Here is a 113895-nt window from a genome sequence, read left to right on the forward strand (position 1 = left end):
GGGCAGCTTCGCCCCGAGGGCGGGCTCATGGATGTGGGCCTGGGCCAACCAGAGCCTCCTCCCCGGCATGAGCCGCGACTCCCGCAGTTTCTGGGCCGTTCTCGTCCAGCTCCACGTCCTCCTTCGGATCGTGCTCGTCGGCCCGGACCGCCACCGTCGCGTGGTGCCGGGCCGGGGCGAGAGTCAGGGGCGTGGCCCGGGCGGTGCCCAGAGCCGTGGTCAGGGCGGCCGCGGCCAGGGCACAGGCCGCCGCGGTGCGCAGGGTGAGTTTCATGCCCAGGAAACGATCTCGGCGAGGGCGTGGTCACCGCCGTGCGGCCGAACGGGCAGGCGGAGCCGCCGTGCTCGCCCGCTCCACCAGCCTGGTGGACAACTCCGTCCGGGTGCCCTCGGGACGGTCTCCGTGCATCAGCCGCACCAGCAGCCGCAGCGCCGTCGCCGCCATCTCCGACAGCGGCTGGCGGACCGTGGTGAGCGCAGGCGTCCGCCACCGTGCCTCGGGCAGATCGTCGAAGCCGACCACGCTGACGTCCTCCGGCACCCGCAGCCCGCGCTCGGCCAGCGCCGCGCACGCCCCGAGGGCCATCCGGTCCGAGCAGGCGAACACGGCGGTCGGTGGCTCCGGCAGGTCGAGCAGTTCGTGCATACGGCAGCGGGCGGTGTCCTCGTCGAAGCCCGCGTGCCGGACGTACTCGCCCCGATGGCGCAGCCCCGCCGAGGCGAGCGCCGACCGATAGCCGGCCACCCGGGCGCCGCTGCACAGCCGGCGCCGGTTGCCGGCGATCACCGCGATCCGCTCATGGCCGAGCGCGAGCAGGTGCTCGGTCGCGGTGACCCCGCCCTGCCAGTTCGCCGCGCCGACGGAGACCACGCCCGGCGGGGGCTCGTGGACCGGGTCGATCAGCACGTACGGGATGCGGTGGTGGTCCAGCCAGGCGTGCTGCGCCCGGGTCAGCTCGGCCAGGTTGAACAGCACCCCGGAGGAACCGCGTGCGGTCAGCTTGTCCAGCCAGCCGTGCTCCGGGCGGCCGGCCCGGGTGCGGGTCAGCCCCGCCGACACGACGATCTCCAGCCCCGCCTCGTGCGCCGCCTCCTCGGCCCCGTGCAGCACCGCGCCCGTCCACGAGCTGTCCAGCGTGTGCACGACCAGGTCGATCAGGGTGGGGGCCTTCGTCGCGTCGAACCGCGGCCGGCGGACGTAGCCGAGCCGTTCGAGGGCCTCGGTGACCCGGCGGCGGGTCTCGGGGGCCACGTCGTCACGGCCGTTCACCACCTTGGACGCGGTCGGCACCGAGACGCCCGCCTCGCGGGCCACCACCGCCAGCGTCGGACCGGCCGCCGCCATGCTCGTACCTCCGGCACGGACCATGGGGAACCCGCCTCTCCGGCCCGCCCTTGGGCCAACGAAAGTAACGAAAGTTGCGACCAACGCTGCTTCCGCGGTCTGCGTGCCTGCCGTGCAGTAAGCGCTTCCTACGATAGGTGCGCGTCAACACGGCGGGAAGACCTGGGAATTCGCGGGATCTTCCCGAGCGCGACTTTCGAAACTTCGAACAGGGGGACAGGTCCGGCGTCATGGGCGCGTGCAGGCCGCCTGGAAGCCGGAGATGCACGCGGTGCACGGGCGCCGACGCGGTCCACGGCGTGGACCGCGGCCATTGCTCCGGTGAAGCGGAGGCGGGAGCCGTGGAGGTCGGAGAGGGGGACGCCAGGTGTGACGACCTGGTTCCCCGAGGGTGGCGGCGGGGACCACGGCTGTGGCGGCGGAGGGTGCGACAGCTCGGCTTCGGCACGCTGAAGTGCGCCGCAGCCGCACGTGTCCGCTCGACCGCCGTGTGTGCCGGAATACCGGCAGTGGATGTGATGCTCTGGTGATACCGGGGCGTACTGGCGCGCGGCGGGAGGAGCTGGTGGCGGATGACGGCGGACCGGACGGAACGGACGGACCCCGTGGCCGCCACCCCGTACGGGGCGGTGCGCGGCAGGTGGGAGCGCGGGGTCGCGGTGTTCCGCGGCGTCCCGTACGCGGCCCCGCCCTTCGGTGCGCACCGGTTCCGTCCGCCGGTGCCGCCCGAGCCCTGGGACGGCGTCCGGGACGCGGGGGCGTTCGGGTCGACGGCGCCCAAACCGCCGTACTCGGAGGCGTTCGCGCAGTACCTGTCCGACCCGGTGATCCCCGGCGACGACTGCCTCAACCTCAACGTGTGGACCCCGGAGCCGGGTCCCGGCGCCCGGCTCCCGGTCCTGGTCTGGCTGCACGGCGGCGCCCTGACCAGGGGATCCTCTGCCGTACCGGTGTACGACGGGCACGCGTTCGCGCGGGACGGAGTGGTCTTCGTCTCGGTCAACTACCGGCTGGGAGTGGAGGGCTACGGCCTGTTCCCGGACGCCCCGCCCAACGCCGGCCTGCGCGACCAGCTCGCCGCGCTGCGCTGGGTCCACGACACCGTCGCGGCCTTCGGCGGCGACCCGGCCCGGGTGACCCTCTGCGGCCAGTCCGCCGGCGCCATCAGCACCGGCGCCCTGCTCGCCGCGCCCCAGGCGCAGGGCCTTGTCCGCCGCGCCGTCCTGCAGAGCGGCCCGCCCGAGGCCGCGGAGCGGGACAAGGTACGGCGCATGGTCCGCCGGATGGCGGGCCGCCTCAGGATCCCCGCCACCGCCCAGGCCTTCGCCGCAGTCGACCGTGACCTGCTGCTGCGCACCCAGGCCGAGGTGGGCCGGCTCAGCAGCCCCGTGCTCGGCGGCCCCGCCTTCGGGATCGTCGTCGACGGCGACCTCGTCCCCCGTGACCCCCTCCAGGCCCTCCTCGACGGTGAGGCGGCGCACGGCGTCGACCTGCTGATGGGCTGGACCCGCGACGAGTACCGGCTCTGGCTGGTCCCCGGCGGCCTCGTCGAGCACGTCGAGCGGCTGGGCCCGGTCGCCTTCGCCGGCGCCATGGCCCGCTGCCGCGTCGGCCCCGAGGTGCCGCGCGGCTACCGCGCCCTGCGCCCCGAGGCGGGCCCGGCCGAGATCGTCGGCCAGATGGTCACCGACCACCTGCTGCGCCTCCCGCTGCACCGGCTGGCCGAGGCCCGCCCCGGCTCCGCCCACCTCTACGAGTTCGCCTGGCCCTCCAACCGCCCCGGCCTCGGCGCCTGCCACGCCCTGGAGCTGGGCTTCGTCTTCGACACCGGGGAGGACCCCGACTCGGCCCGGCTGGCCGGCGAGGGCGCCCCGCAGGAGCTGGCCGACGCCCTGCACGGCGCCTGGGTCCGCTTCGTCACCACCGGCGACCCCGGCTGGGAGTCCTGGGACGAGACCCATCCGGTGCGGATCCTCGGCGACGGCGAACCCCACACGGTGTCCGGTCCCCGGGACGCGGAGTTCGCCCTCTGGACCCGGGAGGCGCCGGCGGCCCGCACCGGGCGCGCGGCCGAACGGAGCACGGCGGTGCGCAGGCTGCGCCGCTCGGTGGCCGCCGTACGCCGCCACTGAGGCCCGGACCACCGCACGGGTCGCGGCCCGGCGCGAGCGGGGTCCGCACGGCGAGCCGTCCCAGCTCCTCGTGCGAGCGCGGTCCGCACGGCGAGCCGTCCCAGCTCCTCGTGGGGCACGTGCGCGGTGGTGCGGGCCGGACGCGGACCGCGGCCGAACGGGACGCCGGCGTACCCGGCGGGAGACACCGGGCGCGACGCTCAGACCACCCGAGCGATCCCCGCGATCCCCTCCGGTCCCACCCGGCAGCATCCCCCGACCAAACGGGCCCCCGCCTCCCGCCACCCCGCGACCTGCTCCGCCCCGAACGTCGTCGGCCCCGTCCACGCCCGAGCCCGCGCGTCCCACACCTCACCGCTGTTGGGGTACACGACCACCGGCTTCCCGGTCACCCGCGCGGCCACCTCCACCGCACCCGGCACGTCCTCGGGCGCACAGCAGTTCACGCCCACCGCGATCACCTCGTCCACGTCGGCGGCCAGGGCGAACGCCTCCTCCAGGGGCTGCCCGGCCCGGGTGAGGCCGCCCGCCACGCTGTACGAGAGCCAGGCCGGCACCCCCAGCCCCCGGACCGCCCGCAGCAGCGCCGCCGCCTCGTCCGCGTCCGGCACGGTCTCCAGCGCCAGCACGTCCGGCCCGGCCCCGGCCAGCACCTCCAGGCGCGGCCGGTGGAACCGCTCCAGCGCGTCGACGTCCAGCCCGTACCGCCCCCGGTACTCGGAGCCGTCCGCGAGCATCGCCCCGTACGGCCCGACCGAGGCGGCCACCCACAGCGGCCGGACGATCCCCTCGGCCCGCGCCCGCCGTGCCGCGTCGCGCCCCAGGCGCACGCTCAGCGCGAGCAGCCGGGCGGCCTCCTCGTGCGGGATCCCGCGCCTGCCGAAGCCCTCGAACGTGGCCTGGTAGCTGGCGGTGATGGCGACGTCGGCGCCCGCCCGGTAGTACGCGAGGTGCGCCTCGGTCACCGCGTCGGGCAGGTCGGCGAGCAGCCGTGCCGACCACAGGTCGTCGCTCAGGTCGTGCCCGGCGGCGGCCAGCTGGTTGGACATGCCGCCGTCGAGCACGACCGTCCCGGCGGCGAGGGCGTCGGCGAGGCTGGGGAGGGTGTCGCTGGTCATGCTCCCGACGCTAGTCGAACCGGCACCGGACGACCGACGGCGTCCACTGCGCGGACGAGTAGCCCGGCCGTGGACCGTCGGGAAATCGCTTTCTGCCCTGTCCTGTCAGATCCGTTGACCTTCTTGTAACGCGCCCTTACCTTTTCGGCGATCTCAGAATCCCCCAGAACCCCGCAGGAACCCTCAAGGAGCGTGTGTGAGATGAGACGTGCGTACGCGATCCTGCTGTCCCTCTGTCTGGCGGTGATCGGCGCCCTGGCCACCGCGGGACCGGCCGCGGCCGCAGCCCAGACCGTCACCAACGGCACCCGGTTCACCGACACGTCGGGGAACATCGTCCACGCACATGGCGGCGGGGTCATCAAAGTCGGCAGCTACTACTACTGGTTCGGCGAGGACCGCAACTCCGACAACACCTTCAGGTACGTGGACGCCTACCGCTCCACCGACCTGAAGTCCTGGGAGTTCCGGGGCCACGTCCTCTCCCAGTCCTCCGCCGCCGAGCTCGGCACCGCCTACATCGAGCGCCCGAAGGTCATCTACAACGCCTCCACCGGCAAGTTCGTGATGTGGATGCACAAGGAGAACGGCGTCGACTACAGCGAGGCCAGGGCCGCGGTCGCCGTCTCCGACACCGTCGACGGCACCTACACCTACCAGGGCAGCTTCCGGCCGCTCGGCCAGTACATGTCCCGCGACCTCACCACCTTCGTCGACACGGACGGCACGGCCTACATGGTCTCGGCCGCCAACGAGAACGCCGACCTGCAGATATACAAGCTCACCGCCGACTACACCGGTATCGACAGCCTGGTCGCCAACCCCTGGGCGGGCACCAGCCGCGAGGCCCCGGCCCTCTTCAAGCGGGGCGGCGTCTACTTCATGCTCACGTCGGCAGCCACCGGCTGGAGCCCCAACCAGCAGAAGTACGCCACCGCCACCTCCCTCTCCGGACCCTGGACCTCCTGGACCAACGTCGGCGACTCGACGGCGTACGGTTCCCAGACCGCGTACGTCCTCACGCTCAGCGGGACTTCGGGCACCTCGTACCTCTACATGGGCGACCGCTGGGGCAACTCCTTCGGCGGCACGGTCAACGACTCCCGGTACGTCTGGCTGCCGTTGACCTTCCCGACGTCCACCTCGATGTCGATGTCCTGGTACCCGGAGGTCTCCGTGGACACGGCCGCCGGCACCGTCAGCGGCACCAGCGCCACCTACAACACCCTGATCGCCCGGCACAGCGGCAAGTGCGCCGACGTCCCCAGCCAGTCCCTCTGGGAGGCCGTCGCGATCAGCCAGTACACCTGCAACGGCGGCACGAACCAGAAGTGGTGGTTCAAGGACCTGGGCACCGGCTACTACGAACTGATGGGCCGCGGCAGCTCGCTCTGCCTCCAGGAGAACGCGGCCGACGTCACCCAGGAGGACTGCACCGGCGCCACCGCCCAGCAGTGGTCGGTCGTCACCTCGGGGTCGTACGTGAACATCAAGGCCCGCACGACGGGTGAGTGCCTCGACGTGTCCGGCGCGTCCACCGCCAACTCGGCCGCCGTCATCACCTACACCTGCAACGGCGGCACCAACCAGCAGTGGACGCGCGGGACGTGACGGGCACTCCGCTCAGACCAGCAGGTCGATCGCGTCGATCGCGGTGCCGGCGCTGAGGTAGGACGTCGTCCCCGAACCGCTCGCCACGTAGATCCTCAGCGTGTTGTAGGCGCTGGTGTCCGTCAGCCAGGCGGACGCCGGCACGCTGTAGGTGAACGTGTGGTTGTTGCCCCGGTACGAGCCCACGGTCAGCGACCGGGTGCTCGGCTGGGCGGGCGGGGAGGGGACGGCCGAGGTCCAGCTGTCGTTGACGACGACCTGCGGGCGGCCGTTCGCGTAGGCCGTCGTCACGCCGATGCGCAGGGTGTGCGCGGCGGCCGCCTGGGCGGCCGTCAGCCTGAAGTACACGACGATCCCGCTGTTGACGTCCTTCCACAGGTAGCAGGGGAAGGCCGAGGTCTCGGTGCCGCTGCCGACGACCACGTTCCCGGTCCAGGACGCGGCCCGTACGTCCGACGGGTGCATGTACGTCATCAGGTCGGCGTTCTTGAAGCCGCTCGGCGTGCCGTCCCAGTCGTTGAGGCGCCAGATCGCGGCGGCGTTGCTCGGATCGTTGGAGGACGGGATCGCGAGGGTGTTCAGGGTGGTGGTCGCACCCGCCGAGACGCTCACCGAGCGGGTGTGGACGGCCAGTTCGCCCTTGTAGACGGTGAGGGTGTACGTCCCCGGCAGCACACCCGCGATCGAGAAGTAGCCGTCCGAGGAACGTGCGGAACCCCAGTACTGCGCGGCCGTGTTGGCGAGCCCCACGGTGTACGGGTGCGCCGTGTCCCGTCCCGAGATGCCGACGCCGGCCACCCGCCCGCGCCCGCTCGCCGGCACGTACCCCACGATGCCGAGCGAGTCCGCCCACGACGTGGTGAGGGTGCCGGGGGAGAGGGACGAGGAGGGTGCGCCGCCGTCCGTGAAGGCGATGACGTAGGGGCCCTGGAGACCGTAGCGCTCGGACTCGGTCTGGTTCTCGCCGTAGTATAGGATCTCGTACAGGCCGCCGCCGTCGGCGCTCTGGTGGCGCAGCAGCGAGCGGTAGAACGGGCCGCCGGAGGCCTTCTCGTGGTTGCTGCGCACGATCCACAGGCCGACACTGCCGGTCGTCCAGCCGATGGAGTCGTAGTCCATCACCCGCAGCTTCGAGTAGTGCTTGGCGCGGGTCTGGCCGTCGGACTTCTCGAAGACGTCCGCGGACTCGATGACGGTGGGCGCGTAGGTGTAGGAGTCCGGCTCGTCGTTGAGGAACAGGCCGGCCTTCACGCGGACGATGTACCGGGTGGCGGTGACCGACGAGTCGGCTTTATTGGTCCACAGGTAGATGTTGTTCTCGCCGCTGCGGGCCGCGTAGTAGTGCTTCAGCGTGCCGTACGCGACCGAGACCAGGATGGTCGGACCCGACTGGGCGATGGTCACCGTCGAGGTGCCGAGGCCCGACTCGACGTGCGAGTTCTTGCCGCCGTAGCCCTGGTACTCGGTGCCTCTGTAGACCAGTGAGGTCAGGTCGCCGTTGGTCTTGCTGACCTTGAAGACCAGATCGGCGCCGGTGGCCACGACGTAGTGGGAGCCGTCGTCCGACCAGCCGAAGCCCGCTGCCGAGGCGGTGGTGGCCAGCGGGCCGGTGAGGGCGGCGGTGCCGGCGGCGGCCGCGCCGCCGAGGACGAAGGTGCGGCGTCCGAGCGGTCTCCCGGTGGATCCGGACATGGGGGTGCCTCCTTCGGCGGGGCGGGCGTGCGGGTGAGTGTGAGGGTGACAGTTGAATGGATTTCGCGAAAGGGCTTTCACGTTTGCGGGGTTGGCAGTTTGCGGAAATCAGTCCATGGTCTAGAAAGCGCTTGTCCATTGGCGGTACGGTCCGCGCCAGGCCATGTCGCCCGACGGAGGAGTCCCGGTGAGACGTTTCAACGGTGCACGCGTCGCCGCGCTCGCGGCGGTCGTCCTCGGCGCCTGCCTGACGGCCGCGCCCGCCGCCCGGGGGGCCCAGGACCGGCAGCCGCCCCTCGGCATCGCGAACTGCACGGCCACCGCCTGTCACTTCGACGTCCCACCGGGCGACTACGACGTGACGGTGCGGCTCGGCGGCCCGGCCGCGTCCAGCACGAGCATCAGCGGCGAGACCCGGCGCTCGCTCCTCCCGGAGACGGCCGCGGCCGCCGGCAGGCATGTCACCCGGGGCTTCACGGTGAACGTCCGCACCCCGGAGGGCGAGCCGACGGGCCCCGACGGAACGCCCGGTCTCGACCTCGCCGTCGGCGGCTCGGCCCCCGCACTCGCCGGGATCCGCGTCACCCCCGCGCGCCACGTCCGGCAGCTCTTCCTGGTCGGCGACTCCACCGTCTGCGACCAGCCCGCCGACCCGTACTCCGGCTGGGGCCAGCAGCTCCCGCAGTACCTGCGCAGGGGAGTCGCCGTCGCCAACTACGGGGACTCCGGCGAAAGTACGGTGACCTACCTCCGAAACCCGCAGCTCTGGGGCACCGTCCAGCCGTTGATCCGCCCGGGTGACCTGGTGCTGATCCAGCTGGCGCACAACGACAAGGCGACGGACGAGGCGACCTACCGCGCGAATCTGGAGACCCTGGTGGCCGGCGTACGGGCGCGCGACGGCAGGCCGGTGCTGGTCACGCCGATCGTGCGCCGCTGGTTCAACGCAGACGGCACGCTGAACAACGACATCGCGCTTCTGGTCAACGGGCTCGGCGTGAATCATCCTGAGGTGATCCGCTCGGTCGCCGCCGCCGAGGACGTGCCGCTGATCGACCTCACGGCGAAGACCAAGGCGCTGGTGGAGTCCCTCGGCGTGGAGGGCTCCAAGGCGCTGTACCTGTACAACGAGAAGAAGGACAACACCCACACCTCCGCCCACGGTGCCACCGTCTACGCGGGCCTGGTGCGCGACGAGCTTCTCGCCCAGCACCTGGTGCCCCGCGGCACCGTGCGGGTGGGATGAGCCCCTGGGGTGCCCCGACCGGAACCGGGGCGCCCCAGGTTCCAACGGCACCTGGCCCGGCACCAGGTGAGGCCGCCAGGTTGGGCACGACGTCCGGACCGAGCGAGAAAGAGCACCGATGCAGCTGCCTTCCGAGGACCGCGGCCCCAGCCCGCGCACCGGCTACACCCGCGCCCACTGGGAGGCCGCGGCCGACGCACTGCTCGCCGCCGTGGAGCCATACGCCACCCCGGACCGCGCCCTCTACCACCTCCCCGGCGACCACCAGAGCTGGTCCGGGCACCTCTCCGACGGCCTGGAGGGCTACGCCCGCACCCTGCTCCTCGCCGCCTTCCGCCGCGACGAGACCGCGCTCCAGCGGTACGCGGACGGACTCGTGGCCGGGGTGTCGGGCGGCTGGCCGCGCATCGAGGACCGCGGCCAGCCGCTGGTCGAGGCCGCCTCGATCGCCCTCGCCCTGCGCCTGACCCGGCCGCTGCTGTGGGACCGGCTGGACGACGGTGCCCGCCAGCGCGCCGCGGCCTGGCTCGCCGACGCGCTGACCGCCGAACCCTGGCCCTGCAACTGGGAGTTGTTCCCGGTCACGGTCGGTGGCTTCCTGGCCGAGATCGGCCATGAGCCGGCCGCCGCGCGGAAGGCGATCGACCACAGGCTGGCCCGCATCGAGGACTGGTACGTCGGTGACGGCTGGTACACCGACGGCGACGGCCGCAAGTTCGACTACTACAACGGCTGGGCGATGCACCTCTACCCGGTGCTGCACGCCTGGCTCGCCGGCGACGAGCGGCTGCTCGACCTGTACGGCGGCCGCCTGGAGCGCCACCTGCGCGACTACGCCCGCCTGTTCGGCGGTGACGGCGCCCCGATGCACCAGGGCCGCTCGCTGACCTACCGCTTCGCGACCACGGCGCCGCTGTGGCTGGGCGCGCTCACCGGGCGTACCCCCCTGTCCGCAGGGGAGACCCGCCGACTGGCCTCGGGGGCGCTGAAGTACTTCCTGGACCGTGGCGCGGTGGACGCGCACGGCCTGCTGACCCTCGGCTGGCGCGGCCCCGACACCGCGCTGCTGCAGGGCTATTCGGGCCCGGCCTCCCCGTACTGGGCGAGCAAGGGCTTCCTCGGCCTGCTGCTCCCGCCCGACCACGAGGTGTGGACGGCACCGGAGGAACCGGCGCCGGTGGAACGCGCCGACGCGGTCACCCCGATCGCTCCCGCCAACTGGCTGCTGCAGTCGACGCGTTCGGACGGGGTGGTCCGCCTGCACAACCACGGCAGCGAGGACGTCCGCTACGACCCCTACTACACCCGCCTCGGCTACTCCACCGTGACCGAGCCGTCGGTGTCGTACGACAACAGCGTGATCGTCGGCGACGACCCGAGCCGCACGGGCATCGAGCCGCTGGGCGTGGGGGACGGCTGGGCGGCGTCGCGGCACTCGGCCGGCGCGGGGGCCCGGGTGACGAGTGCCGTGCTGGTGCGCGGGGCGGTGGAGGTGCGTGCCTTCCGGGTGACGGGAGCGCAGCCCGGGACACCGGTCCGGGTGACCGGGTGGGCCGCACCGGACGGGCTGCGGTCCGAACTGCTCCCCGTCGCGGGCCTCGACGACGCGCTGACCGGGGTCACGGGGGAGGGCCCGGCCCTGTTCGTCGCGCTGAGCCGGCTCACCGGCGCGGCGGACGCCGTACCGCTGGGCGAGACGGTGACCGTGCGCGTCGAAGGGGACCGGGAGCTGACGGTCCGGTGGCGCGAGGGTCCTGGACTCCGGGTCCGCTGGCCGGACGCCGGAGTCGAGGTCGAGCACCTCGCGCGGGACTGATCCCCCGGACTCGGCGCGGGCCTGCCGACGGCACGCACCCCGCGGTGCCCCGTGGTGCGTGGTGCGGTCGCCAGAGCCGGTGGCCGCCGCCGGGCCCCGGAAGGTCGCCCCGGCGGGACCGGGTTCTCAGCCCGGCAGGACCTGCGCGATCCGGTCCGCGAACGCGACGGGATGTTCGACGGTGCCCAGATGGCCGCCGGGGAACTCGGCGAAGGCGCCGCCGGTGTGCCGGCTGGTGAACTCCGCCGTCCGGTGCAGGAGCTGCCCCCGGGAGTCGACACCCGCCGCCACCGTGAGACGGGGCAGTCCGGTCGGCGGGCGGTAGCGGGTGAACGGGCGCAGGACATGCGCGAGGAAGACGGAGAACGGCGTGACCTCCACCGTCGGGTCCGGCCGCCCGCCGTCGAGCTGCGCGATCAGTTGCTCCCGCAGCCGCTCTCCGTCCGGCAGCAGGGTGACGCACGGCGGTTCGTGGACGACGACGTGCCGCAGCCTGCCGGGGTGGCGGGCCAGCAGGTCGAGGGCGGTGACACCACCGGCGCTGGTGCCGAAGACGCAGGCCGAGTCGCCCTCCGCGAGCACCTCCTCCAGGACCCGGTGCGCGCCCTCGCTCCAGTCCTGCACGCGCTGGTCGGCGAAGGTGTCCCCGAGGTGGCCGTGGGCGAGGCCCAGGGGGTCGTACGTCACGACCGTGAAGCGCCCCGCGAGACGTTCCGCCAGCGGTTCCAGGCCCATGGGGTGGCCGGCCCCGCCCGGGACGACCAGCAGGACGGGGCCGCTCCCGGTGACGTCGTAGTGCAGGTCAGACATGGTGGTCGGTCTCCTCGCGGGGCCAGTTCTCCAGTGCGATGTGCAGGGCGTCGATCGCCCGGTCCCAGGACGCGCGGACCTCGCGCGGGGCGTTGAAGCCGCCTGCGGTCTCCAGGGCGCAGTAGCCGTGGAAGGTGGCGCGCAACAGGCGCACGGCGTCGGTGAGATCGGGTTCGGCCAGGCCGTAGCCGCGCAGCATGCCGTAGGTGATCTCCACCGTGCGGCGCGCGGCGGGGGCGTCGGCGTCGACGAGCGCGGGGTCGAGGCGGATCTGGGTGGCCGCGTACCGCCCGGGGTGGGCGAGGGCGTACGTCCGGTAGGCGTCGGCGTACGCGGCCAGCGCGTCCCGGCCGGACCGCCCGGCCACGGCGGCGGCGATCCGGTCGATCATCTCGCCGCCCGCGAGCAGCGCGAGCCGGTGCCGCAGGTCCTTCAGACCGCGGACGTGCGCGTACAGGCTCGCGTCCCGCACGCCGAAACGACGGGCCAGAGCCGACAGCGAGACCTGCTCGAAGCCGGCCTCGTCGGCCAGCTCGGCAGCCGCCGCGACCAGCCGGTCGGCGGTGATCCCGGCCCGTGCCATGTGACGCCTCCGTCCTGGGGTCCCTAGCTGAAATCCTAGGAACCCTAGGTTTCGGATGCAAGCGAGGGGCGGGTCAGCCGTTCACCCCCGTGTAGTGACCCAGCGCCCACCGCCACAGCCCGCGTGCGGCGAGGTAGGCGAGCAGGCCGACCAGCGGGGAGGCCGCTGCCAGCCAGTAGGGGACGATGGTGGAGTGGCCGTGGCCGGTGAGGACCGCGGCCGGCAGGTAGGCGACGAAGGCGAGCGGCAGGCCGTAGGTGAGCAGGCCGCCGACCGCCCGGGGGAGGACGTTCAGCGGGTAGCTGCCGAAGGTGCCGAGGAGCTCCTCCAGCCAGCGGCTCCAGTAGTCGGCGGCCGGGTAGCGCAGCGAGGCGCTGGCGACCACCGTGAACAGGGCCGCCTCCAGCAGCATCCCGCCGAGGACCGCGGCGATCAGATACGAGACCCGGCCCGCCGTCCAGTCGAGGTGGCTGCGGCCGAGCGCGCCCACCATCAGGCCGGCGGCCACGGTCAGGTCACCGATCGCGTTGGTGGGGAAGTACTCCAGCTGCACCTGCCGGTGCACGGGCAGCGGACGCAGCAGGTAGGCGTCGATCCGCCCTTCCTGGATGTACCGGCCCACCCCGTGCACCCGGCCCAGGACCAGGACGAACAGGCCGTGCGCCAGCATCCGCGTCGCCGGGATGAGCAGGACGTCCGAGCTGTCCCAGCCGCCCATCCCGGTGAACCGGGTGAGCAGCACGGTGGCGAACACGATGACCGACACCTGCCAGACCGCGCCGATCGCGATCATCATCAGGAACTCGGTGCGGTACTCCAGCTGCGCACGGAAGTTGAGGCGCGTGATGCGCCAGGCGATCCGGACGGCGTTCACGGCCTCAGCCTCCCTGGGAGATGACACGGCGGGCGGCCCGCCGCCACACGAAACGGGTGAAGAGGTGCAGCGCCACGACCCAGCCGGCCTGGACACCGAGCTGGAAGCCGGCGTCCGACAGCGGGATCCGGCCCACGTACAGCGACAGCGGCACGCTCAGGGTCGCCTGGAAGGGCAGGAAGGAGCTGAGCGTGACGAACCAGTGCGGGAAGAACCACAGCGGCGCGTACACCCCGGACAGCAGGTTCTGCGCGAAGACCAGGATGAGCATCGCCGCGCCGTTGCGCAGCGTCCAGAAGCAGAACTGGTCGATGAGGAGCATGACGTAGTAGAGGACCAGCTGGCCGAGCAGCAGGCTGAGCGCGAACACCGCCGCCGTCGCGGCCGACCGCGGCGGATCCACCACCCCGGCGGCCAGACAGACCGCGTATCCCGCCGACGCCCAGGTCAGCCCGTACAGTTGCTCGCCGACCGCGCGCAGCGCGTGATAGCGCTGGGGCGGCAGCGGGCGCAGGTACCAGTAGACGATCGTGCCGAAGTGCATGTGCTGCATCACGGAGTCCCGGCCCGCGTACTGGTCCAGCTCCCGCAGCCGGGAGGCGAGCACGGCCAGCACCGCGTAGGTGACGGCCTGGCCCCGGTCCAGACCGGCCGTCGTCCCGGACTGTGCGTACAGGCCCCGCCAGAGCGAGGCGACCAGCACCACCTGCACGGTCAGCCGCAGCAGCACCCCGGTCATCCGGGGCGGGGTGTACAGCTCGCCGAGCGGGGTGACCCGGGCGGCGCGCCAGGCGTACAGGAGGGCCATCTCAGACCTCGGCCTTCGCCTGCGCGTAGGCCGCCCGCATGACGTCCTCCAGGTCCGCCTCGTCCACCGCCACGCCCGTCACCTCGTACCGCTCGATGACCAGCTTCAGCGCCTCGTGGACCGTGGGCGCGGCCGGACCGTCCGGGCCGAACACCACCTGCGGGCCCTCCCGGCGCACCAGGGCGACGCCGGGCAGCGGGCCGACGGGGGTGTGCGCGTCGGCGAGCGTGGCCCGCACCTGCCAGGTCGAGCCGAACCGGCGCCGCATCTCGTCCAGCGAGCCGTCCAGCACCAGCCGCCCGTGGTTGACCAGCACCACCCGCTCGGCGAGCCGCTCGACCTCGGTCATGTCGTGCGTGGTGAGCAGGACGGTACGGCCGCGCTCGGCCACCTGGTACCGCAGGAACTCGCGGACCTGCTCCTTCACCACCACGTCCATGCCGATGGTCGGCTCGTCCAGGAAGACGACCGGCGGGTCGTGGAGCAGGGCCGCGGCCAGGTCGCAGCGCACCCGCTGGCCGAGCGAGAGATGCCTGACCCGGGTGTCCCAGAACGCGGAGAGTTCCAGCAGGTCGTCGAACTCCCGCAGGCGCGCCGCGTGTTCGTCCTTCGGCACCTCGTAGATGTCCCGCAGGATCGCGAACGACTCCCGCACCGGCAGGTCCCACCACAGCTGGGTCCGCTGTCCGAACACCGCGCCGATGTTCCGGGCGTTGCGCTCCCGGTCCCGGTAGGGCACCACGCCGGCGACCCGGGCCTCGCCGGAGGTCGGGGTGAGGATGCCGGTGAGCATCTTGATGGTGGTCGACTTGCCCGCGCCGTTCGGGCCGAGCAGGGCGAGGAGCTCGCCCTCGGCGACGTCGAAGGAGATGTCCGTGACCGCGTGCTTCTCGACACGCTCCGGGTTGACCAGGGATCGCAGGGCGCCGGTGAGACCCGGACGCCGGACGGTGGTGTGGAAGGTGCGGGACAGACCGCGGACCTCGATGTTTCCGGGCACGCTGGGTACTCCCTCGTTCCGTGCACGACAGACATACGGCCGGTCGGCTTGTGAGGCCGACCGGCCGCGGGTACGTCTCGACGCTCGCAGAGCGCCGAGGAGCCCGGCAATGGATTAATGGAGACGCGATTTGGACTGTTCGATCACGGGAAGGCGGCGCCGGCGGCCGGGCGGACCGGCCCGGTCAGCGGCCCGTCGGCGCGGCCCGGCCGGTGCGCGCGCCGCCGCGCAGGCCCACCGACCTCAGGGCCCCCTCCAGTGCGAACGTGGCCGCGCCCAGGGAGACTGGGTCGGTGGGGATGGGGGAGAGGACGATCTCGGTGGCGGCGAACGGCCGCCCGAGCGCGTGCCGCCGGACGGCCTCCCGCACCTCCGCGAGCAGCGGTTCGCCGAGCCGCCGGGCCACCCAGCTGCTGAGCACGACCAGTTCGGGGTTGAGCAGGTTCACCAGGTTGGCGATCCCGGCGCCGATGTAACGGGCCGTGTCCCGCACCACCTTGACCGCCACCGGATCGCCGTCCGCCATGGCGCGGGCCAGCGCGTCCACGGTCGCCGTCTGGTCCTCCGGGTGCAGCAGCGGGCTCTGCGGGCTCAGCTCCCGCAGGTTCAGCATGATGCCGGGCGCGCCGACGTACGTCTCGACGCAGCCGTGGTTGCCGCAGTGGCACAGCCGCCCGTCCAGCACGAGCGTCGTGTGCCCCCACTCCCCGGCGCTGTTGCTCACCCCCCGGTGCAGCCCGCCGCCCAGCGCGAGCCCGGCGCCGACCCCGGTGCCGAGGTTCACGACCACGGTGTCCCCGCGCCCGCGGGCCGCTCCGAACCACTGCTCGGCCACCGCGCAGGCCCGCAGCGGATTGTCCAGGTGGAGGGGGTAGGCGATGTGGTCGGAGAGCAGGTCGAGCAGCGGCACGTCGTGCCAGTCCCAGTTGGGCGCGTACTCGGCGATGCCGGTGGCCCGGTCCACCTGCCCCGGCACGCTCACCCCCACGCCCAGCACCCGCGCGCCCTCGACCCCGGCCTGCGCCACCACCGCGCCGACCGCCGCGGCCACCTGGCCCACCACCTGCTCCGGCCGGTTCTCCCCGGGACGCATGTCCTCCTCGGCGCGGGCCAGCACGTTCAGGGCGAGGTCGAACAGCTCGACGTGGACGTACGTCTCGGCGATGTCGACGCCGATCAGCGCGCCGCCCGAGGCGTTGACCGCGACGAGGCCCCGGGGGCGCCCGCCGGCCGAGTCCTCGAAGCCGACCTCCGTGATCATCCGCAGCTCCAGCAGCTCCCCGACCAGGGTGGCGACCGTGGCCAGGCTCAGCCCGGTGACGGCCGCCAGCTCCTGGCGGGAGGTGGGGGACTCCGCGATGATGTGCCGCAGCACCTCGTAGCGGTTGGCGGTGCGGATGTCACGTGATGTGTGCTTCACGCCGTGCAACGCTATGGCCTGGGAAGCGCTTTCGACAAGCCGTTACCTTAAGGGTTGGATTAAGTCGGCCGTCGCGACGGTCCGTCAGTCGTGCAGGACGTCCGCCACGAAGGGGTTCGCGAACTTCCCCTCCGGGTCGAGCTCCCGGGCCAGGGCGCGGAAGTCGCCGAGGCGCGGGTACCGCCGCCGTACCTCCGCCGGCGGGACGGCGAAGACCTTGCCCCAGTGCGGCCGCGGGTCGAACGGCGCCAGCGCCTCCTCCAGCCGGCGCACCACCGGGAGTACCGCCGTCAGGTCGTCCACCCACGTGAAGTGCAGCGCCACCGAGTCACGGCCGTGGGCCGGGCTGAGCCACTGCGGGTCGGCGGCGATCGTGCGCACCTCGCAGGTCTGCAGGACCGGGGCGACCGTGCGCCGGATGCCGTCGACCGCGTGCAGCGCGTCCAGCGCCGCCGACCTCGGCAGCAGGTACTCCGACTGCAGCTCGTCCCCGCTGCTCGGCGTGAACTCCGCCCGGAAGTGCGGCAGCCGCTCGTGCCAGGGCCCCGGCACCCCGAACTGCTCCGTGCAGTTGCCCGCCGGCATGCCCGGCACCGGGTGCATCGCCTCGGTCGCCGGCGCGGCCCACCCGAACTCCACGGCCGGCCGGTCGGTGCGCCGCTTCACCCACACCTGCCGGAAGCCCGGCCGCCGCCAGTCCGTGAACAGGCTCACGCTGTAGGCGGCGCCGGACACGGCCGCGAAGTCCAGCCCGTCCAGCGGCAGTTCGGTGTACACCGTCTGCGCCACCCGGTACGCGGGCTCCAGCTCCAGGGTGAGCGCGGTGACGACCCCGAGCGCGCCCAGCGAGGTCACCGCGCCGTCGAAGCGGGCGTCGCCCCGCGCGACCGTCACCGTCGAACCGTCCGCGAGGACCAGCTCCACCTCCCGCACGGGCGCCGCGAGCGACCCGTTGGCCACGCCCGAGCCATGGGTGCCGGTGGCCACCGAACCGGCCACCGAGATGTGCGGCAGCGAGGCCATGTTGGGCAGCGCCAGGCCGTGCGCGTGCACCGTGCGGGCCAGCTCGGCGTACCGGACGCCGCCCGCGACCCGGACCGTACGGGCCGCGCTGTCCACCTCGACGGCGGCCGGCAGCCCGGCGATCGAGACCAGGACGCCCTCCGGGCCCGGGTCGGCGATCCGGTTGAAGGAGTGGCCGCTGCCCAGCACCCGTACCCGCGCGCTGCCGGCCACCAGCGACCGGAGCGCGTCGAGCGAGTGCGGGCGGTGGAACTCCTTGGCGGCGTACGTGATGTTGCGCGCCCAGTTGGTGACCGTCTGCACCGGATCCGTCATCTCTGCCGTCCCATCCCTGTCCCCTTTCGGGGAGTACCTGTCCATTGACCCTCTCATTCACCGAGACCTACGGTAGAGACCGGTTGCTGTCCGAGCGTCATCCGTGCGTCACCGAGCCGGAAGGTCACTTCCTTGCCCGAGCGTCCCCAGGCAGCGTTCGCCATGACAGCCCAGAACGTGCCGCACGTCTTCCCGCCCGAGGTGCTCACGCGGCTGCGGGAGTACGTAGAAATCGATCCCACTCTGGTGGTGCACGACTTCACCGATCCCCGGGTACGCGAGACGCTCGCCCGCACCGAGGTCCTGGTCACCGGCTGGGGCTGCCCGGTCCTGGACGCGGCCGCCCTGGACGCGGCGCCGAGACTGCGGGCGGTGCTGCACGCGGCCGGCTCGGTCAAGGGCTTCACCACGCCCGAGGTCTGGCGCCGCGGCATCGTCGTCTCCTCGGCCGCCGCCGCCAACGCGCTGCCGGTCGCCGAGTACACCCTCGCGATGATCCTGCTGGCCGGGAAGAACGTCTTCGCCTTCCGTGACCAGCTGCGCACCCGCCGCGCCTTCCCCTACGGCGACATCGTCCCCGGCATCGGCAACTTCCACCGCCGGGTCGGCATCGTCGGAGCCTCCCGCATCGGCCGCCGCCTCATCGAACTCCTGCGGCCGTACGACCTGTCGGCCGCCCTCGCCGACCCCTACGTGGACGAGGCGGAGGCCGACCGGCTGGGCGTTCCCCTGCTGCCTCTCGACGAGCTGCTGCGCACCTCGGACATCCTCACCGTGCACGCCCCCGAGACGCCGGAGACCCGGCATCTCCTCGGCGCCCGCGAACTCGCCCTGATGCCGACCGGGGCGGTGCTGATCAACACCGCGCGCGGCTCGCTCCTCGACCACGACGCCCTGATCCAGGAGCTGCGCACCGGCCGCCTGACCGCCGTCCTCGACGTCACCGACCCCGAGCCGCTGCCCGCCGACTCCCCCCTCTTCGACCTCCCGGGCGCCTTCCTCACCCCGCACCTGGCCGGCTCCCAGGGCAACGAGGTGACGAGGCTCGGGCTCACCGTCGCCGAGGAGGCCGGCCGGCTGCTGGCCGGCGACGCCCTCCTGCACGCCGTCGACCACACGGCCCTCGACCGGGCCGCGTGACGGGCCGTCGGCCGGGGTCCGGCCGTCTCGTAGGGTGACGTGAACACGTGACGAAGGGGAGCCGAGCGTGGCGAAGCGGACGCGGCCGGCGCCGAACGGGGACGCCTCGACGGTACGGGACGTGGCCGCGCGGGCGGGGGTCTCCGCGTCGACCGTCTCCCGGGTCCTCGGCGGCACCTACCCGGTGGCCGCCGCCACCCGCGCCAAGGTCCTCAAGGCCATGCGCGAGCTGGACTACGTGGTCAACGCGCACGCCCGCGCGCTCGGCGGGGCCACCAACAAGACCGTCGCCGTCGTCGTGGACGACGTCACCGGCCCCTTCTACGCGCACATCGCCCGCGGCGTCGAGGAGCAGGCCTCGGTGGAGGGCCGGCTGTGCATGCTCTGCACCACGCACGGCGACCCGCGGCGCGTCCTCGCCGTCGTGGAGACCATGCGCGAGCAGCGGGCGGACGCGGTGATCGTGGTGGGCGGCGCCCTCGAGAACAAGGCCTACCACGACCGCATGACCCACTTCGCGCACGCCCTGGACCGCTCCGGTTCCCGGCTGGTCCTCGTCGGCCGCCCGCCGCTCGGCCCCGGTGTCCCGGCCACGGTCGTCGACTACGACAACGAGGGCGGCGCCTTCGCCCTCACCGGTCACCTGCTCTCCGGCGGCCACCGCCGCATCGCCTACCTCGGCCGGGTCGCCGGCCTGTCCACCAGCGCCCAGCGCATCGCCGGCTTCACCCGCGCCCATGAACTCCTCGGCCTCGCTCCGGATCCCCGCCTCGTCCTCGACGGCGTCTTCTCCCGCTCCTGCGGCTACCGGGCCACCCGGGAACTCCTGGCTTCGGCACAGGAGTTCACAGCGATCTTCGCCGCCACCGACGTGATCGCCACCGGCGTGATCCAGGCCCTGCGGGAATCCGGCCGCCGCATCCCCGACGACATCGCCGTGGCCGGCTACGACGACATCCCGGTCGCCCGCGACGTCCACCCCGCCCTCACCACCGTCCACGTGCCCCAGGAGGAACTGGGCCGCGCCGCCGTCCGCCTCGCCCTGCACCGCGACGAGCTGCCGGACGCCCAGCACCTGGTGCTGGGCACCCACGTGGTGCTGCGGGACTCGACCCGGCGCCCCTGACGCCCACACGGTGCGGCCCGGCCACGGCCCGCGCCGCGCCGCAGCCGCCCCCCGCTCTCACCTCCGCCGCCGACGGGGCATAACGTGAGGAGTCGAACGCCTGAGCCGGGAGGAGACACGGGATGGGCAGCCGTACCGCGCTGGTCGAGGATCTGATGGAGAGGTTTCCGCATGTGCCACGGGAAGCCGTCTTCAAGGAGGACCTGCTGCGGGGCGGGGTGGCCTTCGACCCGTCCGCGCTGAGCGACAACGAGAGCGGCGAGGTCAAGCCGAAGTCGTACTTCATCTTCTCCTTCGACCACGGCACCCTGCCCGAGCTGGGCGAGGCCGCGCTGCGCCGGCCCCCGGAGGAGATCATCCTCACCGGTGGGCCCTACGACCTGCGGCGGACCGTGGTCTCCGTGCGGGTGAACCCGGCCTCGCCGTACCGGGTGGCCGCCGACGAGGAGGGCGTGCTCGGGCTCTACCTCGACGGGAAGCGGATCGCCGACGTCGGGGTGCCGCCGATGCCGGAGTACTACCGGCACAAGCTCGCCAGCGGGAAGTCCGTGATGGAGGTCGCCCCGACCATCCAGTGGGGCTACCTCATCTACCTCACCGTCTTCCGGGTCTGCCAGTACTTCGGCGCCAAGGAGGAGTGCCAGTACTGCGACATCAACCACAACTGGCGCCAGCACAAGGCGGCCGGGCGGCCGTACACCGGTGTCAAGGACGTGGAGGAGGTCCTGGAGGCGCTGGAGATCATCGACCGCTACGACACCGCGAAGGCGTCCACCGCCTACACGCTGACCGGCGGCGCGATCACCAAGACCGTCGCCGGCCGGGACGAGGCCGACTTCTACGGCCACTACGCCAAGGCCATCGAGGAGCGTTTCCCGGGGCGGTGGATCGGCAAGGTCGTCGCGCAGGCGCTGCCGAAGGACGACGTGCAGCGCTTCAAGGACTACGGGGTGCAGATCTACCACCCCAACTACGAGGTGTGGGACGAGTACCTCTTCAAGATGTACTGCCCGGGCAAGGAGCGGTACGTCGGCCGGGACGAGTGGCACCGGCGGATCCTGGACTCGGCCGAGATCTTCGGCGCCCGGAACGTGATCCCCAACTTCGTGGCCGGGGTGGAGATGGCCGAGCCGTTCGGGTTCAAGACGGTCGACGAGGCGATCGAGTCGACCACCGAGGGGCTGCGCTTCTTCATGTCGCACGGCATCACGCCCCGCTTCACCACCTGGTGCCCCGAGCCGACCACCCCGCTCGGCAAGGCCAACCCGCACGGCGCCCCGCTGGAGTACCACATCCGGCTGCTGCAGGCCTACCGCCAGACCATGGAGGACTTCGGGCTCTCCTCCCCGCCCGGCTACGGCCCGCCCGGACCCGGCCGCGCCGTCTTCTCCGTCAGCTCGTTCATGGACAGCCTGCCGGCGGTGGAATCGGCGCAGGCGTGATGCCGGGCGGGCGAAAGAGACCACCGGAACGGTGAGTCGAAACGCGGTCGCCGTCCGTACTGGAGGGCGGAGTTGTGGGCCATGGCGGGCACATGGGTGTTCTCCGGGCGGCCGGCACAGTGGTTGACGTGACACCGGGGACCGGTGATATGGGTGACGGGGAGCATCCCCGGCACGATCGCCGGTAACCGGTATTGAATATGCCGCTTGTCAGTTGTGCAGGAGACGTGAAAAGCTCGGGCCTGCCGTGAGGTTCCCCCCAACTCCGTTGCCGATACGGTGAGTTGACCTCGCTTTCGATGCAGGAGACCCATGCCCGACCTGCCGATCCCCCAGGACGCCGCTGAGGCCGCGCTGTTCTCCGAATGCTGGGACGCGGTGCTCTCCTATGCCGACCTGTGCACGTCCGGCGCTCTGACGGCCAACCAACTGGCCACCGAGGCCTTCACGCTCGGCATGCGTGAGGCCCGCGACGCGGACTTCACGCCGGTCCGCAGCTCAGGACGGCGCGCCGCCCGGTTGCCGATGATCCCGCTGCTGCTCACCGCCGTGCGCAACACGGCCGCCGCCTGGGAGGCCGGCGGGCTCGGGCACAAGCTCGACCCGGACCTCCGGCTGTGGCTCAACTCCGAGAAGGCGGAGCGCTATACGGGTCCGCCGCTGCAGCGGCCCGTCGCGTTGCGCGGCCTGCGTGACATGCAGGAGGCGGACGCCTCGCTGCTGTGGCTGTCCGAGGTGGAGGCGCTGCCGCTGCCCTCCGTGGCGCGTCGGCTCGGCCTCGACCCGGCCGTCGCCGCCCAGGAGCTGGAGCAGGTGCGCGGTCTCTTCCGGGACCGCTGCCACCGCGCCCACCTCGACACGCCGATGGAAGCCGAGTGCCGCAGCTACGCCCGGCTGCTGGACGCGGTCACCCGGTCCCCGGCGGCCGACACGCCCGATGACCTGTCCCGGCACCTCGCCACCTGTGTGCAGTGCGCCGAGGCCGCCGCCTGCCTGCGGCTGCACGGCGGCGGGCTGCCCGCGGCCCTCGCCGGCGGGGTCATCGGCTGGGGCGGCCTCGCCTACCTGGAGCGGCGCCGGCGCGCCGCCGAGGTGCGGCTCGGCGCGGGCCGCCCGGCCACCGCCGACCAGGAGGGCGGCGACCCCAAGGAGAGCGGCGGCCGGAGCAAGGTGCTGCGGCACGGCCTGCTCGGCGCGGCCGTGCTGATCTCGGTGGTGGCCCTCGGCGTGTCGATGATGCCGATGGGGGGCGGCTCAGGCGACGACCCGGTCCGCGCCTCCCACGACGACCGGCAGCCGGTCGCCGACCCCGACGCCGGCGTCCCGTCGGCCGACCCGACCGCCACGCACACCACCTCCGCCGCGGCGTCCGGGACCCCCTCCTCCTCGACCGCCACCGCGAACCAGACCCACAAGAACCCCGACCCGGAACCGCAGGGCACCGCCTCGGCCACGGCGAGCACCGGCCACCACGGCAGCGGCTCCACCGACCCCGCCTCCCCCGCGGCGGCCACCTGCCAGGTCTCCTACGACCTGGTCAACCAGTGGACCGACGGCTTCCAGTCCACCGTCACCGTCACCACCAGCCAGGCCCTGTCCGGCTGGCGGGTCCGGTGGTCCTTCCGGAACGGCCAGAAGGTCACCCAGATGTGGGACGCGACCGTCAGCCAGGACGGCGGCACGGTCACCGCCGACGCCGCCGACTACAACCAGTCGGTCTCCGCGAACGGCAGCCTGTCCTTCGGCTTCCTCGGCACCTGGACCGGCCGGAACTCGGCGCCCTACGCCTTCACGCTGAACGGCGAGCCCTGCTCGCTGGACTGACCCGGACCGCCCGCACGACCGACGGCCGGGAGGACCCAGGAGCACGGGTCCGCCCGGCCGTTGACGGTACGTCAGAACGGTTGCTGCCTCGGAACTCCGCTCAGCACTGCGACTTGTAGAAGTACTTGCTGACCGACGGTTCGTTCATGTTGTCCTTGGTGATCGCCACCATGTCGGTGCCGATCGACTTGCTGACCGACTTCCCCTCGAAGGCGTCGGCCAGCTGGTCCACCGCCTGCCGGCCGATCGCCGCCGGGTCCTGGGCGACCAGCACCTGGAGGGTGCCCGCCTTCAGCGAGGCGATCTCGTCGGGCTCGGCGTCGAACGCGGCCACCTTCACCACGCCCTCCTTGCCCGCCTGCTTCAGCCCGGTGGCGATGCCCTGACCGGTGTTGGTGTTGCCCGCGAACACCCCGCCGAGATCCGGGTGGGCGGCGAGCGTCGACTGGATCTGGGAGGCCGCGGTGGCCGGCAGGTCGTTGTCGTAGAGGGTGGGAAGCACCTTGATGTTCGGGTACTTGGCCATCTCCTCGGTGAAACCCTTGATCCGCGCGTCGGTGGTCGACACACCGGGCTTGACGCTGATGACGATGACCGAGCCCTTCTCCTTCATCAGCTTGGCCAGCGCGTCGGCGGCGACCCGGCCGCCCTTCTCGTTGTCCGACGAGATCCGGGTGATGCCGATCGAAGTGTCCGTCACCGTCGTGTCCACCAGCGCCACCTTGGTGCCGGACGACTGGATCTGCTTGAGCGACGGCGTCAGCGCGCTGGTGTCGACCGGCGAGATCAGCAGACCGTCGGGCCGGGCGGCGCCCACCGAGTCGAGCAGCGGCCGCTGCACCGAGACGTCCCACTGCGCGGAACCGTCGGCCGTGAAGTCCATCCCCTTGGCCTTGGCCTCCTGCTGCGCGGCACAGGTCATGGTGATGTAGAAGGGGTCGCTCTTCACGCCGGTGATCAGCCGGACCTTCTTGCCCTTGGCGCTGCCCGAACTCCCCGAGCCGCCGCCGTCGCCCGACGAACCGCACGCCGAGGCCCCCGCACCGAGGGCCAGAACCGTGCCCACCGCGACCAGCAACCGGCGCCTGCTGCGAATGCTCCTCATCCCAGGGTCCTCCTTCGTCACGAGCGATTCCGTAGTCATGAGCGGTCGGGTCACGGGCGGTCGGGTCACGAGCGGTCGGTTCACGGGCGAACCGGTCATGCGCGATCCGGTCATGCGCGATCCGGTCATACGCGTTCCCGCGTCTTCCTGCGCAGCTGGTCGACGTAGACGGCCACGACCAGCACCACGCCCACCGCCACGTCCTGCCAGTACTGCTGGACGCCGATCACGATCAGCCCGGTGGTCAGCACCGCCGGAATGAACACGCCGATCACCGTGCCCAGCACCGAACCCCGGCCGCCGAACAGGCTGGTCCCGCCGAGGACCACCGCGGTGATCACCTTGAGGTTGTCGGTGGAGTGCCCGGCGATCGACGTCGTGCCGTACGAGGCCAGCCACATCACCGCGCCGAGCCCGGCCAGCAGGCCCATCAGTCCGTACACCTTCACCAGATGCCGGCCCACCGGAATGCCCGCCCGCCGTACGGCGGTCGGGTTCGACCCGATCGCGAGGGTGTGCTCGCCGAACCGGGTGGTGCCCAGCACCGCGCCGAAGACCGCGGTCACCGCGGCCGCCAGGATCACCATCCAGGGGATGCCGAGCACCTTGCCGAAACCGAGGCTGTTCTGCAGATGCGTGGAGGCCGCCCCGGCCGGGTCCTGGCCGCCGGTCGCGAGTTCGGCGATGCCCAGCGCCGCGCCCAGCCCGCCCAGCGTCACGATCAGCGGCGGCACCTTGCCGGTCGCCACCACCGCACCCTGCAACGCGCCCCACGCCGTGCCCACCGCCGGCGCGATGACGGCACAGAGCGCCACCGTGCCCCAGCCGGAGGTCGCTCCGCCGTGATGGATGTTGTACTCACCGGCCGCCACGGCGGCCAGCACCAGCACCGAGCCGATCGACAGATCGATGCCCGCCGTGATGATCACGAACGTCATGCCGACACCGAGCACGAGGTAGATGGCCGCGTTCACGGCGATCTGGGTGATGTCGTACGTGGTGAAGAACTTGCCCGGCGCCGCGATGGTGAAGAACAGCACCAGCGCCACCAGGATGACGAAGGTCCACAGCTCGTTAAGGGTGGCCGCGCGCCGCAGCCAGTCGGGCACCGTGGCCCGGCCGTCCACGGCCGCCGCGGCCTTCTCGCTCTGCGCCGTCATCGTGCGCCCTCCGCTTTCCCGGTCCCGTTCGCCCCGGGACCGTTCGGCCCGGTCCCGTTCTCGCCGGTCCCGTTCGGCCCGTCCAGTGAGCCGGTCATCGCCCCGACCAGCTCCTCGATCGTGGTGTCGGCGGCGGTGTACGAGGCGACGCGCCGGCCCAGCCGCAGCACCTCCACCCGGTCCGCCACCGACAGCACCTCGGGCATGTTGTGGCTGATCAGCACCACGCAGATGCCCCGGTCCGCGACCCGGCGGACGGTCTCCAGGACCCGGGCGCGCTGGACGACGCCCAGGGCGGCGGTCGGCTCGTCCATGAAGATGACCTTGTGGGCGAAGGCGACGGCACGGGCCACCGCGACGGACTGCCGCTGACCGCCGGACAACGTTGTCACCGCGGCCGTGACATCCTTCAGCTCCACACCGAGTTCGGCGAAGGCCCTGACCGCCTCCCGGCGCATCGCGGGCCGGTCGAGGACGCCGAGGCGCCCGAGCAGCCCCCCGCGCACGAGCTCCCGGCCGAGGTAGAGGTTGGCCGCCGCGTCCAGGTCGGGCGCGAGCGACAGGTCCTGGTACACCGTCTCCACGCCCTGCCGCTGCGCGTCCATCGGGCCGGAGAACCGCACCGGCGCGCCGTCCAGACGGACCTCGCCGGCGTCGGGGGAGAGCACGCCCGACAGGACGTTCACCAGAGTGGACTTGCCGGCGCCGTTGTCGCCGATGAGGGCTACGACCTCGCCGGGGTATGCCGTGAAATCGGCGCCCGAGAGCGCCTGGACGTGGCCGAAACGTTTGACCACTCCCTGTGCGGTGAGCAGTGGTTCCCTTGCAGAGGCCATGTTGTGCCTTCTGGTTGGTATCGTTAACAGCTTGGCTGATTCTTGGGGTGCCCGCGGCGGGGTGTCAAGGGTGGTGCAACGGTCGCCGAGCACGCTGGTCCCGCCCTCATCTCCCGTTGTTTGCAAGCCTGTTGATACGCGTGCGAGTTGGTAACGTTAACGAGTCGACGCTCGGACGTGACACAGCTGGAGGTCGCGGCGTGGCAGCCACCCGGCCGACCATGAAGGACGTCGCCGCGGAAGCGGGCGTCAGCACGATGACGGTGTCCCGGGTGGTCAACGGCGACTCGGCCGTCGCCCCCCGTACCGCGGCGCGGGTGGAGGCCGCGGTCCGCAAGCTCGGCTACCAACGCGACGACGTGGCACGCCAGTTGCGCCGCACCCATGAACTGAGCCAGATCATCGGCCTGTTGGTCGACGACGTGACCGATCCCTTCATGGCCGCCGTCGCCTCCGCCGCCGAGGACGTCGCCCGGCAGCGCGGCAGCATCATGCTCATCGGCTCCAGCCGCGCCGACCCGCGCCGCGAGCGCGAGGTGGTCGCCGCGTTCACCGCGCGCCGCGTGGACGGTCTGATCCTCACCCCGGCCGCCGGCAGCCACCGCTTCCTGCGTCCCGCCCAGGCACAGGGCACGAAGATCGTCTGCGTGGACCGGGCGGCACCCGGCCTGGACGTGGACGCCGTGGTCGTCGACAACTTCGGCGCGGTGCGCGAGGCCGTGGCGCAGCTGGTGGCCCGGGGGCACCGCAGGATCGGCTACCTCGGCGACACGCCGCGGATCTGGACCTTCGGCGAACGGCGCCGCGGCTATCTGGCGGCGCTGGGGGCCGCGGGTGTCGCCGCCGACCCGGCGTTGGTCAGGGACGGCGTGCGTACGGGGCCGGAGGCGGCCGCGGCGGTCACCGGGATGCTGGCGCTGCCGGACCCGCCGACGGCTCTCCTCGCCGGCAACGAACTGCTCGCCTTCGGCGCGCTGACCGCGGCCCCGCGCGACCTCGCCTTCGTCGGCTTCGACGACTTCGCGCTCGCCGCACGGCTGACGCCGCCCGTCACGGTGATCGCCCAGGACCCGGTGGCCCTCGCGACCAGCGCGGCGCACCTGCTGTTCGCCCGCATCCACGGCGACGTCTCCCCACCGCGCACGGTGGTCATGCCGACCCGGCTGATCCGACGCGGCTCGGGGGAGATACCGGGCCCGTTCGCCGCGTAGCGGCGCGTGGCGCCGGGTGAGCGGACGGGAGCGCGGGGTCTCCGGCCGGCTGTCGGGCGCGGGCCCGGTGGGGGCTGGTCGCGCAGTTCCCCGCGCCCCTGAAAGCAGGGCGTCGCGGTGAGCGCCCCTTCAGGGGCGCGGGGAACTGCGCGAGCGACCCCCACCGGGCCGCACCCGGCCGACGACCCGCCGCCCCCGAACCCGTCCCCCGGCCCTTCACGGCAGCTCCTTCCGCCGCCGGAACCCCACCGCCGCCCGCTCCCCGCCCCGCGCACGCCGCGCAGGTGCCGGTCCGCCCTCTGCCGTCCGCACCAGCCCCAGCTCCCCCGCCAGCCCCCAGATCGCCTGCTTCACAGTGCTCCGCGAGTCCAGCTCGTGCATCCGGCCCGCGTCCACCGCGCCCTGAAGTTCCTTGAAATTGGCCGGAATCGGGGTCCGCGCCAGGGCCGTCCCGGTGATGCGGGCGATCAGCGCCGGCTGGATCTCGGTGCCCCGCGTGTACCGGTTGACCACCACCGTCGTCTCCTCGGCCTTGCGGATCTGCAGCCGGTCCCACATCCGCACCGTCCGCTTCGCCGCGCGGACGGCGACCACGTCCGGCGTGGTGACCAGCAGGGCCAGGTCGGCGGTCTCCACGGCCGCCGCGCCCGCCCCGCCGAGCTGCGCGCCGCAGTCCACGACCACCACCTCGTAGCGGGAGCGCAGGGCGCTCAGGATCTGGCGGGCGGCGCGGTCGGTGACCTCCTCGCCGCGTTCGCCCTCGGCCGGCGCCAGCAGCAGCGCCAGCCCGGAGTCGTGGCGGAAGACGGCCTCGGCCATGACGCGGGGGGAGATGTCGTTGACGGCGGCGAGGTCGGCGACCGAGCGGCGGAACTGGACGTCCAGGTAGGAGGCGACGTCCCCGGTCTGCAGGTCGAGGTCGACGAGGGCGGTGGAGTGGCCGGAGGCCTGCGCGGCGAGGGCGATCTGGACCGCGACCAGGGTCGCGCCGGTCCCGCCCTTCGCGCCGCTGACGGTGACGACGGTGCCGCCGACGCCGGCGAAGACGTCGGCGCCGTGGCCGAGATGGCGCCGTACGCCGCTGGACCACTGGGCGACGGCCTGGACCCGGCCGGCCAGCTCCTCGTAGCTGAGCGGGAGCCCGACCAGGCCGCGGGCGCCGGAGTCCATCGCGGCGGCGAACAGGCCGGGACTGGTGTCGGTGGTGACGAGGACAACGCCGACGGCGGGGAAGCGCAGGGCGACCTCGCGGATCAGTTCGAGGGCCGGGACGGGGCCGATGCGTTCGTGGACGACGACGACCTCGGGGAGTTCGTCGACGGACTCGGCGGCGGCGCGGGCGAGGGCGTCGACGAGGCCGGTGGAGTCGACGACGGGGGTCAGCGGTTCGGCGTCCGGGAGCTGGCTGAGCAGCGAGACCAGGGAGCGGACGGCGTCCGCGTCACCGACGGCGGGGAGGATCCTGATGGGCATGGAGGGCGCCTCTCACTTGTCCGTCGCGAGTTCGTAGGTGCGGTCCTTGTCCGGCACGGTGGTCGTCGTGCCGGGGGCGACCAGGGCGAGCCGGACCCGCTGGGCGAAGGACTCCGCGTAGGTGAGGCGCTGGGCGTCGAGCGTGGACAGCGCGAAGGTGATCGGGACGGCGTCGGTGGGCTGCTGGTTCTTGTTGTCGGGTTCCAGCGACGTGAGTTTGCCGACGTCCAGGACCTGGGCGTTGGTCACGATGATCTTCGACTGGTCGGGGTCGCTCTGCTGCTTGCCCTCGAAGGTGGCGTAGACGTTGACCCGCGAACCCGGGGTGATCTTGCCGGCGACCCCGGTGGCCGCGTCGATCATGATGGCGACCTCCTGCTCGCCCGGCTTCAGCTCGGGCTGGTCGACGATCATGTCGGTCTGGAGCAGCGACCCCTTCTTCAGCGTGGTGATCGCGATCTTGCCCTGGATCTGGCCGAGGCTGGTGACGGCGTTGGCGGACAGCCACCGCTCGGGCATCGAGATCTTCTTGAACTGGCCCGCGCTCAACGTGGTGTACGGCGGGACGTCGGACCGCAGTTCGTACGCGGTGACCTTGGGGCCGACCTCGGACTTCGCGTCGTCGATGACCGAGAGCACGCCGGCGAAGGCGGCGAGCGCGCAGATCACCGACAGGATCAGGAGTATCACGCCGCGGCGCTGACGGGAGTTCATGGACCGTGCGACCTCATCGGGGGAAGCGGGGAGAGTGGGGGAACCGAGCGGTGGCGCTGGGCGGTGCGGGTCAGGCGGGCGTGCGCTGTTCCAGCGCGCGGGGCGCGGGCGGGTCGTAGTCGGGCGGGGTGGCGGAGCAGAAGACGCAGCGGTCGCCGATGACGTCGATGCCGCACCAGTGACAGCTGGTCTGCCGTACGGAGGTGACCAGTTGGTAGAGGACCGACAGGTCGGCGAGGTAGCTGGTGAACTCGATCAGCCGGCCGGTGCCCCACCACACGGACGACTCGGCGGGCAGCGGGGTCTCGCGCAGGCCGTGGGCGCCCCAGGCCTTGGCGAGGCCGCCGATCCACTCCGACTGCAGCTGACCCCTGGCGACCAGCATCCAGGTGCTGAACTCGGGGCCGGTCAGGACGGCCTCCGGAGCGACCCGGACCAGTTGCGGTTCGGGGTGGGCGACGACCGCGAAGTGGGTGTTGGGCACCCAGGACTTGGCATGCGCCTTGAGGCCGACCGGGACGCGGTCCAGCTTGGCGACGGAGCCGAGGACGGCGCCGGAGTGGATGTAGTGGGTGAGCAGCCGACCGGCCGAGGCGAGCACGCCGGGGCTGAGGTCGCACGTGGCCAGCTGCCGCAACTGCCGGGCCAGCACGGCGACGCCGAGGGGCGGCAGGTCGGGGCGGAAGAGCGCGATCCGGTCGCTCTCCAGGAGGGAGCGCAGGGTGTGCAGGCGCCGGACCACGGCCTCCGGCACGGCGTCCGAGTACACGACGATCGCATGTCCGTGCTGCTCGATGAGGGCGACGAACTCGGCGAGGGTCTGGTCGAGCGGGCGCTTGTCGAGGTCCCGGAGCACGACCGCGGGCATGGTCCGCTCGTCCTGGATGGGCAGCGCCATGTCGGCACTGGTCACGGCAATGGCAGTTGGCACGCGCAGCTCCCCGCTCTCCACACCCGGCGGCCCACCGGCGTTACTCCAATGAGCCGGGACGACTTCATTGCGTGACGTCCTCAGCACTGTATCCACGCCTCTGTGGCCGGAGAACAGCGTTTGTGCAGCTGTCTGGGATCCGTGACCGCACAACTGACTCCAAACCGGGACAGGTTGAGCATATGACCGGGGCTCGTTCGGCCGCCTGGGGACTTCGGCGGACCGTCGAATTTGGTCTGGACCTATTGACACGTGGATTGGTCTGGACCACCTTCTTGTCATGCCCAGACTCATCCCCCGGCCGACGTCCCCCCACACCGGACGCCGGCTCATCCGCACCTGGTCGGCCGTCGCCACCCTCGCCACGGCCCTCGCCATGGCGGGCCTGGCCTCCTCCCCCGCCTCCGCCGCCGACGTCAACAACGCGAAGAACCCCGGCTTCGAGTCGGGCCTGGCCGACTGGACCTGCTCCGCGGGCAGCGGCACGACCGTCTCCTCCCCCGTCCACTCGGGCGCCGCCGCGCTGCAGGCGACCCCGGCCGGGCAGGACTACGCCCAGTGCAGCCAGACGGTGGCGGTGAAGGCCAACTCCACCTACACCCTGAGCGCGTGGGTGCAGGGCGCCTACACCTACCTCGGTGTGACCGGCACCGGCACCACGGACGTGTCGACCTGGACCCCGAACACCTCCTGGACGCAGCTGTCGACGACCTTCACCACCGGCTCCTCGACCACCTCGGTGACGGTCTGGACCCACGGCTGGTACGGCCAGCCCGCCTACTACGCCGACGACGTCTCGGTCTACGGCCCCGACGGCGGTGGCGGCTCCGGCCCGGCCCCGACCGTCCCCGCGACCCCCACGGGCCTCGCGGTCTCCGGTACGACGTCCGGCTCGGCGTCCCTGTCCTGGTCCCCGGTGTCGGGCGCGACCGGCTACAACGTCTACCAGAACGGCGCCAAGGTCTCGGCGGTCACCGGCGCCTCGGCCACGGTCACCGGGCTCGCGGCCTCGACCTCGTACTCCTTCCAGGTCACCGCGACCAACTCGGCGGGCGAGTCGGCGAAGTCGTCCGCGGTGACGGCGACCACGACCGCGTCCGGCAGCGGCGGCGGCTCGCTGCCCAAGCACGCGGTGACGGGCTACTGGCAGAACTTCAACAACGGCGCCACCGTCCAGAAGATCTCGGACGTGCCGTCCTCGTACGACATCATCGCCGTCGCCTTCGCGGACGCGACCGGCACACCCGGCGCGGTGAGCTTCACCCTCGACTCCGCCGGTCTCGGCGGGTACACGGTCGACCAGTTCAAGGCCGACATCAAGGCCAAGCAGGCGGCGGGCAAGAAGGTCGTCATCTCGATCGGCGGTCAGAACGGCACCATCTCGGTGAGCGACTCGGCGTCCGCGACGAACTTCGCCAACTCCGTGTACGCGCTGATGCAGACGTACGGCTTCGACGGCGTCGACATCGACCTGGAGAACGGCATCAACGCCACCTACATGACCCAGGCACTGCGCTCGCTGTCGGCGAAGGCGGGCTCGTCGCTGATCATCACGATGGCCCCGCAGACGATCGACATGCAGTCGACGTCCAACGCCTACTTCCAGACGGCCCTGAACGTCAAGGACATCCTCACCGTCGTCAACATGCAGTACTACAACAGCGGTTCCATGCTGGGCTGCGACGGCAAGGTGTACAGCCAGGGCTCGGTGGACTTCCTGACCGCGCTCGCCTGCATCCAGCTCCAGGGCGGCCTGAGCCCCTCCCAGGTGGGCCTCGGCCTGCCGGCGTCGACCAGCGCGGCCGGCAGCGGCTACGTCTCGCCGACCGTGGTGAACAACGCGCTGGACTGCCTGACCAAGGCCACCAACTGCGGCTCCTTCAAACCGTCGACGACGTATCCGACCCTGCGGGGCGCGATGACCTGGTCGACGAACTGGGACGCGGCGGCCGGGAACGCGTGGTCGTCCTCGGTGGGCGCCCACGTGCACGCGCTGCCCTAGCGGCCCTTACGGCCGTAACGGCTCAGCAGTGACGACTCCGGCGGCCGAGCGGGCCGCCGGAGTCCTGATCCCGTGACCGGGCCCGCGCCGCGGCGGGGTACCCGCGTGCGGCATCCCGCTCACGCGTACTGGACGCGGATCCTCGCCCCGTCCCCCGGCGCCCCGTCCCGGACATCGACGTAGGCGCACACCTGGCGGGTGAACCACAGGCCCTGTTCCGGCTCCGGTCCGCCGCCGGGCGGCGGCACGAACCCGGCCAGCGGGTCCGCCACCGCGCGGCACAGCCGCAGCTCGCAGACGCAGGCCGCCTCCTCGCCCCAGGCGAGGATCTCGGCCACCGGCCCGTGCGCGGCCGCCGCCGCCTCGACGGCCCGGCCGAACCGCCCGGCGTGCGCGGCCGGGAGCCCCTGCCCGGCGGCCCAGGCCCGGACGGCCTCCGGCGCGGGCAGCCGGGCCGCCGACTGGGGCGGTGGGGGCAGCGGCAGCGCGTCCAGCTCGCGCACCAGGACCGGGGGCTGCTCGTACACCCCGGTACCCGGGTGGGCGCGGCGGGCCGCGTCGACGACGGCCGGCCCCGCGGTCCGGACGTCGTACGCGCACAGCGCGGTGGTGGCGAAGGGGGCGAACAGGAGGTTGGAAAGGCACTCGTAGCGGATCCACTCGGTGCTCTCCCGCGGCGAACGGCCCGCCCGCCCGGCCCAGTCGGGCTCCATGAGGAGATGGATCCGGCCGCCGGGTCCGGCGTTCGCGGCGAGGTAGGCGGCGCCCTGGGCCACGGCGTTGGCGGCCGTGCCGGTGTACCAGTCGGCGTGGTCGATGAAGCCGACGTCCCGGGCGGCGGCGCCGAGCGCGTCACGCAGGGCGGCCAGCAGGCCGGGGGCGGCGATGGCGACGGGCGGCGGCTCGTCAGGAGCGGCGAGACCCTCGGCGAGGAAGGGCAGAGCGGTGGCGACGAACGCGTCGTCCGAGCCGAACACGGCCATCCGGTGGTCGAACTGCCCCTGGGCGGCGGCGGGGCGCGCGCCCGTACTGGTACTCATCGGGTCTCCTGTGCGTCAGCGCCGGGCGGTCCCCCGGGTGGGTCCCCCGGGCGGCGACCATGATCAGCCGTCCCTCCTCCCGCCGGCCGTCCGACCACGGTCTCCCGGCGGACCGGGAGACCGCACCCGTACATCACGCGGGCGGGTGCACTTCGGCCGGGGCCACGTGCGGGGCCGGGTGCGCGCGTACACTGCGCGGCCGGTTCGAGCGGCCGGTTTAGACACCGCGACCGGGATGACCGCGGACGACGCCGCCGCGTTCAAGGCGGTCGGGCGGAAGATGGCGGCGAGCAACGGCTACACGCCGGAGCAGTCGAGCGACCTGTACATCACCGACGGCTCGATCGACGACTGTCTGTGGGGCACCCAGAAGATCTTCGACTACACCTTCGAGATGTACCCGACGTCCAGTTCCGGCGGCGGCTTCTACCCGCCCGACGAGGTCATCGAGCGGGAGACCTCCCGGAACCGGGACGCGGTGTTCCACCTGCTGGAGAACGCGGACTGTGTGTACCGGTCGATCGGGAAGGAAGCGCAGTACGAAGGAAGCGCAGTACTGCGGCTAGCCGAGGCGGGAGCCCTCCGGCCGTGGGGCAGCCAGGGCCGGAGCGGCTCGATCGCGAACGGGACCGGACTACTTGACGTCGAGGCTCTCGCTCTTTTCCTTGCCCTTGCCCTTGTCCGTGCCGCTGTCCTCGGCCTCGACCTCCGACGCCGACTCCGCTTCCGGGGCGTCCGCTGTCTCTGTCCCGCCGTCGTCGAAGTACGCGTCGAGGACCGCGTCCAACTGCTCCTCCCACTCCTTGAAGCGGGAGCGGGACGTCGCCTCGATCTCGATCGGGTACCAGCGGCGGTCCGGCGTGTGGACGGTGATCGTGAAACGCTTGCCGAAGCGCGGGACCTCGGTCTCGATCGCGCCGATCTCGTCCCAGCGGAACTCGCAGTTCTCCTCGTCGAGGCTGAGGCGCACGCCCTGGTGGTCGGCGACTATCCGGGCGCGCCGGTCGGCGGCCTCGAAGGCGGGACCCTCGGGGGTCTCCTCGTCGTCCGCCGCACCGTCGGCGGCCTCGGGCTCAGGCTCGGCGCCCGCGGCCTCTGCCTCGATCTCGGCCACCGGTTCCGCCGCCGCCCTGAGGTCCTCGGCCTCCTCGGGCCGGGCGTCCTGCGGCTGCGCGGACGTGGGTGAGGTGAGCCCGGGGATGAAGGCCGGGTCGAATCCGGCGCCCTCCAGGGGCTGGCTGTTGGCTCCTATGCGCTGCTCCACAGCGGGCAGTATGGTCCAAGAACCTGTGCCGGACACAGCCAGCCCCGACTTCGTTATCAGACACCTACACGAGTGGGTGCCGGCGTCAGCCGAGGACGGCGAGCGCGTCGATCTCGATGAGCAGGTCCGCGGGGAGACCGACGTACACGGTCGTGCGGGCGGCGGGCGGGGCGGTGAGGCCCTGCCCCTCGAAGTAGGCGTTGTAGATGCCGTTCATCTCGGCGAAGTGGTCCACGTCCGTCAGGTAGACGCGGATCATCATGACGTCGTCCCAGGAGGCGCCGCCCTCCGCCAGGACCGCCTTGACGTTGGCGAGGGTCTGGAGGGTCTGCTCGCGCAGCGTGGGGCCGGCCGGCGTCGGGGGCCTGCCCTCCTCGGCCGGCAGGAAGCCGACCTGGCCGGCGACCTGGAGGATGTTGCCCTTGCGGACGCCGTGCGAGAACGCCGCGGGCGGGGTGGTGTGGGTCGAGGGGGTGAGCGCGATCTTCTCGGTCATCTGGTGCCGGCTTCCGTGATCGGTGTTCTGCCTGAGTACTCGCCGCTGATCGCGTCCGCCGTACGGCGCACCTGCGGGAGCAGGGTGAGGAGTTCGTCGGCGGTGACGACGACGTTGGGTGCGGAGACCGACATCGCGGCGACGACGCGCCCGTCGGCGCCGCGGATCGGTGCGGCCACGCAGTTGATGGACTCCTCGTGGCCGCCGAGGTCGGTGGCCCAGCCCTGTTCGCGCACCTTGGCCAGTTCCTTCAGGAACGCCTGTGCGTTCGGCGTCGAACGGGCCGTGTACGCGGGGTAGTCGAGCTTGTCCGCGAGGGCCCGCCGCTCGGGCTCGGGCAGGTCGGCGAGGAGCAGCTTGGCCACGGCGGCGACGGTGAGGGCGACGGGCTTGCCGATCCGCGAGTACATGCGCACCGGGTAGCGGCTCTCGACCTTGTCGATGTAGAGGACCTCGCCCTCCTCGAACACGGCGAGGTGCACGGTGTGGCCGCAGGCCGCGTTGAGGCGGGCCAGGTGGGGGTGGGCGATCTCGCGGACGTCGAGGTTCTCCATCGCCTCCTGGGCGAGGGCGAAGAGGCGGGCGCCGAGGCGGTAGCGCTGGTCGGACTGGCGGTAGACGAGCCCGTGTTCGTGGAGGGTGCGTAGCAGCCGCAGCGCGGTCGACTTGTGCACGCCGAGGCGGTCGGCGACCTGGCCGAGGTCCGCGGGGCCCTCGGCGAGCAGGGGCAGGATGCTGAGCGCGCGGTCGACGGTCTGGCTCATGGGGTGGGTGCCTCCTCTTCGGCCGCGTCGGCCTGCGTCCAGCCGGGGCCGAGTCGAAGTCTCCCCCACTCGGCGGGGTCGAGGGCGGTCAGACGGTCGGTGGTGTCGCGGTCGGGGGGCAGGGCGAGGTCGGCGGGGGTGGTGAGCGCGGCGGCGGCGAAGAGGTGGCCGAGCCTGAGCGTCTGCCTGACCGGCAGGCCGCGGAGGACGCCGGACAGGAACCCGGCGGCGAAGGCGTCACCGGCGCCGACGGTCGCCACGACGTCGACGGCGGGAGCGGGTTCGAAAGTCCCGTCGGGCCGCGGGGTGGGCACGCTCACCGGCGCCGCCGGGCCCTGCGCGCCCTGCGTGTCCGCCGCGTCGGGTGCGGCGGGCGGGCGGGGAGAGTCGGGTGCGGCGGAGGGGTTCGTGAGGGGCGCGGGGAACTGCGCGGCCGGCCCCCGCCGGGCCGCGGCCGCAGCGAAAGCCGTCGCCCCCGCTGCCCCCTGTTTCACCACCAGCACCTCCGGCTCCGGCAGGAGCGCTCGGATCGCCGACGGTCCCCCCGTCACCCCCCACACCTGCTCCGCCTCGTCCTCGCCGACGAAGACGATGTCGGCCCGGCGCGCCAGCTCCAGCAGCACCTGGGCCCCGCCGGAGCCGCCCCACAGCCTGGGACGGTAGTTCACGTCGAACGACACCACCGGCCGGCCGCCCCCGGCGGGAGCCGTCAGCTCGCGCAGCAGCGCCAGGCAGCCCTCCGACAACGCGGCCGTGATGCCCGACAGATGCAGGATCCGGCCGCCGCGCACCGCCGCCACGTCCACCGTCGCCGTCGACATCGCGGACGCCGCCGATCCCGCCCGGTAGTAGGCGACCTCGTGCGCGTCCGTCGCGCGGTCCCCGTCCGTACGGAAGTAGACCCCCGTCGGCCGCGCCGGATCCCGGCCCACGGAGGAGACGTCCACGCCGTAGGAGGCGACGGTCTCCAGCAGGTGGTCGCCGAACCCGTCCGCCCCGACCCGGCTGACCCACCGCACGGCGTGCCCGGCGGCGGCCAGCGCGCAGGCCACGTTGGACTCCGCGCCGCCGATCGCTCGGTCGAAGGACGGCACGTCCGCGAGCCGCCCCGGCCGGGTGGGCAGGAACGTCACCATGGACTCGCCGAGAGCGACGACCTCGACGGCGTCAACGCTGTCCGTGGCGTTCACGATGGTGGTGGCTCCTCGTCGTCCCGGGGGCATCGCCGGCTCCATTGACCCGGCGTTGGCGTGGATGTTAGACAGCGGTAAGCGATATACGCAATGGATGTTGCACAGAATGCAACAGACCTGATCAGGGGAGGCCCTGTGTCACTCGACACCGGCACCGAAGCGCTCGCCCAGCTCGCGGAGGAACGCGTCGACCACCGTTTCAAGGGCCTCCCCCCGGACGCCGAAGGCCTCACCGTCGGCGGACTGGCCGCCCAGCGCCGCAACCTCTTCGAGGACGGCTTCACGACCCCGGTGCTGGCCCTCTCCGCCGAGCGCCTGGAGCACAATCTCGCGCTGATGGAGTCGTACACGCAGCGGCACGGCCTCGCCTTCGCCCCGCACGGCAAGACCTCCATGGCCCCGCAGCTGTTCCGGCGGCAGACCGAGCGCGGGGCGTGGGGCATCACCCTGGCCGTACCGCACCAGGTGCGGGTGGCGCGGGCGTTCGGCACCCGGCGGATCTTCCTCGCCAACGAGCTCGTGGACGCCCCGGCGCTTCGCTGGGTCGCCGCCGAGCTGGAGCGCGACGCGGACTTCCGGTTCGTCTGCTACGTCGACTCCGTGCGCGGGGTCGAGCTGATGGACGCGGCACTGCGCGGGACCGCCCGCCCCGTGGAAGTGGTGATCGAGCTCGCCGCCGGGGAGGGCGCCCGTACCGGTGTCCGCACGGAGGCGGAGTGCGCGGCGGTCGCCGACGCCGTGGCCGGGACGGGGACGCTGCGCCTGGTGGGGGTCGCCGGGTACGAGGGCGAGGTCCCGCAGGCCGACCCGGACGGGGTGGGCGCCTATCTGCGTCGACTGGTCGCCGTGGCCGTCGAGTTCGACAAGGCGGGCCGGTTCGCGGGCCTGCCGGAGATCGTGGTGAGCGCCGGCGGCAGCGCCTGGTTCGACGCGGTCGCCGACGTCTTCGCCGGGATCCCCGAACTCTCCCTCCCGGTACTGAAGTTGCTCCGCTCCGGCGCGTACGTCTCGCACGACGACGGCCGCTACCGGGCGGTCACCCCCTTCAACCGGGTCCCCGAGGAGGGCGCGCTGGAGGCCGCCTTCCGGCTCTGGGCGCAGATCGTCTCCCGCCCCTCCCCCGAGCAGGCCTTCGCCAACGCGGGCAAGCGGGACGCGGCCTACGACCTCGACCTCCCCGTCGCCCAGGTGGTCCGCCGGGCGGGCACCGAGCGACCGGCGACCGGCGTCTCGGTCACCGGCCTGTCCGACCAGCACGCCTGGCTGCGCACCGGTCCCGAGGCGGACCTGGAGGTCGGGGACTGGATCGGCCTCGGCCTGTCCCACCCGTGCACGTCGTTCGACAAGTGGCAGCTGATCCCGGTCGCCGAGGCGGACGGGACGGTCGTCGACTACATCCGCACGTTCTTCTAGGAGGGACCGTGGAGCAGCTCGTCATCCGGGACGCGGACGTCGTCGACGGCAGCGGGGAACCCTCCTACCGCGCCGACGTGGTGATCGACGGCGGCCGGATCGTGTCGATCGTCAAGGAGGCCGCGGCGGCGGGCTGCCAGCGCCCGCGCGCGATGCGCGAGCTGGACGCGGAGGGTCTGGCCCTCGCCCCCGGCTTCATCGACATGCACGCGCACAGCGACCTGGCCCTGCTCCGCGACCCCGACCACAGCGCCAAGGCCGCGCAGGGGGTGACCCTGGAGGTGCTGGGCCAGGACGGTCTGTCGTACGCCCCGGTGGACGACCGCACGCTGGCGGAGGTCCGCCGGGCGATCGCCGGCTGGAACGGCTCAGGCGACGACGTCGACTTCGACTGGCGGTCGGTGGGCGAGTACCTGGACCGCCTCGACCGCGGCATCGCCGTCAACGCGGCCTACCTCGTCCCCCAGGGCACGGTCCGCGCGCTCGCCGTCGGCTGGGAGGACCGGGCGGCGGCCCCGGCGGAGCTGGACCACATGCGCCGACTGGTGGCCGAGGGCATGGCCCAGGGGGCGGTCGGCCTGTCCTCCGGCCTCACCTACACCCCCGGCATGTACGCGTCGGACGCCGAACTGACCGAGCTGTGCCGGGTGGTGGCGGAGTACGGCGGCTACTACTGCCCGCACCACCGCTCGTACGGGGCCGGCGCCCTGGAGGCGTACGCGGAGATGGTGGCCCTGGCCCGGGAGGCGGACTGCCCGCTCCATCTGGCCCACGCCACCATGAACTTCGGCGTGAACGAGGGCCGGGCCCCCGACCTGCTGGCGCTCCTCGACGAGGCCCTCGCCGCCGGCGCCGACATCACCCTCGACAGCTACCCCTACACCCCCGGCAGCACGACCCTCGCGGCGCTGCTGCCGGGCTGGGCGAGCGAGGGCGGCCCGACGGCGGCCCTCGCCCGCCTCGCGGACGACGAGACGGCCGACCGGATCCGCCACCACCTGGAGACCGTCGGCTCCGACGGCTGCCACGGGGTGCCCGTCGAGTGGGACACGATCGAGGTCTCGGGCGTGGGCGACCCCGCGCTGGCGGAGTTCACCGGCCGTACGGTCCGGGAGTCGGCGGCCGCCCGCGGGGAGTCCCCGTGGGCGACGGCCCGCCGGCTCCTGCTCACCGACCGCCTGGCCACCACGGTCCTCCAGCACGTCGGCCACGAGGAGAACGTCCGCGCGATCATGCGGCACCGGGTCCACACGGGCGGCTCGGACGGCATCCTCCAGGGCGCGAGACCCCACCCCCGCGCCCACGGCACCTTCCCGCACTACCTCGGCCACTATGTACGGGAGCTGGGCGTGCTCTCCCTGGAGGAGTGCGTCGCCCACCTCACCGCCCGCCCCGCGGCCCGGCTGCGTCTGCCGGACCGCGGCCTGATCCGCGAGGGCTACCGCGCCGACGTCGTCCTCTTCGACCCACGGACGGTCGCGGCAGGCTCGACGTTCGAGCACCCCCGCCGACTGCCCACGGGCATCCCGCACGTCCTGATCGACGGCCGCTTCGTGATCGAGGACGGCCGGAGAACGGACGAACTGGCTGGACGCTCAATCCGGCGTACACCCCAACTCACCTAGGGGCGCGAGGCTGTGTTTGATGTGCGGCTGCCGCCGCGTGGGCGCGACCAGCCCCCACGGCGCCGCACCCGAAGACGAAACGCCCACCACCCCCTACGGCTTGGGCAAGGTGCAACCACTCGCACTCAGGTTCAGCACGTTCCCCGTCGTGAAGCACGCCGGAATGAGGTACGTCTCCTCCGCGTAGTTGATCCCCTGCCGCACCGTGACGTTCCCGTTCGCGTCCACCTCGCACGGGTTGTCGACGGTGCACCGCTCCCCGTCCTCGTTGCCCGTGTTGTTGACGGCGACGACCTGGCCGGTGCTGGTGTCGATCACCGGCGATCCCGAGGTCCCCCCGATCGTGTTGCACGCGGAGGTGTAGCGGACCGAGTCCTTCCAGGTCCAGTCGCCCTCCTTGAGCCGGTACACGAACCCGTCGATGCTGCAGCTGTAGATCGTCTTCCAGTAGCCGGAGACGACCTTGATGGCGGTGCCGGCCACGGGGTGGGTGGCGCTGACGGTGAGCGGGCTGATGCCGTAGGAGCTCTTGATCGCTGCGTACGTCGTGGTGGTGCGGTAGATCGTGATGTCGGTGTCGGTCATCGTCGAGTAGACGACCTGGTTGGCGCGGAGCGTGGCGACCTTGGTGCCGGAGGAGTTCAGCAGGCCGAAGGTGCGGCTGGAGGACTGGCCGGTGATGACCTCGCCGGGGTCCGGGAAGCCGGTCTCCAGGCAGTGGCCGTTGGTGAGGACCAGGGCGGGGTCGGTGTCCGCGGAGTTCGGGAAGCGGATGACCGAGCCGGAGCAGTTGCTGAGCGAGACGGTGCCCGCGAAGTTGACGGTCACCGCCGCGGCCTTGGCCGTCTGCGGCGCGGCGACCGCCGGTGCCGCACCCATCCCGGTGATGGCCAGGGAGGCGAGCGCGGCGACGAGAGGCTTGTTCATGTGGGGTCCCCTCTATACGACGAGGTGACCGGAGATCTTCCGGCCACCCGTTTGTCATGCACATTTTCATGACAACGCGTCGCGAGGGCAAGGAGTCGTTTCCGGACGCCACGGTGGCGCGATCCCGCACCACTGTCCCGCTGCGGGCGACGAAGAGGGAGAAGAGACAGAAGAGACAGAAGAGGAGGAGGACCCGCTCCGGGACGGCCGCCGCCACGGGCGCCCCGCACGCGACGGGAACGAGGACGCCCGGCACGCGCCGCCCGCGAGGGTCAGGGTCTCGCTCCCCGGCCGACCGCCCCGTCAGTGGAGCCGGCCGCCTCCGCCCCTGCCGTGCCCCCAGCCGTGTCCCGTGCCAGGGGGAGTCGGCGTCGCGGGCGTGGTGGTGGTCGGCGAGGGTGCCGTGCTCGTCCCGCGGGTCGCGGGGGCGCTCGGCGAGACACCGGTCGCCGCGCCCGCCGACACCGCGGGCCCGACCGACGGCGACACCGCGGCCGGTGCGGCCGGCGCGGCGGATGTCGGCGAGGAGGCGGCGGACGGGGCGTGCGGGCTCCGATCAGGAGCCGTCGCGGCCGACGACTCGCCCGCCGCCTGCTTCGTCCGGTCCCGACCGGCCGGTGTGCCCTCGCTCGACGGCACGGACGAGGAGGAGAAGGGCAGCCCGGCGATCAGCGCGAGCGCGGAGGCGGCGCCCACCGCGCCCACCGCGACCACCGCATACTTCCCGCGCCGGCCCCGGTCGCCGCGGGCGGCGCGCCGCCGGTCCGCCCGGCCCGGCCCCGGCGCGGCGGGGACGAGCCGGGGCAGCTCGCGCGTCTCGTCGTACGCGTTGAGCCAGCCGTGCGCGGCCGCCGGGTCCCGGTACCCCTCGTAGGCGGGGGCCGGTTCCCCCTCGGGTCGGTAGATGCTCGGCGCCCCGGTCTCGTCCTCGTCTCGTCTCGGCATGGACGCGGATTGTAGGGAGGGGAGAGCCTTTTGAGACAGCTACCGGCGATAACAGGCCAAATCGGCGGCCCCACCTCGGGCTCACCTGTCCCCCACACGTGTCTCAGGTGGTGGAAAACACGACCCGGTGGGCGTTACCGCACCGTAAGCTCACCGACATGCAGGTGATCCAGTCGACCAAGCTCGCCAACGTCTGTTACGAGATCCGGGGCCCGGTTCTTGAGGAGGCGATGCGGCTTGAGGCGGCGGGGCACCGCATCCTCAAGCTCAACACCGGAAACCCGGCCGCCTTCGGCTTCGAGTGCCCGCCGGAGATCCTGGAGGACATCCTCCGCAACGTCTCCACGGCACACGGCTACGGCGACGCGAAGGGGCTGCTGGCCGCCCGGCGCGCGGTCGTCATGCACAACCAGACGATCGGCATCGAGACCGACGTCGAGCACGTCTTCATCGGCAACGGCGTCTCCGAGCTGATCGTGATGGCGATGCAGGGGCTGCTCGACGACGGCGACGAGGTGCTCGTACCGGCGCCGGACTACCCGCTGTGGACCGCCGCCGTCTCGCTCGCCGGCGGTACGGCCGTGCACTACCGCTGCGACGAGCAGGCGGACTGGATGCCCGACCTCGCCGACATCGAGCGCAAGGTCTCCGACCGCACCAAGGCGATCGTCATCATCAACCCGAACAACCCGACGGGCGCGGTGTACGACGAGGCGATGCTGCGCGGGCTGACCGACATCGCCCGCCGCCACAACCTGCTCGTCTGCTCGGACGAGATCTACGACAAGATCCTCTACGACGGCGCCACGCACACGCCGACCGCCGCGGTCGCCCCGGATCTGCTGACGCTCACCTTCAACGGCATGTCGAAGGCGTACCGGGTGGCCGGCTACCGGGTCGGCTGGATGTCCATCTCCGGGCCCCGGGCGCACGCCGACTCCTACATCGAGGGCCTGACGATCCTCGCCAACATGCGGCTGTGCGCGAACATGCCCGGTCAGCACGGTGTGGTGGCCGCGCTCAGCGGGCGCCAGACGATCAACGACCTCGTCCTGCCGGGCGGGCGGCTGAAGGAGCAGGTGGATCTCGCCTACGACCTGCTCACCCAGATCCCGGGCGTGAGCTGTGTCCGGCCCAAGGGCGCGCTGTACCTCTTCCCGCGGCTCGACCCGCAGGTCTTCAAGATCAAGGACGACCGGCAGATGGTCCTGGACCTGCTACGGCAGGAGAAGATCATGGTCGTCCAGGGCAGCGGCTTCAACTGGCCGGAGCCGGACCACTTCCGGGTGGTGACCCTGCCGACGGTCGGGGACCTGCGGGACGCGATCACCCGGATCGGGCGGTTCCTGGACGGGTACGGCCAGCCGTAGGCGACGGCCGGACCACCGTCCGTGACCCGGGTCAACTTTAGACGAAATCTAAGCTAGGATGGCTTCCTGCCAGAACACTGGAGGCCATCTCCCATGTACGAACCGATCCGCACCAAGTCGGTGCACAGCACGATGGCCGGCCCGCCTTCCGGCTTCCCCCACCGGACGCGCGAGGAGGAGCTGGACATCCAGCTCGCCGGGCACCTCGCGGCACTGCTCGCCGTCACCGACGAGCTGCGGGCGCTCACGCCGTCCACCGACCTCGACGCGGCCGCCACCCGGCTGGCCGAGCAGGTGGCCCGGCTGCGCGGCGGACACGCACCGGTCCGCGCGGCCCTGACGGCGGCCCAGGACCCGGCCGCGCTCCACGAGCGCGCGCACGCGCTGGCGGGCCGCGCCCTGGTGGTCGCGGCGTCCCGGGCGGACACCGCGGCGGCGATCCTCGCGGCGGAACGCATGGACGCGCACGCCGCTCTCACCACGGCGGGCTGACCCGCTCCTCGAACGGCCCCGGTCCGCGCGCTCCCGCAGCGACGCGCGGACCGGGTTGCCACCGGTCCACGACGGCGCCACCTCCCCGGCGTCCCGGCACCGCCCCTCCCACGCGGCATTCGGGTGGTCTGCACACCACAACCGCCTGCCGAACAACGTCGGCGCCCGCTGTCACTCGTAGCGTCTGGGGAAGTGACGGTGGTTCGGCTCCGGCCCCGTCGGCACGTCCACGGTCTTCTCGGCGCCGGCCTCCCAAAAGCGTTCCAGCGAACAGGGAGCAGCAGATGACGTCGACGGCGACCCCGAGATTCTCCGTCTTCACCCCCAGCCACCAGGCCCGCTTCCTCGACGAGTGCCTCGCGACCCTGCAGGCGCAGACCTGTCCGGACTGGGAGTGGATCGTCCTGCTCAACAACGGCGCCCGGTGGCGACCGGCGCACCCGGACGACCGGGTCCGGGTGGAGATCGCGGACGACGCCGTGGGTGTCGGAGCGGCCAAGCGCCGGGCCTGTGAACTGGCCCGCGGTGAGTTCCTCGTCGAACTCGACCACGACGACCTGCTGGCAAAGGCATGCCTGGCCGAACTCGGCACGGCTTTCGACGAGCATCCCGAGGCCGTCCTGGTCTACAGCAACACCGCGCAGATCACCGCGGACGGGAAGCGGGACGACAGTCGCTTCAACGAGGCGCACGGCTGGCATTACGAGGAGGTGCGGGTCGACGGCCGCAAACTGCTCCAGGTCAGGTCGATGGCCCCGACCCCGCACAACGTCTCGTACATCTGGTACGCGCCGAACCACGTCAGGGCCTTCCGCAGGGACGCCTACGACAAGGCCGGGGGGTACGACGCCACCCGTACCGTCCTGGACGACCAGGACCTCATGTGTCGTCTGTTCCACGTGGGTGACTTCCACCACATCCCCCGCTGCCTCTACCTCCAGCGGATGCACCCCGCGAACACCCAGCGCGACCCGGAGATCAACGCGCACATCCAGCGCGAGACCGTCGCCCTGTACGACAAGTACATCGAGGCCAACGCCCTGGCCTGGACCTACCGCAGAGGCCTGATCGCACTGGACCTCGGCGCGGCCCGCCGCAAGCCACCAGGCTACGTGGGTGTGGACAAGCAGCCAGGTGAGGGGGTCGACATCGTGGCGACTCTGCCGGACCGGCTGGACCTGCCCGACGACTCCGTCGGCCTGGTGCGCGCGGTGAACTTCCTTGAGCACGTGCCCGCGAAGGTGCCGCTGATCAACGAGCTGTACCGGCTGCTGGCACCCGGCGGCATGCTTCTCACCACGACGCCCAGCACCGACGGCCGCGGCGCGTACCAGGACCCGAGTCACGTCGCGTACTACAACGAGAACTCGTTCTGGTACTACACCGACGACCAGTACCGCACGTTCGTACCCGACCTCGAGGCGAGATTCCAGAGTTCGCGGCTGGCCACCCTCTTCCCGTCCGAGTGGCACAGCGAGAAGAACATCTCCTACGTGATCGCCAACCTCATCGCGACGAAGGACGGCGCGGCGCGCTGCGGCGGCCCGCTGCTGGTCTAAGGGCCCACCGCGTCGGACGCATGGCCACGGGGGCTCCCCCCGCCTTCGGCCGGGGGAGCCCCCGTGGGTCCGTGCGCCGTGGGTCTCGGCGCACGGGGGACTGTTTCGGGGCGGATCGCGGAGGGCGCTCCGGGCCGATGCCCCGGCACCCTCCCGCGGGGGTTACGGTGTCGCGTCCGCGCAGACCACGAAGGAAACGATCGTCTGGCCGGTGGTGGCGGTGGCGGTCCACTGGGTAGGCGGCGTACCGCCCCCGGGGAAGCTCTCGGACGCGGCCGCGTTGCCGGCGGCGACGAATCCGCCGCCGGTGGCAAAGTCACCGGCGTCGCAGGTCGCGGTCACTGCGCCGGTGCCGGCGTTGGTCCTGACGTAGGTGGCACTCACGGAACCCTGAGCACCCTGAGCTCCTTGCGCACCCTGAGCACCTTGCGCACCCTGGGCGCCTTGTGCACCCTGAGCACCTTGCGCACCCTGAGCACCTTGCGCACCCTGAGCACCCTGGGCGCCTTGTGCACCCTGAGCACCTTGCGCACCCTGAGCACCTTGCGCACCCTGAGCACCCTGAGCTCCTTGAGCACCCTGAGCACCCGCGCCCTGAGCGCCCTGCGCACCCTGAGCACCTTGCGCACCCTGAGCGCCCTGGGCACCCTGAGCACCTTGCGGGCCCTGAGCGCCCTGGGCACCCTGAGCACCTTGCGGGCCCTGCGGGCCCTGCGGGCCCTGGTGACCCTGCGGGCCCTGGTAGCCCTGCGGGCCCTGGGGACCGTAGTCACCCGCTCCGTGCACCTGCGCCGTACCTTCGTTGCCGGCCCTGCGGATCGCGTCCGCGATGGCCGCCCTGGACACATCGTGCGTGCCCAGCTGCTTCAGGACGATGCCGGCGTCGGGCCTGTGCGACGCGTCAGCGACCGCCATGGCGCTCGGGGCGACGCCGAGTGCCACCGATGCCGCGCCGACCGACACCAGGGTGGCGGACTTCAGGCGCGCTGTTCGACTCGTTCTACGACTCAAGGTAATTCTCCCGGCCGATTGGGAGGGGACATGGCAGCGGGCGCACAACCGCGCATTCGAGCCGACCGCTTGCCATCTGCCCTCAACAGATGAAACCAACGGCTACTCTTACGAAAGAATGACTAGCGGTCGACTCGAGCCATTTTGAGAATCACCCGACTGACGGAATATTCTCCGATTTTTAGGCCTTTACGGTTGGCCCTGTCATCCGTTTCGCCGTCCCCCCGATGAATCGACGGCTTCCTCGCCGGAGAGTAACCGGACGAGCCGTCGGGTCCGACGATCACCGGGTCGGGCCGGGCGCCGCGGGAAGCCCCCGGCGTGCTCACTTCCGCGCGCGGGACGGTCCGGCGGCTTCATACCGGCACTCCGGGGTTCCTGGGAGCGTGCCGACGGGCCGGGAGTCCTCCAGCAGCCCCAGCAGATAGCAGCCGTACCCGCTCGCGAGCAGCGGCTGAGCCAGTTCCCCCAGGCGGTCGTCGTCGATCAGGCCGGCCCGCCAGACCGCCTCCTCGACGCAGCCGACCTTGCAACCCTGTCGCTCCTCGATCACCCGGACGAACTCGGCGGCCTGGACCATGGCGGTGAACGTTCCGGTGCCGAGCCATGCGGTGCCCCGGTCGAGCCGGGTGACGTGCAGCTCTCCGGCCTCCAGATAGGCGCGGTTGAGATCGGTGATCTCCAACTCACCCCGGACGCTGGGCTTCAGGGTGCCCGCGATGTCCACCGCGCGGTTGTCGTAGAAGTACAGTCCCGGCACGGCGTAACGGGACCTGGGACGCGTCGGCTTCTCCTCGATGGAGACCGCACGGCCCCGCTCGTCGAACTCCACCACGCCGTAGGCGGAGGGATTCGCCACCTGATACGCGAACACCCTGGCGCCCTGCACATCGCCGCCGTGGGCAAGTCGCGTGCCGAGGCCGCTCCCGTGGAAGATGTTGTCGCCCAGAATCAGCGCGACGGGCCGGTCACCGATGAAGCCGGCACCCAGCACCAGAGCGTGCGCAATTCCCTGCGGGCGTAGTGACGATCAGAATCTCGCGGACACCGGCCATCACCAGTGCGGAAAGCGGGTAATAGAGCATCGGCTTGTCGAACACCGGCAGCAACTGCTTCGACACCGAGCGGGTCAGCGGCCGCAGTCGCGAACCGGTGCCTCCGGCCAGAAGAATTCCGCGCAGGACAGAACCCTAAGGGCTGTCCCGTGATCCCCGGTGGAGCAGCACTCGGCGTCAGGTGCGGTACATCGCAAGGCGGAAAGTCGTCCTCGTACTGGTCGTATTCGGGCGGTACGACAGTGCGGGGAGGTGCCGTAGCTGCCATCTTTCCGGAGACACTCGGCCGGACAGGCGAAGGCCTGCCGCCGCCCCGTCTCCCGTCGGGGCTGACGGGAAAGGGCGGCGACAGGCCCGGAGCCTCGCACCCCATTGTGCGCGGCCTCGCCGGTCTCACACCGCGGCCGGTCGTGACGATCGCTGGTCAGGGCACATCCCCCAACCGGCCGCGGAGTCCTGCTGCGGGGAGTTACCCCAGCCGCTCCACCAGCGCCCGGTACTCCGCCCACAGTTCCTTCGGCGTGTGCTCACCGAAGGTGTTCAGGTGGTCGGGGACGAGCGCCGCCTCCTCCCGCCAGACCTCCTTGTCGACGGTCAGCAGGAAGTCGAGGTCGCTGTCGTCGAGGTCGAGCCCGTCGGTGTCGAGGGCGTCACGCGTCGGGAGGACGCCGATCGGCGTCCGAACACCCTCCGCCTTGCCGTCCAGGCGCTCCACGATCCACTTCAGGACGCGGGAGTTCTCGCCGAAGCCCGGCCAGACGAACTTGCCCTCGTCGTTCTTGCGGAACCAGTTGACGTAGTAGATCTTCGGCAGCTTGGACTGGTCCTTGTCCTTGGCCACGTCGATCCAGTGGGCCATGTAGTCGCCCATGTTGTAGCCGCAGAACGGCAGCATCGCGAACGGGTCGCGGCGCAGCTCGCCGACCTTGCCCTCGGCGGCGGCGGTCTTCTCGGAGGCCACGTTGGCGCCGAGGAAGACGCCGTGGTTCCAGTCGAAGGACTCGGTCACCAGCGGCACCGCGGTGGCGCGGCGGCCGCCGAAGAGGATCGCCGATATCGGCACGCCCTTCGGGTCCTCCCACTCCGGCGCGATGATCGGGCACTGCGCGGCGGGGACGGTGAAACGGGCGTTCGGATGGGCGGCGGGCTCGGCGGAGTCCGGGGTCCAGTCCCGGCCCTTCCAGTCGGTCAGGTGGGCCGGGGTCTCCTCCGTCATGCCCTCCCACCAGATGTCGTCGTCGTCCGTCAGCGCGACGTTGGTGAAGACGGCGTTGCCCCACAGGGTCTTCATCGCGTTGGCGTTGGTGTGCTCACCCGTGCCGGGCGCGACGCCGAAGAAGCCGGCCTCCGGGTTGATCGCGTAGAGGCGGCCGTCCTCGCCGAACCGCATCCAGGCGATGTCGTCGCCGATCGTCTCGACGGTCCAGCCGGAGACGGTGGGCTCCAGCATGGCGAGGTTCGTCTTGCCGCAGGCGCTCGGGAAGGCGGCGGCGACGTACTTGGACTCGCCCTGCGGGGGCGTGAGCTTGAGGATCAGCATGTGCTCGGCGAGCCAGCCCTCGTCGCGTGCCATGACGGAGGCGATGCGCAGGGCGTAGCACTTCTTGCCGAGCAGGGCGTTGCCGCCGTAGCCGGAGCCGTAGGACCAGATCTCGCGCGACTCGGGGAAGTGCGAGATGTACTTGGTCTGGTTGCACGGCCAGGGGACGTCGGCCTGACCCGGCTCCAGTGGGGCGCCGAGGGTGTGGACGGCCTTCACGAAGAAGCCGTCGTCGCCGAGCTCGTCGAGAACGGCCTGGCCCATGCGCGTCATCGTGCGCATCGAGACGGCGACGTACGCCGAGTCCGTGATCTCCACGCCGAGGGCGGACAGCGGCGAGCCGAGGGGGCCCATGCAGAACGGGACGACGTACATCGTCCGGCCCCTCATCGAGCCGCGGAACAGGCCCTTCTCGCCCGTGACACTGTTTTCTTCTCCGGTGAAGATGGCCCGCATCTCGGCGGGGGCCTTCCAGTGGTTGGTCGGGCCGGCGTCCTGCTCCCGCTCGGAGCAGATGAACGTGCGGTCCTCGACCCGGGCGACGTCGGTCGGGTCGGAGGCCGCGTAGTAGGAGTGGGGGCGCTTGATCGGGTCGAGCTTCTTGAAAGTGCCCTTCGCCACGAGCTCTTCGCACAGTCGCTCGTACTCGGCCTCGGATCCGTCACACCAGACCACGCTGTCCGGCTGCGTCAGTTCGGCGATCTCGTTGACCCACGAGACCAGTTCCTGATGTTTGGTGGGGATGACGGTGGGAGCCGCGATGTCGCGCGCCACGATTGCTCCTAAATGAGGGATTTTGGATCTTGTGGCCTTGCTGGAAGGCCTTGTTGCCCCGTGGGGGCTGCGACCCGGATGCTTCGTAGCCGCTCATCCGGTGCCGACCGCACTCATTTGATCCTCCGACTCGATCTCCCATCTGTCCAGAGGGAGTCACAGATGAGCGACGTGAGGAAGGCCACGGTTTCTGCGCCCACCTGCGTCTCTTTGCGTCCATATGGAGTTCGCCTCAAGGTCTTTTTGCTCACCGAGATGAGCGCTGTCGGGGTCGCGTGAGACGATGGCCACTCCGGGACGGTCATCGAGCGAGACTGATCCGTTACTTACGGTTCCGTAGGTACGATGCCCTTCATGACTGCGTCCGTCCCCGACGCGCCCACGGAACCGCCGGCCGCCGGCCGTGGTTCCGCCGCGCTCTCCTCCCTGACACAACAGGTCAAGCCCAAGCTGCGCGGCTGGCTGCACCTGGGCATGTTCCCGGCCGTACTCGTCGCGGGCCTCGTCCTCACCGCTCTCGCCGACTCACCCCGTGGCCGCATCGCCTGCGGGATCTACGTCCTGACGGCATGCCTGCTGTTCGGCGTGAGCGCGCTGTACCACCGGGGCAACTGGAGCCCGCGCATGGACGGCATCCTGCGCAGACTCGACCACGCCAACATCTTCCTGATCATCGCGGGCACCTACACCCCGCTGACCCTGCTGCTCCTGCCGGGCACCAAGGGCCAGTGGCTGCTGTGGGGCATCTGGGCCGCGGCAGCGGCCGGCATCGTCTTCCGGGTCTTCTGGGTCGGCGCGCCGCGCTGGCTGTACACGCCCTGCTACATCGCGATGGGCTGGGCGGCGGTCTTCTTCCTGCCCGACTTCATGCGCACGGGCGGCATCGCCGTCCTCGTCCTGGTGATCGTGGGCGGCCTGCTCTACAGCGCGGGCGGCGTGATCTACGGCATCAAGCGCCCCAACCCGTCACCGCGGTACTTCGGATTCCACGAGGTGTTCCACTCCCTCACGCTGGCCGCGTTCGTCGTCCACTACGTCGGCATCTCCCTGGTGGCCTACCAGCACGCATAGCTCCACCACCGCTGCGTCGAGTGGCCACGGCTTCCGAGCCGTGGCCACTTTTTCGTGCCCGAATCCCGTGACACCATCGACTCGCCATTGACAGTCACTAGATTTTGAGAGCTACTCTCATTTCATGGCTACTGTCACTCCTCTTGAAGGGGCGCCCCCGAACCCCCGCCGCTGGTGGGCCCTGGGCGCCCTGGTCGCGAGCATGCTGGTGCTCGGCTTCGACACGACGATCCTCAACGTGGCGCTCCCGACGATGGCCGGACAGCTCGGCGCCACCACCGGTCAGCAGCAGTGGATGGCGGACGCGTACGTCATCGTCTTCGCCTCGCTGATGCTCCCCGCCGGACTCCTCGGCGACCGCTTCGGCCGCCGCCGGATGCTCGTCGTGGGCCTGCTGGTCTTCCTGGCGGGCTCCGCGCTGGGCTCGCTGGCCGGCGACGTGACCTGGGTGATCGCCGCCCGCGCCGCCATGGGCATCGGCGCCGCGCTGGTGATGCCGCTCGCCCTGTCCGTGCTGCCCTCGCTGTTCGGACCGGCCGAGCGCACCCGGGCCGTCGGCATCGTCTCGGCCGCCTCGGCGCTCGGCCTCCCGCTCGGCCCGATCATCGGCGGCTTCCTGCTCGACCACTTCTGGTGGGGCTCGGTCTTCCTGATCAACGTGCCGATGGCCGCCCTCGGCGTCGCCGCCTGCGTCCTCCTGCTCCCCGAGACCAGCGACCCCGCCTCCCCCAGGGTCGACGCCGTCTCCACCGCGCTCACCGCGATCGGCCTCGGCGCCCTCGTCTACGCGATCATCGAGGCCCCCGGCCGCGGCTGGGGCGACCCGCTGGTGCTGGCCCTGTTCGCCGTGGCCGTCGTCCTCGTCACCGCCCTGGTGCTGCGCGAACGCCGGGCCGACCGCCCCCTGCTCGACCTGGGGCTGCTCACCCGGCGCGGCTTCCTGCTCAACACCCTCGCGGCGACCCTGGTGATGTTCGTGCTCTCCGGCCTGATGTTCGTGCTGCCGCCGTACCTCCAGACGGTCCTCGGCAACGACGCCCTCGGCACCGGCCTGCGCCTGCTGCCGATGATGGGCGGCCTGATCGTCGCCGCGCGGGCCGCCCAGCCGGTCGTCGCCCGGTTCGGCGCCCGCGCCGTCGTCACCGCGGGCCTCGTCGTCCTCGCCTTCGCCGCCCTGCTCGGCAGCCGTACGTCGGTGAGCGACGGCTACGGCTTCACCGCGCTGTGGCTGTCCGTCGCCGGCCTGGGCTTCGGCTTCTCGGTGGTCCCGTCGATGGACGGCGCCCTCGGCGCGCTGCCCGCGGACCGGGCAGGCAGCGGCTCCGGGCTGCTGATGACGATGCGCCAGGTCGGCGGCGCGATCGGCATCGCCCTGCTCGGCAGTCTGCTGGCCGGCGCCTTCCGCGACCGCCTGGACGTGACCGGGCTGCCCGCCCCGCTCGGCCACACCGCCGGCGAGTCGGTGGTCGCCGCCCACCTGGTCGCCGCGCGGACCGGCTCCGCCCGCCTCGTCGGCTCCGCGAACGCCTCCTACGTCCACGGCATGAGCCTGGTCCTGCTGGTGTGCGGCATCGCCGCCCTCGCCACCGCCCTGCTGGCCGCCGCGTTCCTGCCCGACACCCCGACCGAGCGCCGTACCGAAGGAGACCAGTCCCCGGCCGTGGCCCCCGCCGCCGCCGATGCCGGACAATGACCGGCATGACGGCACCGCACACATCCCCCCAGCCCGGCCTGCGCGAACGCAAGAAGATCAAGACCCGCGAGGCGATCCGCGAGGCCACCTACGCGCTGGTCGAGGTACAGGGCTGGGACGCCACGACGATCGAGCAGATCGCGGAGCGGGCCGAGGTGTCGCCGTCGACGGTCTTCCGGTACTTCCCGACCAAGGAGGACATCGTCCTCACGGACGAGTACGACCCGGTCATCCTGGAGGAGCTCCGGGCGCGGCCCGCGGACGAGCCGTGGCCGGAATCCCTCCGGTACGTGATGCACCGGGCGGTCCGGCTGGGCGTCAAGGACGACCCGGCGGTCTCCCTGCTGCGCACCCGGCTGATGGTCGAGGTCCCCGCGGTGCGCTCCCGCATGATGGAGAGCATGTCGTCCACCGGACGCATGCTCTGCCAGGCCATCGGGGAGCGCACCGGCCGCGACCCGGACAGCCTGGAGGTGCGGGTCTACGCGATGTCCTTCATCGGCGGCCTGATGGAGGTGTCGATGTACTGGGCGGAGAACCAGCACGAGGGCGACTTCGAGGCCCTCGTCGACCGCGCCCTGGACGTCATCGAGCACGGCCTGCCTCTCGAAAACCACTGAGGTCACGGCCGTCACCCGTGCCATCCTGACCTGGTGAACGCTTCCGAGATCCAGGTCGAAGTCGCTCCCGAGCTCGCCCTGTTCGTCCCGCACGCCCGGCGGGTCGGCAGCCATCCGCTCGCCGTCGACGGAGTCTCGACACTCGGCCATGTCATCGAGTCGCTGGGCGTCCCGTTGACCGAGGTCGGCGCGCTGGTGGTGGACGGCCGCCAGGTCCCGGTCGCCCACGTCCCGGCGGACGGCGAGCGGGTGGCCGTCCGCCCGGTCACCCGGCCCCAGCGCTTCCCCGGCGCCCCGCTCCGCTTCCTCCTGGACGTCCACCTCGGCACTCTCGCCCGCCGGCTCCGCCTGCTCGGTGTGGACACGGCCTACGAGTCGACGGACATCGGCGACCCCGCGCTCGCGGCCCGCTCGGCGGCCGAGCAGCGCGTGCTGCTGAGCCGCGACCGGGGCCTGCTGCGCCGCCGCGAGCTCTGGGCCGGCGCCTACGTCTACAGCACCAGCCCCGACGACCAGCTCCACGACGTCCTCGGCCGGTTCGCCCCCGGCCTGCGCCCCTGGACCCGCTGCACGGCCTGCAACGGCCTGCTGAAGGAGGCCACCAAGGACGAGGTGGCCGACCAGCTCAAGGGCGGGACGCAGAAGTCGTACGACGTCTTCGCGCAGTGCGCGGAGTGCGGCCGCGCGTACTGGAAGGGCGCGCACCACCGGCAGTTGGAGGCCATCGTGGCCCGCGCCCTCGCCGAGTTCGCCTGAACCGGCTCCCGGGCGGGGTCAGTTGCGGCCCAGCGCCCGGTACTCCCAGCCGGCCGCGCGCCACTGCGCGGGGTCGAGGGCGTGCCGGCCGTCCACGACCCGGCGCCGGTTCACGACCGCACCCATCACCTCCGGGTCGATCTCGCGGAACTGCGTCCACTCGGTGAGCAGGACCACGACATCGGCGCCCGCGGCGGCCTGCAGCGCGTCGGTGCCGTAGGCCAGCTCGGGGTGGACGCGGCGGGCGTTGTCCATCGCCACCGGGTCGTAGACGGTCACCTGGGCGCCGGCCCGGTGCAGGGCGGCGGCGACGTCCAGCGCGGGCGCGTCGCGGATGTCGTCGGAGTCGGGCTTGAAGGCCGCCCCGAGCGCGGCCACCTTCGTCCCGGTGAGATCGCCGCCGGCCAGCTCGCGGACCAGGTCGACGGTGCGGGCCCGGCGGCGCTGGTTGATCGCGTCCACCTCGCGCAGGAAGGCGACCGCCTGGGCGACGTCCAGTTCCTCGGCACGGTGGATGAACGCCCGGATGTCCTTGGGCAGGCAGCCACCGCCGAAGCCCAGCCCCGGCTTGAGGAACCGGCCGCCGATCCGGTCGTCGTACGCCAGCGCCTCCGCCAGCACGTGCACGTCGGCGCCGGTCGCCTCGCAGACCTCCGCCATGGCGTTGATGTAGGAGATCTTCGTGGCCAGGAAGGAGTTGGCGGCGACCTTGACGAGTTCGGCGGTCGGCAGGTCGGCGACCACCACCGGGGTGCCCTGGGCGATGACGGGCGCGAACGCGGCGCGCAGCTGCTGCTCCGCCCACGCGGACTCGGTGCCGAACACCAGCCGGTCCGGGTGCAGGGTGTCCTCCACCGCGAACCCCTCCCGCAGGAACTCCGGGTTCCAGGCCAGTTCCACGGCGTCCCCCGCGGGGGCGGTGGTGCGGACCAGCTCCGCGAGCCGGGCCGCGGTGCCCACCGGCACCGTGGACTTGCCGACCACCAGGGCCCGGCGGTCCAGGTGCCGGGCCAGCTCGGTCACCGCGCCCTCCACGTAGGTGAGGTCCGCGGCGTAGGAACCGGGCTGCTGCGGGGTGCCCACGCAGACGAAGTGGATGTCGCCGAACTCCGCGGCCTCGGCGAGGCTGGTCGTGAAGTGCAGCCGCCCGGAGTCCTGGGCCTTGGCCAGGAGTTCGGGCAGGCCTGGCTCGAAGAACGGCGCCTGCCCGGCTCTCAGCAGCTCGATCTTGCCGGGATCCACGTCGACCCCGAGGACCTCGTAGCCCAGGGCCGCCATGCAGACGGCGTGCGTGGCACCCAGGTAGCCGGTGCCTATGACGGTCAGGCGGGGGGCGTCGGGGCCGACGGTGCCGTGCGGAGCGGCGGGAAGAGTGTCCATGATGCCTCCGAGGGGGTTCCCGAGCGGGAAGTGCGCATGCCGAGGACGCGCGTGGGTGAGGGAGAGGGAACTGCGGCCGTGCGGGGTCCGGGTGCGGGCCGGGCCCCGTCACGTCATGTCGGGTCAGGGATCAGGTCAGGATGAGCAGGCGACGTTGGCGAGGCCCTTCGCCGCGTCGGTGGTCTTGTTGTCGCAGGTGACCTTGTTCTTCTCGACGGGTGCGAAATGGAAGCCGTAGCCGGGCCCGTCCACCTGCGCGATGTTGCCCTGGAACACGTTGCCGGTGCCCCAGCCGTCGAGGATCTGGTGGGTCTGGAAGCCGTCCTCGAGGGAGTGGCGGCCGACGTTGCCCTTGATCAGCCAGTCGTTGCCCTTGACGTCGACCCACGAGTCGTTGTGCCCCCCGCTGAGGTCGGCGCCGTCGAAGGTGTTGCCGATCAGGGAACCCCCGGTGGTGCCCTCCTTGATGTCGACGGACTCCGCGGTGGTGTCGCTGATGTGGTTGCCGCGGATCACGTTGTCGTCGCTCTTGTCGGGCTTGCAGTCGGTGACGGTGCACCAGTTGGACTCCGCGGACCCGACGTAGATCCCCTCGCCGAACGTCTCCTTGCGCTTGCCCGTGGCGCGGACGGTGTTGCCCTCGACCACGTTGCCCGAGCTGAAGTCGCGCAGGTGGATGCCCTCGTCGCCGATGTTCTCGACGGTCAGGCCCTGGATGACGGCGCCCTGGACGCCGTCGGCCATGACCCCCTTCTGTCCGTCGCGCACGGTGAAGCCGATCAGCCGCCAGTGGCTGGCGCCGTCGAGGTGGAAGGCGTAGCCGCCGTCGACGTCACCCGCGTCGATCACCGCGCCCGGACCGCCGCACAGGAAGATCGGCCGGTCCGCCGTGCCGGGGGTGGTGGCGGTGAAGCGGTCCGCGTAGACGCCGTCCCGCATCCTGATGACGGCACCGGGCTGGGCCTCCTCCAGCGCCTTCTTCAGGGACTTGGCGTCGCTGACGGTGACGGTGGCGGCCGGGCACGTCACCGGTCCGGAGGCCACGGCCGAGCCGGTCGCGCCGGGCGTGGCCGTGCCCTCGGCGTCCGCCGGGTCACTCGGTGCCGGGTCGTCGGCCGTGGCGCCCGAGCCACCGGTGGAGTCCCCGTCGTCGGAGGGTTCGGCGACCGGGATGGTGGGGCCCGCGGTGGGCCCGGCGCCGTACACGACGGGCCGGTCGTCGCCTGCGGAGACCCCCGCCACGATCAGGGCCACCACCGAGATCAGCAGGGCGGCCGATGCCACCCACAGCGGCGGCCCGCCGGAGAGCCAGATCCGGCGCAGCCGCTCGGCACCGGACGCACCGCCCGGCACACCACCGCGGCCGTCGGTTCCGGTGCCGCCCGGCGTGCCGCTGTCGTCGGGACCGGTGCCGTTCGGCTTGTCGGGGTCGGGCGGCACGGCCGGCAGGTTGTCGGTCATTCGCTCATCACCGGCTCCCGTCGGCGGCCTGCCACGGCGATCTCGTCCGGCGGCGGGGCGGGCAGGGGCGCCTTGTCGGAGTACGGGTGCACGATGGCGGCACCCTGGCCGGCCCCCCGCCGCCGGCGCCGGCCCATCGCGGCGGAGAAGAGGATCAGCAGCAGGATGCCCGTCCACAGCAGGGTCATCGGGCTCGCGTAGTGCTTGACCTTGACCCAGAACGAGCTGGTGTCGTACCAGGCGAAGGTCTGGTTCTCCTTGATGTCGGCACCGCCGTGGGAGCGGCTGGAGTCCAGCGCGCTGGGGCCGACCCCGCCGATCACGTTGTACGAGACCGTCGTGCCGGACACGCCGCCGACCAGGCTGACCCCGTGGTTCGTGGCGTCCTGGACGGTGTTGCCGCGTATGTCGGCGGCCGAGTCGCGCACGTACACGCCGGTCTGCGGGCCGTCGATGATGTTGCCGGTGACGGTGGCGCCGGTGACCCCGTCGCGTACCGAGATGCCCTGCCGCTTCTGGCCGGTGACACGGTTGCCGGTGATGGACACCTTGTCCGCCGCCAGGCGGGCCACGATGCCCATGTCGCCGCCCTCGATGCGGTTGTTCTGCACGCCGACGTCGAAACCGCCCAGCACCTCCACACCGTACCGGCCGTTGTCCTTGGCCACGCTGTTGGCGACCGAGTTGGAGCCGTAGCTGTCGACGGCCTGCCCGGAGGCCGAGGGGCCGTCGGCGAGCGGCTTGCCGCTGAGCGTGTAGCCGTTGCCGCCGTTGCCCTCGGCGGTGCAGCCGCTGACCCGCACCTGCTGGGTGGCCCGGGACAGGATGAAACCGTCGCCGCCGTTGTCCTTGGCGACCGTGCGCTGCACGAGCGAGCTGGAGACGAACCGGTGCATGACCACCCCGTCCTCCAGGCTGTTCTCCACCGTCGTGTCGCTGATCTCGATCCCCGTCGCGCTGGAGATGAAGATCCCGAAGGCGTTGCCGGTGATGGTCGAGTGGGTGATCGACCCGGAGACGTAGGAGAGTCCGGCGGTCGAGAACCGGGCGTCGGGGGTGGTCAGGGCGCCCGAGGGCATGGCCGTGATGTCACCGCTGGTGGTGTTCTGGTCGTCCCGCCCGTTGTTCTGCGCGCGGGCTCGCTCGCGCGCGGTCTTGCCGTGCACCTGGCCGGTGTCCTCCAGCGAGCCGGTGTTCGGCCGGTCGGTGCCGGTGAGGCTGAGCCCGCCGGTGCGGCCGCTCCAGAAGCCCAGGTTCGCGAGTGTGGTGTGCGTCATCTCGAACTGGCCGCCGATGGTGCGGATGTAGGCGCGGCCGTCCCGGACGTCGGTGTCGGCCTTGTTGGCCTGCGGGTTCCAGCTGGTGATGGTCAACGGCGCCTGGGCGGTGCCCTGCAGGGAGAGTTCGCCGCCGAAGGAGACGATGGAGACGAAGCCGCTGCGGTTGCTGGCCATGCGCAGGGTGAGGCCGCCCGGGTTGGACAGCTTCAGCTTGGCGCCGACGTTGAGGTAGATGTTCTCGGTCAGCAGGTACGAGCCGTCCTTGCGCCGCACGAAGGTCTGCGGGGCGAGTCGCAGCAGGTCGGCGATGGTGTAGGCGTTCCTGCGCTGGGTGAGGACCAGGGTGTAGCCGTTGTCGGTGTCCAGCCGGTACGGCACGGTCCACTTGGTGCTCTGCAGGGGCGCGACCGAGGTGAAGGCCCGTACCTGGTTGAGCCGGTGGTCCTCGTCGGCGACGAGCGCGGCCTGGGTCTCGGCGTCCTCGCCGGCCAGCTTCTGCTTCTTGTCGCCGTCCGCGTCGGCGTGGGCCGTGGCCGAGGCCCCCAGCAGCAGCGTCGCCGCCACCGCGAAGGCACCCAGCGCGGCCACCGCTCCGGTACCGGCCCGGCGCAACCGGCTGCCGGGGCCGTGGTCCGGGCCGGGACCGGGTCTCGTCCTCGTCACGGGATTCGTCAGGAGAGTCGTCAGGAGACGGGGTGCCATGGCCTCAGATCACCTCGGGCTGGAGGGCGGAGTGGTTCTGGCCGTCTCCGGCGGATCCGGAGAGCGTGGCGGCGCTCTGGCCCTCGCCTCCGACACTGGTGCTGCTGCGGGTCAGCCAGCCCTGCTTGTTCATGGTGACGAACGCGTACAGCTTGATCGGCAGCGAGATCATGATGACCACGAGGGCGGTCAGCGGCAGCAGGAGGATCTCCTGCGGGTGCCTGCGCAGGTGCGAGTAGCCGCGGACGGCGCGGCCCAGCAGCAGCCAGATCAGGGCGAGCACGACGCCGCGGGTGCTGAGGTCCAGCCGGCTCGTCAGCAGATAGCCGAGGGCCATGCCCATGGTCACCGGGGTCAGCAGGATCTGCAGCACGGTGATCTTGGTGACCAGCGGGACCCGCCACAGCCAGCCCTTGTACAGCGCGGTCAGGTAGCACCGGTAGGAGTTGCGGCTCCACCGCACCCGCTGCTTCACGAAGGCCCGGAAGGACGACGGGAACATGGAGATCGCGCGTGCGGAGGACTGGTGCACGGTCTTGTAGCCGGAGGCGAGGACCAGCCAGGTCAGCCTGCCGTCGTCGCCCGCCACGCAACGGCGGCCGAGGAAGAACTCGTTCTCCAGGTTGTCCAGCACGGGCAGGACCGCCGCACGGCGGTAGGCTGCGGTACGGCCGGACAGACAGGCCACGGCACCGGCCCGGCCCATGGCCGGAACGTAGTCGTAGTACCGGAGGTTGACCAGCCAGTCGGCGATGCGGCGCCAGACGCTGGTGGTGCGCTGGTAGACGTTCTGCTGGGTGCCCACCCCGCCGACCGCGGGGTCCGCGAACGGCATCTGCACGGCGTCCAGCAGCCCCGCCTCCCAGCGGGTGTCGGAGTCCACCAGGACGAGGACCTCGCTGGTGGCGGCGCGTATGCCGACCCCCAAGGCGGAACGTTTCCCCCTGTGCTCGAAGGCGAGCACCCGGACCCGGGGGTCCTCCACCAGCGACAGCCGGTGCAGTACCTCGTGGTCCTCGACGTCAGGGACGATGATGATCTCGTCGGGATCCTGGGCGAGCCAGGTCTCCAGGCATTCCAGCAGGATCTCCGGGTCTTCGCGGTAGGCCGGGACCACCACGGAGACGCTGGTGCGGAAATCGTTGACGACCGGCTTGGCGAACCGCGAGAGCACCGCCCGGTACAGCCAGAGCGCCCAGACGAACAGTCCGGCAAGCCCCAGCGGCATCAGCTCCCGCCACGAAGTCTCCCCCACAGCCTCGACGATCCACGACCAGACCTGGTCGAAGAACTCGGACAAAGTTGTGCTCTCCCCCCACATGACATGTCCGCCACGGTCCGAAACGAGGCAGAACCGGGCGCTGCTCCAGCGATGCTAGGGGCCCTCAGGTGAACGACAGTCACACGGAACACAAACTTCACCCACGAAGTCTTCACGCCCACCCTGCCCCTGCCGTGACGGCGGGTCATATCCGCCACGGCACGGAGTGGATCCTATGAGGCTGATGTGAAGAGTGTGAACTCGGCCTATAAATGGCGTGTTTCAGCGCGGCAACCACTGAACGTGGGCGGTTTTCAGCCGCCGAGCGCCGCCTGCAGTCGCTCCGGGTCGGTGGTCGGGGCGTCGCAGGTGAAGTTGCGGCACACGTACGCGGCCGCCTCCCCGTCGACCAGCGGCCGCCCCGCGAGCAACGGGAACTCGTCGCTGCCCGGCGTCCCCACGGCCACGACCGCACCGGGGGCGGTCCCCAGAAGCGCCGTGCGGTGCAGGGCCGTGGTGCGGGCGTCGGGCGCCCGAGGTCCCACGACCGCGATCTCGCGCGGCCCGTCGAGCAGCGCCTCGGCCACCGCGAGTCCCCATCCGACGAACCGCGGCACGCGCGGTCCGAGCGTCCCGACGATCCCCAACGCCCTTTCCGCGGCGGTGCGATGGGATTCGGCGCCGGTGTGGGCCGCGTAGCCGAGCAGGGCACCGGCCGCGGCGGTCCAGCCGGAGGGCGTGGCGTTGTCCGTCGGGTCCTGCGGCCGGCGGATCAGTTGCTCGGCGTCGGCGGCGGTGTCGTAGAGGGCGCCGGACTCCGGGTCCTCCCGGTCGGTGAAGCGGGTCAGGACATGGTCGAGGAGGAGTCCGGCGAACTCCAGCCAGACGCCCTCGCCGGTCACGGAGGCGAGGGCGAGGAAGCCCTCGGCGACATCGCCGTAGTCCTCCAGCACGCCCGCGTTGGCGCCGGCCCGGCCGTCCCGGCTGGTGCGGGTGAGTCGCGCGTGGTCGTCGAGATGGAGCCGGACGAGGAGGTCGGCGGCGCCGACGGCGGCCTCGACCAGGTCGGGGCGGTCGAAGTAGGCGCCGGTCTCGGCGAGCGCGGCGACGGCGAGGCCGTTCCAGGCGGCGACCACCTTGTCGTCACGGCCCGGGGCGGGGCGTCCGGCCCGCCCGGCCAGCAGGCGCCGCCTGACGGACTCGATCCGCTCGGCGTCGAACACGCCCTCCTGCTGCGGGAGCTGCAGCACGGACTGCCCCTCCTCGAAGGTGCCCTCCTCGGTGACCCCGAAGTACCGGGCGGCCAGCTCCGCGTCGTCCTCACCGAGGACCTCGCGGAGCTGGGCGGGTGTCCAGACGTAGTACGCGCCCTCGACGTGCCGGCCGCTCCCGTCGTCGCTGTCGGCGTCGAGCGCGGAGGCGAACCCGCCCTCGCCGGTGCGCAGTTCTCGGACCATGAAGTCGGCGGTCTCCAGCGCGACCCGGCGGGCCAGCTCGGAGCCCGTGGCCCGCCACAGGTGCGCGTACACCCGGCACAGCAGGGCGTTGTCGTAGAGCATCTTCTCGAAGTGCGGGACGGTCCAGTCACGGTCGACGGAGTAGCGGGCGAAACCGCCGCCGAGCTGGTCGTAGAGACCGCCGCGGGCCATCCGCTCGCAGGTGTCCACGGCCATCTGCAGCGCGCCTTCGGCTCCGGTCCGGGCATGGTGGCGCAGCAGGAACTCGATGACCATGGACGGCGGGAACTTGGGGGCGCCGCCGAACCCGCCGCGCTGCGGGTCGTACTCACGGGTGAGCCCGAGCAGCGCCTGGGCGAGCTCCTGCTCACCGGGCGGCCGGCCGCCCTGGTGCCCGAGCTCCCGCTGGGCGAGGTCGCGGACGATCTTCCCGGCCACCTCGGTGACCTCGTCGCGCCGGTCGGCCCAGGCGGCCCGGACCCCCTCCAGCACCTGCCGGAAGGAGGGCATGCCGTGGCGGGGGGCGGGCGGGAAGTAGGTGCCGAAGTAGAAGGGTTCGGCCTCGGGGGTGAGAAAGACGGTCATGGGCCAGCCCCCCTGCCCGGTGGCGGCCTGTACGGCCTCCATGTAGACGGCGTCGACGTCCGGCCGCTCCTCACGGTCGACCTTGACGCTGACGAAGTGCTCGTTCATGAAGGCTGCCGTCACCTCGTCCTCAAAGCTTTCCCGAGCGAGAACGTGGCACCAGTGGCAACTTGAGTAGCCGACGCTGAGCAGCACCGGAACTCCCCGGCGTCGCGCCTCCTGGAAGGCCTCCTCCGACCATGGCCACCAGTCGACGGGATTGTCGGCGTGCTGGAGGAGATAGGGGGACGTCTCGTGGGCCAGTCGGTTCGGCATACCTCCATCCTCCCCCACGAGCACCTTCCACGGACTCCCGCTCGCCCCGCGTCGGGTCGCCGCGCAGCCGAGCGCTGCCGTCCCCGCCGTCTCGACCCCGCGACGCCACACAGGCTGAACGATCGAGACGCTTCCAGGTCACCGTGAACGGCAGACGTCACCGGTCTGCCTGTGCGCCGTTTTCCTCGTCCCCCGTCTCCGGAGCCGCGTAGAAGCGCAGGTTCACCCGGCGCGCTCCCTCGGGGACGGCGTCGTCGGGGTGGCTGTGGCGGTCGAGGAGTTCCTGGTAGGCACGGACGAAGGCATGCAGGTCGTCCTTGGTCATCCAGGTGCCGGTGCGCTGCACCTGGGCCCAGCCCTGCGGGCCCCGGTACTCCTCGTGGGCGCGGCGGAAGAGTCTGGTGTCGACCTCGATCTTCAGGAGGGCGAGGTGCTCGGCCGCCGCGTACTCCGCCGGCGTCATCGTGGCCGGGTCGGGCGTGGTGTGACTGAAGGGCAGGCTCCGCCACCAGCGCTCCCGGCCCCCCGACTTCTCCGGGATCTCCTCGATGAGCCGTTGCTCCGCCAGTTTGCGCAGGTGGTAGCTGGTGGTGCCGGAGCTCTCGCCGAGTTCGCGGGCGAGCACGGTGGAGTTCGCCTCGCCGTGCCGGCCGAGGTAGTCGAGGATCCGGCGGCGCAGCGGGTTGCCGAGGGACTTGTAGAGAGCGGTGCGCTCCAGGCCGGTCAGCTCGGCGTGGGTGTCGGACGGGTCCGCCGAGGTGGTGGACGGGTCCGCGGGGGCGGCGGGCGGGTCCGCGGGGGCGGCGGGCTCGGGCTCGCGGGTGGCGGGCGTCCCGGCGGGCGCGGGCACGGGGGCGGTGGGCTCGGGCTCAAGGGTGGCGGGCGTCCCGGCGGGCGCGGTGGGCGTCGGGGCTTCGGCCTGGTGGGGCGTGCCGTCGGTCATGCGGTCACCGTAACCCGCGCACCCTGAGACATCCCCGAGTCTCCCTGACTCTTCCCCGATGTCTGCCGAATTTTCTTTGCAGAAATTTCTCTGCGGTCTAGCGTGAATCGCATGGCAGGGAGCCGTGCGATTCACAGGTTTCCACAGCCACGCATCCGGAACAGCGGGAGGGGAACAGGTGTTGAACCGGTTAACGGCGGTCCGGACCCGAAAGGCGAAGCGGATGAGGCGGCTGAAGCAGTGGGCACTGATCCTTCTCGGGTCGTCCGCCGTGCTGCTGGTGCCGTGGATGGTGGTGCTGGCGCGCACGCTGCCCACCCGGACCGAGGTGCACAACTGGTCACTGGCCTGGATCGGGCTGGACGTCCTGATGGCGGCAGGGTGCGCGGCGACGGCGGTGCTGGGCCTGCGGGGCGACGCCCGAGCCCGTCTCACCGCCTCGGCGACGGCCTCGGTCGCGGTCCTGGACGCATGGTTCGACATAACGACGTCCCCGATGGGCGCGGCCCTCCTGGAAGCACTGGCCAGCGCGGTGGCGGAGGCGGGGCTGGCGGCGGCCTGCGTGTACCTGGCGCTGTCCAAGGGATGGGGCCGGATGGCCGCCCAGCCGGGCCAGGCCCGGTAGAGCGTCGGCCGACGCCGTCACAGCCGCACACCTGCGCGAAAACGGCCCTCCCGCTCCCGGCGGCTTCATGAGGTACCGCCACCGAACCCTCACCGATCGCCTGATCGCCGCCCCCTCGCCATCGTGACCCTTCCCAAGGACACTCGTAGCCAACGGAGTTGCCGCTGGAGGGGGACGGGACATGCGGGACGCCCATCGGGCGGAAGCCGACCGGCTGCTGGTGCGGGCCGTGGAGGAGGAGGTCCGCCGTTCGGGCGGCCGGGTCGACGGACAGGTCCTGCTGTCCCGGGCACGCGACGGGCTGGCGGAGATGGAGCGGACGGCCGCCGAGGAGTACGCGGCCTACACCCGCGCCCTCGACGCGACGGAGGCGGACCGCCCGAGCTTCGGCCGCCGCTACGCCAAGGCGGGCTCCGGAACCGCCCTGCTGGTCGCGGCCGTCGCGGCGGTCGCCGCCACCGTCGCCGACCTCTCGCTGGGCACCGGGGCGGCCACGGCGCTCGGCGCGGGCGTGGCCGCCGGGGTGGCCGGGGCGGCCGCCACGGTCGTCAAGGTCGCCGGTTCCCATCTGCCCGCCGCGCATCACCACGCCGGCGCGGCCGGACAGCCCGGCGGTCCCGAGCAGTTGCGGCTGCAGTGGCTGACCGCGCTGGAGGTCCGGGGCATCCGGCCGTTCCTCGACCAGCAGCGGGTGCTCAGCGCCTCCACGGGGCCGAAGAAGCAGGCTCCCGGGCTGCGCGGCGCGGACAAGAGCGCGGCCGCCCGCAGGCGTACGGTGCTGGAGCAGTCGTTCGGTCAACTACCCACCGTCGACGGCCCGTTCGCCGGACGGCAGCAGGAGCTGGCGCGGATCCGGCAGTGGGCGCAGGCGGCCCGGGCGGCCACCGAGACCCGGCCGACCGTCGTGGTGCTGCACGGGGAGCCCGGCTCCGGCCGCACCGCCCTGGCGGTCCGGGCCACCCACGAGCTGCGGGACCTCTTCCGAGGCGCGGTGGTCGTGGACCTGCGCGGCGACACCCGGGACGAGCCGCCGCTGTCCACCCGGGACGCCCTGCTGCATCTGCTCAACCGGCTGGGCGCGCCGCGCGAGCAACTGCTGTTCCGGGAGCGTTCCTCCGCCGACCAGCAGGTCAAGCGGCTGAGCGAGTTGTACCACCAGCACCTGACGGGTCTCGCGGTGACAATCGTGCTGGACGACGCCTCGGACCCCGAACAGGTGCGCACCCTGGTGCCGGAGCGCTCCGACAGCCTGGTCCTGGTCACCGCCCGGGACCAGCTCGACCTGCCCGCCGACCTGCCGGCCTGGGTGCACCGGCTGCCGGTCACCGCGCTGGACGCGGCCGGCGCGGAGGAACTGCTGGACGCGGCCGCCGAAGACGCGTCGGGGCCGTACGACGCGCAGTCCGCGGACCGGATCAGGGAGTTGTGCGGCGGGCTGCCCCTGGCGCTGCGGGTCGCGGGTTCGTCGCTGGGCTCGCGGTCGCCGCTCCAGCTCGCCACCGACCTGGGTGCCTACGGTCCGGTCGGGCCGGTGGAGCGGGTGCTGTGGCTGCGCTACACCGACCAGTCGGAGACGGTGCGCCGGCTGCTGCGGAGGCTGGCGCTGGCGGGCCGGGCCTCGCTGGGCGCGGCGGCCGCGGCCGCCCTGCTGGGCACGGACGAGGCCGAGGCGACCCGCCACCTGGTCACCCTCGCGCGGGCCGGGTTGATCGACCACGTCCGCGGCAGCCGCTACCGCCTGCACGACCTGGTCCGCTCCTTCGCCCAGGCCCGCCTCCTGGACGAGGAGACCCCCGCCGACCGCACGGCGGCGCAGGAGCGGCTGATCGTGAACTACGCGGAGCTCGCCGACTCCGTGCTGCGCCTGGTCGACGGCAACATGTCGACCCGCTCGGACCGGTTCAGCCCGCACGGCTTCACCTCCCTCGACGACGCGCTGCGCTGGCTGGACGACGAGTCGAGCTTCATCACGGCGGCGCTGCGGCACGCGGAGGGCGTGGACCGGACGGCCGTGCAGAACCTGCTGGGCGCGCTGTGCGACTACTGCCTGCTGCGCGGCGACCTCTACCGGCTCGGTGAGATCAGCGAGCTGGCACAAACGGTCGACGAGGGCCTCCTGGTCCGCTCGGTGCAGTGGCGTACCGGTATCGCGGCCCGGCAGCTGGGCGAGCTGGACAAGGCCCGCACCACCCTCACCTCCGTCGTCGACCTGTACCTGGAGGCGCACCACGACGCCGGTGCGGCCCGCGCCCTGTGCTCGCTCGGCATCACCCTGCACCACCAGGGCAACCTCACCGAGGCGGCGGCCAGACTGCAGGAGGCGCTGGACCTCCAGGCGGCCCCGGAGCTGGCCACCGACCGCGCGTGGACGATGCACGCCCTGGCTGCGGTGCAACGCGACCGCGCCCGGCTGCCGGACGCGCTGGACCTGCTGACCCGCTCGCTCGTCCTGCACCGGGAGGGCGGTTCGGTGCACGGCGAGGCCTGGGCGCACTTCCAGCTCGGCCAGCTGGCGCTGCGCATGGGCGACGTGCCGCGGGCGGAGGAGGAGCTGCGCGCCGCGCTCGACCGCTACGGCCGTACCCGTGACGCCCGTGGCGAGGCCTGGGCGCTGACCCAGCTGGCGCGGGCCCGGCTGGTGGCCGGCGACGCGTCACCGGCGGCCGACGGACTGCGCGCCGCGGCGGCCCGGCACCGCGAGAACGAGGACGCGCGCGGCGAGGCCTGGACGGTGTACTACCTGGGGCTGGCCCTGGAGGAGACCGGCACCCTGGACCAGGCGGTCCGCGAGCTGGAGCGTTCGCGGACGATGTTCTCCCGGATACGGGACGTCTACGGCCTGGCCTGCGCCCGCCACCACTCGGCCCGGGTCACCCGCGACCAGCGGGCCGCACAGACCGGCTCGCTGCGCAACTCGGGCTTCGCCCGCCAGCTCCTGGTCGACGCCCGTGCCGACTTCCAGCGGATCGGCGTGGTGCACGGCGAGGCCTGGACCTGCCTGGAGCTGGCCGTCGTCGACGCCGGCAACACCCGCACCCAGCAGGCCCTCGCCCTGTGCGACGAGGCGGTCACGCTGTTCACGTCGTACGGCGACCGGCGCGGCGAGGACTGGGCCCGCTTCCTGCGCTGCACCCTGCTCCCCTACGCCGCGCCCGGCGGCGTGGAGGTGGGCACCGCCGTCGCCCAGGAGGAGCTGGCCCAGCTCGCCCGCGGCGTCCACCCGCTGCGCGACGGGAAGCTGACCGAGTACGTCACCGCGTACGGGCTGCTCCTGGAGCGCGGGGTGCAGCTGGAGTCGGGCTGGCAGGCCTGGCGGCTGGGCATGATCCCCGGTCGGCACTCCCGCGAGGTGATGGGAGTGCCGGTCCCGGCCAGGACGTGAGCGGCGTGCCGCCGGTCAGCTCTTGTGTTCGGCGGCCGGCGCCTCGGAGTCCGCCCCGTGCTGGGCGGGCTCCTTGAAGTCGACCTTCTGCATGTGCTTCGTCATGGACTTCATCAGGCCCCAGACCGCCAGGGCCATCACCGCGAAGACGATGAATGCGAGGACTCCGGGGGTGACCTTGTTCTCGTCGACCTCCTTGGCGAGGGGGACGAGGTGCGTCAGTGCCAGGCTTGCGCTCATGTCAGGCATTGTCGCGGATGCCCGCAAAGAGGTCGTCCTCGGGGAGGGAGGTATCGACGAGCGACTTCGCCAGCTCGTACTCCTCGGTCGGCCAGACCTCCTTCTGGAGCTCCATCGGCACCTTGAACCAGCCGCCGTCCGGGTCGATCTGCGTGGCGTGCGCGATCAGCGCCTTGTCGCGGATCTCGAAGAAGTCCGCGCACGGGATGTGCGTGGTCAGCGTGCGCTCGGTGCGCTCGAACTCGTTCCACCGCTTCAGCCAGTCCCCGTACGGCGACTCCAGGCCGCGCTCCAGCATGGCGTTGTGCAGCGCCTCGGTGCGCGGGCGGTTGAAGCCCTGGTTGTAGTACAGCTTCTGCGGCTGGAAGACCGGCCCGAACTCGGCCTCGGGGTACTTCTCGGCGTCCGCCGCGCCCTCGAACGCCACCATCGAGATCTTGTGGGTCATGATGTGGTCGGGGTGGGGGTAGCCGCCGTTCTCGTCGTAGGTGGTGATCACCTGCGGGCGGAAGGCGCGGATGCTGCGCACCAGTTCACCGGCCGCCTTGTCGACGTCCTCCAGGGCGAAGCAGCCGTCGGGCAGCGGCGGCAGCGGGTCGCCCTCGGGCAGCCCGGAGTCGACGAAGCCGAGCCACTCCTGCTTGACGCCGAGGATCTCGCGGGCCTCGTCCATCTCCTTCTTGCGTACCTCGTGGATGTGCTCCTCGATGTACTTGTCGCCCTGCAGCTTGGGATTGAGGATGGAGCCGCGTTCTCCGCCCGTGCAGGTCACGACCAGCACGTCCACCCCCTCGGACACGTACTTCGCCATGGTCGCCGCGCCCTTGCTCGACTCGTCGTCGGGGTGGGCGTGGACGGCCATCAGTCGCAGCTGGTCAGTCAAGACTCAATCCTTGGTAAGTCGGCGCCCCGGTGTCATGGGGTGCGATCGGCGGCTTCTATAGTGACCGAATCGGGGGGCGAATAATTCCGGGGTCCGGTTCCCGACGGGTCCGGGGGCGGTTCCTGCCAGGAGGACGATCATGAGTACCGCGAGCACGCGGCTGCCCGAGGGCCGCTACGGCGGCTCCTCGGACGAGCGCGCCGACCGCAGGCTCAAGGTCGCCGGCGCGCTGCTGGGCGCGCTGCTGCTCGTGCTGGTCGGCTACTGGGCCTACCACTACGTCGTGCAGAACAAGATCAGCGCCCAGGTGATCAGCTTCGACGCCTCCGACAGCGCCGTCAAGGTGCGTCTGGAGGTCCACAAGGACGCCGGCGCCTCCGGCTACTGCACGCTGCGCTCCCAGGCGGCGGACGGCTCCGAGGTGGGCCGGGCGGACTTCCGCTTCACCGGTTCGGCCACCGAGATCGACCGGATGGTCACCCTCCGCACCACCGCCCGGGGCACCACGGCGGAGCTGCTCGGCTGCCACGCCGACTGACATCAGCCGGAATACGTAGGCACTGACCTGCGTTGACGTGACTCTGATGGCATATGTCCTCCCCCTTTCGCCGTTGAATTGTTAGGCTCGTGGTTTCGCCCTTCCGTGAAGGAACATGCTTCTGGGTAGGGCGATGCTTTGTATTCCCAGTACCGACGAGGAGCACCTGTGACCCAGACCAGCGAGAACGTCACCTGGCTGACCCAGGAGGCGTACAACCAGCTCAGGGCCGAGCTGGAGTACCTGTCTGGTCCTGCGCGCACGGAGATCGCCGCCAAGATCGCGGCCGCGCGCGAGGAGGGCGACCTGCGCGAGAACGGCGGGTACCACGCGGCCAAGGAGGAGCAGGGCAAGCAGGAGCTCCGTGTGCGCCAGCTGACCCAGCTTCTGGAGAACGCCAAGGTCGGCGAGGCCCCGGCGTCCGCGGACGGTGCCGTCGCGCCCGGCATGGTGGTGACCATCGCCTTCGACGGCGACGAGGACGACACCATGACCTTCCTCCTGGCCTCGCGCGAGTACGCCAGCGCCGACGTGGAGACCTACTCCCCGCAGTCCCCCCTGGGCACCGGGGTGATCGGCCACAAGGTGGGCGAGGACGCGGAGTACGAGCTGCCGAACGGCAAGAAGGCCTCGGTGAAGATCCTGAAGGCCGAGCCCTACTCGGGCTGACCCGGACAGACACCCGCCCCCGGCGTCCGCGGGACGCCGGGGGCTTCTGTCATGCGGGGCCTCAGGCGGCGGCGGAGCGGTACTTGCGGACCGCCAGCGTCCGGAACAACGCGATGATCAGGACCGACCAGATCAGCGAGGCCACGACCGGGTGCTGCATGGGCCACGCGTCGGACGCCTGGAAGCCCGGGGGGAGGTTGCCGAACAGCTCGCGGCTCGCCTGCACGGTGGCGCTGAACGGGTTCCACTCGGCGATGTGGCGCAGGAAGGCCGGCATCTTGTTCGCGTCGACGAATGCGTTCGAGATGAAGGTCAGCGGGAACAGCCAGATCAGTCCGCCCGAGGTCGCCGCTTCGGGGGTGCGCACGGACAGGCCGATGAGCGCGCCGATCCAGGAGAACGCGTACCCGAGCAGGAGCAGCAGCCCGAATCCGGCGAGCACCTTGCCGAGGTTCTCGTGGGTTCGCCAGCCGACGATCAGGGCGACGACCGCCAGGACGACGAGGGTGAGCGCCGTCTGCACCAGGTCGGCGAGGGTGCGCCCGGTCAGGACCGCGCCGCGCGCCATGGGCAGGGAACGGAAGCGGTCGATGAGGCCCTTGTGCATGTCGTCGGCGATGCCCGCACCGGCGCCCGCCGTGGCGAACGTGACGGTCTGGGCGAAGATGCCGGCCATCAGGAACTCGCGGTAGGCCTGGGTGGAGTTGGATCCGCCGACCTGGATCGAGCCGCCGAACACGTAGGTGAACAGCACCACGAACATGATGGGCTGGATGAGCCCGAAGATCAGCATCTCAGGAATCCGGGACATCCGGATCAGGTTTCTCTTCGCCACCACCATCGAGTCGCGGAACGACTGGGTCACGGCGTTGCCGGGGGCGGCCGGCACCCGCGCGGTGTCGCTGACGGCGCTCACTTCACGGTCTCCTTGCGGCTGTCCTTGCGGGAGTTCTTCTTGTTGTCCTGCCCGCCGCTGGTCTCGGGTTTCTCCTCGGCCACATGGCCGGTCAGGGACAGGAAGACGTCGTCGAGGGTGGGGCGGCGCAGGGCGATGTCGTCGATCTCGATGCCCCGGGTGTCCAGCTCGCGGATGACCTCGGCGAGCAGCTTGGCGCCGCCGGTGACGGGCACGGTGAGCTTGCGGGTGTGCTCCTCGACGGTGGTCTCGCCCTTGCCGAAGCCGCCCAGCACCTCGGCGGCGGTCCGTATGTGCGCGCGCTCGTGCACCACGACCTCGACGCGCTCGCCGCCGGTGCGGGCCTTGAGCTCGTCGGACGTGCCCTGGGCGATGACCTTGCCGTGGTCGACGACCGCGATGTCGTGGGCGAGGTGGTCCGCCTCTTCCAGGTACTGGGTGGTGAGCAGCAGGGTCGTACCGCCGGAGACCAGGTCCTTGATGACCTCCCACAGCTGTTGGCGGTTGCGCGGGTCGAGGCCGGTGGTCGGCTCGTCCATGAACATCACCGGTGGGGAGACGACGAGGGCGGCGGCCAGGTCGAGGCGGCGGCGCATGCCCCCGGAGTAGGTCTTGGCGGGGCGGTCGGCGGCGTCGGTGAGGTGGAACTGCTCCAGCAGCTCGACCGCGCGGGCCTTGGCCTGCCTGGCCCGCATCTGGTAGAGCCGGCCGACCATCTGCAGGTTCTCGCGGCCGGTCAGATACTCGTCGACCGCCGCGAACTGGCCGGACAGGCCGATGGAGCGGCGTACCGCGTCCGGCTGCTTGAGCACGTCCAGGCCGGCGACGACGGCCTTGCCGCTGTCGGGGCGGAGCAGGGTGGTCAGGCAGCGGACGGCTGTGGTCTTGCCGGCGCCGTTCGGACCGAGCAGGCCGAGGACCGTGCCTTCGGGTACGTCGAGGTCGACGCCGTCCAAAGCCCTTACGTCACCGAAGGTCTTGACCAGACCTTCGGCATAGATGGCGCCTGGCATATGGGTCTCCACGTCGTCGGTGATGGTGCGCAAAAGGCTAGGTATGCGGCGCTCGGTCCGCCTATGGTTTTCCCCCGGCGCTCGCCGGCGAGCGGGGCGGCGGTGGCCACGTGACACACCATAACGCGATGTATCGCGTTCGTCGACGGATTTTCCCGAACGAGTGAGTGAACAGGCGGTGACCTGGACTTCTAGGTGCTCAACCGCGACGCTCAATCGATGGCGCTCAGTCGATTGCGCCTCAGTCGATGACCGTGTAACCGGCCTCGCGCAGGGAGTCGCCGACCTCCGCGCAGTGGGCGGGGCCCTTGGTCTCCAGGTGGAGTTCGACCTCCGCCTCCGTGAGCCCGAGCCGGGGATCGGTGCGGATGTGGCTCACGTCGAGCACGTTGGCGTCGACCGCGGAGAGCACCCCGAGCAGGGTGGCGAGAGCGCCCGGCCGGTCGGTCAGCCGCAGCCGTACGGCCAGGTAACGGCCCTGCGCGGCCATGCCGTGCCGCAGCACCCGCTGCAGCAGCACCGGATCGACGTTCCCGCCGGACAGCACGGCGACGACCGGTCCGGCGAAGGAGCCGGGCTCGGCCAGCAGCGCCGCGACCGGACTGGCCCCGGCCGGTTCCACCACCATCTTGGCCCGCTCCAGGCACAGCAGCAGCGCGGCGGACAGCTGGTCCTCGCTGACCGTGCGGACCTCGTCCACCAACTCCTCGACGATCGCGAACGGCACGTCACCGGGCCGTCCGACCTTGATGCCGTCGGCCATCGTCGCCGGGTTCGCCACGGTGACCGGGTGCCCGGCGGCCAGCGAGGGCGGATACGCGGCCGCGCCCGACGCCTGGACGCCGACGATCCGCACGTCGGGCCGGACCGTCTTCACCGCGACCGCGATCCCGGCCGCGAGGCCGCCGCCGCCGATACCGACGACGATCGTGCCGACCTCGGGACACTGGTCCAGGATCTCCAGCCCGACCGTGCCCTGGCCGGCGATGACGTCGGGATGGTCGAAGGGGTGGATGAACACCGCGCCCGTCTCGGCCGCGTACTGCTGGGCGGCGGCCAGCGTCTCGTCGACCACCTGGCCGTGCAGCCGGACCTCCGCGCCGTACTCCCGGGTGGCGCTGATCTTGGGCAGCGGGGCGCCGACGGGCATGAACACCGTCGAGTGCACGCCGAGCAGCGAGGAGGCCAGCGCCACACCCTGCGCGTGGTTGCCGGCGCTCGCGGCCACGACTCCGGCGGCGCGCTCCTCGGGCAGCAGCCCGGCGATCCGGACGTAGGCACCGCGCAGCTTGAACGAGCCGGTCCGCTGGAGGTTCTCGCACTTGAGGTGGACCGGCGAGCCGACCAGCTGGGACAGGTGCCTGCTGCCCTCCATCGCGGTCACCCGAGCCACGTCCGTGAGCATCTTCTGGGCGCCGCGCACGTCGTCGAGGGTGACGTGGCGCAAGGAGTCAGCCGTGCTGTAGCTCATGACTCAAGTCTCGCAGTTCACAGGCCGAAGACGCGGGTGTGACCAACCTCCGAGACCGGTTTGGGCAGCGCCGGTACGGCTCGCCCCCTGTCCGCGTACTCTGTCCCCCACCACAGCACTCTTCATGAAGTGAGCCCCCGGCCATGCCCACAACACCTGGAATGTCGATGGACATGACGACCGTCGGTGACAGCGGTCTCCTCGACACGCTGCAGCACGAGGTGGCGGTGTTCGCCCGCCGTGCCGAACAGACCCGGCTCGGCGGCGTCGGCCAGGTGCGCAACTCCATGGACCGCGCCGCCTACCTGCTGCTGAACCGCCTCGACAAGGAAGGCCCCATGGGGGTCAAGGCACTCGCCGCGAGCATGGGGATCGACTCGTCCACGGTCACCCGGCAGGTGGCTCCGCTGGTCGACACCGGGCTCGTCAAGCGCACCTCGCACCCCGAGGACGGCCGGGCCGTGGTGCTCCAGCTGTCCCCGCGCGGGCTGTCGCGGCTGGAGGAAGTGCGGTCGTCGCGGCGCCAGCTGATGGCGGAGCTGACGCAGGACTGGCAGCCGGAGGAGCGCGAGACGTTCTGCGCGCTGCTCACCCGTTTCAACAGCGCGCTGTCCGCGCGGATGGCCGTACCGCCGGGCGCGGACACCGCACCGGCCACCTGAGAACCCGGGCCGGGACTCCTCGGCCCGCCGCGCACGACGGCAGGCGCAGGCGTGTGTGCCGCGCGGCTCTTGACCGTGGGCCCGCCCCTGGCCTCATATGAGACCGGGCCCCCGTGTCCGGGGCCCCGCGGTCGGGGAGGCACGGTGCGTGATCGGCAGGCGCTGCGGGACGCCCGCCGGGCCCGGGAGTTCGAGGCGTTCGTCGCGGGCGCGGCTGGACGGCTGCTGCATGCCGCCACCCTGCTGACCGCCGAGGCGCCGGACGACAACCCCCGTGCCCGACGGCTGTTGAGCCTCGCGCTCGCGCACACGTACGCGTGCTGGGACCGGCTGCGCGGCGAGGACCCGTACGACCGGGCCCGTCAGCACCTGGCTCTCCGCTTCGCGAACTCCGCGTGGCACCAGTACGGCGGCCCGCTCAGCCGCACGCGGCCGCACCCCGGAGCCGCCCTCGCCGTCCTCACTCCCCAGGAGCGTCTGATCCTGGTGCTGCGGCTGTACGAGGGGGTCGCCGAGGAGCAGACGGCGGCGCTGCTCGGCATGCCCGCGGAGCGCGTGCACGCCGTGTGCGAACGGGCGACGGCGACCGTGCTGCATCCGCCGCGGAAGACGGCGACCGCGCTGCTGGGAGCGAAGGTGGCTCCGTCGTGAACCGTCTCGAACGCGAGGCCGCCGTCCGGCGGATCATGGACCGGACGCCGCCCGCGGTGCCGCCCGACCTCTACGGCGAGGTGGTGCGCCGGGGCGGCCGGATGCTGCGGCGCAGACGGCGGGGCCGCCGCCTGTGGTGGCTGCTGCTGTGCGCGGCGGCGGTGGCGTTCACCGTCTGGGCGGCGACAGCGCACCCGTGGGTGGAGCCGCCGTCCACGACGACTCCGCCCGTCGTCGGCTGGTGAAACGCTCAGCCGAGGGCCTGCTGGAGGTCTTCCAGCAGGTCGTCGACGTTCTCGATGCCCACGGACAGGCGCACCAGGTCGGCGGGCACCTCCAGGGCGGAGCCGGCCGCGGACGCGTGGGTCATGCGCCCCGGGTGCTCGATCAGGGACTCGACGCCGCCCAGCGACTCGCCGAGCGTGAACACCTTGGCGCGGTCGCAGACCGCGACGGCCGCCTCCTCGCCGCCCTCGACCTGGAAGGACACCATGCCGCCGAAGGCCTTCATCTGCTTGGCGGCGGTCTCGTGCCCCGGGTGCTCGGGCAGGCCCGGGTACAGGACGCGCGTCACGCGCGCGTGCCGGCTCAGCATGTCGGCGATCCTGGTGGCGTTCTCGCTGTGCCGGTCCATGCGCACCGCGAGCGTCTTGGTGCCGCGCAGCACCAGCCACGAGTCGAAGGGGCCCGCGACCGCGCCCATGGCGTTCTGGTGGTAGGCGAGCTCCTCGCCGAGCGTCTGGTCCGACACGATCAGCGCGCCGCCGACCACGTCCGAGTGACCGCCCATGTACTTCGTCAGGGAGTGCACGACGACGTCCGCACCGAGCGCGAGCGGCTGCTGGAGGTAGGGCGTGGCGAAGGTGTTGTCGACGACGAGCCGGGCGCCCGCGTCGTGCGCGACCTGGGCTACGGCGGCGATGTCGGTGATGCCGAGCAGCGGGTTGGAGGGAGTCTCCACCCAGACCGCCTTGGTCCGCGGGGTGATCGCGGCCCGCACGGCCGACGGGTCGCTGGTGTCGGCGACCGACCACTCCACTCCCCACCGGGAGACGACCTTCGCGAACAGCCGGAACGTGCCGCCGTAGGCGTCGTTCGGGATGACCACGTGGTCTCCGGGGCTGAGCAGCGTGCGCAGCAGGGCGTCCTCGGCCGCCAGCCCTGACGCGAACGCGAGCCCGCGCCGGCCGCCCTCGAGGGCGGCGAGGTTCTCCTCCAGGGCGGTCCTGGTGGGGTTGGCGCTGCGGCTGTACTCGTAGCCGCCGCGCAGGCCGCCGACGCCGTCCTGCTTGTAGGTCGAGACCTGGTAGATCGGCGGTACGACCGCACCGGTGAGGGGGTCCGCCGTGTTGCCCGCGTGGATGGCGAGCGTCTCGAAGTGCTGACTGATGTGGTGCCTGTCGCTCATGGTGGACGAGCCTAGTGCTCCGCGGGCCGAGGCGCGTCGTCCACAGCCCGGGGCGGCGGTTGTCCACAGGTCAGGACACCGGTTGGCCAATTGTCGGCGCCGTCTGGTTCGCTTGACGCATGGCGATTCTCTGGGCCCTGATGGCGGCGCTCCTGCTGAGCTTCGCGCTGCTCCCCGTCCTGCGGCGGCGGCGCGGCATGATCGAGCAGGTCCACCCGAGCCACCCGGACGCCGCCGACCCGGCGGACTACGGTTTCGTGCGCGAGGAGGACCTGGACATCCGCATGCCCGGCCCCGACCAGGACCTGCTGGACGTCCTGGACGTGGTGCAGCGGACCCAGGACTACCGCGCGGCCTCGCAGCTGCTCGCGGGCACGGAGATCACCGGTGAGCTGCGCTGGCAGCGCGTTCAGGCGTTCGCCGGCGCGGCGGCGCTGGAGCTCAAGGAGCGGCCGGGCGGGGTCAGCGAGACGCCGGGCGGGCAGTGGCTGCGGGTCTGGCGGGCCGAGCAGCCCAAGGACGCCGGCGGTGCGGCCGTGCACGCGGAGTTCCTGGTGCAGCAGGCGTGGCGGACGTCGACGCCCGGCACCGACGACTTCCGGATCATCATGGAGGAGGCCAGGGACGCCTGCGGGCAGGCGGCACTGCTCTCTCCCGGGGACCCGGTGCCGTACATCATCGAGCTGTCGGTGGCGCGTGGGCTGAACTACCCGCGGCCGGAGTTCGAGCAGCTGTGGCTGAGGATCCTGGACCGCGCACCGGCGCACATGGGAGCGCACCTGGCGGCGCTGCACTACTGGTGCGAGAAGTGGCACGGTTCGCGCGAGCTGGCGTACTCCTTCGCCGAGGCCGCCGCCGCCCGCGCCCCGCGGGGCTCGCTGCTGGCCGCGATGCCGCTGTTCGCGGTCTTCGAGCACCTGCCCGAGGTGAACCTGGTGGCGAGCTTCTACCAGAGCGAGGTCGTCACCAAGGCCGTCCACGGCGCCCTGCACGCGGTGCACTCGGCCCGCGAGGACGACCCGATGCTCGCGCACGTCCGGCATCTGCTGGTCTTCTTCCTGGTGCGGGCGGAGCGCTGGGCGGAGGCCATGGGCGAGCTGATACACGTGGACGGGCACGTGGGAGCCCTGCCCTGGACGCTGTCGGCGAACCCGGCCGCCGAGTTCGCCCTCTACCGCGCGCTGGCGGTGGCGGGCTACGAGGCGAACGGGGGCAGCCCGGCGACGCTGCACAGCTGAGGAAGCGCATCTGAGGGGCACAGCTGAGGGGCGCAGCTGAGGAGAGACCGGCAGGGGGCGGTCCTCGCCCATGACCGCGACATCACTGATCCGCGCCGGAGCGGCGCGGGACGCGCGTCGTGCCGGACGCCCGACCGGGGTTGGGCGTCCGGCGTGCCGCCGGTGGGCGGGCGGAGGTGTCTGCCCCCGCCCGCCGGGTTGTCAGGGAGCGTCGACGAGGCCGTACTTCGGCACGGTCACCGTGCGGGCGCCCGGCGTGCCGCCGAGGACGACCTTGCGGTAGGTGACGTTGTTGGCCGTGCTCTGCTCCTTGAGCCGGTTGTCGGGGTTGGCGATGACCTGGATGTAGTAGGTGCCGTTCGGCAGGTCCGTGACGTCGAAGGACTGACCGGGCCGGTACTGGCTGTAGGTGTCGCCGTTGCCGACGTCGAGCACCTCGCGCACCGAGACGGCGGTCTCCTCACCGCAGGCGGTGGCGAGGTCGGTGTTGTACGGGTGCCAGTTGGCGTTCTTCACCGTGTAGTCGATGGCGTCGGTGTTGGCCAGGCAGAACGCCTCCTTGCCGCTGCGGACGATCTCCTTCTTGTCCGCGCCGAGCAGCCGGTAGCTGGCGAAGTCGCTGAAGTGCCAGTGCTGGTGGCCCTCCCGCGGGTCCCACTCCATGGTGCCGGTGGGCGTGTACCCGACCTGCTTGCCCTTGGCGTCGTAGAAGTACTGGTACGCGTCCATCTTCTCCGCGCCGGGCTTGCGGAACCCGTCCACCACGAGGGGCGACGGGCCGCCGTTCCAGACGGTGGCGCTGAAGGCGAGGTAGTCCTTGCCGGCGGCGGCACCCGCTCCGCCCTCGTCCCCGTCGGTGATCGCGATGCCGTATGCGGGGAGGGCGCGCAGGTCGGGCTTGGGCATGTCGGCGACGACGGCGGCCTTGCCGACCGGGCGGGCGGCGGCCGGCTTCAGGTTCTTCGACGCGCTCTTCTGCGCGCGCTTGGCACCGGCCAGGCCCTGGCCCCCGCCGGAGTCCTGCTGACGGACCGTCACCTTGATGGTCTGCGTCGTGTCCGGGATTCCGAACAGGTCGCGGTACTTCTTCGCCACCGACACCTTCGCGGTGTAGACGCCGGCCGGCAGGTCGACCGCGTCGGTCCCACGGAAGCCCTGGGACGTGGCTGCCGCCCAGCCCTTCTCGACACCCCACACCCCGCCGAGCGCGAACGGGTTGTCGGCGCAGCCGTCGGGGTAGTTCGAGGTGGCCGGAGCGTCCGGCCGGAGCCGGCCCGCCCGGTTGTTCGGGCAGAACGACTGCGTCGTGTCGACCTTCTTCGCGCCCGACTCGTCGCTGATGCTGACCTTGAGGAAGCCCGGCAGGCCCGAGAAGTCCTTCACCAGGCCCTTCGGCAGGGTCCTGGTCACCGTCCGGCCACCGGAGTGGATCACCTGCGAGGCGACGACAGGGTCGTTGTAGGACTTGCGCGTCACCCGCAGCTCGAACGGTCCCCCGTCGACCGTGAGGTAGGTGCCGAGGTCCAGGTAGACCCCGGGCTCGCCCGGCCATCGGTCGACGGTCACCGAGGGGGTGGCGGCGATCAGGGCGAGCTTCGGCGTGCCCGCCGGCGTCGCCGCTCCCGCGCCGGGCGCGGCGAGGGTTCCGGCGGCGCCGACGGTGAGAGCGGCAGCGGCGATGACCGCCGAACGCCTCAAGGCAAGGGGGTGGTGTCTGGTCATGGGTGCTCTTTCTGCGTCTGGTCGGGACGAGTCGTGCACGTCTTGCCGGCACGGGAGAAGGTGCTTGTGTGCCATCTGTGAAAAGGGTAAGAAGCCGACTCAGGTTGCCTCACAACCGAAACTCGCCCTGAAAATCGGCCCGTTGCCACCACCGACTCGATGCTCGACACCCCGCCTGCCCCTCAGCCGGGGACCCCGGGCAGACACCGCTGCCGACTGTGCCCCCACCCAAAAACCACTGGCCGTCCGCGCGAACCGACCCGACCCTGTACCTCATGGAACGACCCCCACACGAGATCCGCGCGACCTATGGACCGTCCACCATCACCGTCTACCAGGCCTACTCCCCCCAACTGGGCCTGCCCGCTGCCCGTGAGGGGCGTTTCCCCACCACGTGGAAGCGGGACAGGATGACATGGATCAAGCCGTCGTTCCTGTGGATGATGTACCGCTGCGGCTGGGGTGCCAAGGAGGGGCAGGAGACCGTGCTGGCTGTCGAGATCAGCCGGGACGGCTTCGAGTGGGCGCTGCGCAACGCGTGTCTGTCGAGCTACGTCCGCGGAGTGCATCCTGACCGGGCTGCCTGGCAACGTCAGTTGAAGCGGGCGCCCGCTCGCGTGCAGTGGGACCCCGAGCGCGATCTGCACCTGCAGCCCCTGCCGTACCGCTCTCTGCAGCTCGGCCTTTCCGGTGAGGCCACGCGGCGATACGCGGACGAGTGGACGGTCACCATCCGCGACGTGACTCCGCTCGCCCACGAGATCCACGCCCTCGTCGCGGTGGGTGACTTGGCCTCCGCGACCCGGCTGCTGCCACAGGAACGCCCGTATCCCGCAGACGACGAGTTGCTCGACGGTCCCCTGCGCGTTCCTCACCCTGCCGTCGGCACGGGCCAGGGCGCGGTCGGCCAGGTCCGGTGGTGCTGACGGAGTGAGCGGCCCGGAGCGGGGCGCCGTCACCATGCGCCCCTGCGGCACGGGTCGGCGAGCGCGCGCCCGCTCGTCCGTGTGCGGTGGGACCCCGGGCGGGTACCGCATCGGTGCCCCGGTCGGGTGTCAGTCGGCGTGGGTGAGCGGGGCGGAGGCGGTGTCGAGGGCGTCGAGCACCGCGTCGGCGTTCTGTCTGGCCCACTCGGTCAGCGTGTGGATCGGATCGATCAACGTGGCCCCCAGCGAGGTGAGTTCGTACTCGACGCGGGGCGGTGCCTCGGCGTAGGCGTGGCGGCGGATGAGGCCGTGGGCCTGGAGCCGTCGGAGGGTCTGGGTGAGCATCTTGCGGGAGATGCCGCCGATCAGCTCGACCAGCTCGCCGTGGCGGACCGGGCCCTCGCTGAGGCCGTAGAGCACGACCACCGTCCACTTGTCGGCGATGAGTTCGACCGCCAGACGGGCCGGGCAGTCGGCGAGGAAGGGATCTCCGGGGCGGAAGCCGCTCATGGCGGTCACGGTACCCGCGCCGGAGGTACCCGGAGGTTCCTGTCGGAAACCTAGCGTGGCTGCTCCCGTACTTTTCCGATCAAGGAGAGTCATGCGAGTCATCACCCAGCGGACGCTCGGCGGTCCCGACGTGCTCACCGTCGTGGACGCCCCCGAGCCCCGGCCCCTGCCGAGCGAGGTCCTCGTCCGCGTCAGGGCGATCGGCCTGAACCCGCTGGAGGCGCGCCTGCGGGCCGGCGAGTTCCCGTTGATCGGCCGGCCGCCGTTCGTCCTCGGCTGGGACATCAGCGGCGTCGTCGAGGAGGTGTCGCAGACGTGGCGGTTCAGGCCCGGCGACGAGGTGTTCGGGATGCCGCTGTTCCCGCGGGCGGCGAACGGGTACGCCGAGGCCGTGGCGGCGCCGGCGCTGCACCTGGTGCGCAAGCCGGCGGCGCTCTCGCACGTCGAGGCGGCGGCGCTGCCCGTCGTCGGGCTGACGGCCTGGCAGGGCCTCGTCGACCTCGGCGGCGTGCGCAAGGGCGACCGTGTCCTGGTCCACGGCGGTGGCGGCGGGGTCGGCCATGTCGCGATCCAGATCGCGAAAGCGCTCGGCGCCCATGTGATCACGACCGCCGGCCGGGACAAGCGGACGTTCGTCCAGGGCCTCGGCGCCGACGAGGTGGTCGACCACACGGCGGTCGACTTCACCGAGGCGGTCCGCGACGTCGACCTCGTGCTCGACACGATCGGCGGCGACACCGTCGAGCGTTCGCTCGACGTGCTCCGACCGGGCGGTCACCTGGTGACGGCGGTCGCGGAGGAGGACTCCCGGCTCATCGCCAGGTACGAGGCGGCCGGCCTGCGCTTCAGCGGCATCGCGGTCGACCCCGACCCGGTCGGCCTGCGCGGCCTCGTCGACCTCGTCGAGCAGGGCAGGCTCCGGGTCCATGTGGAGGAGACGTTCCCGTTCGAGCGCGTCGCCGACGCGCACCGGCGGCTCGACGGCGGTCATCTCCGGGGCAAGCTCGTCCTCACCGTCTGATCCCCGCGACCGTCTGATCCCGGCGCGGGACCTCATGGCAGCGAGGTTCAGGTTCGCCACGAAACATGCCGTACGAGACAATGGGACCTCCGCGCGGGGTGAGGTGGTGGCGATGCCCGCTTGGCATCTGCGTGACTATCGCGAGGACGATCTCGACCAGGCCATCCAGATCTGGGACCAGAGCCGCGAGGCCGACGAACGCCGGGTGTTCCCGGTCTCCGAGGTGATGGCCGCGGCGAAGGCCGGCCAGACGGCGGTGGTCGCGGTGGTCGGCGACCAGCTGGTGGGCATGGCCGTGGCACAGGCTCACGACAGGCGGGGCTGGATCCTGCTGGTGGCACTCGCCTCACGATGGCGCGAGCGCGGGATCGGCAGCGCACTCCTCGCCGAGCTGGAGCGGCGCCTGCGGGCACTGGGGGTGCGCCACATCAGCGCCCTGCTGCCGGCCGGTGCCGCCGGGACGAAGGCCCTGGAGAACTCCGGTTACCAGTCCCGCGCCGACCTGACCTACTACGAGAAGCTGGAACCGCCCGGAGCCGCCCACGCCGACGTCCTCGCCGCGCTGGGCGGCCGCCTGCTGCCCGACGGGCTCTGGGACGCCATGGCCGGCATGGAGCGGGAGAAGGAACTCGTCGAACGACGGGTCGTACTGCCGCTGACCGAACCGGCGCTGGCGGACCGCTACGGCGTCGCCCCGCCCAAGTCGATCATCCTGTTCGGCCCGCCCGGCACCGGAAAGACCAGTTTCGCCAAGGCGGTGGCGTCGCGGCTCGGCTGGCCGTTCGTGGAACTCTTCCCCTCGCGGCTCGCGGCCGACACGAGCGAGGGGCTGGCCGCGGCGCTGCGCGAGGCCTTCGCGGACCTGGCGGAACTGGACTCGGTACTGCTCTTCATCGACGAGGTCGAGGAGATCGCCGGTGTGCGCTCCGGGAAGGCGGTCGATCCCGGGCACGGAGTGACCAACGAACTGCTCAAGCTCATCCCCGTCTTCCGCGAGCACGACGCGCGGCTGCTGGCCTGTGCCACCAACTCGGTGCGCTCCCTGGACGCGGCGTTCCTGCGGCCGGGCCGGTTCGACTACGTCATCCCCATCGGGCCGCCGGACCGCACCGCCCGCGCGGCGATCTGGGCCCGCTATCTCAGGGGTGCGGCGGACTCGGTGGATCTCGGCCGACTGGTCGAGGCCAGCGAGCTGTTCACCCCCGCCGACATCGAGTTCGCCGCCCGCAAGGGTGCCCAGACGGCGTTCGAGCACGAGGTCGCGCACCGGCAGGGGCGGGCGGCCACCACCGAGGACTACATGACCGCCATCGGTGACACCCGGCCGACCCTGACCCCGCACACGATCGAGGAGTTCACCGAGGACATCGGCACGTACAGCCGTCTGTGACCCCGTGGCGTCCCCTGCTCAGGCTCGTGGCGGGCGCCCCTGCCCGTCGTCCGCGACCGCGTAGCCGGGCACGGACGGCCAGCGGACCGTCAGGACCACCGAGTCCTCCTCCGCGTGCCAGGAGTGGTCGACTCCGCGGCCCCACACGACGTAGTCGCCCTGTTCCGCCAGCAGGACGCTCCGGCCGGGGAGTTCGACGCGGAAACGGCCGCTGACGAGGAGCAGGAGGGCGGTGCGTTCCTCGCCCCGCACCCACTGCGGCCGCTCGTCGCCACGGGGGTGGACGCCCCACTTGATCTCCACGGCCTCGCTGTGCCGCGGATCGCCGGGGTCCTTGAAGTGCCCGAGCAGCCATCCCCGGTCCAGGGGGGCGTCCTGGCCCGCGTTGCCCACGTACACGTTGTCGTTCACGTGGTCGTTCACGCTGTCGTTCACCGGGTGGCACGCTGCTTCCGGACGGCCTGCATGAGGTCCTCCATGGCGGTCCGGGTCGCGCGGTCGCTCCCGTCGTCGATCGCTTCGAGAGCGGCGGCCGCGGCCTCGCGGACCTCGTGGGGAAGGCCGTCGGCGGCCGTGAGGCGGTAGGCGGCCCTGCGGCGCGCCACGCGTTCGGCGGCGTCCACCGCGTCCGGGCCGGACAGCGGGAAGACGGCGGCCCGGTACGCCGATATCCCGAGCACCATCATGTCCGCGATCCCGTCGGCGTACCCGAGTTCGGCGGCCTTTCCCTGACCGTCGTGCAGGGCCGCCATGATCCGGCGGCGGGACAGGACCGTGCCGACGGCGCCGCCGCCCGCCAGGGACAACGCGCAGGTCACCGCGAGGAACGGGCCGTCCCACGCGTAGCCGGTGAAGCCTCCGAGAACCGCGAGGACGACGGTCCAGGCGGCCGCTGTCCGGGCACTGATCTGCTCGGGTGTGGTGTCCATGACCGCAGTGTCCCAGCAGGCACCGCCGGTGTCCGCGCCGGGTCACACCCCGGCCCACCACCGAACCGCAGCGCTGTGCAGCAACGGCCCGCCACCAAGCCGCGGCCCTGTGCGAGCACCGGCCCACTTCCGACCGGCGACTCGCCGCCCCGCCACGGCCCGTTCCCCCGCCGCGCCTCGTTCGCCGGCCCGTCTCGCGGTCAGCAGCCCTGGGCGCGGCGTGGTCAGCCCTGGGTGCGGCGTGGTCAGCCCTGGGTGCGGCGTGGTCAGCCCTGGGCGCGGCGTGGTCAGCCCTGGGTGCGGGCGGGCAGCTTCCAGCCCGGGCGGGGGAAGTGGCAGGTGTAGCCGTCCGGGTAGCGCTCCAGGTAGTCCTGGTGCTCGGGCTCGGCCTCCCAGAAGGGGCCGACCGGCTCCACCTCGGTGACGACCTTGCCCGGCCACAGCCCGGAGGCGTCCACGTCCGCGATGGTGTCCTCGGCGATCCGCTTCTGCTCGTCGTCCACGTAGTAGATCGCCGAGCGGTAGCTGAGACCGATGTCGTTGCCCTGGCGGTTCCTGGTGCTCGGGTCGTGGATCTGGAAGAAGAACTCCAGGAGAGCGCGGTAGTCGGTCCGCTCCGGGTCGAAGAGGATCTCGATGGCCTCCGCGTGCGTGCCGTGGTTGCGGTACGTCGCGTTCGGCACGTCACCCCCGGTGTATCCCACCCGGGTCGCCGTCACCCCGGGGAGCCGGCGGATCAGGTCCTGCATCCCCCAGAAACACCCGCCCGCCAGCACGGCCCTCTGCGTCTGCGCGGTCATCGCGGCCCCTCCAATACTCGTCGGCCCGTACGTCCGGGCTGGTCACGCGGGCTGTCCGGCCCGCACACCTACTCAACGCGTCCGGGTTCCCCACGATTCCGGGCGGCCCGCCCGGGGGGCCGCGCCGGGGCCGCCGCGGCGGCGCCGTCCGGATATTCGGTTGCCCCGGGCCGCCCCCACCGGCTCAATGGCGTACATGGCCGACATCCATGGCTCGTACGACGAGCTGTTCACCGCCGTGCCCACCGCACTCGCCGCGCTGATCGACGACGGCGACGTGGGAGGCGCCGTGGCCGTCTTCGTGGACGGAGAGCCCGTGGTGGACGTGTGGGCGGGGTTCGCCGACGCCGGACGGACCCGGGCGTGGGAGCGGGACACGATCGTCAACGTGTTCTCCGTGACCAAGACGATGACCGCACTCTGCGCGCTCGTCCTGATCGACCGGGGCAGGCTGGATCCGGACGCGCCGGTGGCCCGGTACTGGCCCGAGTTCGCCGCGGCCGGCAAGCGGGACGTGCGGGTGCGGCACCTGCTGTCGCACACCGCCGGGCTGCCTGACTGGGACGGGCCGGTCGAGGAGCTGTACGACTGGACGGCCGCCACGACCCGGCTCGCCGGGCAGGCCCCGCAGTGGGAGCCCGGGACCGCGGCCGGCTACCACTCGCTCACCCAGGGGTTCCTGGTCGGCGAGGTGCTGCGCCGGATCACCGGGCGGAGCGTGGGCGAGTTCTTCGCCGCCGAGGTGGCCGGGCCGCTGGGCGCGGACTTCCAGCTCGGGCTCGGCCCCGAGGACGACTCACGGGTGGCGCTGACGGTGCCGCCGCCGGGCCTGGACGAGGACTACGCGGCCAGCGCGCCGGGCCGCGAGGCGCCCCCCACCACGGCCACCGCCCTCCGCGTCCGGGACGGCAACAGCATCGCCTGGCGGCGCGCGCAGATCCCCGCGGCGAGCGGCTACGGCAACGCCCGCTCGGTCGCCCTCGTCCAGTCACTGCTCGCCTGCGGCGGAACCGTCGGCGGGGTGCGGGTGCTGTCCCCGGAGGGGTGCGAGCGGGCCCGGCAGGTGCAGTTCGCGGGCGAGGACCGCGTCCTCGGCATGCAGGCCCGCTACGGCCTCGGCTACGGCCTGTTCGGCAGCGCCCTCGGCTGGGGCGGCTGGGGCGGCGCGCTCGTCTGGATCGACCCCGACGAACGGCTGGCGATGGCGTACGTGACGAACCAGATGCGCGAGCCGGCCGCCGACAACCGGGGCATCGAGCTGGTCATGGCCGCCCAGGACGGCGTCAAGGGGCTGCGGGCGACATGAGCGGTGGGATCTCTCTCGTCGGCGGGGGCTGGGCCGCGCCCGAGGTCTACGGGCCGCTGCTGCGGGCCTCCGGCGGCGGCCGGATCGGCTGCGTGATCGTCGACGAGGGGGACGGCGCGGAGCAGTTCGCGCGGTACGCCGGGGCGTTGCGGGCGGCCGGGGCGTGTGTGCCGGTGCCGCTGCTGGTGCCGCTCGGCGGCCGGTTCGAGCCGGACGACCTGCTGAAGGACGACCCGTCGGGCGACGGTCCGGCCGGGCTGCTGGTCTGCGGTGGGCTGACGCCCGCGTACCAGGAGGCGTTCGCCGGGTGTGCGGAGCGGCTGACCGGGCTGCTCGCCGAGCGCGGCATCCCGTACGCCGGTTTCTCCGCCGGTGCCGCGCTCGCCGCCCGGCAAGCCGTGGTCGGCGGCTGGCTGGCGGACGGTGTCCCGGTCTGCCCGCCGGACACGGCCGAGGACCTCGACGAGGTCGAGGTACGGCCGGGCCTGGGGCTGGTCCCCTTCGCGGTGGACGCGCACGCGGCCCAGTGGGGCACGCTGGGCCGGCTGGTCGCGGCCGTGGCGCGCGGGTCGGTGCCGTACGGCGTGGCGATCGACGAGAACACCGTGCTGGAGGTGGCGGCCGGGCGGGGCCGGGTCGGCGGGCGCGGGCGGGTCCACGTGGTACGCCCGACGGACGGCGGCCACGCGCGTACCGGTGGCGGGACGGGTGCGGTCGTACGCTCGTACGCGCCCGGTGAGCCCGTCCCGCTGGGCGGCCCGCTCGGCGGGTGAGGTGCGCGGGTGCCGCGCCCCGCAGGGGGCGCGGGGAACGGCGTGCTCAGTCCCCCGCCGGGCCGCAGTGGCCGGTGACGGTCGGCCCGGTGGCCGTGGGGCCGCCGACCTGCCCGGTCGGCGGCCCCTGTCCGCCGTGTCGGCGCGGCGGGCGGCGGTGCGTCAGATCGTCGCCGTGTCGATCACGAAGCGGTAGCGGACGTCGCTGTTCACGACCCGTTCGTACGCCTCGTTGACCTGGTCGGCGCTGATCAGCTCGATCTCGGCGCCCAGGTTGTGCTCGGCGCAGAAGTCGAGCATCTCCTGGGTCTCCGGGATGCCGCCGATGCCGGAGCTGCTGAGGCTGCGCCGGTTGCCGAACACGGAGGAGAGCAGGATGTGCACCGGCTCCTCGGGGACGCCGACGTTCACCATGGCGCCGTCGGTCTTCAGCAGCGACAGGTACGCGTCGAAGTCGATCGGCGCGGACACCGTGTTGAGGATGATGTCGAAGGTGCCCTTGAGGTCCTCGAAGGTCTTCGGGTCGCTGGTCGCGTAGTAGTGCGTGGCGCCCAGCTTCAGGCCGTCGTCCTTCTTGCGCAGCGACTGGGAGAGCACGGTGACCTCGGCCCCCAGGGCGGCGGCGATCTTCACGCCCATGTGGCCCAGGCCGCCAAGGCCGACGACCGCGACCTTCTTGCCGGGACCGGCGTTCCAGTGCTTCAGCGGCGAGTACGTGGTGATGCCGGCGCACAGGAGGGGGGCGGCGACGTCGAGCGCGAGGCCGTCCGGGATGCGGACGACGTAGTTCTCGTCGACGACGATCTTCTGGGCGTAGCCGCCGTAGGTGGGCCGGCCGTCCTTGCCGACGCCGTTGTACGTCCAGGTGGGGCCGCCGCCGGTGCAGTACTGCTGGAGGCCGGCCCTGCAGTTGTCGCACTCGCGGCAGGAGTCGACCATGCAGCCGACGCCCACCCGGTCGCCCACCGCGTACTTGGTGACACCGGGGCCGACCTCCGACACGACGCCCGCGATCTCGTGACCGGGCACCATCGGGAAGATCGCCGTGCCCCAGCCCTCGCGGGCCTGGTGGATGTCGGAGTGGCAGATACCGGCGAACTCGATGTCGATGAGGACATCGAACTCGCCGACCGCGCGCCGCTCGATGGTGGTCCGCTCCAGCGGGGCCTTGGCGGCGGGCGCGGCGTAAGCAGCAACAGTGGTCATGAGGGGGGATCTCCTAGGGCTGTCCTTCGCGTCCGGCTTCTTCTTCCCTCCGGGCGCTTCTCCAGGCTCCTCCACGCTACGTCGGTCACCCAGCCCACGCCTCTGCGTACGTCTGCCGTGCGTACCACTGGCGGGGTCAGGTTCGGGTGCGTACGACCGTGAATACTGGATGTATGGAAGACCAGGCCCTGTCCCCCACCACCCCCGCCGCCTCCCCGGTCCTGGACCGGCGCGCCGAGCTCAGTGAGTTCCTGCGCACCCGGCGGGCCCGGCTGCGCCCCGCGGACGTGGGGCTGCCGGACTTCGGGCGGCACCGCAGGGTGCCGGGGCTGCGGCGCGAGGAGCTGGCGCAGCTGGCCGGGGTGTCGGTGGCGTACTACACGCGCCTGGAGCAGGGCAACGGGCAGAACGTGTCGGCGGAGGTGCTGGACTCGATCGCCCGCGCGCTGCGGCTCACCGACGCCGAGCACGCGCACCTGACCCATCTGGCCAAGGGAAAACAGCACAAGAAGAAGGCGCCGGCCCGGCCGCAGCAGGTACGGGCGTCGCTGGGGCAGCTGCTGGACTCGATGGCGGGCGTGCCCGCGTACATCGTGGGGCGGCGCTCGGAGATCCTGGCCTGGAACCGGATGGCGGCGGCGCTCTTCGGCGACTGGGCGGAACTGCCGGCGGCGGAGCGCAACTGGGCCCGGCTGACGTTCCTGCGGCCCGACTACCGCGAGCTGTTCGTGGACTGGGAGCAGAAGGCGATCGACATCGTCTGCCACCTGCGGATGGACGCGGGCTGTTATCCCGACGACCCCCGGCTCTCCGCGCTGGTCGGCGAACTCTCGGTCAAGAGCGCGGAGTTCCGCCGGCTGTGGGCGACCCATGACGCCAAGGAGAAGACGTACGGGGTGAAGCAGATGCGCCATCCGCTGGTGGGTGAGCTGTCCCTGAGCTACGAGTCGTTCCGCATGGCCGGCGACCAGGACCAGGCCCTGGTCACGTACCACGCCGAACCGGGCTCGGCGTCGGCCGAGGCGCTGCGCCTGCTGGCCAGCTGGGGCACGGACGCCAACCGGGTCGCTCCGGCGCCCTGAGCCACGGCATGGGGAACGGCCCGCCGGAAGCCGCGCTTCCGGCGGGCCGCTCGCTGGGTGCTACTCAGCGGCTACGGCTCACTTGGCGTAGTACGCGTTGTAGATGGAGATCGTCGACTTGTTGCCCTTCTTGTCGGCGATCTTGGCGTGGAACGAGATGGCCTTGCCCTTGGCCGGGTTCCTGACGGTGATCTTGCCGTGGTTCACCGTCAGCTTCTTCCAGGTCTGGCCGTAGTCGTAGGAGACGTAGACCGTGAGGGACTGGAGGTTGCGGCCGGCGGCCGAGCCCTCGACGGTGACCGGGAAGGTGACCGTCCTGCCCGCCTCGACGCGGCTGTCCGGGCCGGTCTGGGCACCGAAGCGGACGGTGGAGGCCGGGAGCTTGGCCAGCGGGGTGTTGCTGCCGGGCTTCTTCGAGTGGAAGGTCCAGCTCGCGTCGATCCGGGTGGAGGCCGCGGCGACCTTGACCGAGCGGATCACCGAGGTGGTCAGCTTGTACTCGGCGTCACCCGACGGCACGGCGAAGGAGTCGCCGCCGAACAGCGGGTCCTTGTTGGAGCCGACCTTGGTGCCGTTGCGGTACAGGGTGGTGTTCACCGACAGGAAGTCGGAGGACCCGGCGTGCCCCGCGCTGTCGGCGAAGAGCGGGACCACTCCGAAGATCTGGTTGTCCTCCCGGAACAGGCCGTACTCGCTGCCCAGCTGCGGACCGAAGACGGCCCTGTTGAAGGTGTTCTTGTAGGTGGCGCCCGCCTTGTAGGCCCGCGGGTCGCCCAGCGTGTACCCGGCGTCGGGGAGGGGGAGTCCCTGGGCGTCGTGGCCGCGGTACTGGAGGGCGTCGAAGGCCCACCGGGCGCCGTCCACGGTGGAGACGTGGAAGGTGCGGGTGGCGGGCAGCTTCTGCTCCACCCCGTCGCCCGCGACGAAGTCCTCGCCGACGACGCCCCACGGGGCGACCGCGCCGGTCTTGCCGGGGGCCGAGGCACCGACGGAGTTCTTGACCGTGGCGAACTCGCCCGCCTTGAAGTGCCGGACCTTGTCGCCCTGGACCTTCTTGACCTTGGCGCTGGTGGCGACGTCGTACTCCTCGCCGGCGCCCTTGGTGAACTGGCCGCTCCAGGTCTGGGTCAGACCGCTCACCTCGCCGCCCAGCGGTGCGAGCCGGATCTTGGCGAAGCTGTCGAAGCCGACGCCGAGTCCGATGCCGGCCGGGTCGTACATGTAGTCGACGGTCGCCGAGTGCGGGGTGGCCTGGGCGTCCGGCACGGTGATGTCGGCGGACTTGGCGGTGCGGGCGTCGAGGGTGACCGTGAGGTCCTTGGTGACGCTCAGCTTCGGGTCGACCAGCCAGTCGAGGCCGCCGTCGAAGGTGGTGAAGTCCTTGGCGATCCAGGTGTCGAGCAGGTACGTGCCCTTCGGCACCCGGAAACTGGCGGTCCCGGTGGCGGAGACCGGCGCGAGGTAGTCGTTGCCGTTGCCGAGGCCCGAGTAGCCCATCAGGTCGGTGTTGTAGACACCGGTCGGGTTGCCGTCGCGTCCGATGTGCTTGACGGTGACGGTGTACGACTGCACCTCACGCTGGACCGCGGCCGCCGTGCGGATGGTCTGGCCGCCGCCGGTCGCCGTCACGTACGCCGAGTAGGCGCCGTCGAGGGTGCCGCCCAGCTTGGTGTTGACGGTGAGGCCGACGGAGGCCGTGCCGCCCGCCGGGACGGTCAGCTTGGTCGCGCCCAGCGTGAAGAAGCCGGCCGGGGCCGCCGCGCCCTTGGGGTCGGTGGCGGACGACGTCAGCGTGAGCGTCACGTCGGACGTGCCGACGTTGCGGTAGGTCAGCTGCTTGGTGACCGGGGTGTCGTCGGTGTGCGGCCACTGCTGCACACCGAAACTCACCGACGTCGGGTCGGCGAGCACGGTCTGCTTGATGGCCTTGTCCACCGCGATCCGGCCCGAACCCTGCTCGAACGGCGTGTACTTGCCGCCCTTCGCGGAGCCGGTCAGGGCCGCCTTCAGCTCCTTGAAGCCCCAGTCGGGGTGCTCCTGCTTGAGGATGGCGGCGGCGCCCGCGACATGCGGGGTGGCCATGGACGTGCCGGAGATGGTCAGGTAGCCGGGCGGGTTCTCGCCGACCTCCTGGTCGATGACGCTGCCCTTGGCCGCGGCGGCGGTGATGTCGACGCCGGGCGCGGTGACGTCCGGCTTGATGGAGCCGTCGGCGGCGGGGCCGGTGGAGGAGAAGTCGGCCAGCTTGTCGTTGCCGTCGACGGCGCCGACGGTGAGCGCGTCGGCCGCGCTGCCCGGCGAACCGATCGACTGGGGGCCGTCGTTGCCCGCGGCGATCGCGAACAGGATGCCCTTCTGCTCGGAGAGCTTGTTCACCTCCGCTTCCAGCGGGTCGATCTCCGGGCCGTCGTAGCCGCCGAGGCTGAGGTTGACGACAGAGGCGCCCTCGGCCGCCGCCCACTCCATGCCGGCCAGGATGCCGGAGTCGTCACCGGAGCCGGTGTCGTCCAGGACCTTGCCGTTGAGGATCTTCGCGCCGGGCGCGACACCCGTGTACTTGCCGTGCGACTTGGCGCCGGTGCCGGCCGCGATGGACGCGACGTGCGTGCCGTGGCCGAAGTGGTCCGAGGCGTCGGCGGCCGAGGTGAAGTTCTTGGACTCGATCACCTGGTCCTTGAGGTCCGGGTGGGTCGTGTCCACACCGGTGTCCAGGACAGCGATCTTCACGCCCTTGCCGGTGTAGCCGGCCTTCCAGGCCACGGGCGCGCCGATCTGCGGCACGGACTTGTCCAGGCTGGCCTTGCGGACGCCGTCGAGCCAGACGTGCGCGATGCCGGAGGCCGCCTTGTCCCCGTTGGTGACGGCGTCCCAGAGCTCGGGCGTGTCCTTGACCGGGGTCTGCACGGCGTCCGCGTTCAGCGCCTTCAGGCTGTGCCGCAGGGTGCCCGCGTCGCGGACGTCGGCCTTGGCCGCGGTGGCCGCACCGCTGTAGCCGACGATGACCTTCAGGCCGTTCTTCTGCGCCCTGCGGGTCGCGGCCTTGTTCAACTCGGTGACGTCGAAGAGCCGTTGGTCCAGCTTGCCGGAGGCCACCAGTTGGACGGCGTCACCGGGGACGACGAGGGTGTGCCCGCCGACCTTGCTGATCCGGAAGGGTATGTGCTGGCGTCCCTTGGCCCGCTCCAGGCCGACGACGCGCCCCTTGGCGTCGAGAGTGACCCGGTCGCCGGTGATCAGGGTGACGTGCTGCTTGGCGGTGAGCGAGGCGGCGGCCGCGGCCGTGGCGGCACGCGGTTCCGGCTTCGCCGAGGCCGGGCTGGTCATGCCCGCGGCGAGCGCGACGGCCGCCGCCGTGGCCACCGTGGCCGCGGCGGCTCTTTTCACTTGTCTGCGCAAGACTCCCCCTGGGAGACGGTGTCCCGGGCGAATTCCCCGTTCACCCGGCCGGGGGATGTCTCGTACGCACATGCGTCAACCCCCCGGAACACGGAGTATGCCGGGGGGTGATCAGCGGGCTCAATAGATGAGAGGCCGGTAAGAGAAGTGCGGGAGAACTGTTACGCGCCGAGGTGAACACCGTTACACAACCGCGCGGTTGCGCGGGGCGTTCGAATGCTATGCGCCCGCGTTCTCCTTGACGGTGATCCTGCCCTTGCGGATGGTCGCGAGGCGCGGGGCCTTCTTCGCGATCGCGGAGTCGTGGGTGACCATGATGAAGGTCAGTCCGTGCTCCTTCCACATGCGCTCCAGTACGTCCATGATCTCGTCGCGCATGCCCTCGTCGAGGTTGCCGGTGGGCTCGTCGGCGAGCAGCACCTTGGGCTGCTTGACCAGGGCCCGTGCGATGGCGACACGCTGCTGCTGGCCGCCGGACATCTCGCCGGGCAGATGGTTGAGGCGCTCGCCGAGACCGACCGACGTCAGCGCCTCGGCGGCGCGTTCACGCCGTTCCCTGGTCCTGACGCCGAGCGGGACGAGGGCGGTCTCGACGTTCTCCTGGGCGGTGAGCGTCGGGATCAGGTTGAACGACTGGAAGACGAAGCCGATGCTCTCGCTGCGGACCGACGTGAGCTTCGCCTCGGAGAGCTTGGCCAGGTCGGTGCCGTCCAGGACGACCTCGCCGGAGGACGGACGGTCGAGTCCGCCCAGCATCTGCAGCAGCGTGGACTTGCCGCCGCCGGTGGGGCCCTGGATGACCAGGCGGTCACCGTCGGCGATGGTGAGGTCGATGCCGTCGAGAGCGCGGACGGTGTCCTTGCCGCGGCTGTAGACCTTGGTGACGTTTCTGAGTTCGTACATGGTGGCTCCTGGAGGGTGTTGTGGGTGGGGCGGTCGGGTGTCGGCTGCGGGCCGGTGGGGGTTGCTCGCGCAGTTCCCCGCGCCCCTGACGGGTCGCTGTAGCCGCCGCGTTCCCAGCCGCGGGCGGCGTCGCAGCTAGTCAGCCGCGGGCAGTCGTGCCTCCCCCAGTGCCTTGAGGGCCTGGGAGGTGCCCCCAGGGCGGCACGGGTGGGCGCTGGGGGTCCCCCCGGCCGAAGGCTGGGGGGGGGGAGGCACCCTGTCAGCGCCGGTGAGCGTCCCCACCCCGCCACAGCCGACGTCGGCTACTCGACCCGCCGCAGTGCGTCCGCCGGTCGCAGCCTGGACGCGCGCCAGCCGCCGAACGCCCCCGCGATCAGGCCGCCGGCCACCGCGAGCCCCACCGCCAGGACGATCGTCGTCACGCTGACCGGTGCCGTGAGGGCGACCTCCAGGGTCTTGGCGGCCCGTCGGCCGGGACCGCCGGGGAAGCCGCCACCGGGGCCGCCGCCCGCGTTGCCCCCGCCACCGCCGCCGAGGGAGGCCTCCAGGGTGGGGCTGATGGAGGTGACGACGTACGCGCCGGCCAGACCGAGCGCGATGCCGAGCGCACCGCCGACCAGGCCGTTGACCATCGCCTCGCCGATGACCTGCCGGGTGACCCGGCCGGACTTCCAGCCCAGCGCCTTCAGCGTGCCGAACTCGCGGACGCGCCGGGAGACCGCGGACGAGGTGAGCAGGCCGGCCACCAGGAACGCGGCCACGAGCACCGCGATGGACAGCCACTTGCCGACGTTGGTGGCGAGCGAGGACGCCGTGGACAGCGAGCCGGAGACGGTGTCCGCGAGGTCGGCGGAGGTGGTGACCGTCGTACCCGAGACGTGGCTCTGGATGGTCTTCTTCACCGAGGAGATCTGCTGGGAGTCGGTCGCCTTGACGTAGATCGTGGTGACCTTGTTCTTCTCGTCGGCGAGCGTCTGCGCCTGCTTCAGCGGCATGTACAGGTTGGCCGCCGCGTCACCGCTGTCGGCCGTCGCGATGCCGATGATCGTGAACGTGACCTTGTTGATGGTGACGGTCGAACCGACCTTGTACTTCTTCTCCTTGGCGTACGCCGAGTCGGCGACCAGCACCTTGGCGTCCGTCTCGGTGGTCTTGAAGGTACGGCCGCTGGTGATCTTCGACGAGGTCAGCGGGCCGACCTCGGTCCGGGTGACGTCGGTGCCGTAGACCGTGTACGCGTTGACGTCGAAGTTGGCACCGCCGCCCCGGACCTCGCCCTGCGGCTGGCCGTTGCCGCCGCCGAAGCCGCGGCCGCCACCGGAGCCCGGGTTCTGCTGGAACTGACCCCGAGTGAACTGGCCGCTGATCTTTAGCACGTTGAGGTTCAGTCCGCCCACCGCGGTCGCGACGCCCTTCTGGTCGCCGACCTCGGTGACGGTGCCGGCGGGGAGGGTGGTGAAGCCCTGCACCAGGACCCGGTCGCTGCTCTGCGTGCTCGACGAACCGTTGTTCTGCGCGCCGAAGTTGAAGCGGGGCCGCTGGGAGTCCGCGGTGGACGCCGACGCGGCCTTGGTGACCGTCATGTCCGTACCCAGGCCGTACAGCGACTGGAGGACCTTGTCCTGCGCCTTCCCCATGCCGTTGGACACGGAATTGACCACGATGACCAGTGCGATGCCCAGCGCGAGGCCGGAGGCGACGACGAGAGCCGCCTTTCTGCGGCGGCGCAGTTCGCGCCTCAGGTAGGTGAAGAACATGACCGCAAGGTAGGGACGGAGCGTGATGGCTCTATAAGCCACAAATAAGAGATGCATGAGAAGGCTGTCGGGGAGCCAGGAACAGCCCCGCACCCGGCTGTCAGCGCGGCCGGGCACGCGGAAACCCCGGCCGGGCGGGGGAGTCACCGGCCGGGGCGGCTCGACGCTTCGAGGCCCGTCTCCGCTTCCTCAGCGCTCGCCGAGGAGGACGTCCGCGGCGCGTTCGGCGAGCATCGTGACGGGGGCGTGGGTGTGCGCCCGGACGAGACTCGGCATCGCGGCGGCGTCCACCACCCGCAGTCCCTGCACGCCCCGGACCGCGAACGACGGGTCGAGGACGGCGTGTTCGTCCGTGCCCATCCGGCAGGTGCTCACCAGGTGGTGGATGCTGCCGCCGGTGGTGCGGATGTACGCGGTGATGTCGTCGAGGTCGTCGGAGAGCGCACCGTCCGTGAGCGGCTTGCCCAGCCACTGCGCCAGGTCCGGCTGGCGCAGGATCCGCTGGGCCGCGCGCACACCGGCCACCAGGGTCGCCAGGTCCTCCCCTGCCTCGTCGCTGAGGTAGCCGGGGTCGATCAGCGGGGCGTCGTGCGGGTCCGCGCTGCGCAGGGTCACGGTGCCGCGGCTGTGCGGGCGCATGAGGATCACGCCCAGGGCCATGCCGTGCGCGGCGGGCCGCTGGTGCTCGCCGAGCGGCACCACCAGGTGGACGATCTCGATGTCGGGGGCCTCCACCTCCTCGCGGGTGCGCAGGAACAGCAGCGCCTCGGAGATGATCGAGTCCAGGGAGCCGTGGCGGTCGCGCAGGTACTGCTCGATCTGCTCGGGCGAGGTGCCCGAGCCGGGCGACCAGAATCCCTGTGCCTCGAAGGCCAGCGGCACCAGCAGATGGTCCGTCAGGTCGCGGCCCACCCCCGGCAGGTCCCGCACCACCGGGACGCCGTGCCGGGCCAGTTCGGCGGCGGGGCCCACGCCGGAGCGCAGCAGCAGGTGCGGGCTGCCGACGGCACCGGCCGACAGAACGACCTCGCGTTCGGCCCGCAGGGTCTCGGTGCCCGACTCCCCCTCGACCTCGATCCCGACCGCCCGCGTGCCCTCGAACAGCACCCGGCGCACCAGCGTGTCCGCCAGCACCGTCAGGTTGGACCGCTCCCGGGCCGGCGTCAGGTAGGCGTCGGCGGAGCTGTGCCGCAGGCCGTCGCGGTGGGTCGCGCGGGCCAGGGCGTAGCCCTCCTGGACCTCGGCGGCCGGGGTGTGTCCGAGGCGGGCGCAGGCGTCGACGAAGGCCGGGGTGACGGGGAGCGGGTAGCGCAGTCCGGCCAGGCTGATCCGCTGCTCGGCGCGGTCGAAGTAGGGCTGCAGGTCGTCGTGGCCGAAGCCGTCCAGACCGGCCCGCGCCCAGCCGTCGTAGTCCGCGCGGTGGCCGCGGGTCCACAGCTGGGCGTTGATCACCGAGGAGCCGCCGACCGCCTTCCCGCGCGGGATCGGTATCGCGCGGTCGGCGAGGCCGGGCTGGGGCACCGTGCTGAAGTTCCAGTCCAGGTCGCCGCCGAACAGCCGCGGGAAGAGGATCGGCACCTGGACCTCCGGGCGGTCCCCCGCGGTCGCCGTGCCGGCCTCGACGAGGAGCACCTGCGCGGTGCCGTCCGCGCTGAGCCGGTCGGCGAGCACGCAGCCGGCGGAACCGGCCCCGACGACGATGTAGTCCCAGCTGTTCACCGGGCGACCGCCTCTCGGCCCTGGGCGGCGCCGGAGGCCGGCGTGGTCAGGCCCCAGGTGGTGCTCTTCCGGCGGAGGTTATCGGGCATGACAGCTCCTTCTGTGTGCGGTGACTGGGTGACGTGCGGGAGACCGGGCGGACGTTGCGTCAGCGGGCGGCGGGGGCGGAGGGGGAGGCGGTGACCTGCTCCGTCGCGGGGGCCGCGGCCGGGCGGGCCCGCAGGACGTGCCGGAGGAGGGCGAGGCCCGCGAGGAGCACGACCAGGCCGCAGACGCCGTTCCAGCCGAAGGCGGAGTACGCCCGCACGCCCAGCCAGGAACCGGCGCTGCCGCCGAGGAACGCGCAGGTCATGTAGGCGGTGTTGAGGCGGGCACGGGCCTCGGGGCGGAGCGCGAAGATACGGGCCTGGTTGGCGACCTGGCCGGACTGCATGGCCACGTCGAGCAGGAGCATCCCGGCGCCCAGGCCCACCAGGCCGACGGCACCGCCGAGGTGACCGGTCAGCAGCAGGGCGCCGGCGGCGATGGCGCCCACCATGCACACCAGGTTGACGGCGTCGGGACCCTGCCGGTCGGTGCGGCGGCCGGCGACCGGGGTGGCGAACATGCTGGCCGCGCCCACCAGGGCGAGGACGCCGACCGCCGGGGTGCCGAGGTGGTAGGCGGGGCCGGTGATGTACAGCGCGAGGGCGGTCCAGGCGGCGCTGAAGGCGGCGAAGACCAGCACCTGGTTGAGGGCCGAGCGGCGCAGCAGCGGCTCGGTGCGCAGCAGGCGCAGCGGGGCCGCGAGCAGCGCGGGGTAGGACTGGTCGGTGCTCGGAGTGGTGGTGGGGAGCGCGGCGGCCAGGGCCAGGGTGAGGACGAGCACCAGGCCGGCGGCGACCAGGTAGGGGGCGCGCCAGCCCAGCCATTCGCCGAGGGTGCCGGAGAAGGTGCGGGCCAGCAGGATGCCGCCGATCAGGCCGGACAGCAGGGTGCCGGTGACCGCGCCGCGGCGCTCCGGTGCGGTCAGGCCGGCCGCCATCGGGATGAGGATCTGCGGGACCACGGTGGTCAGCCCGACCAGCGCGCTGGCGACGGCGAGAACGGGCAGGGAGGTGGCGGTGCCCGCGAGCACCAGTCCCGCGCAGGTCACCAGGAGCAGGGTGGTGACCAGGCCCCGGTGGCGCAGCCGGTCGCCGAGCGGGACCAGCAGGAAGATGCCGGCCGCGTACCCGAGCTGGGCGCAGGTGACCACGACGGCCGCGGACTCCGGGGAGACGTGCAGGTCGTCGGCGATGAGCGGGCTGATCGCCTGCGGGAAGTAGATGTTGGCCACCGCGACGCCACAGGCGACGGAGAGCAGCAGGATCAGGCGCCGGCTCAGCGTCGGCGACGAGGGGGAGGGAGGCCCAGCGGACACGACACACCTCTGGCGAGGAAGGGGACAGAGACAGGGAAGAGGGGCGGAGCGACAGCGCTCCGCCGGGAACCGTTTTAACCGGTTCCTCGACGGTACCAGTAAAACCGGTTCCGCAGTAGGGTGGTTCGTATGCCCGACACACCCGCGCCCACCGCCCCCCGCTTCCGCAGCGGCGCGGGCCGGATCTGCCTGGACTTCATGCGCACGCTCCGGCTGCGCGGCCTGGACGGCGCCACCGAGGAACTGGACAGCCCGGAGGCCCTGACCGCCTGGGTCGCCCAGCTGGGCCCCTATCCCGACGGCACGGCCGTTCCGGCCCCGGCCGCGGACGTCCTGCGCGAGGCGCGGGCGGTACGGGAGGCGGTGCACACGCTGCTGACCGCGGCGCGCTCGTCCGCGGGCCCGGCCGGCTGCCCGCCCGAGGAGCGGGAGCTGCTGAACCGCGCGGCCGCCGCGGCTCCCCCGGTGCCGGTGCTCGCCGCGGACGGCACGGTGACCTGGACCGCCGCGGACCCGGTGGGCGCGGTCCTCGCCGACATCGCGCGCGACGCGCTCGCGCTGGCGACCTCGCCCGCCCTCGACCGGGTGCGGGCCTGCTCCGGACCGCACTGCGCCGCCTGGTTCCTCGACACGTCCCGCCCGGGAAACCGCCGCTGGTGCTCGATGGAAACCTGCGGCAACCAGGCCAAGAAACAGACCTGGCGCACCAGGCACGCACCCACACCCGCGACCTGACACGGCCCACCGGGGGCTGCGGCGCCCCGGGGGCCGGGGTCGGCAGCGGTGCGCGAAGGGCGCGGGACGTAGCCGTACGCGGCTGTGCCGCGCGGGCAGGACCGGTCACGACGGCGCCCGGCGCGGTCCGCCGCGGTCCGGCAGCGCCCCGCACAGCCGCTGGCCCGTAGCGGTACGCGGCTGTGCCGCGCGGGTACAACCGGTCACGACGGCGCCCGGCGCGGTCCGCCGCGGTTCGGCAGCGCCCCGCAGGGTCGTGGGTGAGGGGCGTGGAGCGCGGTCGGTCGCGGGGGCGGTCGGGTGCGGGGGCGGTCGGGTGCGGGCGGCGGCAGGGTGTGGGGCTTCACGGTGGAGCGGTCAGCCGCCGGCCCGTGCGGCGGCCTCGGCGGCCTCCGCCAGGACGTGGGCGCAGGTCACGGCGTCCGCCGGGCCGGCCGGCTCCCCGGCGCCGGTCAGGAACGCGGTCATCGCGTCGCCGGCCGCCGGTGGCCGGTGCGTCTCCGTCAGCGTGCCGCCCGCCGTCGCCAGGGTCAGCTCACCGCCGGCCACCTGGAGCGTGCCCAGCGTTCCCTCCAGGCGCAGCCGGACGCCGCCGGGGCGCGACATCCAGCCCGCGTGCAGGGCGGCCGGCACCGCGCCCCACTCCAGCAGGGCCGTGCCACCGGCGTCGTCCGGCAGGCCGTCCGGCGGCGGGTGCAGGAGGGCGCCGCGGACCCGGAGGCCGGCCTCGGGCCGCAGCCAGCGCAGCAGGTCCACCAGATGCACCCCCAGGTCCGCGAAGGCGCCCCGGGCGCCCCACCGCGGCTCCCGCATCCAGGCCGCACCGGTACCGGTGAACCACCCGTCCGGCAGGCCGGGATGGGTGAACCACGCGTCGCACGCCACCAGCCGCCCGAGCCGCCCGTCCGCCAGCAGCGACCGGGCCCGGCGCAGCACGGGGGCGTGGCGCAGGAACATCGCCGTCGTCACCACCGCACCGGCCGCGGTGAGCCGCGCCGCCAGCTCCCGCGTCTCGGCGAGGCCGGCGGCGAGGGGCTTCTCCACCAGGGCCGGCACGCCGGACCGGGCCACGGCCGTGAGCAGTTCGGGGTGCTCGGCGGTGGTGGCGCAGACCAGGGCGAGCTGCGCGCCGGCGAGCGCGGTCGCGGCATCGGGTACGACGGGCACCCCGCGCAGCCCTGGGTGCGGGCCGGACCCGCCCCACGGCAGGCGTCCTTCGTGCACGGCGACCACCTCCGCGCGTCCGGCGAGTGCGCGGAGGTGGTCGTCCAGGTGCGGGTGGGCGGTGCCCAGGACGGCAAGCCGCGGGCGGGGCGGCCCCGGCTCGGGTGCGGGGTCAGCGGGCACCGGCGGCGTCCGGTGCGGCGGGGCGCACGAAGCCCCGGTCGACGTAGACCAGCGCCTCCCGCTCGTGGGAGGTGACGCAGTCCAGGACCCGGCCGACCAGCATGCTGTGGTCGCCGCCGTCCACCACCTCGTGCATCCGGCAGGCCAGCCGGACCACCGCCCGGGGGATGCCGGGCAGTCCGCGTTCCAGGGGTTCGGTGTCCCCCGCGGCGAACCGGTCGACGCCCGAGGTCGCGAACCGCCGGGCGATCTCCGACTGGTCGTGCGCCAGGACGTTGACCATGAAGTGCCCGGCGACGGCGAACGCGGAGTGCGTACTGGCCTTCTTGTCCAGGCTCACCGTCACCAGGGGCGGGTCGAGCGAGAGGGAGACGAAGGAGCTCGCGGTGAACCCCCAGCGGCGTCCGCTGTCGTCGACCGTGGTGGTGACGACCACCGGGCCGGGGACCCGGGCCATGGCGCGAGTGAAGTCGAGGTCTGCGACGGCGCTTTCGGCGGCCTCTCCGGCGGCGTTCTCGGGCGCTTCTTCAGCAGCGACGGACATGGGATACGGCGCCTCCTCGGGCGTGGTCACGAACGGTGCGATGACGTGCGGATGACGTGCCATGACGTGCGATGACGTGCGATGACGGGGGTGCGGTCGGTCAGCCGGCGAGTTCCGCCGCCGCGAAGTGCCGCAGCCAGGCGCGGAACTCCGGGCCGATGTCCTCGCGGCGGCAGGCCAGCCGGACGGTGGCGCGCAGGTACTCGCCGCGGTCGCCGGTGTCGTAGCGGCGGCCGGTGAAGACCACCGCGTGCACCGGGCCGCCGATCCGCGGATCGCGGGCCATGGTGCGCAGGGCGTCGGTGAGCTGGATCTCGCCGCCGCGCCCGGGTCCGGTCTTGGCCAGCACCTCGAAGACGGCCGGGTCGAGGACGTAGCGGCCGATGACGGCGAGGGAGCTGGGCGCCCGGCCCGGCTCGGGCTTCTCCACCAGGTCGGTCACCCGGACGACGCCGTCCCGGCCGCCGGGCTCGACGGCGGCGCAGCCGTAGCGGTGGATGTGCTCGGGGCCGACGTCCAGCAGGGCGATGACGCTGCCGCCCAGCTCCTCGCGCAGCCCGGTCATGAACGGCAGGAGGGGGTCGGCGGGGTCGATCAGGTCGTCGCCGAGAAGCACCGCGAAGGGCTCGTCGCCGACGTGCGGGGCCGCGCAGAGCACCGCGTGCCCGAGGCCCCTGGGGTCGCCCTGGCGCACGTAGTGCACGGTGGCGAGGTCGGTCGCGGCGCGCACCAGGTCGAGGCGGGCCGTGTCGCCCTTGCCGGACAGCACGGCCTCGAGCTCGGCGTTGCGGTCGAAGTGGTCCTCCAGGGCCCGCTTGCCGCGTCCGGTGACCATGAGGACGTCGTCGAGACCGGCGGCGACGGCCTCCTCCACGACGTACTGGATGGCGGGTTTGTCGACGAGGGGCAGCATCTCCTTCGGGGTGGCCTTGGTCGCGGGCAGGAAGCGGGTGCCGAGTCCGGCCGCCGGGACGACGGCCTTGCGGACACGTGGGGTCGGTCGGGTCATGGTGGACACGTCCTCTTCGTCACAGAGGTCACAGAGGTCACAGAGCGGCAAAGGGGGCAGAGGAGGCCGAGGGAGGTGAGGAGAGGCGAAGGGTGCCGGTGGGCACCGGTGCCCGGGGCGCTCCGCCGGGGTCAGGCGACGCTCGCGCGGGGAGCCTGGGCGCCGGTGTCCGGGAGGAACGAGCCGTGGCCGGCCCCGCCCAGGGCGGTGAGGAAGGAGCGGGCCCAGTGGTGGACGTCCCGCTCGCGCAGGTGCCGGCGCAGCTCCCGCATACGGCGCCGACCGTCCGCCGGGTCCAGGGTCAGGGCGGTGGCCATGACGTCCTGGAGTTCGTGCAGGTGGTGCGGGTTGACCATCAGGGCCCGGGTGAGCTCCTGCGCGGCACCCGCGAACTCGCTGAGCACCAGCGCGCCGCCCAGGTCGGGGCGGGCGGCCACGAACTCCTTGGCGACCAGGTTCATGCCGTCGCGCAGCGGTGTCACCAGCATGACGTCGGCGGCCCGGTAGAGCGCGGCCAGTTCGGTACGGTCGACGGTGGTGTGCAGATAGTGCACCGGGACCTGGCCGACCTGCCCGAAGGTGCCGTTGATGTGCCCGACCCGGGCCTCGATGCGGGCGCGCTGGCGCCGGTAGTGCTCGACGCGTTCCCGGCTGGGGGTGGCGATCTGGACGAGGACGGTGTCCCGCGCGGTGGCCCGGCCGTCGGCGAGGAGACCCTCGAAGGCGCGCAGTCGCTGGTCGATGCCCTTGGTGTAGTCGAGGCGGTCGACGCCCAGCATGATCCTGCGGTGCTCGCCCAGCTGCCGGCGGATCTGCCGGGCCCGCTCCCGCACGGTCTCGCCGGCGGCCAGCTCCTCCAGGCCGGCCGCGTCGACCGAGATCGGGAAGGCGCCGACACGGACCTCGCGTTCGCCCACGAGGACGGTGCCGAGGACGGCGGAGCGGGGTGCGTGTCCGACGCTCTCCGCCCGCCGCAACCGGCGCACCAGGTGCAGGAAGTTCTGTGCGCCGCCGGGGAGTTGGAACCCGATCAGGTCGGCGCCGAGCAGGCCGTCGACGATCTGGCTGCGCCAGGGCAGTTGGAGGAAGAGTTCCGGGGGCGGGAAGGGGATGTGCAGGAAGAACCCGATCCGTACGTCCGGCCGCAGGGCGCGCAGCAGTCCGGGGACGAGCATCAGCTGGTAGTCCTGGACCCAGACGGTCGCGCCGGGGGCGGCGAGGGCCGCCGCGTGCCGGGCGAACCGCTGGTTGACCCGCTGGTAGCTCTGCCACCAGCCGCGGTCGAAGTCGGGCGGCACCACCACGTCGTGGAAGAGCGGCCACAACGTGGTGTTCGAGAAGCCCTCGTAGTACTCCCGGTACTCGGCCTCGTCCAGCGGCACCGCGTGCAGCCGGACGTCCCTGTCGGGCAGGTCCGCGGGGGCGTCGCCGGCGGTGGTTCCGGCCCAGCCCGCCCAGGCGCCCCGGCGGGCGCGCAGGATGGGCTCCAGGGCACTGACCAGTCCGCCCGGACTGCGCCGCCAGCGCGGCCCGTCCGGGCCCTGGGTGTCGAGATGGACCGGAAGACGGTTGGCCACGACGACGAAGTCCGCGTCGGAGGCGACGGTTGCGAGGGACTGGCTGGTCCTGGGCGTGTCCACGTCCTGTTTTCCCTTCTGTCCAAGGTGACGGTGCGGTTCCCGGCGCGGTGGAGCCGCGCCCCGTCAGGGGCGCGGGGCTGTGTCCACCTGCGGCTCCGCCGCGTGGGCGCGACCAGCCACAACGGACTCGCGGACGGCTAACGGCCCTGGAGCGGGGCGTCTGCTCGGAAGTCGACGATCGTCTTGAGGTCGGTGGTGCTCCGGTAGTTCTTGAAGATCTCGACGAGGCCGTCGTAGTCCCGGAAGCTGTGCACGGTGGAGAGCAGGCGCCGGCCGTCGACGATGCCGGACAGCAGCATCTGCATGGCCGTCTGGATCACGTTCGCGGAGTGGTGCATCGGGAACGCGGTCACGTCGAAGGGCGAGGCGCTGATGTTGATGCCCTTCGCGAGCATCAGCCAGGTGTCGAACTTCTGCATCTCCTGGGACGCCCCGTACAGCACGTACCGGCCCTTGGGCTTCAGCCGGCGCATCGCCACCCGGCGGGGGTCCTTCTCCTCGTCGTCGACGCGCACCGTGGGCAGCGCGTCGAAGACGTAGTCGAAGGTGTTCTCGGCGACCTCCGCGATGAGCTCCTCGGGCAGGTAGGCGCGCTCGGAGAAGTGTTCCGTGGCGTGCTGGTTGCGCATCGGGTTGGCGTCGACGGAGACCACCTGGTTCGGGGCGAACAGGCGCCGGATGACGCTGCCGGCGATGATGCCGATCGGGCCGGTGCCCATGATGAGGACCTTGTCGCCGATCTTCGGCGGGTTGCCGAGGAGGGAGCGGAGCGCGCCGGTGGTCGGCTCGATGAAGGACGCCTGGAGGTCGTCGAGGGCGTCGGGGATCTTCACGGCGGCGGCCCGCAGGTCGTCGTTGAAGTTGCGGTCGGCCCAGAAGACGTCCTCCTTGACCTCGCCGGAGAAGACCGGCCGCAGCGTCCGGTACTCGGCGAAGCCGCCGAAGTCGGTCTGCCCCCAGTAGACGATCCGGTCGCCGATCTCGATGTCGGCGCGGGTGAACTCCGGTCCCTTCTCGACGACTTCGCCGAGGTATTCGTGGCCGAGGATCACCGGGTACTCGGAGGGGAACAGGTGCCCTTCGAAGAAGGAGATGTCGGTCGAGCAGATCGACACGCAGCGGGTGCGCAGCAACAGGCCGTCGGCGGGCGCCGCCGGACGCGGCACGTCGGCGAGCACGGTCTGGCGCGGGGCGAGGAGCTGAAAGGCCTTCATGGTCTGCATGGTTGTCCTTCCGGGGCAGGTCGCGGTTGCGGAGTCGGGGCAGGCGTCGGGGCCGGTGTCACGGGGGTCAGCGGCGCATGGCGAGGCCGCCGCCCAGCAGGTACTGGCCCGCCATCTCGACGTTGGTGGGCGAGAGGGTGATGTGCTTCGCGGCCGAGTGCGCGTCGCGGAAGTAGCGTTCGAGCAGGCTGCTCGCGTACAGCGAGGAGGTGCCCGCCACGGTGAACAGCGAGGTGATCGCCGCGCAGCTCAGCTCGGCCACGGTCGCCGCGGTCAGCCGGACCGTGGCGCTCAGCGCGTCGCCGCCGGTCTCGCCGTACCGCTCGGCGTGCCAGCCGGCGTCCGCGAGCAGCAGCCGGGCGGCGCGTACCCTCGCCTCGGCGCGGGCGTAGCGGTCCTGGACGGTGTGGCTCGCGGCGAGGGTGCTCGTGCCGGCGGCCGGCCGCTTGGTCAGGGCGAGCCGCTGGAACTCGCGCAGCGCGCCGCGGGCCGCGCCGAGCACGGTCGACGAGGAGCCGAACAGGCCGAAGTCGTAGTAGCTGATGCCATAGCCGCGGGAGGGGCGGGCGGGCGGCGCGCTGAACATGTCCCGCTGGTCCACGGTGTACTGCTCGGCGACGAACACGTCGTCGACCTCGTAGTCCTCGCTGCCGGTGCCGCGCAGGCCGAGGGTGTGCCAGTTGTCCAGCATCCGTACGGCGGACTTCGGCACGAACAGCATCCGGGTCTCCGGGCCGCCCTCAGCCGTCGTGCGGGGTGCGCCGCCGGCGGTGACACGGGCCGCGCACACCAGCCAGGCGGCGTGCGCGGAGCCGCTGGCGAAGCCCCAGCGGCCGGAGAGCCGGTAGCCGCCGTCGACGGCCTCGGCCGTGCCGGTCGGGTTGACCGAGCCGACCACCAACGCGTCCTGGTCCAGGAAGAGTTCCCGGGCCTGCGGCTCCGGCAGGTAGTCCGAGAGCCGTCCGATGGCCGCCTGCACCCCCATCTGCCAGCCGATCGCCGGGTCGATCCGGGCCAGCGCCTGCAGCGCCTGCGACCCGGTCTCCAGCGGCAGCTGCGCGCCGCCCAGCTCACGGGAGACCAGCATCCGGGGGAAGCCGGCGTCCCGCAGCGCCTCGAACACCGGGAGCGGCGAGTACCGCTGCCGCTCGCCCTCCTCGCGCCACTTCTCGATGACGGGCGCGATCGCGTCGACCCGGCCGAGCCAGTCGGCCGTCTGCGCCGACACGGGTTTCCCGTCGAGCAGGGCGAAGGACTCTCCGCCGTCGTGGTTGTGGTCCATACCCACCTCCTTCAAGTCGCTGGGAGCGTAGGCAGGGCGAACACGTGTGCAATACGGGAAACCGAACGGTACGAACCCGCGACAGGACCCCTGCTCAGGCCCTGTTCCGCACCCGGCAAAGACCGGCACGGCAAGACGGCAAGGACGGGGCAAGACACGGCAAAACAAGCGGCCCGACAAAACCAGACGCCGCCCACGCAGACGCCCACGCGACGACCGCGCGCCCCGCGACGCCGGCACGCCGCACGACACCGGTACAGCCCGCGGCCCGACCCGCCCGCGACGGCCCGCACCGAACGCCGGGCAAGCCGACGACACACAACGGCGGCGCACCCCAAGGCAACGGCACAGCCCGCGGCTCAACCAGCCCGCGACGGCCCGCGTCGGACCCCGGCGCGCGGGCAACGCACAACGGCCGCACGGCACGCGGCTCAACCCGCCCGCAGCCCAACCCGCCCGCGGCGGCCCGCACCGGACCCCCGGCGCGCGGGCAACGCACAACGGCGGCACAGATCGCGGCTCAACCCGCCCGCGGCGGCTCGCGGCGGGCATGTGGTGTGTGGGGGACGCGCATCGCCCAGCCCCGGGGAGGCACATCTACGGACGCCAAGGAGGCGTGCGCCGTCGTGCCCCGGTGGACGAAGAGGGGCGGCTCGCGCGTGGGTGCGCGGGCCGCCCCTGGGCGGGTGAGCGGAGGTCAGCCGGTCTGGTCGAGGAGGCCGGCGAAGGCCAGCCAGAGGTCGATGTGCTGGTGGACGGCGGCGATCAGTGCGGCTCGGCAGTGGCCGGGCACGGCGTCGGCCAGCAGGGCGCCCTCGGCGCCGAGCAGCGCCCGGTTGTCGAGCATCCGCAGCAGGTGCCGTCCGTGGTCGGAGAAGCGGATCGAGGGGTCACGGGCGAGGGTGGCGAGGGGGTCCTTGGCCAGGACGCGGCGCCGCGCCGGGCGGGCCGGGGCGTCGGCGGGCCCGACCGCGGCCAGCGGCGCCGGTGCCGCGGACGCGGCGGTCCGCCGGGCCTGGACCGGGTCCTCGCCCCGCTCCATGCGCGCCCGCACGTCCCGGGCGGTCCCCACCGAGACACCGGCCGCGGCGGCGATCCGGCGCAGCGAGGCGTCCGGATGCCCGCGCAGGTACGCGGCCGCGCGTTCCCGGCCGGCGGAGGGATCCACCGGGCGGGCCCGGCCGTCCCGTCCCACCCGGGTGTTCAACTGGGGTCCGTCCCCGGATGAACGCCTCCGCAGCGTCGCGACGGTCTTGGTGGACAACCCGGTCGCCTGGGCGATCGCCCGGTTCGACCACTCGGGGTAGGCGGCCAGGATGCGGCAGGCGGCCGCCGAACGCTCCTGCTGGCTGAGCCGCCGCCCGTGGTGCAGGTTGGCCCGGACGGAGGCCACGAACGCCTCCCGTTCGTCGCCGTCGAAGAACCGCACCTGGATCTCGGGGCGCCCGGCCAGCATCGCCGCGGTGAGCCGGTGCATGCCGTCGACGACCCGCAGCGTGCGCCGGTTCACCAGGATCGGGGGGAGGTCGCCGATCTCCATGAGGGATCTGGCGTAGGCCAGGTCCACGTCCTCGGCCCGGGGCGAGTCGGCCGGCGCCAGCGCGGCGACCGGCACGCTCTCTGCCGGGGACGGTAACGGCTCCGGCCCGGTGGGGGGTGGGGACGTCGTCATGGCCGGCGGTCCACGAGTCCCCGGCCGAGGGCGGCGAGCAGCGCGGCCACCCCGGCGGGACCGGGCACCCGCAGGTCGCAGTGGTCCCGCAGCTCCCGGACGGCCTCGTCGGGACCGGTGGGCGCGCTGTAGACGGTGACGCAGGGCAGGCCCTGGGCGCGGCGCCGGGTCAGCAGCCGGAGCACGGGGAGGTCGGCGAGGTCGTCACCGGCGTACAGCACGGCGTGCGCGGGCCGTTCGGCGAGGAACCCGGCCAGGGCTGTCGCCTTGTCGACGCCGTGCGGCCTTACCTCCAGGACCAGACGCCCCGCCTCCACTCGCAGTCCGAGGTCGTCGGCCAGCGCCCGCACCGGCGGTTCCAGGAGCCGCAGGGTGGCGCCGGGGTCCGGACAGCCGCGGGTGTGCACGCAGATGCTGTGCGCCTTGTCCTCGACACGGGCTCCGGTGCCGTGCCGGGCCAGCAGTGGGCGCAGCCGTCGGCGCAGCCGGTCGATCGCCGGGTGCGGTGCGGGGGTGTGCAGCCGGCCCGTCGCCGAGTCCCAGCGCTGCAGGCCGTAGTGGCCGAGCACGGTGATCCGGGGTGCGCCGGTGCCGGTGCGCAGGGCGGCCGCGGCCACCACGTACCCGGCCGGACGGCCGGTGGCGATCACCACCCGCGTCCCCTGCCGGGCGAGGCCGGTCAGCGCCGCGAGGGCCTGCGGCAGCGGGCGGGCGGTGGCGGGGTCGGTGACGATCGGGGCGAGGGTGCCGTCGAAGTCGACGGCGACGACCGCCTCCCGGGGCCGGTCGAGGAGGGCCTGGAGGCCCTGCGCGCCCGCGGGTGAGATCCCCGCGGAACCGGCCTTGCGCAAGGCCGGCCAGAGCTCTTCGTCCGCCGTGCGGACAGGGCGAAGCGATGTGGTGCTGGTCATGGTCGGTGTCTCCGTTGGCGTCCACATGGGGAAGGACGGGCGCTGAGGCAGCCGGGAACGACGGCGGTCCACGGCCGGTTGGCCCTCGCCCGGACGGCCGGCCGCCTGACGGCAGGTCATCGGTCACCGGTGCGGAGGGAGGCGCGGCGGTTCACATACGCGGGGAGTTCACATGCGCGAGGAACGAGGCCTCAGGTGAGAAGACGTCACATGGGCGGGCAGTACCGAAGACACCCGAGATCGGTGTCTGACCAAAGCGGCACCGCCTTCGGCGCAGTTTCGGCCACGATCGTGCTGCTGCTGTACATGGTCGGACATCCCCCGTCGTGTATTCACACGTACTTCTGCGCAGTGGTGAGTTCACAGCGCGCCCGCCGTCGGGGGCCAGGGGAACTTGTGGCCATGTGGACAGTGGCGGCCAACCTCCCGGCCGACGGCCCCCGCCCGGCCGCTCCGCCCCCGTCCGGACGCCGGGGTTCCGGTCGCGGCGGACGATCTCCGCTCCTCTGGCGACCCCTTGCTGACCTGCGAGGAAATCTCCCGTCAGACAACTCGCACTACCATCCGGCAGATTCGGGTGGTCCGTACGGACCCTTCCCGGATGTACAGAATTCAATGAAGCAAACGGGGAGGAAGATTGTGGACAGCAGGCCACCCGGAGACGCACGGCTCATTGACAGATCCGTCGGTCTCTCCACCGCGGCCTCGGAGCTCCTCGACCAGACCGTGAGCACCCTGACCGCGCTCACCGGTCCGGGCATCGCCGCCAGCTACCGGATCCTGGCCGAAACGGACGGTCCGCTTCCATTGGCCGACGCGGACCGGCGGCTCGGCGACCCGGGGAGCGCCGTACGCCTGCTGGACCTGGGCCTCGCGCACGTCCTGCCGCACGACCCGCCGGTCCTCGCGGCGGCGGCCCCGGTACCGGCGCTGGAGGCCGCGTTGGCCCACAAACAGCACGAGCTCAACGCCCAGTACGACCTCGTCGCCCGCTCCCAGCGCGAGGCCGCGCACATCCGCCGGCTCGCCGACAGGCAGGCCCAGGAGGCCACCTCGCACCGGCTCGCCCGGGTGCTCACCGACTCCGACGACATCGCGGCCCTGTCCAACACCATCGGCACGGCGGCCACGACGGAGCACCTGACATTGGAGACGTTCCGCTACGACCTGCCCCTGTCGGAGGGTTCCGCGCAGCCGCCGACGGCCGCCTCGATCGCCCGGGGCGTACGGCACCGCAGCATCTACGAGGCGGCCTTCCTGAGCGATCCGGTGGGCGCACGGATCATCGAGCGCTGCGCCGCGGCCGGCGAGGAGATACGGCTGCTGCCGCGGCTGCAGATGAAACTGAAGGTCACCGACGGCGCCCAGGCCCTGCTGGCGCTCACCCCGACCGGCTCCAGCGCGGCCCTGCACCTGACCTCGCCGGTCGCCGTGGACGCGCTGCGCCACTACTTCGAGCTGCTGTGGCGCGAGGCGCGGCCGCTGACGCTCTCCGGCTCCTCCGGCCAAGGGGACCGGGAGGGCCAGCGCCACGAGATCGCGGCGCTGATGCGGCAGGGGCTCAAGGACGAGGCGATCGCCCGTCGCCTCGGGCTGACCCCGCGCACGGTGCGCCGCCGGATCAGCGAGTTCATGGAGGAACTCGCCGCCGAGACCCGCTTCGCCGCCGGCGCCGAGGCCCAGCGCCGCGGCTGGTTCGACGCACCGGCGGAGTAGCACCCGCGAACGCCGAAGGCGGCCGCCCCCGAGGGGACGGCCGCCTTCCCGCTTCCCGCGAGGTGCTTCCGGCTCAGACGGCCGAACCGGCCTTCCAGTCGGCCCAGCTCATGTTCCAGCCGTTGAGGCCGTTGTCGGGGGCCACGGTCTTGTCACCGGTGCGGGAGACGACCACGACGTCACCGATGATCGAGTGCGTGTACATCCAGTACGCGGGCGTGGTGGTGTCGTTGGCGCCCTTGGTGTCGGACAGGCCCACGCAGCCGTGGCTGGTGTTCACCGAGCCGAAGATGGACTTGGCGCCCCAGTAGTTGCCGTGCAGGAAGGTGCCGGAGTTGGTGAGGCGGATGGCGTGCGGCACGTCCTTGATGTCGTACTCGGCCTTGCCGTCGTTGTCGGTGAAGCCGACGGTCGTGCCGTTCATGCGCGTCTGCTTGTACTTCTCGGACATCACCATGATGCCCTCGTACGTCGTGTGCTCCGGCGAGCCGGCCGAGATCGGGATGGTCTTGATGGTCTTGCCGTCCTCGGTGACCTTCATCTCCTTGGTCTTGGCGTCGACGTAGGAGATCTGGTTGCGGCCGATGTGGAAGGTGACCGTCTTCTGCTGGACGCCGTAGACACCGGAGGCGCCCTCGACACCGTCGAGCGCGAGCTTCAGCGTGACGGTGGAGTTCTCCTTCCAGTAGGTCTCGGGACGGCAGTCCATCCGCTGGGTGGAGAACCAGTGGCAGGCGACCTCCTGGCCGCTGCTGGAGCTGACCGTGATGCCCTTCTGGACGGCGGCCTTGTTGGTGATCTGCTTGTCGAAGTTGATCGACACCGGCATGCCGACGCCGACGGTCGAGCCGTCCTCCGGGGTGAAGGTGCCTATGAAGCTGTTGGCCGGGGAGACCGTGGTGAAGGTGGCGTTCTCGTGCGCCACCAGGCCGGCGGAGTCCTTGGCCTCGGCGGCGACCTTGTAGGTGGTGGACCGCTCCAGCTGGGTGTTGGGCTTCCAGCTGGTCTTGTCGGCGGACAGGGTGCCGGCGACCGCCGTGCCGTCGGCGGTGGTCATCGTGACGCCGGTGAGGGTGCCCTTGCTGACGGTGACGGCGGCGGAGTTGTTGATGGACGCGTTGTCCGAGCCGTCCTTGGGCGTGATCGCGATGTCGGCCTGGGACGACTTCTTGGCCGCCGCCGCGTCCGCCTGGGACTGCGAACTCGCATCCCCGCCGGTGGCCTTGTCGTCGCCGCCGGAACAGGCCGTGAGCACCAGTACACCGCCGAGCAGTGCGGACGCGGCCATCAGGCCCTTGCGCCGCTTACTGTCCGTCATCACACGCTTCTCCATCGTTGCCGAGTCCGCGAACACACGAGAGTCCCCGTTGAAAATCCTCAACGCCGCGACCGCGTCGTCCCGTTCCACATTCTTGGGATCTGTGGGGCACACCACGTCCGCAAGGGCGGCCGGTGCGGGAGGGACCGGTCCGCGCACCCTCTGAGACGACGAGACCCCGGACGGCGGTTGCCGCCCGGGGTCACCGGTTCCCCGGATCGCTCAGCCGATGCCGTCTTCCTCGTCGTCGCCCTCGTCATCATCCTCGTCGAGATCCCACTCCGGCGAATCCGGATCGTAGGAAATGCGCTCGCTGGACCAGGAGGCCTGCTGCAGCTCGACCCCCGGCACCTCGCTGACCAGGTCGAACGGGTCGACGAGGTAGGCGAGCGCCTCGGCGGTGTCTTCCGTCACAGCGGCCTCGGCCTGCGTCCGCTCCTCGTCGGGCAGGTCGGGATCGCCGGCGATCCGCCGCAGCGCGGCCTTGGTGACCTCGTCGCCGTCCTCCACCTCAAGGACCAGCTCCACGCGAAGCCGTACAAAACGTGATGTCTCTGGAGTGCTCATGGCGGGAGCGTACGGCCGAATCCTCCCGTGACTTTCCCGTGACCCGCGATTTTCACTAACATCGGCCCACACGGCCAATTCGCCAGCGTCACAAGGGGATCGATATTCCGTGTCATCCGCTCGCCGCCCGTTGCTGACCGCAACCGCCGCAGGAACGCTCCTGTGCGCGCTGTGGTTCGTCCCGTCCGCCAACGCGTCCCAGGACGCCCCGGCGAGAACCAGCACGTCAGAGAGTGCGACGAGCACGGCGGACCAGGTCACCCAGCAGGCCAGAGCGCTGTCCGAGGCCACCTCGCAGGCGACCGGCGACGCCACCCGCCTCGCCGACACCGGCAGCCCCGACACCACGCCCTACGTCGTGACCGGCACCCTCTTCCTCGCAGTCGGCGCAGGCTTCGTGACCTACTCGGTCCGCCGGGAACGCCTGGAGTTCTAGCCGACCGCCACCGGGCAACAAGGGCCCCGAGGAGAAACCTGAGGGGCGCGGGGCTGTGCCGATGTGCGGCTTCCGCCGCGCGTACGCGACCAGCGCCCCACGCACCCGCAGCCGAGCGACCACCGCACCCCTGTCGGCCTGGCTAGCGCAGCGCCCCCGTCACCTTTTCCGCCGCCGCCACGACTCCCCCGCCCCGCACGAACTCCTCCGCCGCGGCCAGGTCGGGAGCCAGGTACCGGTCGGGTCCCGCCCCCCGCACTCCCGCGGAGCGCACCGCGTCGATCACGGCCCGGGACGCCGGCGCCGGCGCCAGTCCCTCCCGCAGCTCGATCGCCCGCGTCGCCGCGTACAGCTCGACGGCGATGACCCGTGCCAGATTCCCCACGGCCGTCCGCAGCTTGCGCGCGGCCGACCACCCCATCGACACGTGGTCCTCCTGCATCGCCGACGACGGGATCGAGTCGGCCGACGCCGGAACGGCAAGCCGCTTCAGCTCACTGACCAGCGCCGCCTGCGTGTACTGCGCGATCATCAGCCCCGAGTCGACGCCCGCGTCGTCGGCCAGGAACGGCGGCAGCCCATGGCTGCGGTTCTTGTCCAGCAGCCGGTCCGTCCGCCGCTCGGCGATGGATCCGAGGTCGGCCACCGCGATGGCGAGGAAGTCGAGGACGTAAGCGACCGGCGCGCCATGGAAGTTGCCGTTGGACTCGACCCGCCCGTCGGGCAGCACCACCGGGTTGTCGACGGCCGACGCCAACTCCCGCTCGGCCACCAGCCGCGCGTGCGCGAGCGTGTCCCGACCGGCTCCGGCGACCTGCGGAGCACACCGCACCGAGTACGCGTCCTGGACGCGCGGCGCGTCGTCCTGGTGGTGCCCCGTCAGCTGGGAGCCCTGGAGCACGGCGAGCATGTTGGCGGCACTGTCGCCCTGCCCCGGATGCGGCCGGATGGCGTGCAGCTCCGGCGCGAGCACCTTGTCCGTGCCGAGCAGCGCCTCAAGGCTCAACGCGGCCGTGACGTCGGCCGACTTGTAGAGCATGTCCAGGTCGGCGAGGGCCATGATCAGCATGCCGAGCATGCCGTCGGTGCCGTTGAGGAGCGCGAGCCCCTCCTTCTCGCGCAGTTCGACGGGGGCGATCCCGTGCTCGGCGAGCAGCTCGCCCGCGGGCCGCACGACCCCGTCGGGGCCCTCGGCCTCCCCCTCGCCC

At 72.1% G+C, this 113895-nt stretch carries 97 protein-coding genes and 2 pseudogenes (1 of these 99 only partly in view); 37 read left to right on the forward strand and 62 right to left on the reverse strand.

Going from position 1 to position 113895, the window contains the following annotated elements:
• Nucleotides 1-25: 25 nt before the first annotated feature.
• Both AB0M11_RS10020 and AB0M11_RS10025 read right to left on the reverse strand, forming a co-directional pair.
• On the reverse strand, nucleotides 26-274 hold the full coding sequence (locus AB0M11_RS10020; RefSeq protein ID WP_365703355.1) for a hypothetical protein: 249 nt from the start codon (nucleotides 272-274) through the stop codon (nucleotides 26-28).
• A 30-nt stretch (nucleotides 275-304) separates the two neighbouring features.
• The gene (locus AB0M11_RS10025; protein WP_365703357.1) at nucleotides 305-1369 is read right to left on the reverse strand and encodes a substrate-binding domain-containing protein; all 1065 of its coding nucleotides are present in this window, start codon (nucleotides 1367-1369) and stop codon (nucleotides 305-307) included.
• Between the two features lie 548 nt (nucleotides 1370-1917).
• On the opposite strand from AB0M11_RS10025, the gene AB0M11_RS10030 reads away from it, so the two are divergent.
• The gene (locus AB0M11_RS10030) at nucleotides 1918-3477 is read left to right on the forward strand and encodes a carboxylesterase family protein (protein WP_365703359.1); all 1560 of its coding nucleotides are present in this window, start codon (nucleotides 1918-1920) and stop codon (nucleotides 3475-3477) included.
• Nucleotides 3478-3677: 200 nt separating this feature from the next.
• Here the strand turns inward: AB0M11_RS10030 and mmuM are convergent, their stop codons facing one another.
• On the reverse strand, nucleotides 3678-4595 hold the full coding sequence (mmuM, locus tag AB0M11_RS10035; protein WP_365703361.1) for a homocysteine S-methyltransferase: 918 nt from the start codon (nucleotides 4593-4595) through the stop codon (nucleotides 3678-3680).
• Nucleotides 4596-4796: 201 nt separating this feature from the next.
• On the opposite strand from mmuM, the gene AB0M11_RS10040 reads away from it, so the two are divergent.
• Nucleotides 4797-6206 (forward strand): RICIN domain-containing protein, encoded by a 1410-nt coding sequence (locus AB0M11_RS10040; protein ID WP_365703362.1) that lies wholly within the window; start codon nucleotides 4797-4799, stop codon nucleotides 6204-6206.
• Nucleotides 6207-6218: 12 nt separating this feature from the next.
• Here AB0M11_RS10040 and AB0M11_RS10045 read toward each other — a convergent pair whose 3' ends face one another.
• Nucleotides 6219-7898: a rhamnogalacturonan lyase B N-terminal domain-containing protein gene (locus AB0M11_RS10045; RefSeq protein ID WP_365703364.1), complete on the reverse strand. Its 1680-nt coding sequence runs from the start codon at nucleotides 7896-7898 to the stop codon at nucleotides 6219-6221.
• 187 nt (nucleotides 7899-8085) lie between these two features.
• Between AB0M11_RS10045 and AB0M11_RS10050 the strand changes: the two genes are divergently transcribed.
• On the forward strand, nucleotides 8086-9144 hold the full coding sequence (locus tag AB0M11_RS10050) for a rhamnogalacturonan acetylesterase (protein WP_365703366.1): 1059 nt from the start codon (nucleotides 8086-8088) through the stop codon (nucleotides 9142-9144).
• A gap of 118 nt (nucleotides 9145-9262) precedes the next feature.
• On the forward strand, nucleotides 9263-10960 hold the full coding sequence (locus AB0M11_RS10055; protein ID WP_365703368.1) for a DUF2264 domain-containing protein: 1698 nt from the start codon (nucleotides 9263-9265) through the stop codon (nucleotides 10958-10960).
• 126 nt (nucleotides 10961-11086) lie between these two features.
• Here the strand turns inward: AB0M11_RS10055 and AB0M11_RS10060 are convergent, their stop codons facing one another.
• From AB0M11_RS10060 to AB0M11_RS10090, 7 genes are all read right to left on the reverse strand, one after another.
• Complete coding sequence (locus tag AB0M11_RS10060) at nucleotides 11087-11770, reverse strand: alpha/beta fold hydrolase (RefSeq protein WP_365703370.1); 684 nt, start codon at nucleotides 11768-11770, stop codon at nucleotides 11087-11089.
• A complete protein-coding gene (locus AB0M11_RS10065) occupies nucleotides 11763-12353 on the reverse strand; it encodes a TetR-like C-terminal domain-containing protein (RefSeq protein WP_365703372.1) in 591 nt (196 codons plus the stop codon). The genes AB0M11_RS10060 and AB0M11_RS10065 overlap by 8 nt, the downstream gene beginning before the upstream one ends.
• 73 nt (nucleotides 12354-12426) lie before the next feature.
• A complete protein-coding gene (locus AB0M11_RS10070; RefSeq protein ID WP_365703374.1) occupies nucleotides 12427-13227 on the reverse strand; it encodes an ABC-2 family transporter protein in 801 nt (266 codons plus the stop codon).
• Between the two features lie 4 nt (nucleotides 13228-13231).
• A complete protein-coding gene (locus AB0M11_RS10075; RefSeq protein WP_365703376.1) occupies nucleotides 13232-14035 on the reverse strand; it encodes an ABC-2 family transporter protein in 804 nt (267 codons plus the stop codon).
• A gap of 1 nt (nucleotide 14036) precedes the next feature.
• Complete coding sequence (locus AB0M11_RS10080; protein ID WP_365703378.1) at nucleotides 14037-15035, reverse strand: ATP-binding cassette domain-containing protein; 999 nt, start codon at nucleotides 15033-15035, stop codon at nucleotides 14037-14039.
• 184 nt (nucleotides 15036-15219) lie between these two features.
• On the reverse strand, nucleotides 15220-16455 hold the full coding sequence (locus AB0M11_RS10085) for an ROK family transcriptional regulator (RefSeq protein WP_365703380.1): 1236 nt from the start codon (nucleotides 16453-16455) through the stop codon (nucleotides 15220-15222).
• 84 nt (nucleotides 16456-16539) lie between these two features.
• Entirely contained in the window at nucleotides 16540-17793 is a 1254-nt protein-coding gene (locus tag AB0M11_RS10090) for an FAD-binding protein (protein ID WP_365703382.1), read from the reverse strand.
• Nucleotides 17794-17925: 132 nt separating this feature from the next.
• Between AB0M11_RS10090 and AB0M11_RS10095 the strand changes: the two genes are divergently transcribed.
• From AB0M11_RS10095 to AB0M11_RS10110, 4 genes are all read left to right on the forward strand, one after another.
• Nucleotides 17926-18933 (forward strand): hydroxyacid dehydrogenase, encoded by a 1008-nt coding sequence (locus AB0M11_RS10095; protein ID WP_365703384.1) that lies wholly within the window; start codon nucleotides 17926-17928, stop codon nucleotides 18931-18933.
• Nucleotides 18934-19000: 67 nt separating this feature from the next.
• Nucleotides 19001-20059, forward strand: a complete 1059-nt coding sequence (locus AB0M11_RS10100) for a LacI family DNA-binding transcriptional regulator (protein WP_365703386.1) — start codon at nucleotides 19001-19003, stop codon at nucleotides 20057-20059.
• A 122-nt stretch (nucleotides 20060-20181) separates the two neighbouring features.
• Complete coding sequence (locus tag AB0M11_RS10105) at nucleotides 20182-21501, forward strand: radical SAM protein (RefSeq protein ID WP_365703388.1); 1320 nt, start codon at nucleotides 20182-20184, stop codon at nucleotides 21499-21501.
• A gap of 312 nt (nucleotides 21502-21813) precedes the next feature.
• Complete coding sequence (locus tag AB0M11_RS10110) at nucleotides 21814-23325, forward strand: cellulose-binding domain-containing protein (protein WP_365703390.1); 1512 nt, start codon at nucleotides 21814-21816, stop codon at nucleotides 23323-23325.
• 100 nt (nucleotides 23326-23425) lie between these two features.
• On the opposite strand, the gene AB0M11_RS10115 is transcribed toward AB0M11_RS10110, so the two are convergent.
• From AB0M11_RS10115 to AB0M11_RS10125, 3 genes are all read right to left on the reverse strand, one after another.
• Nucleotides 23426-24430, reverse strand: a complete 1005-nt coding sequence (locus AB0M11_RS10115) for an ABC transporter substrate-binding protein (RefSeq protein WP_365703392.1) — start codon at nucleotides 24428-24430, stop codon at nucleotides 23426-23428.
• A 125-nt stretch (nucleotides 24431-24555) separates the two neighbouring features.
• Entirely contained in the window at nucleotides 24556-25590 is a 1035-nt protein-coding gene (locus AB0M11_RS10120) for an ABC transporter permease (protein WP_365703394.1), read from the reverse strand.
• Complete coding sequence (locus AB0M11_RS10125; RefSeq protein WP_365703396.1) at nucleotides 25587-26426, reverse strand: ATP-binding cassette domain-containing protein; 840 nt, start codon at nucleotides 26424-26426, stop codon at nucleotides 25587-25589. Before AB0M11_RS10125 ends, AB0M11_RS10120 begins: the two co-directional genes overlap by 4 nt.
• A gap of 200 nt (nucleotides 26427-26626) precedes the next feature.
• Here AB0M11_RS10125 and AB0M11_RS10130 point away from each other — a divergent pair, with 200 nt between their 5' ends.
• Entirely contained in the window at nucleotides 26627-27637 is a 1011-nt protein-coding gene (locus tag AB0M11_RS10130; RefSeq protein ID WP_365703398.1) for a LacI family DNA-binding transcriptional regulator, read from the forward strand.
• Between the two features lie 216 nt (nucleotides 27638-27853).
• Here the strand turns inward: AB0M11_RS10130 and AB0M11_RS10135 are convergent, their stop codons facing one another.
• The 3 genes from AB0M11_RS10135 to AB0M11_RS10145 form a co-directional block, all read right to left on the reverse strand.
• Nucleotides 27854-29110 (reverse strand): P-loop NTPase, encoded by a 1257-nt coding sequence (locus AB0M11_RS10135; protein WP_365703400.1) that lies wholly within the window; start codon nucleotides 29108-29110, stop codon nucleotides 27854-27856.
• 12 nt (nucleotides 29111-29122) lie between these two features.
• On the reverse strand, nucleotides 29123-29824 hold the full coding sequence (cpaB, locus tag AB0M11_RS10140) for a Flp pilus assembly protein CpaB (RefSeq protein WP_365703402.1): 702 nt from the start codon (nucleotides 29822-29824) through the stop codon (nucleotides 29123-29125).
• Nucleotides 29825-29894: 70 nt separating this feature from the next.
• Nucleotides 29895-30722 (reverse strand): hypothetical protein, encoded by an 828-nt coding sequence (locus AB0M11_RS10145; RefSeq protein ID WP_365703558.1) that lies wholly within the window; start codon nucleotides 30720-30722, stop codon nucleotides 29895-29897.
• 313 nt (nucleotides 30723-31035) lie between these two features.
• On the opposite strand from AB0M11_RS10145, the gene AB0M11_RS10150 reads away from it, so the two are divergent.
• Nucleotides 31036-32757, forward strand: coding sequence for a glycosyl hydrolase family 18 protein (locus tag AB0M11_RS10150; RefSeq protein WP_365703404.1), 1722 nt, complete (start codon nucleotides 31036-31038; stop codon nucleotides 32755-32757).
• A gap of 119 nt (nucleotides 32758-32876) precedes the next feature.
• On the opposite strand, the gene AB0M11_RS10155 is transcribed toward AB0M11_RS10150, so the two are convergent.
• Complete coding sequence (locus tag AB0M11_RS10155) at nucleotides 32877-33797, reverse strand: MEDS domain-containing protein (RefSeq protein ID WP_365703406.1); 921 nt, start codon at nucleotides 33795-33797, stop codon at nucleotides 32877-32879.
• 220 nt (nucleotides 33798-34017) lie between these two features.
• Here AB0M11_RS10155 and AB0M11_RS10160 point away from each other — a divergent pair.
• Nucleotides 34018-34338: pseudogene (locus tag AB0M11_RS10160) on the forward strand (zinc carboxypeptidase); the annotation flags it as partial.
• Between the two features lie 93 nt (nucleotides 34339-34431).
• Here AB0M11_RS10160 and AB0M11_RS10165 read toward each other — a convergent pair.
• The 4 genes from AB0M11_RS10165 to AB0M11_RS10180 all read right to left on the reverse strand — a co-directional run bounded on the left by AB0M11_RS10165 (nucleotide 34432) and on the right by AB0M11_RS10180 (nucleotide 37544).
• Complete coding sequence (locus tag AB0M11_RS10165) at nucleotides 34432-35061, reverse strand: hypothetical protein (RefSeq protein WP_365703408.1); 630 nt, start codon at nucleotides 35059-35061, stop codon at nucleotides 34432-34434.
• An 85-nt stretch (nucleotides 35062-35146) separates the two neighbouring features.
• On the reverse strand, nucleotides 35147-35557 hold the full coding sequence (locus tag AB0M11_RS10170) for a RidA family protein (RefSeq protein ID WP_365703410.1): 411 nt from the start codon (nucleotides 35555-35557) through the stop codon (nucleotides 35147-35149).
• Nucleotides 35554-36321, reverse strand: coding sequence for an IclR family transcriptional regulator (locus tag AB0M11_RS10175; protein WP_365703412.1), 768 nt, complete (start codon nucleotides 36319-36321; stop codon nucleotides 35554-35556). The genes AB0M11_RS10170 and AB0M11_RS10175 overlap by 4 nt, the downstream gene beginning before the upstream one ends.
• Nucleotides 36318-37544 carry a sugar kinase gene (locus AB0M11_RS10180; protein ID WP_365703414.1) on the reverse strand — a complete coding sequence of 409 codons (1227 nt, stop codon included), beginning with the start codon at nucleotides 37542-37544 and terminating at the stop codon, nucleotides 36318-36320. The genes AB0M11_RS10175 and AB0M11_RS10180 overlap by 4 nt, the downstream gene beginning before the upstream one ends.
• Before the next feature lie 60 nt (nucleotides 37545-37604).
• Between AB0M11_RS10180 and AB0M11_RS10185 the strand changes: the two genes are divergently transcribed.
• Both AB0M11_RS10185 and AB0M11_RS10190 read left to right on the forward strand, forming a co-directional pair.
• On the forward strand, nucleotides 37605-38927 hold the full coding sequence (locus AB0M11_RS10185) for an amino acid deaminase (protein ID WP_365703416.1): 1323 nt from the start codon (nucleotides 37605-37607) through the stop codon (nucleotides 38925-38927).
• A gap of 8 nt (nucleotides 38928-38935) precedes the next feature.
• Nucleotides 38936-40552, forward strand: coding sequence for a D-aminoacylase (locus tag AB0M11_RS10190; protein ID WP_365703418.1), 1617 nt, complete (start codon nucleotides 38936-38938; stop codon nucleotides 40550-40552).
• 93 nt (nucleotides 40553-40645) lie between these two features.
• Here AB0M11_RS10190 and AB0M11_RS10195 read toward each other — a convergent pair whose 3' ends face one another.
• Nucleotides 40646-41479, reverse strand: a complete 834-nt coding sequence (locus tag AB0M11_RS10195) for a serine protease (RefSeq protein WP_365703420.1) — start codon at nucleotides 41477-41479, stop codon at nucleotides 40646-40648.
• 303 nt (nucleotides 41480-41782) lie between these two features.
• Nucleotides 41783-42424: a hypothetical protein gene (locus AB0M11_RS10200; protein ID WP_365703422.1), complete on the reverse strand. Its 642-nt coding sequence runs from the start codon at nucleotides 42422-42424 to the stop codon at nucleotides 41783-41785.
• Between the two features lie 158 nt (nucleotides 42425-42582).
• On the opposite strand from AB0M11_RS10200, the gene AB0M11_RS10205 reads away from it, so the two are divergent.
• From AB0M11_RS10205 to AB0M11_RS10215, 3 genes are all read left to right on the forward strand, one after another.
• On the forward strand, nucleotides 42583-43794 hold the full coding sequence (locus AB0M11_RS10205; RefSeq protein ID WP_365703424.1) for a pyridoxal phosphate-dependent aminotransferase: 1212 nt from the start codon (nucleotides 42583-42585) through the stop codon (nucleotides 43792-43794).
• A gap of 93 nt (nucleotides 43795-43887) precedes the next feature.
• Nucleotides 43888-44286 (forward strand): hypothetical protein, encoded by a 399-nt coding sequence (locus AB0M11_RS10210; protein ID WP_365703426.1) that lies wholly within the window; start codon nucleotides 43888-43890, stop codon nucleotides 44284-44286.
• A 284-nt stretch (nucleotides 44287-44570) separates the two neighbouring features.
• Nucleotides 44571-45845 (forward strand): glycosyltransferase, encoded by a 1275-nt coding sequence (locus AB0M11_RS10215; RefSeq protein WP_365703429.1) that lies wholly within the window; start codon nucleotides 44571-44573, stop codon nucleotides 45843-45845.
• A gap of 162 nt (nucleotides 45846-46007) precedes the next feature.
• On the opposite strand, the gene AB0M11_RS10220 is transcribed toward AB0M11_RS10215, so the two are convergent.
• From AB0M11_RS10220 to AB0M11_RS10235, 4 genes and pseudogenes are all read right to left on the reverse strand, one after another.
• A complete protein-coding gene (locus tag AB0M11_RS10220; protein ID WP_365703431.1) occupies nucleotides 46008-46229 on the reverse strand; it encodes a hypothetical protein in 222 nt (73 codons plus the stop codon).
• Complete coding sequence (locus AB0M11_RS10225) at nucleotides 46226-46528, reverse strand: hypothetical protein (RefSeq protein ID WP_365703433.1); 303 nt, start codon at nucleotides 46526-46528, stop codon at nucleotides 46226-46228. The genes AB0M11_RS10220 and AB0M11_RS10225 overlap by 4 nt, the downstream gene beginning before the upstream one ends.
• 653 nt (nucleotides 46529-47181) lie before the next feature.
• Nucleotides 47182-48037: pseudogene (locus AB0M11_RS10230) on the reverse strand (sugar phosphate nucleotidyltransferase).
• Between the two features lie 343 nt (nucleotides 48038-48380).
• Entirely contained in the window at nucleotides 48381-50225 is a 1845-nt protein-coding gene (locus AB0M11_RS10235; protein WP_365703435.1) for a phosphoenolpyruvate carboxykinase (GTP), read from the reverse strand.
• 354 nt (nucleotides 50226-50579) lie between these two features.
• Between AB0M11_RS10235 and AB0M11_RS10240 the strand changes: the two genes are divergently transcribed.
• The 4 genes from AB0M11_RS10240 to AB0M11_RS10255 all read left to right on the forward strand — a co-directional run bounded on the left by AB0M11_RS10240 (nucleotide 50580) and on the right by AB0M11_RS10255 (nucleotide 54365).
• Nucleotides 50580-51296, forward strand: coding sequence for a hemolysin III family protein (locus tag AB0M11_RS10240; RefSeq protein WP_365703437.1), 717 nt, complete (start codon nucleotides 50580-50582; stop codon nucleotides 51294-51296).
• A 124-nt stretch (nucleotides 51297-51420) separates the two neighbouring features.
• On the forward strand, nucleotides 51421-52989 hold the full coding sequence (locus tag AB0M11_RS10245; protein ID WP_365703439.1) for an MFS transporter: 1569 nt from the start codon (nucleotides 51421-51423) through the stop codon (nucleotides 52987-52989).
• Between the two features lie 5 nt (nucleotides 52990-52994).
• Nucleotides 52995-53609, forward strand: a complete 615-nt coding sequence (locus tag AB0M11_RS10250) for a TetR family transcriptional regulator (protein WP_365703441.1) — start codon at nucleotides 52995-52997, stop codon at nucleotides 53607-53609.
• Between the two features lie 33 nt (nucleotides 53610-53642).
• Nucleotides 53643-54365, forward strand: coding sequence for a Mut7-C RNAse domain-containing protein (locus tag AB0M11_RS10255; RefSeq protein ID WP_365703443.1), 723 nt, complete (start codon nucleotides 53643-53645; stop codon nucleotides 54363-54365).
• An 18-nt stretch (nucleotides 54366-54383) separates the two neighbouring features.
• On the opposite strand, the gene AB0M11_RS10260 is transcribed toward AB0M11_RS10255, so the two are convergent.
• The 6 genes from AB0M11_RS10260 to AB0M11_RS10285 form a co-directional block, all read right to left on the reverse strand.
• Nucleotides 54384-55745 (reverse strand): UDP-glucose/GDP-mannose dehydrogenase family protein, encoded by a 1362-nt coding sequence (locus tag AB0M11_RS10260; protein WP_365703445.1) that lies wholly within the window; start codon nucleotides 55743-55745, stop codon nucleotides 54384-54386.
• A 135-nt stretch (nucleotides 55746-55880) separates the two neighbouring features.
• A complete protein-coding gene (locus AB0M11_RS10265) occupies nucleotides 55881-57206 on the reverse strand; it encodes a right-handed parallel beta-helix repeat-containing protein (RefSeq protein ID WP_365703447.1) in 1326 nt (441 codons plus the stop codon).
• Nucleotides 57203-59149, reverse strand: coding sequence for a right-handed parallel beta-helix repeat-containing protein (locus tag AB0M11_RS10270; protein WP_365703448.1), 1947 nt, complete (start codon nucleotides 59147-59149; stop codon nucleotides 57203-57205). The genes AB0M11_RS10265 and AB0M11_RS10270 overlap by 4 nt, the downstream gene beginning before the upstream one ends.
• A gap of 43 nt (nucleotides 59150-59192) precedes the next feature.
• Nucleotides 59193-60488, reverse strand: a complete 1296-nt coding sequence (locus AB0M11_RS10275; RefSeq protein ID WP_365703450.1) for a glycosyltransferase family 2 protein — start codon at nucleotides 60486-60488, stop codon at nucleotides 59193-59195.
• Nucleotides 60489-60763: 275 nt separating this feature from the next.
• Nucleotides 60764-62806 (reverse strand): thioredoxin domain-containing protein, encoded by a 2043-nt coding sequence (locus AB0M11_RS10280; protein ID WP_365703452.1) that lies wholly within the window; start codon nucleotides 62804-62806, stop codon nucleotides 60764-60766.
• 157 nt (nucleotides 62807-62963) lie between these two features.
• Nucleotides 62964-63749: a helix-turn-helix domain-containing protein gene (locus AB0M11_RS10285; protein ID WP_365703454.1), complete on the reverse strand. Its 786-nt coding sequence runs from the start codon at nucleotides 63747-63749 to the stop codon at nucleotides 62964-62966.
• Between the two features lie 223 nt (nucleotides 63750-63972).
• Here AB0M11_RS10285 and AB0M11_RS10290 point away from each other — a divergent pair, with 223 nt between their 5' ends.
• Together AB0M11_RS10290 and AB0M11_RS10295 are read left to right on the forward strand one after the other, a co-directional pair.
• Nucleotides 63973-64374 (forward strand): hypothetical protein, encoded by a 402-nt coding sequence (locus AB0M11_RS10290; protein ID WP_365703456.1) that lies wholly within the window; start codon nucleotides 63973-63975, stop codon nucleotides 64372-64374.
• A gap of 181 nt (nucleotides 64375-64555) precedes the next feature.
• Nucleotides 64556-67756 carry a tetratricopeptide repeat protein gene (locus tag AB0M11_RS10295; protein ID WP_365703458.1) on the forward strand — a complete coding sequence of 1067 codons (3201 nt, stop codon included), beginning with the start codon at nucleotides 64556-64558 and terminating at the stop codon, nucleotides 67754-67756.
• Between the two features lie 15 nt (nucleotides 67757-67771).
• Here the strand turns inward: AB0M11_RS10295 and AB0M11_RS10300 are convergent, their stop codons facing one another.
• On the reverse strand, nucleotides 67772-68005 hold the full coding sequence (locus AB0M11_RS10300; RefSeq protein ID WP_365703460.1) for a hypothetical protein: 234 nt from the start codon (nucleotides 68003-68005) through the stop codon (nucleotides 67772-67774).
• Nucleotides 67998-68879 carry a mycothiol conjugate amidase Mca gene (gene mca, locus AB0M11_RS10305; RefSeq protein WP_365703461.1) on the reverse strand — a complete coding sequence of 294 codons (882 nt, stop codon included), beginning with the start codon at nucleotides 68877-68879 and terminating at the stop codon, nucleotides 67998-68000. The genes AB0M11_RS10300 and mca overlap by 8 nt, the downstream gene beginning before the upstream one ends.
• A gap of 139 nt (nucleotides 68880-69018) precedes the next feature.
• Here mca and AB0M11_RS10310 point away from each other — a divergent pair, with 139 nt between their 5' ends.
• A complete protein-coding gene (locus tag AB0M11_RS10310; protein WP_365703463.1) occupies nucleotides 69019-69417 on the forward strand; it encodes a DUF4307 domain-containing protein in 399 nt (132 codons plus the stop codon).
• A 168-nt stretch (nucleotides 69418-69585) separates the two neighbouring features.
• Entirely contained in the window at nucleotides 69586-70086 is a 501-nt protein-coding gene (gene greA, locus AB0M11_RS10315; RefSeq protein WP_293996585.1) for a transcription elongation factor GreA, read from the forward strand.
• Between the two features lie 61 nt (nucleotides 70087-70147).
• On the opposite strand, the gene AB0M11_RS10320 is transcribed toward greA, so the two are convergent.
• The 3 genes from AB0M11_RS10320 to ilvA form a co-directional block, all read right to left on the reverse strand.
• Complete coding sequence (locus AB0M11_RS10320; RefSeq protein ID WP_365703466.1) at nucleotides 70148-71002, reverse strand: ABC transporter permease; 855 nt, start codon at nucleotides 71000-71002, stop codon at nucleotides 70148-70150.
• Nucleotides 70999-72015, reverse strand: a complete 1017-nt coding sequence (locus AB0M11_RS10325; protein WP_365703467.1) for an ATP-binding cassette domain-containing protein — start codon at nucleotides 72013-72015, stop codon at nucleotides 70999-71001. The genes AB0M11_RS10320 and AB0M11_RS10325 overlap by 4 nt, the downstream gene beginning before the upstream one ends.
• A 241-nt stretch (nucleotides 72016-72256) precedes the next feature.
• Complete coding sequence (gene ilvA / locus AB0M11_RS10330; RefSeq protein WP_365703469.1) at nucleotides 72257-73486, reverse strand: threonine ammonia-lyase; 1230 nt, start codon at nucleotides 73484-73486, stop codon at nucleotides 72257-72259.
• Between the two features lie 161 nt (nucleotides 73487-73647).
• Between ilvA and AB0M11_RS10335 the strand changes: the two genes are divergently transcribed.
• The 3 genes from AB0M11_RS10335 to AB0M11_RS10345 all read left to right on the forward strand — a co-directional run bounded on the left by AB0M11_RS10335 (nucleotide 73648) and on the right by AB0M11_RS10345 (nucleotide 75044).
• A complete protein-coding gene (locus AB0M11_RS10335) occupies nucleotides 73648-74148 on the forward strand; it encodes a MarR family transcriptional regulator (protein ID WP_365703560.1) in 501 nt (166 codons plus the stop codon).
• 144 nt (nucleotides 74149-74292) lie between these two features.
• Nucleotides 74293-74799 (forward strand): sigma factor-like helix-turn-helix DNA-binding protein, encoded by a 507-nt coding sequence (locus AB0M11_RS10340; protein WP_365703471.1) that lies wholly within the window; start codon nucleotides 74293-74295, stop codon nucleotides 74797-74799.
• The gene (locus AB0M11_RS10345) at nucleotides 74796-75044 is read left to right on the forward strand and encodes a hypothetical protein (RefSeq protein WP_365703473.1); all 249 of its coding nucleotides are present in this window, start codon (nucleotides 74796-74798) and stop codon (nucleotides 75042-75044) included. The genes AB0M11_RS10340 and AB0M11_RS10345 overlap by 4 nt, the downstream gene beginning before the upstream one ends.
• A 5-nt stretch (nucleotides 75045-75049) precedes the next feature.
• Here AB0M11_RS10345 and AB0M11_RS10350 read toward each other — a convergent pair whose 3' ends face one another.
• Nucleotides 75050-76207 carry a cystathionine gamma-synthase gene (locus AB0M11_RS10350; RefSeq protein ID WP_365703475.1) on the reverse strand — a complete coding sequence of 386 codons (1158 nt, stop codon included), beginning with the start codon at nucleotides 76205-76207 and terminating at the stop codon, nucleotides 75050-75052.
• Nucleotides 76208-76326: 119 nt separating this feature from the next.
• Between AB0M11_RS10350 and AB0M11_RS10355 the strand changes: the two genes are divergently transcribed.
• Nucleotides 76327-77445 (forward strand): hypothetical protein, encoded by a 1119-nt coding sequence (locus tag AB0M11_RS10355; RefSeq protein ID WP_365703477.1) that lies wholly within the window; start codon nucleotides 76327-76329, stop codon nucleotides 77443-77445.
• A gap of 201 nt (nucleotides 77446-77646) precedes the next feature.
• Here the strand turns inward: AB0M11_RS10355 and AB0M11_RS10360 are convergent, their stop codons facing one another.
• Nucleotides 77647-79167: a lysyl oxidase family protein gene (locus tag AB0M11_RS10360; RefSeq protein ID WP_365703479.1), complete on the reverse strand. Its 1521-nt coding sequence runs from the start codon at nucleotides 79165-79167 to the stop codon at nucleotides 77647-77649.
• Nucleotides 79168-79442: 275 nt separating this feature from the next.
• Between AB0M11_RS10360 and AB0M11_RS10365 the strand changes: the two genes are divergently transcribed.
• Complete coding sequence (locus AB0M11_RS10365) at nucleotides 79443-80093, forward strand: DUF4291 domain-containing protein (protein ID WP_365703481.1); 651 nt, start codon at nucleotides 79443-79445, stop codon at nucleotides 80091-80093.
• Between the two features lie 129 nt (nucleotides 80094-80222).
• On the opposite strand, the gene AB0M11_RS10370 is transcribed toward AB0M11_RS10365, so the two are convergent.
• On the reverse strand, nucleotides 80223-80603 hold the full coding sequence (locus AB0M11_RS10370) for a helix-turn-helix domain-containing protein (RefSeq protein WP_365703483.1): 381 nt from the start codon (nucleotides 80601-80603) through the stop codon (nucleotides 80223-80225).
• Between the two features lie 91 nt (nucleotides 80604-80694).
• Here AB0M11_RS10370 and AB0M11_RS10375 point away from each other — a divergent pair, with 91 nt between their 5' ends.
• Nucleotides 80695-81624, forward strand: coding sequence for an NADP-dependent oxidoreductase (locus AB0M11_RS10375; RefSeq protein WP_365703485.1), 930 nt, complete (start codon nucleotides 80695-80697; stop codon nucleotides 81622-81624).
• A gap of 112 nt (nucleotides 81625-81736) precedes the next feature.
• The gene (locus tag AB0M11_RS10380; RefSeq protein WP_365703487.1) at nucleotides 81737-83014 is read left to right on the forward strand and encodes a bifunctional GNAT family N-acetyltransferase/ATP-binding protein; all 1278 of its coding nucleotides are present in this window, start codon (nucleotides 81737-81739) and stop codon (nucleotides 83012-83014) included.
• Between the two features lie 18 nt (nucleotides 83015-83032).
• Here AB0M11_RS10380 and AB0M11_RS10385 read toward each other — a convergent pair whose 3' ends face one another.
• From AB0M11_RS10385 to msrA, 3 genes are all read right to left on the reverse strand, one after another.
• Nucleotides 83033-83425, reverse strand: coding sequence for a signal peptidase I (locus AB0M11_RS10385; protein ID WP_365703562.1), 393 nt, complete (start codon nucleotides 83423-83425; stop codon nucleotides 83033-83035).
• 20 nt (nucleotides 83426-83445) lie between these two features.
• A complete protein-coding gene (locus tag AB0M11_RS10390) occupies nucleotides 83446-83943 on the reverse strand; it encodes a hypothetical protein (RefSeq protein WP_365703489.1) in 498 nt (165 codons plus the stop codon).
• Between the two features lie 287 nt (nucleotides 83944-84230).
• Complete coding sequence (gene msrA, locus AB0M11_RS10395) at nucleotides 84231-84743, reverse strand: peptide-methionine (S)-S-oxide reductase MsrA (RefSeq protein WP_365703491.1); 513 nt, start codon at nucleotides 84741-84743, stop codon at nucleotides 84231-84233.
• A 196-nt stretch (nucleotides 84744-84939) separates the two neighbouring features.
• Here msrA and AB0M11_RS10400 point away from each other — a divergent pair, with 196 nt between their 5' ends.
• Both AB0M11_RS10400 and AB0M11_RS10405 read left to right on the forward strand, forming a co-directional pair.
• Entirely contained in the window at nucleotides 84940-86049 is a 1110-nt protein-coding gene (locus AB0M11_RS10400) for a serine hydrolase domain-containing protein (protein WP_365703493.1), read from the forward strand.
• Nucleotides 86046-86822: a hypothetical protein gene (locus AB0M11_RS10405; RefSeq protein WP_365703495.1), complete on the forward strand. Its 777-nt coding sequence runs from the start codon at nucleotides 86046-86048 to the stop codon at nucleotides 86820-86822. The genes AB0M11_RS10400 and AB0M11_RS10405 overlap by 4 nt, the downstream gene beginning before the upstream one ends.
• A 162-nt stretch (nucleotides 86823-86984) precedes the next feature.
• On the opposite strand, the gene AB0M11_RS10410 is transcribed toward AB0M11_RS10405, so the two are convergent.
• Nucleotides 86985-88028 (reverse strand): NAD(P)-dependent alcohol dehydrogenase, encoded by a 1044-nt coding sequence (locus AB0M11_RS10410; protein ID WP_365703497.1) that lies wholly within the window; start codon nucleotides 88026-88028, stop codon nucleotides 86985-86987.
• 173 nt (nucleotides 88029-88201) lie between these two features.
• Here AB0M11_RS10410 and AB0M11_RS10415 point away from each other — a divergent pair, with 173 nt between their 5' ends.
• On the forward strand, nucleotides 88202-89110 hold the full coding sequence (locus AB0M11_RS10415; protein ID WP_365703499.1) for a helix-turn-helix transcriptional regulator: 909 nt from the start codon (nucleotides 88202-88204) through the stop codon (nucleotides 89108-89110).
• A 78-nt stretch (nucleotides 89111-89188) separates the two neighbouring features.
• Here AB0M11_RS10415 and AB0M11_RS10420 read toward each other — a convergent pair whose 3' ends face one another.
• The 5 genes from AB0M11_RS10420 to AB0M11_RS10440 all read right to left on the reverse strand — a co-directional run bounded on the left by AB0M11_RS10420 (nucleotide 89189) and on the right by AB0M11_RS10440 (nucleotide 98287).
• Nucleotides 89189-92494 (reverse strand): S8 family peptidase, encoded by a 3306-nt coding sequence (locus AB0M11_RS10420; protein WP_365703501.1) that lies wholly within the window; start codon nucleotides 92492-92494, stop codon nucleotides 89189-89191.
• A gap of 231 nt (nucleotides 92495-92725) precedes the next feature.
• Nucleotides 92726-93409, reverse strand: a complete 684-nt coding sequence (locus tag AB0M11_RS10425; protein WP_365703503.1) for an ABC transporter ATP-binding protein — start codon at nucleotides 93407-93409, stop codon at nucleotides 92726-92728.
• Nucleotides 93410-93711: 302 nt separating this feature from the next.
• Nucleotides 93712-95166, reverse strand: coding sequence for an FtsX-like permease family protein (locus tag AB0M11_RS10430; RefSeq protein WP_365703505.1), 1455 nt, complete (start codon nucleotides 95164-95166; stop codon nucleotides 93712-93714).
• A 189-nt stretch (nucleotides 95167-95355) separates the two neighbouring features.
• Complete coding sequence (locus AB0M11_RS10435) at nucleotides 95356-96885, reverse strand: GMC family oxidoreductase N-terminal domain-containing protein (protein WP_365703507.1); 1530 nt, start codon at nucleotides 96883-96885, stop codon at nucleotides 95356-95358.
• A 148-nt stretch (nucleotides 96886-97033) separates the two neighbouring features.
• Complete coding sequence (locus AB0M11_RS10440; RefSeq protein WP_365703509.1) at nucleotides 97034-98287, reverse strand: MFS transporter; 1254 nt, start codon at nucleotides 98285-98287, stop codon at nucleotides 97034-97036.
• 129 nt (nucleotides 98288-98416) lie between these two features.
• Here AB0M11_RS10440 and AB0M11_RS10445 point away from each other — a divergent pair, with 129 nt between their 5' ends.
• Nucleotides 98417-99022 carry an ABATE domain-containing protein gene (locus tag AB0M11_RS10445; RefSeq protein ID WP_365703511.1) on the forward strand — a complete coding sequence of 202 codons (606 nt, stop codon included), beginning with the start codon at nucleotides 98417-98419 and terminating at the stop codon, nucleotides 99020-99022.
• A 357-nt stretch (nucleotides 99023-99379) separates the two neighbouring features.
• Here the strand turns inward: AB0M11_RS10445 and AB0M11_RS10450 are convergent, their stop codons facing one another.
• From AB0M11_RS10450 to otsB, 8 genes are all read right to left on the reverse strand, one after another.
• The gene (locus AB0M11_RS10450) at nucleotides 99380-100369 is read right to left on the reverse strand and encodes a Gfo/Idh/MocA family oxidoreductase (protein ID WP_365703513.1); all 990 of its coding nucleotides are present in this window, start codon (nucleotides 100367-100369) and stop codon (nucleotides 99380-99382) included.
• Nucleotides 100359-100976, reverse strand: a complete 618-nt coding sequence (locus AB0M11_RS10455; RefSeq protein ID WP_365703515.1) for a flavin reductase family protein — start codon at nucleotides 100974-100976, stop codon at nucleotides 100359-100361. Before AB0M11_RS10455 ends, AB0M11_RS10450 begins: the two co-directional genes overlap by 11 nt.
• A 37-nt stretch (nucleotides 100977-101013) precedes the next feature.
• On the reverse strand, nucleotides 101014-101922 hold the full coding sequence (locus tag AB0M11_RS10460) for a UTP--glucose-1-phosphate uridylyltransferase (protein WP_365703517.1): 909 nt from the start codon (nucleotides 101920-101922) through the stop codon (nucleotides 101014-101016).
• Between the two features lie 131 nt (nucleotides 101923-102053).
• Nucleotides 102054-103562 (reverse strand): trehalose-6-phosphate synthase, encoded by a 1509-nt coding sequence (locus AB0M11_RS10465; RefSeq protein ID WP_365703519.1) that lies wholly within the window; start codon nucleotides 103560-103562, stop codon nucleotides 102054-102056.
• Nucleotides 103563-103699: 137 nt separating this feature from the next.
• Nucleotides 103700-104785 (reverse strand): alcohol dehydrogenase catalytic domain-containing protein, encoded by a 1086-nt coding sequence (locus AB0M11_RS10470; protein WP_365703521.1) that lies wholly within the window; start codon nucleotides 104783-104785, stop codon nucleotides 103700-103702.
• A gap of 67 nt (nucleotides 104786-104852) precedes the next feature.
• Entirely contained in the window at nucleotides 104853-106067 is a 1215-nt protein-coding gene (locus tag AB0M11_RS10475; protein ID WP_365703523.1) for an acyl-CoA dehydrogenase family protein, read from the reverse strand.
• A 697-nt stretch (nucleotides 106068-106764) separates the two neighbouring features.
• On the reverse strand, nucleotides 106765-107682 hold the full coding sequence (locus AB0M11_RS10480; protein WP_365703524.1) for a ParB N-terminal domain-containing protein: 918 nt from the start codon (nucleotides 107680-107682) through the stop codon (nucleotides 106765-106767).
• Between the two features lie 53 nt (nucleotides 107683-107735).
• Nucleotides 107736-108650: a trehalose-phosphatase gene (gene otsB, locus AB0M11_RS10485; RefSeq protein ID WP_365703526.1), complete on the reverse strand. Its 915-nt coding sequence runs from the start codon at nucleotides 108648-108650 to the stop codon at nucleotides 107736-107738.
• Between the two features lie 726 nt (nucleotides 108651-109376).
• On the opposite strand from otsB, the gene AB0M11_RS10490 reads away from it, so the two are divergent.
• Nucleotides 109377-110366: a helix-turn-helix domain-containing protein gene (locus tag AB0M11_RS10490; RefSeq protein ID WP_365703528.1), complete on the forward strand. Its 990-nt coding sequence runs from the start codon at nucleotides 109377-109379 to the stop codon at nucleotides 110364-110366.
• 73 nt (nucleotides 110367-110439) lie between these two features.
• On the opposite strand, the gene AB0M11_RS10495 is transcribed toward AB0M11_RS10490, so the two are convergent.
• Together AB0M11_RS10495 and AB0M11_RS10500 are read right to left on the reverse strand one after the other, a co-directional pair.
• On the reverse strand, nucleotides 110440-111684 hold the full coding sequence (locus AB0M11_RS10495) for an Ig-like domain-containing protein (RefSeq protein ID WP_365703530.1): 1245 nt from the start codon (nucleotides 111682-111684) through the stop codon (nucleotides 110440-110442).
• A 222-nt stretch (nucleotides 111685-111906) separates the two neighbouring features.
• Nucleotides 111907-112251: a hypothetical protein gene (locus AB0M11_RS10500; RefSeq protein ID WP_365703532.1), complete on the reverse strand. Its 345-nt coding sequence runs from the start codon at nucleotides 112249-112251 to the stop codon at nucleotides 111907-111909.
• 109 nt (nucleotides 112252-112360) lie between these two features.
• On the opposite strand from AB0M11_RS10500, the gene AB0M11_RS10505 reads away from it, so the two are divergent.
• Nucleotides 112361-112687 (forward strand): hypothetical protein, encoded by a 327-nt coding sequence (locus AB0M11_RS10505; protein WP_365703534.1) that lies wholly within the window; start codon nucleotides 112361-112363, stop codon nucleotides 112685-112687.
• Between the two features lie 142 nt (nucleotides 112688-112829).
• On the opposite strand, the gene hutH is transcribed toward AB0M11_RS10505, so the two are convergent.
• Nucleotides 112830-113895, reverse strand: the 3' portion of a protein-coding gene (gene hutH / locus AB0M11_RS10510) for a histidine ammonia-lyase (RefSeq protein WP_365703563.1). It continues 473 nt past the right edge of the window; the window shows 1066 of its 1539 coding nt (coding positions 474-1539); its start codon lies off the right edge, out of view; it ends in the stop codon at nucleotides 112830-112832.

The organism is Streptomyces sp. NPDC051987, from assembly GCF_040680735.1.
Classification (GTDB): domain Bacteria; phylum Actinomycetota; class Actinomycetes; order Streptomycetales; family Streptomycetaceae; genus Streptomyces.

Bases quoted from the DNA above. Each gene is read 5' to 3' on its own strand.
- AB0M11_RS10020 (WP_365703355.1), bottom strand. From the start codon at position 274: ATGAAACTCACCCTGCGCACCGCGGCGGCCTGTGCCCTGGCCGCGGCC.
- AB0M11_RS10025 (WP_365703357.1), bottom strand. From the start codon at position 1,369: ATGGTCCGTGCCGGAGGTACGAGCATGGCGGCGGCCGGTCCGACGCTG.
- AB0M11_RS10030 (WP_365703359.1), top strand. From the start codon at position 1,918: ATGACGGCGGACCGGACGGAACGGACGGACCCCGTGGCCGCCACCCCG.
- mmuM (WP_365703361.1), bottom strand. From the start codon at position 4,595: ATGACCAGCGACACCCTCCCCAGCCTCGCCGACGCCCTCGCCGCCGGG.
- AB0M11_RS10040 (WP_365703362.1), top strand. From the start codon at position 4,797: ATGAGACGTGCGTACGCGATCCTGCTGTCCCTCTGTCTGGCGGTGATC.
- AB0M11_RS10045 (WP_365703364.1), bottom strand. From the start codon at position 7,898: ATGTCCGGATCCACCGGGAGACCGCTCGGACGCCGCACCTTCGTCCTC.
- AB0M11_RS10055 (WP_365703368.1), top strand. From the start codon at position 9,263: ATGCAGCTGCCTTCCGAGGACCGCGGCCCCAGCCCGCGCACCGGCTAC.
- AB0M11_RS10060 (WP_365703370.1), bottom strand. From the start codon at position 11,770: ATGTCTGACCTGCACTACGACGTCACCGGGAGCGGCCCCGTCCTGCTG.
- AB0M11_RS10065 (WP_365703372.1), bottom strand. From the start codon at position 12,353: ATGGCACGGGCCGGGATCACCGCCGACCGGCTGGTCGCGGCGGCTGCC.
- AB0M11_RS10075 (WP_365703376.1), bottom strand. From the start codon at position 14,035: ATGGCCCTCCTGTACGCCTGGCGCGCCGCCCGGGTCACCCCGCTCGGC.
- AB0M11_RS10090 (WP_365703382.1), bottom strand. From the start codon at position 17,793: ATGACGGATCCGGTGCAGACGGTCACCAACTGGGCGCGCAACATCACG.
- AB0M11_RS10105 (WP_365703388.1), top strand. From the start codon at position 20,182: ATGGGCAGCCGTACCGCGCTGGTCGAGGATCTGATGGAGAGGTTTCCG.
- AB0M11_RS10110 (WP_365703390.1), top strand. From the start codon at position 21,814: ATGCCCGACCTGCCGATCCCCCAGGACGCCGCTGAGGCCGCGCTGTTC.
- AB0M11_RS10115 (WP_365703392.1), bottom strand. From the start codon at position 24,430: ATGAGGAGCATTCGCAGCAGGCGCCGGTTGCTGGTCGCGGTGGGCACG.
- AB0M11_RS10120 (WP_365703394.1), bottom strand. From the start codon at position 25,590: ATGACGGCGCAGAGCGAGAAGGCCGCGGCGGCCGTGGACGGCCGGGCC.
- AB0M11_RS10125 (WP_365703396.1), bottom strand. From the start codon at position 26,426: ATGGCCTCTGCAAGGGAACCACTGCTCACCGCACAGGGAGTGGTCAAA.
- AB0M11_RS10135 (WP_365703400.1), bottom strand. From the start codon at position 29,110: ATGCCCATCAGGATCCTCCCCGCCGTCGGTGACGCGGACGCCGTCCGC.
- cpaB (WP_365703402.1), bottom strand. From the start codon at position 29,824: ATGAACTCCCGTCAGCGCCGCGGCGTGATACTCCTGATCCTGTCGGTG.
- AB0M11_RS10145 (WP_365703558.1), bottom strand. From the start codon at position 30,722: ATGGCGCTGCCCATCCAGGACGAGCGGACCATGCCCGCGGTCGTGCTC.
- AB0M11_RS10150 (WP_365703404.1), top strand. From the start codon at position 31,036: ATGCCCAGACTCATCCCCCGGCCGACGTCCCCCCACACCGGACGCCGG.
- AB0M11_RS10155 (WP_365703406.1), bottom strand. From the start codon at position 33,797: ATGAGTACCAGTACGGGCGCGCGCCCCGCCGCCGCCCAGGGGCAGTTC.
- AB0M11_RS10170 (WP_365703410.1), bottom strand. From the start codon at position 35,557: ATGACCGAGAAGATCGCGCTCACCCCCTCGACCCACACCACCCCGCCC.
- AB0M11_RS10175 (WP_365703412.1), bottom strand. From the start codon at position 36,321: ATGAGCCAGACCGTCGACCGCGCGCTCAGCATCCTGCCCCTGCTCGCC.
- AB0M11_RS10180 (WP_365703414.1), bottom strand. From the start codon at position 37,544: ATGCCCCCGGGACGACGAGGAGCCACCACCATCGTGAACGCCACGGAC.
- AB0M11_RS10185 (WP_365703416.1), top strand. From the start codon at position 37,605: ATGGATGTTGCACAGAATGCAACAGACCTGATCAGGGGAGGCCCTGTG.
- AB0M11_RS10195 (WP_365703420.1), bottom strand. From the start codon at position 41,479: ATGAACAAGCCTCTCGTCGCCGCGCTCGCCTCCCTGGCCATCACCGGG.
- AB0M11_RS10200 (WP_365703422.1), bottom strand. From the start codon at position 42,424: ATGCCGAGACGAGACGAGGACGAGACCGGGGCGCCGAGCATCTACCGA.
- AB0M11_RS10205 (WP_365703424.1), top strand. From the start codon at position 42,583: ATGCAGGTGATCCAGTCGACCAAGCTCGCCAACGTCTGTTACGAGATC.
- AB0M11_RS10210 (WP_365703426.1), top strand. From the start codon at position 43,888: ATGTACGAACCGATCCGCACCAAGTCGGTGCACAGCACGATGGCCGGC.
- AB0M11_RS10215 (WP_365703429.1), top strand. From the start codon at position 44,571: ATGACGTCGACGGCGACCCCGAGATTCTCCGTCTTCACCCCCAGCCAC.
- AB0M11_RS10240 (WP_365703437.1), top strand. From the start codon at position 50,580: ATGACTGCGTCCGTCCCCGACGCGCCCACGGAACCGCCGGCCGCCGGC.
- AB0M11_RS10245 (WP_365703439.1), top strand. From the start codon at position 51,421: ATGGCTACTGTCACTCCTCTTGAAGGGGCGCCCCCGAACCCCCGCCGC.
- AB0M11_RS10250 (WP_365703441.1), top strand. From the start codon at position 52,995: ATGACGGCACCGCACACATCCCCCCAGCCCGGCCTGCGCGAACGCAAG.
- AB0M11_RS10260 (WP_365703445.1), bottom strand. From the start codon at position 55,745: ATGGACACTCTTCCCGCCGCTCCGCACGGCACCGTCGGCCCCGACGCC.
- AB0M11_RS10265 (WP_365703447.1), bottom strand. From the start codon at position 57,206: ATGACCGACAACCTGCCGGCCGTGCCGCCCGACCCCGACAAGCCGAAC.
- AB0M11_RS10280 (WP_365703452.1), bottom strand. From the start codon at position 62,806: ATGCCGAACCGACTGGCCCACGAGACGTCCCCCTATCTCCTCCAGCAC.
- AB0M11_RS10285 (WP_365703454.1), bottom strand. From the start codon at position 63,749: ATGACCGACGGCACGCCCCACCAGGCCGAAGCCCCGACGCCCACCGCG.
- AB0M11_RS10290 (WP_365703456.1), top strand. From the start codon at position 63,973: ATGAGGCGGCTGAAGCAGTGGGCACTGATCCTTCTCGGGTCGTCCGCC.
- AB0M11_RS10295 (WP_365703458.1), top strand. From the start codon at position 64,556: ATGCGGGACGCCCATCGGGCGGAAGCCGACCGGCTGCTGGTGCGGGCC.
- AB0M11_RS10300 (WP_365703460.1), bottom strand. From the start codon at position 68,005: ATGCCTGACATGAGCGCAAGCCTGGCACTGACGCACCTCGTCCCCCTC.
- AB0M11_RS10310 (WP_365703463.1), top strand. From the start codon at position 69,019: ATGAGTACCGCGAGCACGCGGCTGCCCGAGGGCCGCTACGGCGGCTCC.
- AB0M11_RS10325 (WP_365703467.1), bottom strand. From the start codon at position 72,015: ATGCCAGGCGCCATCTATGCCGAAGGTCTGGTCAAGACCTTCGGTGAC.
- ilvA (WP_365703469.1), bottom strand. From the start codon at position 73,486: ATGAGCTACAGCACGGCTGACTCCTTGCGCCACGTCACCCTCGACGAC.
- AB0M11_RS10335 (WP_365703560.1), top strand. From the start codon at position 73,648: ATGTCGATGGACATGACGACCGTCGGTGACAGCGGTCTCCTCGACACG.
- AB0M11_RS10350 (WP_365703475.1), bottom strand. From the start codon at position 76,207: ATGAGCGACAGGCACCACATCAGTCAGCACTTCGAGACGCTCGCCATC.
- AB0M11_RS10355 (WP_365703477.1), top strand. From the start codon at position 76,327: ATGGCGATTCTCTGGGCCCTGATGGCGGCGCTCCTGCTGAGCTTCGCG.
- AB0M11_RS10360 (WP_365703479.1), bottom strand. From the start codon at position 79,167: ATGACCAGACACCACCCCCTTGCCTTGAGGCGTTCGGCGGTCATCGCC.
- AB0M11_RS10365 (WP_365703481.1), top strand. From the start codon at position 79,443: ATGGAACGACCCCCACACGAGATCCGCGCGACCTATGGACCGTCCACC.
- AB0M11_RS10370 (WP_365703483.1), bottom strand. From the start codon at position 80,603: ATGAGCGGCTTCCGCCCCGGAGATCCCTTCCTCGCCGACTGCCCGGCC.
- AB0M11_RS10375 (WP_365703485.1), top strand. From the start codon at position 80,695: ATGCGAGTCATCACCCAGCGGACGCTCGGCGGTCCCGACGTGCTCACC.
- AB0M11_RS10380 (WP_365703487.1), top strand. From the start codon at position 81,737: ATGCCCGCTTGGCATCTGCGTGACTATCGCGAGGACGATCTCGACCAG.
- AB0M11_RS10390 (WP_365703489.1), bottom strand. From the start codon at position 83,943: ATGGACACCACACCCGAGCAGATCAGTGCCCGGACAGCGGCCGCCTGG.
- msrA (WP_365703491.1), bottom strand. From the start codon at position 84,743: ATGACCGCGCAGACGCAGAGGGCCGTGCTGGCGGGCGGGTGTTTCTGG.
- AB0M11_RS10400 (WP_365703493.1), top strand. From the start codon at position 84,940: ATGGCCGACATCCATGGCTCGTACGACGAGCTGTTCACCGCCGTGCCC.
- AB0M11_RS10405 (WP_365703495.1), top strand. From the start codon at position 86,046: ATGAGCGGTGGGATCTCTCTCGTCGGCGGGGGCTGGGCCGCGCCCGAG.
- AB0M11_RS10410 (WP_365703497.1), bottom strand. From the start codon at position 88,028: ATGACCACTGTTGCTGCTTACGCCGCGCCCGCCGCCAAGGCCCCGCTG.
- AB0M11_RS10415 (WP_365703499.1), top strand. From the start codon at position 88,202: ATGGAAGACCAGGCCCTGTCCCCCACCACCCCCGCCGCCTCCCCGGTC.
- AB0M11_RS10425 (WP_365703503.1), bottom strand. From the start codon at position 93,409: ATGTACGAACTCAGAAACGTCACCAAGGTCTACAGCCGCGGCAAGGAC.
- AB0M11_RS10430 (WP_365703505.1), bottom strand. From the start codon at position 95,166: ATGTTCTTCACCTACCTGAGGCGCGAACTGCGCCGCCGCAGAAAGGCG.
- AB0M11_RS10445 (WP_365703511.1), top strand. From the start codon at position 98,417: ATGCCCGACACACCCGCGCCCACCGCCCCCCGCTTCCGCAGCGGCGCG.
- AB0M11_RS10455 (WP_365703515.1), bottom strand. From the start codon at position 100,976: ATGGCACGTCATCCGCACGTCATCGCACCGTTCGTGACCACGCCCGAG.
- AB0M11_RS10460 (WP_365703517.1), bottom strand. From the start codon at position 101,922: ATGACCCGACCGACCCCACGTGTCCGCAAGGCCGTCGTCCCGGCGGCC.
- AB0M11_RS10470 (WP_365703521.1), bottom strand. From the start codon at position 104,785: ATGCAGACCATGAAGGCCTTTCAGCTCCTCGCCCCGCGCCAGACCGTG.
- AB0M11_RS10475 (WP_365703523.1), bottom strand. From the start codon at position 106,067: ATGGACCACAACCACGACGGCGGAGAGTCCTTCGCCCTGCTCGACGGG.
- otsB (WP_365703526.1), bottom strand. From the start codon at position 108,650: ATGACCAGCACCACATCGCTTCGCCCTGTCCGCACGGCGGACGAAGAG.
- AB0M11_RS10495 (WP_365703530.1), bottom strand. From the start codon at position 111,684: ATGACGGACAGTAAGCGGCGCAAGGGCCTGATGGCCGCGTCCGCACTG.
- AB0M11_RS10500 (WP_365703532.1), bottom strand. From the start codon at position 112,251: ATGAGCACTCCAGAGACATCACGTTTTGTACGGCTTCGCGTGGAGCTG.